The 113,448-nt window shown below is 58.5% G+C and carries 108 protein-coding genes (2 of these 108 running past the window's edge); 63 read left to right on the forward strand and 45 right to left on the reverse strand.

Features of this window, described 5'->3' with window-relative positions:
- Window positions 1-1,071, reverse strand: partial view of an MmgE/PrpD family protein gene (locus AC2FFD_RS06255; protein WP_496872516.1) — the 5' portion only. 285 nt of this gene lie to the left of the window's left edge; 1,071 of the gene's 1,356 nt are visible here — the first part of the coding sequence; it begins with the start codon at window positions 1,069-1,071; its stop codon lies off the left edge, out of view.
- A 229-nt stretch (window positions 1,072-1,300) separates the two neighbouring features.
- Here AC2FFD_RS06255 and AC2FFD_RS06260 point away from each other — a divergent pair, with 229 nt between their 5' ends.
- Window positions 1,301-2,188 carry a LysR substrate-binding domain-containing protein gene (locus AC2FFD_RS06260; RefSeq protein ID WP_171331511.1) on the forward strand — a complete coding sequence of 296 codons (888 nt, stop codon included), beginning with the start codon at window positions 1,301-1,303 and terminating at the stop codon, window positions 2,186-2,188.
- A gap of 383 nt (window positions 2,189-2,571) precedes the next feature.
- Complete coding sequence (locus tag AC2FFD_RS06265) at window positions 2,572-3,876, forward strand: UDP-glucose dehydrogenase family protein (protein WP_170345202.1); 1,305 nt, start codon at window positions 2,572-2,574, stop codon at window positions 3,874-3,876.
- Window positions 3,877-3,948: 72 nt separating this feature from the next.
- Here the strand turns inward: AC2FFD_RS06265 and AC2FFD_RS06270 are convergent, their stop codons facing one another.
- Window positions 3,949-4,950: a sterol desaturase family protein gene (locus AC2FFD_RS06270; protein ID WP_496872517.1), complete on the reverse strand. Its 1,002-nt coding sequence runs from the start codon at window positions 4,948-4,950 to the stop codon at window positions 3,949-3,951.
- Window positions 4,951-5,057: 107 nt separating this feature from the next.
- On the opposite strand from AC2FFD_RS06270, the gene AC2FFD_RS06275 reads away from it, so the two are divergent.
- A complete protein-coding gene (locus AC2FFD_RS06275; protein ID WP_170345200.1) occupies window positions 5,058-5,948 on the forward strand; it encodes a LysR substrate-binding domain-containing protein in 891 nt (296 codons plus the stop codon).
- On the opposite strand, the gene AC2FFD_RS06280 is transcribed toward AC2FFD_RS06275, so the two are convergent.
- Genes AC2FFD_RS06280 through AC2FFD_RS06290 form a run of 3 tightly spaced genes read right to left on the reverse strand, consistent with a single transcriptional unit; the run spans window position 5,921 to window position 8,306 of the window.
- Window positions 5,921-7,009, reverse strand: coding sequence for a helix-turn-helix domain-containing protein (locus AC2FFD_RS06280; RefSeq protein ID WP_371809397.1), 1,089 nt, complete (start codon window positions 7,007-7,009; stop codon window positions 5,921-5,923). The two genes, AC2FFD_RS06275 and AC2FFD_RS06280, sit on opposite strands and share 28 nt — an antisense overlap.
- Window positions 7,010-7,047: 38 nt before the next feature.
- Complete coding sequence (locus tag AC2FFD_RS06285; RefSeq protein WP_496872519.1) at window positions 7,048-7,785, reverse strand: hypothetical protein; 738 nt, start codon at window positions 7,783-7,785, stop codon at window positions 7,048-7,050.
- A complete protein-coding gene (locus AC2FFD_RS06290; protein ID WP_496872520.1) occupies window positions 7,782-8,306 on the reverse strand; it encodes an RNA polymerase sigma factor in 525 nt (174 codons plus the stop codon). The genes AC2FFD_RS06285 and AC2FFD_RS06290 overlap by 4 nt, the downstream gene beginning before the upstream one ends.
- 187 nt (window positions 8,307-8,493) lie before the next feature.
- On the opposite strand from AC2FFD_RS06290, the gene AC2FFD_RS06295 reads away from it, so the two are divergent.
- Both AC2FFD_RS06295 and AC2FFD_RS06300 read left to right on the forward strand, forming a co-directional pair.
- On the forward strand, window positions 8,494-8,772 hold the full coding sequence (locus AC2FFD_RS06295; RefSeq protein WP_496872522.1) for a c-type cytochrome: 279 nt from the start codon (window positions 8,494-8,496) through the stop codon (window positions 8,770-8,772).
- A 445-nt stretch (window positions 8,773-9,217) separates the two neighbouring features.
- A complete protein-coding gene (locus AC2FFD_RS06300; protein ID WP_425079226.1) occupies window positions 9,218-11,002 on the forward strand; it encodes an ABC transporter ATP-binding protein in 1,785 nt (594 codons plus the stop codon).
- A 309-nt stretch (window positions 11,003-11,311) separates the two neighbouring features.
- Here the strand turns inward: AC2FFD_RS06300 and AC2FFD_RS06305 are convergent, their stop codons facing one another.
- From AC2FFD_RS06305 to AC2FFD_RS06350, 10 genes are all read right to left on the reverse strand, one after another.
- Window positions 11,312-12,265: an ABC transporter ATP-binding protein gene (locus AC2FFD_RS06305; protein ID WP_496872525.1), complete on the reverse strand. Its 954-nt coding sequence runs from the start codon at window positions 12,263-12,265 to the stop codon at window positions 11,312-11,314.
- Complete coding sequence (locus AC2FFD_RS06310; protein ID WP_496872527.1) at window positions 12,262-13,239, reverse strand: ABC transporter ATP-binding protein; 978 nt, start codon at window positions 13,237-13,239, stop codon at window positions 12,262-12,264. Before AC2FFD_RS06310 ends, AC2FFD_RS06305 begins: the two co-directional genes overlap by 4 nt.
- A 4-nt stretch (window positions 13,240-13,243) precedes the next feature.
- Window positions 13,244-14,146, reverse strand: coding sequence for an ABC transporter permease subunit (locus tag AC2FFD_RS06315; RefSeq protein WP_257601120.1), 903 nt, complete (start codon window positions 14,144-14,146; stop codon window positions 13,244-13,246).
- A complete protein-coding gene (locus AC2FFD_RS06320) occupies window positions 14,146-15,153 on the reverse strand; it encodes an ABC transporter permease subunit (protein ID WP_170345192.1) in 1,008 nt (335 codons plus the stop codon). The genes AC2FFD_RS06315 and AC2FFD_RS06320 overlap by 1 nt, the downstream gene beginning before the upstream one ends.
- On the reverse strand, window positions 15,153-16,247 hold the full coding sequence (locus tag AC2FFD_RS06325; RefSeq protein WP_170345191.1) for a M24 family metallopeptidase: 1,095 nt from the start codon (window positions 16,245-16,247) through the stop codon (window positions 15,153-15,155). Before AC2FFD_RS06325 ends, AC2FFD_RS06320 begins: the two co-directional genes overlap by 1 nt.
- A gap of 68 nt (window positions 16,248-16,315) precedes the next feature.
- Window positions 16,316-17,899, reverse strand: coding sequence for an ABC transporter substrate-binding protein (locus tag AC2FFD_RS06330; protein WP_425079222.1), 1,584 nt, complete (start codon window positions 17,897-17,899; stop codon window positions 16,316-16,318).
- A 298-nt stretch (window positions 17,900-18,197) separates the two neighbouring features.
- Complete coding sequence (locus tag AC2FFD_RS06335) at window positions 18,198-20,255, reverse strand: adenylate/guanylate cyclase domain-containing protein (RefSeq protein WP_496872529.1); 2,058 nt, start codon at window positions 20,253-20,255, stop codon at window positions 18,198-18,200.
- Between the two features lie 185 nt (window positions 20,256-20,440).
- A complete protein-coding gene (locus AC2FFD_RS06340; RefSeq protein ID WP_496872531.1) occupies window positions 20,441-22,417 on the reverse strand; it encodes a DEAD/DEAH box helicase in 1,977 nt (658 codons plus the stop codon).
- Between the two features lie 388 nt (window positions 22,418-22,805).
- The gene (locus tag AC2FFD_RS06345) at window positions 22,806-25,187 is read right to left on the reverse strand and encodes a thiamine pyrophosphate-binding protein (protein ID WP_496872533.1); all 2,382 of its coding nucleotides are present in this window, start codon (window positions 25,185-25,187) and stop codon (window positions 22,806-22,808) included.
- 14 nt (window positions 25,188-25,201) lie between these two features.
- Window positions 25,202-26,401 carry a methionine gamma-lyase gene (locus tag AC2FFD_RS06350; protein ID WP_496872535.1) on the reverse strand — a complete coding sequence of 400 codons (1,200 nt, stop codon included), beginning with the start codon at window positions 26,399-26,401 and terminating at the stop codon, window positions 25,202-25,204.
- Window positions 26,402-26,516: 115 nt separating this feature from the next.
- Between AC2FFD_RS06350 and AC2FFD_RS06355 the strand changes: the two genes are divergently transcribed.
- Complete coding sequence (locus tag AC2FFD_RS06355) at window positions 26,517-26,969, forward strand: Lrp/AsnC family transcriptional regulator (RefSeq protein WP_480685040.1); 453 nt, start codon at window positions 26,517-26,519, stop codon at window positions 26,967-26,969.
- Between the two features lie 128 nt (window positions 26,970-27,097).
- Here AC2FFD_RS06355 and paaZ read toward each other — a convergent pair whose 3' ends face one another.
- The 6 genes from paaZ to AC2FFD_RS06385 all read right to left on the reverse strand — a co-directional run bounded on the left by paaZ (window position 27,098) and on the right by AC2FFD_RS06385 (window position 35,471).
- The gene (paaZ, locus tag AC2FFD_RS06360) at window positions 27,098-29,128 is read right to left on the reverse strand and encodes a phenylacetic acid degradation bifunctional protein PaaZ (RefSeq protein WP_496872538.1); all 2,031 of its coding nucleotides are present in this window, start codon (window positions 29,126-29,128) and stop codon (window positions 27,098-27,100) included.
- Window positions 29,129-29,247: 119 nt separating this feature from the next.
- Window positions 29,248-30,435, reverse strand: coding sequence for a cytochrome P450 (locus AC2FFD_RS06365; RefSeq protein WP_496872539.1), 1,188 nt, complete (start codon window positions 30,433-30,435; stop codon window positions 29,248-29,250).
- Complete coding sequence (locus AC2FFD_RS06370) at window positions 30,435-31,787, reverse strand: TRAP transporter large permease (RefSeq protein WP_425079215.1); 1,353 nt, start codon at window positions 31,785-31,787, stop codon at window positions 30,435-30,437. The genes AC2FFD_RS06365 and AC2FFD_RS06370 overlap by 1 nt, the downstream gene beginning before the upstream one ends.
- Window positions 31,787-32,290, reverse strand: coding sequence for a TRAP transporter small permease (locus AC2FFD_RS06375; protein ID WP_170345182.1), 504 nt, complete (start codon window positions 32,288-32,290; stop codon window positions 31,787-31,789). The genes AC2FFD_RS06370 and AC2FFD_RS06375 overlap by 1 nt, the downstream gene beginning before the upstream one ends.
- Window positions 32,291-32,347: 57 nt before the next feature.
- Entirely contained in the window at window positions 32,348-33,367 is a 1,020-nt protein-coding gene (locus AC2FFD_RS06380; protein ID WP_480685044.1) for a TRAP transporter substrate-binding protein, read from the reverse strand.
- Between the two features lie 70 nt (window positions 33,368-33,437).
- Window positions 33,438-35,471: an FAD-dependent oxidoreductase gene (locus AC2FFD_RS06385; protein ID WP_496872542.1), complete on the reverse strand. Its 2,034-nt coding sequence runs from the start codon at window positions 35,469-35,471 to the stop codon at window positions 33,438-33,440.
- 103 nt (window positions 35,472-35,574) lie between these two features.
- Here AC2FFD_RS06385 and paaG point away from each other — a divergent pair, with 103 nt between their 5' ends.
- From paaG to AC2FFD_RS06405, 4 genes are read left to right on the forward strand one after another with little or no spacing between them, the layout of a single operon-like run.
- Window positions 35,575-36,360 (forward strand): 2-(1,2-epoxy-1,2-dihydrophenyl)acetyl-CoA isomerase PaaG, encoded by a 786-nt coding sequence (gene paaG, locus AC2FFD_RS06390; protein ID WP_496872543.1) that lies wholly within the window; start codon window positions 35,575-35,577, stop codon window positions 36,358-36,360.
- Window positions 36,361-36,362: 2 nt separating this feature from the next.
- Window positions 36,363-36,788, forward strand: a complete 426-nt coding sequence (paaI, locus tag AC2FFD_RS06395) for a hydroxyphenylacetyl-CoA thioesterase PaaI (RefSeq protein ID WP_170345375.1) — start codon at window positions 36,363-36,365, stop codon at window positions 36,786-36,788.
- 24 nt (window positions 36,789-36,812) lie between these two features.
- A complete protein-coding gene (gene paaK, locus AC2FFD_RS06400) occupies window positions 36,813-38,123 on the forward strand; it encodes a phenylacetate--CoA ligase PaaK (protein WP_425079212.1) in 1,311 nt (436 codons plus the stop codon).
- 3 nt (window positions 38,124-38,126) lie between these two features.
- Complete coding sequence (locus tag AC2FFD_RS06405) at window positions 38,127-38,723, forward strand: TetR/AcrR family transcriptional regulator (protein ID WP_480685049.1); 597 nt, start codon at window positions 38,127-38,129, stop codon at window positions 38,721-38,723.
- A 99-nt stretch (window positions 38,724-38,822) separates the two neighbouring features.
- Here AC2FFD_RS06405 and AC2FFD_RS06410 read toward each other — a convergent pair whose 3' ends face one another.
- From AC2FFD_RS06410 to AC2FFD_RS06440, 7 genes are read right to left on the reverse strand one after another with little or no spacing between them, the layout of a single operon-like run.
- Window positions 38,823-39,878 carry an aldolase/citrate lyase family protein gene (locus AC2FFD_RS06410; RefSeq protein ID WP_496872545.1) on the reverse strand — a complete coding sequence of 352 codons (1,056 nt, stop codon included), beginning with the start codon at window positions 39,876-39,878 and terminating at the stop codon, window positions 38,823-38,825.
- Window positions 39,879-39,889: 11 nt separating this feature from the next.
- Window positions 39,890-40,690 carry a 2-oxo-hept-4-ene-1,7-dioate hydratase gene (gene hpaH / locus AC2FFD_RS06415; RefSeq protein ID WP_496872546.1) on the reverse strand — a complete coding sequence of 267 codons (801 nt, stop codon included), beginning with the start codon at window positions 40,688-40,690 and terminating at the stop codon, window positions 39,890-39,892.
- Window positions 40,687-41,541 (reverse strand): fumarylacetoacetate hydrolase family protein, encoded by an 855-nt coding sequence (locus tag AC2FFD_RS06420; protein WP_480685052.1) that lies wholly within the window; start codon window positions 41,539-41,541, stop codon window positions 40,687-40,689. Before AC2FFD_RS06420 ends, hpaH begins: the two co-directional genes overlap by 4 nt.
- Window positions 41,538-42,935 (reverse strand): pyridoxal phosphate-dependent decarboxylase family protein, encoded by a 1,398-nt coding sequence (locus AC2FFD_RS06425; protein WP_496872549.1) that lies wholly within the window; start codon window positions 42,933-42,935, stop codon window positions 41,538-41,540. The genes AC2FFD_RS06420 and AC2FFD_RS06425 overlap by 4 nt, the downstream gene beginning before the upstream one ends.
- A gap of 58 nt (window positions 42,936-42,993) precedes the next feature.
- Window positions 42,994-43,836, reverse strand: coding sequence for a 3,4-dihydroxyphenylacetate 2,3-dioxygenase (gene hpaD, locus AC2FFD_RS06430; RefSeq protein WP_170345172.1), 843 nt, complete (start codon window positions 43,834-43,836; stop codon window positions 42,994-42,996).
- Window positions 43,837-43,890: 54 nt separating this feature from the next.
- Complete coding sequence (gene hpaE, locus AC2FFD_RS06435) at window positions 43,891-45,399, reverse strand: 5-carboxymethyl-2-hydroxymuconate semialdehyde dehydrogenase (protein WP_496872552.1); 1,509 nt, start codon at window positions 45,397-45,399, stop codon at window positions 43,891-43,893.
- 3 nt (window positions 45,400-45,402) lie between these two features.
- Window positions 45,403-45,801, reverse strand: coding sequence for a 5-carboxymethyl-2-hydroxymuconate Delta-isomerase (locus tag AC2FFD_RS06440; protein WP_496872553.1), 399 nt, complete (start codon window positions 45,799-45,801; stop codon window positions 45,403-45,405).
- A 105-nt stretch (window positions 45,802-45,906) separates the two neighbouring features.
- Between AC2FFD_RS06440 and hpaR the strand changes: the two genes are divergently transcribed.
- Window positions 45,907-46,347, forward strand: coding sequence for a homoprotocatechuate degradation operon regulator HpaR (gene hpaR / locus AC2FFD_RS06445; protein WP_496872555.1), 441 nt, complete (start codon window positions 45,907-45,909; stop codon window positions 46,345-46,347).
- A gap of 33 nt (window positions 46,348-46,380) precedes the next feature.
- Here hpaR and AC2FFD_RS06450 read toward each other — a convergent pair whose 3' ends face one another.
- Window positions 46,381-47,733 carry an aminotransferase class III-fold pyridoxal phosphate-dependent enzyme gene (locus AC2FFD_RS06450; protein WP_496872556.1) on the reverse strand — a complete coding sequence of 451 codons (1,353 nt, stop codon included), beginning with the start codon at window positions 47,731-47,733 and terminating at the stop codon, window positions 46,381-46,383.
- A 34-nt stretch (window positions 47,734-47,767) separates the two neighbouring features.
- Complete coding sequence (locus AC2FFD_RS06455; protein WP_496872557.1) at window positions 47,768-48,547, reverse strand: IclR family transcriptional regulator; 780 nt, start codon at window positions 48,545-48,547, stop codon at window positions 47,768-47,770.
- 108 nt (window positions 48,548-48,655) lie between these two features.
- Between AC2FFD_RS06455 and AC2FFD_RS06460 the strand changes: the two genes are divergently transcribed.
- The 21 genes from AC2FFD_RS06460 to AC2FFD_RS06560 all read left to right on the forward strand — a co-directional run bounded on the left by AC2FFD_RS06460 (window position 48,656) and on the right by AC2FFD_RS06560 (window position 69,751).
- Window positions 48,656-49,585 carry a tripartite tricarboxylate transporter substrate binding protein gene (locus AC2FFD_RS06460; protein WP_170345166.1) on the forward strand — a complete coding sequence of 310 codons (930 nt, stop codon included), beginning with the start codon at window positions 48,656-48,658 and terminating at the stop codon, window positions 49,583-49,585.
- Window positions 49,586-49,648: 63 nt separating this feature from the next.
- On the forward strand, window positions 49,649-50,185 hold the full coding sequence (locus tag AC2FFD_RS06465) for a tripartite tricarboxylate transporter TctB family protein (RefSeq protein ID WP_496872559.1): 537 nt from the start codon (window positions 49,649-49,651) through the stop codon (window positions 50,183-50,185).
- A 7-nt stretch (window positions 50,186-50,192) separates the two neighbouring features.
- Window positions 50,193-51,713, forward strand: a complete 1,521-nt coding sequence (locus AC2FFD_RS06470) for a tripartite tricarboxylate transporter permease (RefSeq protein ID WP_170345164.1) — start codon at window positions 50,193-50,195, stop codon at window positions 51,711-51,713.
- 5 nt (window positions 51,714-51,718) lie between these two features.
- Window positions 51,719-53,203: an aldehyde dehydrogenase gene (locus AC2FFD_RS06475; protein ID WP_496872560.1), complete on the forward strand. Its 1,485-nt coding sequence runs from the start codon at window positions 51,719-51,721 to the stop codon at window positions 53,201-53,203.
- A 15-nt stretch (window positions 53,204-53,218) separates the two neighbouring features.
- The gene (locus AC2FFD_RS06480) at window positions 53,219-54,514 is read left to right on the forward strand and encodes an aspartate aminotransferase family protein (RefSeq protein ID WP_496872562.1); all 1,296 of its coding nucleotides are present in this window, start codon (window positions 53,219-53,221) and stop codon (window positions 54,512-54,514) included.
- A complete protein-coding gene (locus AC2FFD_RS06485; RefSeq protein WP_496872564.1) occupies window positions 54,511-55,452 on the forward strand; it encodes a homoserine kinase in 942 nt (313 codons plus the stop codon). Before AC2FFD_RS06480 ends, AC2FFD_RS06485 begins: the two co-directional genes overlap by 4 nt.
- Window positions 55,453-55,465: 13 nt before the next feature.
- Entirely contained in the window at window positions 55,466-56,701 is a 1,236-nt protein-coding gene (locus AC2FFD_RS06490) for a Tm-1-like ATP-binding domain-containing protein (protein WP_425079196.1), read from the forward strand.
- 200 nt (window positions 56,702-56,901) lie between these two features.
- Entirely contained in the window at window positions 56,902-57,102 is a 201-nt protein-coding gene (locus AC2FFD_RS06495; protein WP_425079195.1) for a hypothetical protein, read from the forward strand.
- 28 nt (window positions 57,103-57,130) lie between these two features.
- Window positions 57,131-57,931 (forward strand): transporter substrate-binding domain-containing protein, encoded by an 801-nt coding sequence (locus AC2FFD_RS06500; protein ID WP_170345158.1) that lies wholly within the window; start codon window positions 57,131-57,133, stop codon window positions 57,929-57,931.
- A gap of 69 nt (window positions 57,932-58,000) precedes the next feature.
- A complete protein-coding gene (locus tag AC2FFD_RS06505) occupies window positions 58,001-58,663 on the forward strand; it encodes an amino acid ABC transporter permease (RefSeq protein WP_170345157.1) in 663 nt (220 codons plus the stop codon).
- 11 nt (window positions 58,664-58,674) lie between these two features.
- On the forward strand, window positions 58,675-59,337 hold the full coding sequence (locus tag AC2FFD_RS06510; protein ID WP_152460596.1) for an amino acid ABC transporter permease: 663 nt from the start codon (window positions 58,675-58,677) through the stop codon (window positions 59,335-59,337).
- On the forward strand, window positions 59,334-60,056 hold the full coding sequence (locus AC2FFD_RS06515) for an amino acid ABC transporter ATP-binding protein (RefSeq protein ID WP_170345155.1): 723 nt from the start codon (window positions 59,334-59,336) through the stop codon (window positions 60,054-60,056). Before AC2FFD_RS06510 ends, AC2FFD_RS06515 begins: the two co-directional genes overlap by 4 nt.
- Before the next feature lie 39 nt (window positions 60,057-60,095).
- Window positions 60,096-61,055 carry a dihydrodipicolinate synthase family protein gene (locus AC2FFD_RS06520; protein WP_170345154.1) on the forward strand — a complete coding sequence of 320 codons (960 nt, stop codon included), beginning with the start codon at window positions 60,096-60,098 and terminating at the stop codon, window positions 61,053-61,055.
- Window positions 61,046-61,978, forward strand: a complete 933-nt coding sequence (locus AC2FFD_RS06525; protein WP_480685067.1) for a 4-hydroxyproline epimerase — start codon at window positions 61,046-61,048, stop codon at window positions 61,976-61,978. The genes AC2FFD_RS06520 and AC2FFD_RS06525 overlap by 10 nt, the downstream gene beginning before the upstream one ends.
- Window positions 61,979-62,044: 66 nt before the next feature.
- Window positions 62,045-63,295: an NAD(P)/FAD-dependent oxidoreductase gene (locus AC2FFD_RS06530; RefSeq protein WP_425079191.1), complete on the forward strand. Its 1,251-nt coding sequence runs from the start codon at window positions 62,045-62,047 to the stop codon at window positions 63,293-63,295.
- A gap of 15 nt (window positions 63,296-63,310) precedes the next feature.
- A complete protein-coding gene (locus AC2FFD_RS06535) occupies window positions 63,311-64,414 on the forward strand; it encodes a cis-3-hydroxy-L-proline dehydratase (RefSeq protein ID WP_425079190.1) in 1,104 nt (367 codons plus the stop codon).
- A gap of 7 nt (window positions 64,415-64,421) precedes the next feature.
- Window positions 64,422-65,447 carry a trans-3-hydroxy-L-proline dehydratase gene (locus tag AC2FFD_RS06540; protein ID WP_425079189.1) on the forward strand — a complete coding sequence of 342 codons (1,026 nt, stop codon included), beginning with the start codon at window positions 64,422-64,424 and terminating at the stop codon, window positions 65,445-65,447.
- Between the two features lie 189 nt (window positions 65,448-65,636).
- Window positions 65,637-66,317: a GntR family transcriptional regulator gene (locus tag AC2FFD_RS06545; protein WP_170345149.1), complete on the forward strand. Its 681-nt coding sequence runs from the start codon at window positions 65,637-65,639 to the stop codon at window positions 66,315-66,317.
- A gap of 72 nt (window positions 66,318-66,389) precedes the next feature.
- A complete protein-coding gene (locus AC2FFD_RS06550) occupies window positions 66,390-67,904 on the forward strand; it encodes an aldehyde dehydrogenase (NADP(+)) (RefSeq protein ID WP_496872574.1) in 1,515 nt (504 codons plus the stop codon).
- 93 nt (window positions 67,905-67,997) lie between these two features.
- Window positions 67,998-68,231 (forward strand): malonyl-CoA decarboxylase domain-containing protein, encoded by a 234-nt coding sequence (locus AC2FFD_RS06555; RefSeq protein WP_496872576.1) that lies wholly within the window; start codon window positions 67,998-68,000, stop codon window positions 68,229-68,231.
- A 5-nt stretch (window positions 68,232-68,236) separates the two neighbouring features.
- A complete protein-coding gene (locus tag AC2FFD_RS06560) occupies window positions 68,237-69,751 on the forward strand; it encodes a malonate--CoA ligase (RefSeq protein WP_496872577.1) in 1,515 nt (504 codons plus the stop codon).
- 86 nt (window positions 69,752-69,837) lie between these two features.
- Here AC2FFD_RS06560 and katG read toward each other — a convergent pair whose 3' ends face one another.
- Entirely contained in the window at window positions 69,838-72,018 is a 2,181-nt protein-coding gene (gene katG / locus AC2FFD_RS06565) for a catalase/peroxidase HPI (RefSeq protein ID WP_496872578.1), read from the reverse strand.
- 107 nt (window positions 72,019-72,125) lie between these two features.
- On the opposite strand from katG, the gene AC2FFD_RS06570 reads away from it, so the two are divergent.
- Window positions 72,126-73,058, forward strand: a complete 933-nt coding sequence (locus AC2FFD_RS06570) for a hydrogen peroxide-inducible genes activator (RefSeq protein ID WP_170345144.1) — start codon at window positions 72,126-72,128, stop codon at window positions 73,056-73,058.
- 51 nt (window positions 73,059-73,109) lie between these two features.
- Here AC2FFD_RS06570 and AC2FFD_RS06575 read toward each other — a convergent pair whose 3' ends face one another.
- A complete protein-coding gene (locus tag AC2FFD_RS06575) occupies window positions 73,110-73,691 on the reverse strand; it encodes a carboxymuconolactone decarboxylase family protein (protein WP_425079183.1) in 582 nt (193 codons plus the stop codon).
- Between the two features lie 153 nt (window positions 73,692-73,844).
- Here AC2FFD_RS06575 and AC2FFD_RS06580 point away from each other — a divergent pair, with 153 nt between their 5' ends.
- The gene (locus tag AC2FFD_RS06580; protein WP_480685078.1) at window positions 73,845-74,948 is read left to right on the forward strand and encodes a hypothetical protein; all 1,104 of its coding nucleotides are present in this window, start codon (window positions 73,845-73,847) and stop codon (window positions 74,946-74,948) included.
- Window positions 74,949-74,951: 3 nt separating this feature from the next.
- Here the strand turns inward: AC2FFD_RS06580 and AC2FFD_RS06585 are convergent, their stop codons facing one another.
- Genes AC2FFD_RS06585 through AC2FFD_RS06600 form a run of 4 tightly spaced genes read right to left on the reverse strand, consistent with a single transcriptional unit; the run spans window position 74,952 to window position 77,862 of the window.
- On the reverse strand, window positions 74,952-76,001 hold the full coding sequence (locus AC2FFD_RS06585; RefSeq protein ID WP_496872580.1) for an aromatic ring-hydroxylating dioxygenase subunit alpha: 1,050 nt from the start codon (window positions 75,999-76,001) through the stop codon (window positions 74,952-74,954).
- Window positions 76,002-76,006: 5 nt separating this feature from the next.
- Window positions 76,007-76,342 carry a carboxymuconolactone decarboxylase family protein gene (locus tag AC2FFD_RS06590; protein ID WP_496872581.1) on the reverse strand — a complete coding sequence of 112 codons (336 nt, stop codon included), beginning with the start codon at window positions 76,340-76,342 and terminating at the stop codon, window positions 76,007-76,009.
- An 11-nt stretch (window positions 76,343-76,353) separates the two neighbouring features.
- Window positions 76,354-77,112 (reverse strand): amino acid ABC transporter permease, encoded by a 759-nt coding sequence (locus tag AC2FFD_RS06595; protein ID WP_170345139.1) that lies wholly within the window; start codon window positions 77,110-77,112, stop codon window positions 76,354-76,356.
- Window positions 77,113-77,121: 9 nt separating this feature from the next.
- Window positions 77,122-77,862, reverse strand: coding sequence for an amino acid ABC transporter ATP-binding protein (locus AC2FFD_RS06600; RefSeq protein WP_480685080.1), 741 nt, complete (start codon window positions 77,860-77,862; stop codon window positions 77,122-77,124).
- A 121-nt stretch (window positions 77,863-77,983) separates the two neighbouring features.
- Between AC2FFD_RS06600 and AC2FFD_RS06605 the strand changes: the two genes are divergently transcribed.
- A complete protein-coding gene (locus AC2FFD_RS06605) occupies window positions 77,984-78,754 on the forward strand; it encodes a transporter substrate-binding domain-containing protein (RefSeq protein WP_170345137.1) in 771 nt (256 codons plus the stop codon).
- Between the two features lie 53 nt (window positions 78,755-78,807).
- Here the strand turns inward: AC2FFD_RS06605 and AC2FFD_RS06610 are convergent, their stop codons facing one another.
- The 3 genes from AC2FFD_RS06610 to AC2FFD_RS06620 form a co-directional block, all read right to left on the reverse strand.
- Window positions 78,808-79,416 (reverse strand): helix-turn-helix domain-containing protein, encoded by a 609-nt coding sequence (locus tag AC2FFD_RS06610; RefSeq protein WP_496872583.1) that lies wholly within the window; start codon window positions 79,414-79,416, stop codon window positions 78,808-78,810.
- A gap of 78 nt (window positions 79,417-79,494) precedes the next feature.
- Window positions 79,495-80,634 carry an aminotransferase class I/II-fold pyridoxal phosphate-dependent enzyme gene (locus AC2FFD_RS06615; RefSeq protein ID WP_496872584.1) on the reverse strand — a complete coding sequence of 380 codons (1,140 nt, stop codon included), beginning with the start codon at window positions 80,632-80,634 and terminating at the stop codon, window positions 79,495-79,497.
- Between the two features lie 40 nt (window positions 80,635-80,674).
- On the reverse strand, window positions 80,675-81,145 hold the full coding sequence (locus AC2FFD_RS06620; RefSeq protein WP_480685084.1) for a DnaA N-terminal domain-containing protein: 471 nt from the start codon (window positions 81,143-81,145) through the stop codon (window positions 80,675-80,677).
- Between the two features lie 696 nt (window positions 81,146-81,841).
- On the opposite strand from AC2FFD_RS06620, the gene AC2FFD_RS06625 reads away from it, so the two are divergent.
- The 15 genes from AC2FFD_RS06625 (at window position 81,842) to AC2FFD_RS06695 (ending at window position 97,528) form a co-directional block, all read left to right on the forward strand.
- Window positions 81,842-83,149 (forward strand): AAA family ATPase, encoded by a 1,308-nt coding sequence (locus AC2FFD_RS06625; protein WP_170345133.1) that lies wholly within the window; start codon window positions 81,842-81,844, stop codon window positions 83,147-83,149.
- Window positions 83,146-84,255, forward strand: a complete 1,110-nt coding sequence (locus AC2FFD_RS06630; protein WP_170345132.1) for a ParB/RepB/Spo0J family partition protein — start codon at window positions 83,146-83,148, stop codon at window positions 84,253-84,255. Before AC2FFD_RS06625 ends, AC2FFD_RS06630 begins: the two co-directional genes overlap by 4 nt.
- Before the next feature lie 974 nt (window positions 84,256-85,229).
- Window positions 85,230-86,156, forward strand: a complete 927-nt coding sequence (locus AC2FFD_RS06635; protein ID WP_170346802.1) for a hypothetical protein — start codon at window positions 85,230-85,232, stop codon at window positions 86,154-86,156.
- Window positions 86,157-86,240: 84 nt separating this feature from the next.
- Window positions 86,241-87,197, forward strand: a complete 957-nt coding sequence (locus tag AC2FFD_RS06640) for an AAA family ATPase (protein ID WP_496872587.1) — start codon at window positions 86,241-86,243, stop codon at window positions 87,195-87,197.
- Window positions 87,194-88,099: a DUF58 domain-containing protein gene (locus AC2FFD_RS06645; protein ID WP_496872588.1), complete on the forward strand. Its 906-nt coding sequence runs from the start codon at window positions 87,194-87,196 to the stop codon at window positions 88,097-88,099. Before AC2FFD_RS06640 ends, AC2FFD_RS06645 begins: the two co-directional genes overlap by 4 nt.
- Window positions 88,096-88,467: a hypothetical protein gene (locus AC2FFD_RS06650; protein WP_496872590.1), complete on the forward strand. Its 372-nt coding sequence runs from the start codon at window positions 88,096-88,098 to the stop codon at window positions 88,465-88,467. The genes AC2FFD_RS06645 and AC2FFD_RS06650 overlap by 4 nt, the downstream gene beginning before the upstream one ends.
- Complete coding sequence (locus tag AC2FFD_RS06655) at window positions 88,460-89,419, forward strand: VWA domain-containing protein (RefSeq protein WP_170346805.1); 960 nt, start codon at window positions 88,460-88,462, stop codon at window positions 89,417-89,419. The genes AC2FFD_RS06650 and AC2FFD_RS06655 overlap by 8 nt, the downstream gene beginning before the upstream one ends.
- On the forward strand, window positions 89,419-90,318 hold the full coding sequence (locus tag AC2FFD_RS06660) for a VWA domain-containing protein (RefSeq protein ID WP_496872592.1): 900 nt from the start codon (window positions 89,419-89,421) through the stop codon (window positions 90,316-90,318). The genes AC2FFD_RS06655 and AC2FFD_RS06660 overlap by 1 nt, the downstream gene beginning before the upstream one ends.
- Window positions 90,315-90,989: a hypothetical protein gene (locus AC2FFD_RS06665; protein WP_425079169.1), complete on the forward strand. Its 675-nt coding sequence runs from the start codon at window positions 90,315-90,317 to the stop codon at window positions 90,987-90,989. The genes AC2FFD_RS06660 and AC2FFD_RS06665 overlap by 4 nt, the downstream gene beginning before the upstream one ends.
- A complete protein-coding gene (locus tag AC2FFD_RS06670) occupies window positions 90,986-92,167 on the forward strand; it encodes a hypothetical protein (RefSeq protein ID WP_496872595.1) in 1,182 nt (393 codons plus the stop codon). The genes AC2FFD_RS06665 and AC2FFD_RS06670 overlap by 4 nt, the downstream gene beginning before the upstream one ends.
- 110 nt (window positions 92,168-92,277) lie before the next feature.
- Window positions 92,278-92,997, forward strand: a complete 720-nt coding sequence (locus AC2FFD_RS06675; RefSeq protein WP_257601176.1) for a response regulator — start codon at window positions 92,278-92,280, stop codon at window positions 92,995-92,997.
- A gap of 9 nt (window positions 92,998-93,006) precedes the next feature.
- Entirely contained in the window at window positions 93,007-94,164 is a 1,158-nt protein-coding gene (locus tag AC2FFD_RS06680; RefSeq protein WP_170346810.1) for an FIST N-terminal domain-containing protein, read from the forward strand.
- A 2-nt stretch (window positions 94,165-94,166) separates the two neighbouring features.
- Window positions 94,167-96,422: a PAS-domain containing protein gene (locus AC2FFD_RS06685; RefSeq protein WP_170346811.1), complete on the forward strand. Its 2,256-nt coding sequence runs from the start codon at window positions 94,167-94,169 to the stop codon at window positions 96,420-96,422.
- 45 nt (window positions 96,423-96,467) lie between these two features.
- The gene (locus AC2FFD_RS06690) at window positions 96,468-97,142 is read left to right on the forward strand and encodes a hypothetical protein (protein ID WP_257601178.1); all 675 of its coding nucleotides are present in this window, start codon (window positions 96,468-96,470) and stop codon (window positions 97,140-97,142) included.
- 32 nt (window positions 97,143-97,174) lie between these two features.
- Window positions 97,175-97,528 (forward strand): hypothetical protein, encoded by a 354-nt coding sequence (locus tag AC2FFD_RS06695; protein ID WP_170346913.1) that lies wholly within the window; start codon window positions 97,175-97,177, stop codon window positions 97,526-97,528.
- 15 nt (window positions 97,529-97,543) lie between these two features.
- Here AC2FFD_RS06695 and AC2FFD_RS06700 read toward each other — a convergent pair whose 3' ends face one another.
- Window positions 97,544-98,356, reverse strand: a complete 813-nt coding sequence (locus tag AC2FFD_RS06700) for a quinoprotein dehydrogenase-associated SoxYZ-like carrier (protein WP_170346813.1) — start codon at window positions 98,354-98,356, stop codon at window positions 97,544-97,546.
- A gap of 122 nt (window positions 98,357-98,478) precedes the next feature.
- Here AC2FFD_RS06700 and AC2FFD_RS06705 point away from each other — a divergent pair, with 122 nt between their 5' ends.
- Window positions 98,479-99,510: a quinoprotein relay system zinc metallohydrolase 2 gene (locus tag AC2FFD_RS06705; protein ID WP_257601179.1), complete on the forward strand. Its 1,032-nt coding sequence runs from the start codon at window positions 98,479-98,481 to the stop codon at window positions 99,508-99,510.
- 5 nt (window positions 99,511-99,515) lie between these two features.
- On the opposite strand, the gene AC2FFD_RS06710 is transcribed toward AC2FFD_RS06705, so the two are convergent.
- Window positions 99,516-100,295 (reverse strand): pentapeptide repeat-containing protein, encoded by a 780-nt coding sequence (locus AC2FFD_RS06710; RefSeq protein WP_257601180.1) that lies wholly within the window; start codon window positions 100,293-100,295, stop codon window positions 99,516-99,518.
- A 29-nt stretch (window positions 100,296-100,324) separates the two neighbouring features.
- The gene (locus AC2FFD_RS06715) at window positions 100,325-100,939 is read right to left on the reverse strand and encodes a hypothetical protein (protein ID WP_496872598.1); all 615 of its coding nucleotides are present in this window, start codon (window positions 100,937-100,939) and stop codon (window positions 100,325-100,327) included.
- 165 nt (window positions 100,940-101,104) lie between these two features.
- Between AC2FFD_RS06715 and AC2FFD_RS06720 the strand changes: the two genes are divergently transcribed.
- From AC2FFD_RS06720 to AC2FFD_RS06750, 7 genes are all read left to right on the forward strand, one after another.
- Window positions 101,105-102,217 carry an S-(hydroxymethyl)glutathione dehydrogenase/class III alcohol dehydrogenase gene (locus AC2FFD_RS06720; RefSeq protein ID WP_117873003.1) on the forward strand — a complete coding sequence of 371 codons (1,113 nt, stop codon included), beginning with the start codon at window positions 101,105-101,107 and terminating at the stop codon, window positions 102,215-102,217.
- 1 nt (window position 102,218) lies between these two features.
- Window positions 102,219-103,052 carry an S-formylglutathione hydrolase gene (fghA, locus tag AC2FFD_RS06725; RefSeq protein ID WP_217355958.1) on the forward strand — a complete coding sequence of 278 codons (834 nt, stop codon included), beginning with the start codon at window positions 102,219-102,221 and terminating at the stop codon, window positions 103,050-103,052.
- A 22-nt stretch (window positions 103,053-103,074) separates the two neighbouring features.
- Window positions 103,075-103,464 (forward strand): c-type cytochrome, encoded by a 390-nt coding sequence (locus AC2FFD_RS06730; protein ID WP_368040374.1) that lies wholly within the window; start codon window positions 103,075-103,077, stop codon window positions 103,462-103,464.
- 136 nt (window positions 103,465-103,600) lie between these two features.
- Window positions 103,601-105,403: a lanthanide-dependent methanol dehydrogenase XoxF5 gene (gene xoxF5 / locus AC2FFD_RS06735; RefSeq protein WP_170346817.1), complete on the forward strand. Its 1,803-nt coding sequence runs from the start codon at window positions 103,601-103,603 to the stop codon at window positions 105,401-105,403.
- A gap of 69 nt (window positions 105,404-105,472) precedes the next feature.
- Window positions 105,473-105,976: a c-type cytochrome, methanol metabolism-related gene (locus tag AC2FFD_RS06740; RefSeq protein ID WP_170346818.1), complete on the forward strand. Its 504-nt coding sequence runs from the start codon at window positions 105,473-105,475 to the stop codon at window positions 105,974-105,976.
- The gene (locus AC2FFD_RS06745) at window positions 105,960-106,802 is read left to right on the forward strand and encodes a substrate-binding domain-containing protein (protein ID WP_496872602.1); all 843 of its coding nucleotides are present in this window, start codon (window positions 105,960-105,962) and stop codon (window positions 106,800-106,802) included. The genes AC2FFD_RS06740 and AC2FFD_RS06745 overlap by 17 nt, the downstream gene beginning before the upstream one ends.
- Window positions 106,799-107,353, forward strand: a complete 555-nt coding sequence (locus AC2FFD_RS06750; protein WP_171170163.1) for a PQQ-dependent catabolism-associated CXXCW motif protein — start codon at window positions 106,799-106,801, stop codon at window positions 107,351-107,353. Before AC2FFD_RS06745 ends, AC2FFD_RS06750 begins: the two co-directional genes overlap by 4 nt.
- A gap of 1 nt (window position 107,354) precedes the next feature.
- Here the strand turns inward: AC2FFD_RS06750 and AC2FFD_RS06755 are convergent, their stop codons facing one another.
- Genes AC2FFD_RS06755 through AC2FFD_RS06765 form a run of 3 tightly spaced genes read right to left on the reverse strand, consistent with a single transcriptional unit; the run spans window position 107,355 to window position 109,640 of the window.
- On the reverse strand, window positions 107,355-108,173 hold the full coding sequence (locus AC2FFD_RS06755; protein ID WP_170346821.1) for a quinoprotein dehydrogenase-associated SoxYZ-like carrier: 819 nt from the start codon (window positions 108,171-108,173) through the stop codon (window positions 107,355-107,357).
- Window positions 108,170-109,114, reverse strand: a complete 945-nt coding sequence (locus tag AC2FFD_RS06760) for a YncE family protein (protein ID WP_496872605.1) — start codon at window positions 109,112-109,114, stop codon at window positions 108,170-108,172. The genes AC2FFD_RS06755 and AC2FFD_RS06760 overlap by 4 nt, the downstream gene beginning before the upstream one ends.
- The gene (locus AC2FFD_RS06765; protein WP_425079158.1) at window positions 109,101-109,640 is read right to left on the reverse strand and encodes an SRPBCC family protein; all 540 of its coding nucleotides are present in this window, start codon (window positions 109,638-109,640) and stop codon (window positions 109,101-109,103) included. Before AC2FFD_RS06765 ends, AC2FFD_RS06760 begins: the two co-directional genes overlap by 14 nt.
- A gap of 366 nt (window positions 109,641-110,006) precedes the next feature.
- On the opposite strand from AC2FFD_RS06765, the gene AC2FFD_RS06770 reads away from it, so the two are divergent.
- The 5 genes in view from AC2FFD_RS06770 to AC2FFD_RS06790 are tightly spaced (at most 20 nt apart) and all read left to right on the forward strand, a layout consistent with a single transcriptional unit that may run on beyond the window.
- Window positions 110,007-111,140: an ABC transporter substrate-binding protein gene (locus tag AC2FFD_RS06770; RefSeq protein WP_496872748.1), complete on the forward strand. Its 1,134-nt coding sequence runs from the start codon at window positions 110,007-110,009 to the stop codon at window positions 111,138-111,140.
- A 12-nt stretch (window positions 111,141-111,152) separates the two neighbouring features.
- A complete protein-coding gene (locus AC2FFD_RS06775) occupies window positions 111,153-112,124 on the forward strand; it encodes a YVTN family beta-propeller repeat protein (RefSeq protein ID WP_170346823.1) in 972 nt (323 codons plus the stop codon).
- Window positions 112,125-112,143: 19 nt separating this feature from the next.
- Window positions 112,144-112,581 carry a cupredoxin domain-containing protein gene (locus AC2FFD_RS06780; protein ID WP_170346824.1) on the forward strand — a complete coding sequence of 146 codons (438 nt, stop codon included), beginning with the start codon at window positions 112,144-112,146 and terminating at the stop codon, window positions 112,579-112,581.
- Between the two features lie 15 nt (window positions 112,582-112,596).
- Complete coding sequence (locus AC2FFD_RS06785; RefSeq protein WP_257601187.1) at window positions 112,597-112,845, forward strand: PepSY domain-containing protein; 249 nt, start codon at window positions 112,597-112,599, stop codon at window positions 112,843-112,845.
- Window positions 112,846-112,865: 20 nt separating this feature from the next.
- Window positions 112,866-113,448, forward strand: partial view of an ABC transporter substrate-binding protein gene (locus tag AC2FFD_RS06790; protein WP_496872610.1) — the 5' portion only. The gene runs 383 nt beyond the window's last position; the window shows 583 of its 966 coding nt (coding positions 1-583); it begins with the start codon at window positions 112,866-112,868; its stop codon lies off the right edge, out of view.

Raw genomic sequence — 113,448 nt, forward strand, 5'->3', positions numbered from 1 at the left:
CTCTGCAACCGAGATACGCTCGACGATCGAGGCGACCAGCGGGTCGGCCAGGCCCGCACCGGTGATGTTCTCGACCCCGATCCGGCCATGCGCAACCATTGTTGCGACGGCAAATGGCAGCGAATACTGCGCCTTGGACGTATCGTCCGGCATGCCTTGAAAGAGGCAGGCGCTTTCCCGAAACGTGTTTACCTGGATCGCCGCAATTTCCTGGTGCGTCAGGTCGTTTTCACGCATCAGCGCCCGGGTGGCATCAATTGCCGCATGAGCCCAGCGGCAAATCGGATAGGGTTTCACATATTGATGTTCCATCTGCCAGAAATGGCCCAGATCTTGCCAATGCGGGGCAACGTCTGCCGCTTCGATGGTGATGGCCGGTGCCCCGGTAAAGCCTTTCTCGGCCAAAACCGCTGAAGAAATGCCAACCAACGCGCCCCAGCCCGAACCATCATGCAGCATGGTGGGATTGGCGATCTCGCGCATCATCTGGCTGCGCGGGCCGTGATATTCGGCAATCCCCATGGCCTGCCGCATCTGTTCAGCCGTCAAACCGCGCAAGCGCGCCGCCACGGCCACCACGCCAAGCGCGTTCCAAGCTCCGGATGTGTGATAATCGCTGACAGTGTCATGCAAAGAAATGCCCGCGCGTCCCGCGACCTCGTATCCAACGATCACCGCCGCCAGCGCTTCGGGGCCCGAGAAGTCTTGAACGGTTTCAGCCAGTGCCGCCAGTGCAGGAACAACGACAACCCCGATGTGGCCTTTGGTTGGATTGTATCCATCATGGCCGTCCAGATTGTCGGTCTGCGTGGCTGCTGCATAGGCCGCGCCCGCGACGCTGACGCGACGACCGTCGAAAAGCATTCGCGCGCTCAGCCCCGGGTCACCCGCGCCAAACAGCGCTGCCGCACTCTCGCGCGCAATCCGTCCGGCCTGCATCGGCCCCGATCCTATGGTGATCCCCAGCGTATCCACCAGCATCAACGCCGCTGCCTTGCGCGCGGTGTCGGGAAAATCCTGCGCGGCACGCTTCAACGCAAAATCTGCAACGGTCTGAAAGGTATCTGTCACGGTGTCCAGTCGAGGTTTATCTTTCGGGTTCCGGTTACAGGAAAAAGCCTATGTGAGTTTGCGCAAAGCGGCACGAAAACAATCATGGGGCAATGGCCCCGGATTATTTGTGACTATGACCAGATCACATTTCGAGTCAGAACCATTCTTGTGAGTCGCTCATGGGCAAGACAGCAAGCCCTGGGCTTTTTAGTTCTTTACGATGTGCCCTGCCTGAGAAACCTCCGTCATGATGAATCTTCCACACCTGACCTTTCTGCGTTCGTTCGAAGCGGCGGCACGGCACCTGAGCTTCACCGCTGCGGCCGAAGAGTTGAACTGCACCCAATCTGCCGTCAGCAACCATGTCCGCTCGTTGGAAGAGTTTTTGCAGCGCCCCCTGTTCGTGCGCCATCCCCGGTCCCTGTCGCTGACAGATGTAGGAGAAGCCTATCTGCCGTCAGTGCGCCATGCCCTACAGGAAATCAACGCCGCCACCCAATCGGTCATCGTGCGGTCGCATACCCGCAAGGTGGTGGTATCCTGCCCGGTCAGTCTGGCCGAGAACTGGTTGCCGGATGTGATCCGTGGTTTCAACGCGGTGCATCCCGACATAGATCTGACGGTTCATGGCACTGTCTGGGCTGATGTCGAACCAAATGTTTCGGATATCTCGCTGACGATCAACCATGTCGACGATGTTTCGCCAGACGCTCAACGTTTGTGGGTCGAAAAGCTGGCCTTGGTCTGTGCGCCCGGTTTTCTGGTCGAAGGCGCGCCGCTGACCGACCCCAAGCAATTGCAGAATGCACCGCTGATCCATATCCTGGGCCGCCCCTCCTATTGGGAGCACGCGGCGCGGCATTTCGGGTTGTCCGACCTGAGCCAGAAGGGCGGGTTGCGGACGAATGTCTCGAATCTGGCAATGGAAATGGCAGCCAAGTCACTGGGATGCGTCGCCCTGCCCCGGTCGCTGGCCCGGTCATATGTCGAGCGGGGGCTGCTGATCGAGCCGTTCCGGTTTGATCTGAACTGCCCCTGGACCTATTTCATGCGTCTCAAGGAAAAACCCGTTTCGCCACCGGTCCGGCTGTTTCAGAACTGGCTGTTGCAAGCCGCCGCTGAAATGGACGGCTGATCGACCGGTGATTTGCCGGGCCATGTCACGCAGCCCCTTTTATCCCTTACGCCAGCATGTCGGTGGCGAGAACACGCGATCATCCCGCGCCTCCTCAGTACTAAAAAACGAAAGCAGCGGCAGGGGCTGTTCCAGCCATCAACGGCACCCTCTGTTCAATCGAATTTCGACACCAACCGGTTCTTCGTGGTCCTCGGTTCCACTGAACAAAGCGGACATGATCACGATTTCGAAGGGCTTAACACCGTCTGCGTTCTTATTGCCTCAAAATCCGCAAGAATCTATGGGATGCATCACGCAAATGCTGGCAGCCATTGAAACCGGCGTCAGTTTCTTTGATTGTGCCCACGCCGTCCGTGGTAATTGGTAAGAAGGATTTTTGGATGCGTATTGCAATGATCGGCACCGGTTATGTCGGCTTGGTGTCCGGTGTGTGCTTTTCGGACTTCGGTCATGACGTGATTTGCGTCGACAAGGCTGAGCAAAAGATCGACATGCTCAAGGCCGGGGACGTGCCGATCTATGAACCGGGCCTGGATGTGCTGATGGCAAAAAACGTTGCTGCCGGTCGCCTGAGTTTTTCAACCGATCTGAAGACGGCAGTTGATGGTGCCGATGCGGTTTTCATCGCGGTCGGAACCCCGACCCGGCGAGGGGACGGCCACGCGGATTTGACCTATGTGATGGCGGCGGCAGAGGAAATCGCCCAGGCCATAACCGGATACACGGTCATCGTCACCAAATCGACCGTGCCGGTGGGAACAAACAGAAAAGTTCAGGAGGTCGTTGCGGCAGCCAACCCCACAGCCGAATTCGACGTCGCCTCGAACCCTGAATTTCTGCGCGAAGGCGCTGCGATCGATGACTTCATGCGCCCCGATCGCGTCGTGGTGGGTGTGGAAAACGATCGCGCCGCCGAAGTGATGGCCGAGATTTACCGACCGCTTTATCTGCGTGACTTCCCGATCCTGACCACCGATCTGGAAAGCGCCGAGATGATCAAATACGCCGCCAACGCGTTTCTGGCGACCAAGATCACCTTCATCAATGAAATCGCAGGCCTGTGTGAAAAGGTCGGCGCGGATGTCAAGGAAGTTTCACGCGGCATCGGTCTGGACGGACGAATTGGCAACAAGTTCCTGCACGCGGGGCCGGGCTATGGTGGCTCTTGTTTTCCCAAGGATACCGCCGCGCTGGCGCGGATCGGGCAGGATCATGCCTATCCGATGCAGATCACGGAAACCGTCATTCGGGTGAATGACGAGGTCAAGAAACGGATGATCGAGAAAATCCGCGACGCCTGCGACGACCGCCTCAATGGCAAGACGGTGGCGGTTCTGGGTGTCACCTTCAAACCCAACACCGACGACATGCGCGACGCGCCATCACTGTCCATCATTCCCGCCTTGATCGGCGGAGGAGCCAAAGTGCGCGTCGTCGATCCGCAGGGCAAAGCGGAAGGCGATGCACTGTTGCCCGGAGTCGAATGGTGCGACGACCCCTATGCAGCGGTTCAAGGGGCTGACGTTGTGGTGTTGCTGACAGAGTGGAACGAGTTCCGCGCATTGAACCTGACCGAGCTGGCCGGTTCCATGAACTCTGCCCGAATGGTGGATCTGCGCAATATCTATTCAAAGTCACAGGCGCTGAAATCCGGCTTTGAAACCTATGTCGGTGTTGGACGCTGAACGCACACCACCTGTTGGATCAGACGCGCCCACCGGACCCGCTTGGGTCCGGCAGTGATCTGCCTTCACGGGCTATTCGGTGGCCCAGATCTTGCGGCGGCGTTCCTTGACCATGTCATTGCCTTCATCGGTGCCGTCGTGGAACGTGTTGAACCATTCATCCCAAGGGGTTTCCCAAGTGCCGTAGTTGCAGTCGAAAAACCGATGATGCAGCTGATGAAAGAAATCCCCGACCTGAAACTTGGCCTTGTTGCCGACCTTCACGTGCTCGAACCCGGCATGAGAGGTCGGAGCGCCGATGCCGTGATGGAACAGCAGGAAAACGGCGTGGATCGGATGCGACGGCAGCAGAAAAAAGATCATCGTATCGAACATCAGGAAAAAGCTCTCGACCGGATGCATCGCAAGCCCCGACCAAGGGCCGGTGTTGATGTTGCGGTGATGCCAAGCGTGGACTTTTGTATAAAGCACACCCACGTGCAGCAACCTGTGCAGCCAGTAGAAATGGAACCCGGCCCAGATCGGCACAAAGACGGTCATGGCGATGAACCAGATCGGGTTGCCGTCTAACGTGATCATCGTGATCCAGCCATTGGCATAGGAATACAAGATCAGACATTCCCAGAACGTCCAGAACGTCAACGCCGGGCCCAAGGTCCAGAACATGTTGTCCCAGACCTGATTTTTGAAAGTGAACACCTTGGCGCCCTTCATCATCGGGCGCATGTCATACCGGTATTCGTCCTGCTGCGTACGGAACCTCCAAAGGGCCAGGTGCAAGCCGCCTGCAACCACCATCAGGATACAGAAATTGCGGAACCAGATTTCCGCAACCCAATCCCAGCCGAAGGTCTCGATCCTGCTCAGTGAAGGCGTCAGACAGGCCCAGGTGATGACCGCAAAGACCAGCAGCAGCGCCCGCAATGCAAGTGGGTTCCAGCTTTGCAACAGGTATTTCAACGCTGCCAGAGGTTTCATCGGCCAATCCCAGTAGGGCGCGGTCTGAATCGGCAGCTGGGGCGTGTAGTTCCAGATCTTGCGCTTGGCTCGTGGCGGCAGGGCGGGGTCTGACATAGTGGTCTCATTTCATCTGTTCACTGACCACAAGCCTAAGGCCGGGGATCAAAAGCTCAGACCCAAATGTCTTGCTGGTGAGGCTAAGTTCTGCTTAGCCTGTCGGAGTGAACACCCGCGTCCCTTCCCTCAACTGGCTGCGCGTTTTCGAGGCTGCGGCCCGAACCGAAAGCTTTGCCCGTGCCGCGACCCAGTTGAACATGACGCCTGCCGCCGTCAGCCAGCAGGTCAAAGCGTTGGAGACACGGCTGGGCACGCCGTTGTTCCACCGCCACGCGCATGCGGTCACTTTGACCGAGACCGGGCGCGCCTATCTGCCGTCGGTACAGCAATCCTTGCTCATGCTGGAAACGGCAACCGCGGGTCTGTTTGGTGAAACCCGCGAGCAAAGGCTTTACGTTCAGTCGGTGCTGCTTTTTGCACATGGCATTCTGGCCGGGGGTGTTCCCGGATTTCAGGCGGCGCATCCTCAGATCAACCTTTCGCTTTCGACCGGCAATGTCGTGTCGGATTTTGCCAATCGGTTCACTGACCTTCAGATCGTGTTTGGTAACCCTGCGCTGTTTGGCTCGGAAAGTGACGAGTTGATGCGCGAACATCTCTATCCCATCGCCCCACCCGAGGTTGCTGCCCGGATCGAGACGGCAAAGGACTTGTTCGACTTCACCTTGATCGAAGTTTCGACCCATCGGGCAAGCTGGCCGCATTGGTTCGAACACCAGCGGCTGCCAGCGGGCCGGGCACGGTACTTTTTTGCCGACAATTCGGTGATGGCGGCCGAGCTCTGCGCCAGCGGATGCGGCATTGCCTTGGCGCGCGCGCCCGCGTCAGATCGGATTATGAAGCTGTCGGGTTTGGTTCCCTGCCTGCCAGACATCTCATGTCCGGGGCAGGAAGCCTATCATCTGGTCTACCCATCCCGAACGGCGCTGCGCCCGGCCGCGCGTACGTTTCGCGATTGGCTGATGGATTACAGCGCCGCCGTCCAGACGCGGTAACGCCCTTGCCCGGTGACCTCGCGAACCAGGCCCCGCTGCGCGAACAGGTCGAAATTGCGCTGTACCGCCGCGCGGGAAGCCTTGGTCAGGTCTTCGGCCAAAGGCGCGGATACCATGGGCCAGGCCGTCAATGCATTGATCAGCCGCGGTGGAGTGCGGCCGCTCAGATCCTGCGTGACGTCTTTGGCTTTCGCCTCCCACGCGCTGATCCGATCCAGATGCAGCAACGCCGCAAGGGCAGCCTGCCCTGCGCCGCCGATCCATGCGCTCAGTTTCTCCGAAGGATCTCCCGAGCCGCGCAGAGCGCGCGGCCCGGACAAGGCCAAAGGCATGAACAGCGCACCGCCACGCCCCATGGACGCTGCATGACGCGCGGCGATGACGGCGGCTTCCGTGTCCTGTCCGATACCTTGTGACACCGCCCGCCACGCATGAAACGCAATTGCCGACTGCGTGACAGGATGCAACCCTTCGGCATTTTGCATGACCTCGGCCAGATCAATGATGGATTCCGGGGTCGCGTCGGCCCCCTGAGCCAACCGGTCAAGAAACGCGGTCAGACCCCGTTCCCAACCGCCGGCGGCAGGCGGCGCGCCCGAACTCAGGCGTCGCACGGCCCATCCGGCCCGAAACAGGGCCTGCACGTCATCATGAGTCGCGCCGATGCGCAAGCCGGTCCACAAAGCCAATCGATCCACGCTGATCCGGTCTCCGGTCCACCACCCCAGATCGGACGTCTCCATCAATGCCAAGCGGTGCGTCCAGCCCTCGGGGCCCGCTCGCAACCGTTCGTCCAGCGCACCAAAAGTCAGGGCCAGATCCGCAAGTTCCGCAGAAAGGTCGGACTGCGCAGCCCGCCAATCGCGCGGATCGAACAGCAGGCGCTGCTCGCGTCGCGGCCCGGGCAGGAAAAAACCCTCGTCTTCCTCGACTTCATCCGGCGGCAAGAACCACAGGTCGTCCTCTTCGGACGGATCGCCGTCATAGATGCTGGCGGGGCCAAGATCTTCGGCCTCGTCTTCAGGAAGGGGCAAGGGTTTCTTCGACGTCATACCCCGCATTCTTCGGACATTCCCGTTGGTTCACAAGAGGTATTCCGTCAGCCCGCAAAGGTTCGGGTCAGAACATCCAGTTTGCTGCTCAAATCGGTCTGCGGAGAGCTGCCCAGCAGCATGTAACCGTAACCATCCTGCGCCCAGGTCGCTGTTGCCAAACCACTCAGAACGGCCCGCTTGACCTCTGCCTTCGGGGCGTTCGGCCCCTGACGGATAACACAGAAGGCAAAGGGTTGACCCTGCTCATCGGCGAAAACGACCTGAACCAAGGGCTTTCCTTTGAACGACAGAACCTGTGCTCGCTTCAACTCCAGCCCTGGCAAGGAGTCCAGCGTTTCACGGTTCAGAGACCTGCCAAGTGCTGCCTCGGCCATCGCGAATTGTTTGTCCAGCGATGCCTCGGAACTGTCCAGCGAGACTATCGTCTCGGGCACATAAAGCGACTGATAGATCGCTGCCTGCTGCGCCCAGCCCAGTTCTGCCGGGCGCGTCGCCCAGAACGTCAGGGCGACGGCTGCGACCCCGACGCCCGCGGCCACGGCCAGAAGGCGCAGAAATCCGCCATTGGCGCGATGCGCCACGGGTTCCGGCAAATCGACCTTCGGCGCCTCGGTGGGCAGTTTCTCAAAAACGTCTTGAACGACAGGCGCGAACGGATCCAGCGCCATCAGGCGGCGTTCAAGCTCGGCATCATCCTCAACCGCGGCCTCGATGGCGCGGCTCTGAACCTCATCCAGCGTGCCTTCCAGATACGCCAACAGCGTCTCGTCGGAAAACGTCATTTGCCACTCCGTCGCGCGGCGTCCGCCGCATCAAACTGCATCACGGTTTTCAGTTTCTGCCGGGCATTCGATAGCCGGCTCATGATTGTGCCGATAGGAACGTCCAGCAATGCAGCGGCTTCGCGGTAGCTGTACCCTTCGACGAATACAAGCATGACCGTTTCCCGCTGCGCTTCTGGCAGCTGCATCACTTGAGTAAACACTTCAGCCGCAAAAATATTCGTTTCTGAATCCGGCCCGATTGCGACCAGTTCCGCTTCCGGGGTCACCAACAGCGCCTGTGCCCGCCGGACGGAACGAGACCGCACCTCGTTCAACCAGATTGACCGGCAGATCGTCATCAGCCAACTGTCCAGACGATCATGCGACGTCACTTGATGATGCCGCTCGAGCGCACGCAGGCATGTGGCCTGCACCAGATCGTCCGCCACATCCGATGCCCCCGACAACGCCAGAGCAAACCGCCAGACGCGTCTTGAGTGCATCTGTACGGCGTCACGAACGGCCTGTTCGGAAGTCATCTCGGCACTCATCGAATAAAACGCGACCTGTGTGTGTTTGTCAGTAACGGACCCGGCCCGCAGGGCCAAAACTGACATACACCGCGGAGGAAAGAAATGAAACTTCTGTTGAAGGCAGTCACGTTTGCGTCGGCAATTGTTGCAACACCCATTTGGGCCGCAGGGTGACGCGACGGCCGGTAAAAAGGTGTTTCGCAAATGCAGCGCCTGCCACAAATTGAAAGAAGGCCGCCATGGTGTTGGCCCGTCCCTGCACGGTATTCTCGGCACAAGGGCCGGTCAGGCAGAGGGGTTCAAATACTCGACGGCGCTGGAAGGTTCCGGCATCGTCTGGACGCATGAGACCCTGAGCGCGTTCCTGACGGATCCCAAAGGGTATCTTCAGGGCAATCGAATGCAGTTTCGCGGCCTGAAAAAGAACGAGGATATTGTTAACCTTCTCGCGTATTTGCAGGAAGAGGGGTGACGGCACCACCCAAGAGACTTGGCCGCTGCGCTGAATTTCGATTTCACGCAAACGGGCCGCCGGACAGGATCGGATACGACGCTTGTGCCCGTCCCCTGTCTGGTTTCGGATCAACACCTGTTCACAGTCAGGAAATACTGCCCTCTGTCGGCGGGTTCATGCCGGACACACTACTCGTCTGTGGCCAGGCAGCCCGAATTTTGCGGCGTTTTTTTATTGATCCTGCTACGCCACCAACCCTGCCTGCACCTGTACAAAGGGGCAGATCGCGGTTGTCCGTGCGCTTTCCAACTCTTGTCCGATCGTAAACGAGCCATTATTTAGCGGGCGTACAGCTCAGACGGTCGGGATGGGCCGCTCTGCCGCAGCTTGGCATCTGTCCTTTAGGCCCGACAAAATATAGGTTAACTGAGCGTGCGCACAGTTTCACGATTTGGAGAACGCAATGATAAAGCGCGCCTGGAACAAGTGGCGATCAGGCTATATGGGCCGCCTTGTAGGTGAAAGCTTTTACGCGCAAGGCAAGCTGTATGGTATTGCGGTTCTGGCAATGATTGCCGTGGCGGTCACTACGGCCGGCTCCGCATATATGATGGAATACATCGTCGATGCCATGACCAGCCCCGAGTTGCAGGGTTGGGCACATGTCATTGCGCTGGGGGTTGTCCTTCTGTTTCTGGTCAAGGCGGTCGCATCCTATATTCAGGCAATCTACCTTGCCCGCGCAGGCAATCGGATCGTGGCGGAACAGCAGGACAAGGTTTACCGAAAACTGCTCAGACATGGGGTCGCGTTCTTTTCGAACAATGAATCATCGGACCTTCTGATGCGCACCACCCATGGCGCGCAGGCGGCCAGAACCCTGATCGATGTGCTGGTCACCGGGTTTGTGCGCGACTCCCTGACTCTGGTCGGGCTGGTTGCGGTCATGGTGTATCAACAACCCGTTTTGTCCGTCTTGTTCTTTGTCGTAGGTCCGATTGCCCTGTTGGGTGTTCGCTATCTATTGAAGAGCGTGCGCACGATCATGCAGGCCGAGTTCAAGTCGCTGGCGGAAATCATTCGGGTGCTGCAAGAGACCTCGGCAGGGATCAAGGTCATCAAGGTGTTCTCGCTCGAAGACCGGATGATCAACCGTATGGACACGGCCATCCGAAAAGTTGAACAGCGGTCGAATGACATCGCCAAGTTGCAGTCCATTGCCAGCCCTCTCATGGAGTTTCTGGCCGGGCTCGCCGTGGCAGGTGTGCTTGTGGTCAGCACGTTGGGCATCGCAGGCACCGAACAACCCAGCGCAGGCCAATTGATGTCCTTTATCACGGCGTTGCTGATGGCCTATGAACCGGCCAAGCGGCTGTCGAAAATGCGTGTTCAGATCGAAACCTGCATGGTTGGTGTCGGCATGTTGTTTGGCCTGCTGGATCAGGACGACACGATGGTGGAAAGCCCCGAAGCCCATGACCTGATCGAAGGCCCCGGCCAGATCACGCTGCGCGATTTGACTTTCGGCTATCAGGGTGCCGTACCTGTGATCGAAAACATGAATGTCACGTTCGAGGCCGGCAAGACCACGGCGCTCGTCGGTCAGTCCGGCGGTGGCAAGTCTACGTTGTTCGGGCTGATCATGCGGTTCTACGATCCAGATGGGGGCAGCGTCGAGATCGATGGCCAGGATCTGCGCGAGGTCAGCTTTGCGTCCCTGCGAAAAAAAATCTCTTATGTCGGTCAGGATACGTTCCTGTTTTCGACGTCGATCATGGACAACCTGCGCTGCTCGGCCCCTGACGCAACCGAGGAAGAGGTCATTGCTGCCGCCAAAGCCGCACATGCGCACGAGTTCATCATGGAACTGCCGGAAGGGTACGAAACGCAAGTCGGTGAAAACGGAACCTTCCTGTCAGGTGGACAGAAACAGCGAATTGCGATTGCGCGCGCTATTCTGAGAAAGTCCGAGATCCTGCTTTTGGATGAGGCCACAAGCGCGCTGGACGCTGAATCGGAATCGCTGGTCAAAAAGGCGCTGGACACCCTGACGAAGGATGTGACCGTCGTTGTCATTGCGCACCGGCTGTCAACTGTTCTGGAAGCGGACAAGATTATCGTGGTTCAGGATGGCTCGATCGTGGAACAGGGAAATCTGGACGAGTTGATGAAAAAGAACGGAAGCTTCCGCAACCTGTTCGATCAGCAATTCAAAAAACACGAACCCTCGGCGGAAGTGGCCGAGTAACCCCTGCATTCGGTCTGGCACGCACCTCCCTTCCATGGGGGGGAAACCTGATCGAAAGAGGGGTGGTTTGTCTTGGTTTCGCGCGCCCGCGCAACGAAACCGTCAGGCCCAAGCCGCCCAAGGGATACGGGCCGCTTGGGCCGCATATGGGAAAATGAACGGTGCTGTCTTGCGCGCGACTTCGCAGATGGCGATCTTGGTCGGTAGCCACACAAACATGTGGCTTGGTCGCCCACAAGAAGTTACCGTCGCTTTTGTCGAGACCGCCCTGCTTGCCACCGCCTCAAACCAACACGGAATCCCCCTGCTTTACAAAGGATACAGACACGCGACCTGATGCGTTTCTCCGGCCAGTTCAGGCATTGTTGCCCTGCACTTTTCGGTTGCCAGCCAGCATCGTTGCGCAAAGGCGCAACCTTTTGGAATATTCATTGGCGACGGCAGTTCGCCCTCAAGCTTGATCCGTTCTTTTCGGGCCGTGGGGTCGGCCCGGGGCGTCGTGGACAGCAACGCCTTGGAATAGGGGTGACGCGGCGCGGCGAACAGCTGTTCTTTAGGCGCCTTTTCAACAGCGCGCCCCAGATACATGACGATCACGTCGTCGGCAAAATGCCGAACCACCGAAAGATCGTGCGAAATGAACAGATAGGCGAGGTCAAGCCGTTCCTGCAAATCCACAAGCAGGTTCAGGATCTGCGACTGGATCGAGACGTCCAGTGCCGAAACCGGCTCATCCAGAACAAGGACCCTGGGATTCAACATAAGCGCGCGTGCAATGGCGATCCGCTGACGCTGCCCGCCAGAGAACATATGTGGATAGCGGTCATAATGCTCGGGGCGCAAGCCGACCATCTCGATCATTTCGCGCGCTAGTGTTTCGCGGTCTGCGGCGGACATGTCCGGACGATTGATGATCAGCGGCTCCTGCAAGATCTGGCCGATGCGCTGACGTGGATTCAGCGATCCATACGGATCCTGGAACACGATTTGCACCGTTTCCCGCATCTTGCTCCATTGCGACGGGGTAATGTCGACACCGTCAATCGTCAGCCTTCCCGACGTCGGTTCTTCAATCATCGTGACCAATCGCGCCAGTGTTGACTTGCCACAGCCGGACTCTCCGACGATGGCCAGAGTCTTTCCCGGTTTCAGTTCGAAATCCACCCCCGAAAGGGCCTTTACCGTCGCTGACTTGGACAGCAACCCGCCCTTCACCGTGTAAAACCGGGTCAGATCTTTCGCCTGAACGATGGGGTCGGTCATGCCAATTCTCCGGCCGCGATTTTTTCTACGTGGTGGCAACGTGCCTTGCCGAAGGCTTCGGCATGGGGGGTCGGTGGTATTTCAGCGCAAGTTGCATCAGCAAACCGGCATCGCGGGCTGAACAGGCACCCTGCGGGGCGATCGAATTGGCCCGGCACAACGCCGGGAATCGTCGGTAGGATCTTGGAGGTCGCGCGCTCGGGCAAGGCGCTCAGCAGGGCCGATGTATAGGGATGACGCGGCGTGCGGAACAAATCACGCACGGGCTGCTCTTCGACTTTTTGTCCGGCGTATTGCACCTGAACCCGTTCGGCGGTTTCGGCCACCACCCCCATGTCATGGGTGATCAGCACAAGGCCCATATCGTGTTCGTCCCGCAATCGAACCAGCAAGTCGAGTATCTGCGCCTGAATGGTGACGTCCAGCGCAGTGGTAGGTTCGTCTGCAATCAGCAGCTTGGGCTTGCAGGCGATGGCCATCGCGATCATGACGCGCTGGTTCATGCCCCCTGACATCTGGTGTGGAAAGGTGTTAAGGCGGCTTTCCGGGGCCGGGATGCCAACCTGGTCGAACAGCTCAATCGCGCGCTGGTGGCGGTCCTTGCGGTTCAATCCCAGGTGGATGCGCAGGGCCTCTTTGATCTGGAATCCCACCGTGAAACAGGGGTTCAGCGACGACATCGGCTCCTGAAAGATCATCGCCATGTCCTTGCCGATGATCCTGCGGCGTTCACGGGCCGAAAGCCCGGCAAGATCCAGCCCCTCAAATCGCATCTCGTCAGCGGTGATCGTCGCGGTCCAGGGCAACAACCCCATCAGCGCCAACATCGACACCGATTTGCCCGAGCCGCTTTCACCCACGATGGCCAGCAACTCACCCTTGTCCACCGACAGATCTACGCCATCCACGGCGCGGAACCTGCCCGAGGCTGTGGCGAATTCAACAGTCAGGTTGCGGATCTGCAAAAGGCTCATGCGATCAGCTCCGTTTCAGTTTCGGGTCCAGCGCATCGCGCAGGCCGTCGCCCATCAGGTTGATGGCAAGTACGGTGACAAGGATTGCCAGACCAGGGAAGGTAACCACCCACCAGGCGCGCAGTATGAATTCGCGCGCTTCGGCCAGCATGGTGCCCCATTCCGGCGTGGGCGGCTGCGCGCCCATGCCCAGAAAGCCCAAGGCGGCTGCGTCCAGAATCGCTGTCGAGAAGGACAGCGCCGCTTGTACGATGATGGGTGCCAGGCAATTGGGCAGCACGGTGATGAACATCAGTCGTGACCGGCCAGCACCGGCCACGCGCGCCGAAGTGACATAGTCTTTCTGGCGTTCCGCCAGAACCGACGCGCGGGTCAGGCGCACGTAGTGGGGCTGGAAAACGATGGCGATGGCAATCATCGCGTTGGTCAGCGACGGGCCAAGGATGGCCACCAGCACCAGTGCCAACAGCAGCGACGGAAAGGCCAGAACGATATCCATCACCCGCATGATCAGCGTATCGACCCATTTGGGGGCAAAGCCCGACAGCAGGCCAATCATCACGCCGCCCGACACGGCCACACAGACGACGACGATTCCGACAAAAAAGGAATAGCGCGAGCCCATGATCAGGCGCGACAGCATGTCCCGACCCAGCGGATCGGTACCCAACGGGAAAGCCCAGCTTCCGCCCTCCTGCCATGCAGGCGGTTGCAGGATATGGTCGCGGAACTGTTCCGTCGGGTCGTAAGGGGCCAGAAGGGGCGCAAAAGTGGCGCAGAATACAAAGGCGGCAAAAACCCACAGCCCGATGACAGCACCGCGGTTTTCGCTGAAGTAGTACCAGAACTCGCGCAGGGCGCTGGGGCGGTCTTCCGTTTTGGGCGGGGTTGCGGATAGTTCGGCCATTACCGCCTCCGAATTTTGGGGTTGATGATGCCGTAAAGGACATCGACCAGCAGGTTCACCAGCATCACGATCACCGCGATCATCAGCAATCCGCCCTGAACAACCGGGTAATCTCGGCGGAAAATGCTGTCGACCATCCACTTGCCTATGCCCGGCCAGCTGAAGATGGTTTCGGTCAGGATGGCTCCTGCCAGCAACGTGCCCACCGACAGGCCGATCACCGTGACAACCGGAATCAGCGCGTTACGCAGCGCGTGCACCCCGTTGATCCGCGTTGGCGACAAACCCTTGGCACGCGCGGTGCGGATGTAGTCTTCGCCCAGAACTTCCAGCATCGCCGACCGGGTCTGGCGTGCGATGACCGCCAGCGGAATCGTTCCCAGCACAATCGTCGGCAGGATCAGATGGCGCACGGCTGATCCGAATGCTCCTTCCTGACCCGACAACAAGCTGTCGATCAGCATGAAGCCGGTGACGCTGGGAAAGTAATACAACAGGTCGATCCGTCCCGAGACCGGCGTCCAGCCCAGATTGCCCGAGAATATGATGATCAACAGCAGCGCCCACCAGAAGATGGGCATCGAGTATCCGACCAGCGCCGAGGACATCAGCGCCCGGTCAAAGAACTTCCCTCGGTTCACCGCCGCGATCACACCTGCGGGCAGACCCAGCGCAATGGCAAAGATCATGGCGCACAGGGACAACTCCAGCGTTGCGGGAAACAGCGAAAAGAACTCGTCCCACACAGGTTTCCTGGTGACAAAGCTTTCGCCCAGATCACCTTGAAGCACTCCGGTGAGGTAATCCCAATACTGCTGCAACACCGGTTTGTCGAAACCCAGCTTTTCGACCATTTCCTGATAACGTTCTTCCGTCATGCCGCGTTCACCGGCCATCACGATGATCGGATCGCCGGGCAGCACCCGGATGAACATGAACGAAATCAGCGTCACGCCCAAGAATGTCGGAACAAACAGGCCAAGACGGGTGAGGAAATAGCCAAGCATCAGCGACCTATGATCGTAAGTTCTTTGGGAAAGCGGGTCAGCGACCGACAGCCATCCCCGGTGACAAGAACGTCATCTTCGATGCGAACGCCGAACTTGTCCGATTCATACAGACCGGGTTCGTTGGTCCAGACCATGCCCGGCAGGATTATCTGACTGTTACCACGCATGATATACGGCGCCTCATGCACATCCCGGCCCAGACCGTGACCTGTCTTGGTCCGGATACGATCAACAAAAGGCGAGGCCTCAAGCACGCTTGTCACCGCGTCGTCGATGTCATGTGCCGTCACGCCGGGGCGGCAGGCTTCAAACCCGGCTTTGTTGGCGCGCAAAACCGTGTCGTAGACATCCCTGCCTTCGTCCGGGACGTCCTGAACGAAAAAAGTTCGCGTGATGTCGGCCGCAAAGCCATGTTTTCGAGCGCCAAAGTCGAACAACAGCGCGTCGCCTGCTCTGATCCGGTAGTCGGCGCGCGCCTTTCCGTGCGGTCGCGCTGAATTGTCCCCCGCAGCCACGATGGGGGAAAAGGCCAGCGACTCCGCTCCTTCTGCGAAGAGGGCCTGTATCAGCGCCTGCTCGACCTGTTTTTCGGTCTGACCTGCACGTACGTCAGCAATCACACGCTCCAACGCGCGTTCCGAGATATCGATGGCCGCTTGCAACGCGGCGATATCGTCGTCAGTTTTGATGGCACGAAGGCCCGAGATTTCGCGTTCACCGTCCACAATCCGCAGATCCGGAATTGCGCGGGTAAACGCCGCAGACACGAAAACCCGCATCACCTGACCTTCGACAGCCAGCGATTTGATCGGAATATGTTCTGCCAGCGCGGAAAAGGCGCCGTCATAGCCGGTCTGATCGCGCCAGTCGAACACGGCACCTTCAAATCCGACCAGTTCCCATGAGGCGAGCTCCAGGTTGGGCACGATCGCCGCCGGGTCCCCTTGGGCCGGAATTACCACGACAAAAGGGCGTTCGTGGCTCATGAAGGTTTTGCCCAATGCGCGGGTGAAATTCGGACCGGGCACCAGGGCCACTGCGTCCACTGACATATCCATTGCCAATTTGCGGTATTCGGACAAATCCGGCATTCAGCCCGACCTCCTCAATAAGAAAGCCGGAGCCACCAATCTGGCGGCTCCGGTTTGTGAGTGGTGGTTTATTCGACGCTCACACCATAGAAGATGTGACCGCCCAGCGGGTGCACTTTGTAGCCTTGCACCTTGTTGCTCATCGGCATGTAAACGACCGAATGCGCGATGGTCGCCCACGGAGCCTGCTCTTTGAACACGACCTGCGCTTCTTCATACAGTTTGGTCCGCTCGGCCTGATCCGTGCTTTGCTTGGCCTTCAGGATCAGGTCTTCGAAGGGCTGATGACACCATTGTGCGCGGTTCGATGCTTCGACCCCGTCACAGCCCAGCAAAACCGCCAGGAAGTTGTCCGGGTCACCGTTATCCCCGGTCCAGCCCAGCAGAACGGCACCGTCCCGGTTCAACTCTTTCGAGCGAGACAGGTATTCACCCCATTCGTACGAGACGATTTCGACGCCCACACCGATCTTGGCGAAATCCGCCTGGATCAACTCGGCCATACGGCGGGCATTGGGGTTGTAGGGGCGCTGGACGGGCATGGCCCAGATTTTCATCGACAGGTCCGAAACACCTTCGGCCTCGAGCATCGCCTTGGCCGCTTCGGGATCATAGGGATCGTCCACGATGGCGTCATTGTAACCCCACATGGTAGGCGGGATCGGGTTCTTGGCCACCTGACCCGAGCCCTGGAAGACCACGTCGATGATCGCCTGCTTGTCGATCGCCATGTTCAGCGCTTTGCGCACCTTCGGATTGTCGAATGGCGCCATGGTGGTGTTGTAGGCCAGATAACCAACGTTCAGGCCCTCTTGTTCCAGCATGTTGATGTCCGGATCATCCTTCATGGCCTGAATGTCGGCAGGGTTCGGATAGGGCATCACGTGACATTCGCCGGCTTTCAGCTTTTGGTAGCGCACAGACGCATCGGGTGTGATGGCAAAGATCAGGTTTTCGACCTGCGCCGGGTCTTTCCAATACGCATCATTGGCCGCGTAACGGATCACCGCGTCTTTTTGATAGGCCACGAACGAGAAAGGCCCGGTGCCGATGGGTGCCGTATTCAGTTTTTCCGGCGTTCCGGCCTCCATCATTGCCTCGGCATATTCCGCCGATACGATCGAGGCAAAGTCCATCGCCATATTGGCGACAAACGGCGCTTCGGGCTTGGACAGGGTAAATTTCACCGTGTAGTCGTCGATCTTTTCGATGGACTCGACCAGATCAGGCATCCCCATACCCTGGAAATATTCCCAGGTTCCGCCTGACACTTGATGATAAGGGTGGTTTTCGTCTTTCTGACGCATGAACGAAAAAATCACGTCATCCGCGTTGAAGTCGCGGGTCGGCGTGAACGCGTCGTTCGAGTGGAACTTGACACCCTGGCGCAACTTGAAAGTGTATTCCAGACCATCATCGCTGGCCTCGACACTTTCGGCCAGGCCGGGGACCACATTGGTCGTGCCCGTTTCAAATTCAAGCAACCGATTGTAGATCGGATGTGAAGAGGCATCAAAGGTCGTCCCTGCGGTGTACAGCGCAGGATCGAAGCCTTCAGGCGACCCTTCGGAACAATATACAAGTGTATTTGCCTGCGCCACGGCACCCGTCAGGGCGATCGCAGTGGTTGCGGCCAGAAGTTTGAGTTTCATGATTTTCTCCCAGAAAAGGACTTTAAAAGACAATCGCATGGCTCTTTGTCGTCAGAGCATTCAGTGACAGCACAGGTCGTCGCGATCCCTCTGCCCAATGTATCCAAAATACAAAATCTAAAGTCAACAGTGTCTTTCTGCGGATGTCTCTGAAGACCGTTTCTGCCTTTGCACCCTGATTTCAGGGTCTCATTCTCATCTTCGCCGCGAAAACGATACGACGCCCCGAAACGCTCTGCCGCGCACTCAGACCTTTCTGTTCATGGGTGCGGATCGCATGCTCTCATGGCCTGTACCCTCACGTCTTGTCCGTATGCGTAACCGCACGCCAATCCCGTGCGGGAGGGTTGGTCAAAAGCTTCGTTGCGCGCAACTTCATGGCGACGGACACAGGATCCCCGCCCCGCATTTTGTCCGCGGCTTCAAACGCAGCTATCGCCTGCTCGAACCGGCCGGAACGATAATGCGCAAGACCTTGTTCGTATGTCTCGATCCAATCAAATGATCCGTCAAAACTGCCGACCATCGCAATCAGCTCATAGACCACCAGTTCCTCGGTCCGGCCAAAGACCGCAAGCGTGTCCAGCTCTCGGACGACAATTGCGTCGGCGGCTTCGCGCCGGGTCTCGGGGCCGATCAGAATGCGCGTGCCATACTCCTTGTTGGCCCCTTCCAATCGGCTGGCCACATTCACGACGTCGCCGATTGCCGTATAGTTCAACCGCTGCTCTGACCCAATGTTGCCAACCAGAGCTTCCCCACTGTTCAACCCGATCCTGACACGCAGGGAATTTCCGGCCTCGTCCTCGATGCCCGCATCTTCCACGGTCGCGACAAGATCCAGTGCCGCGCGGCAGGCATTCTCGGCATGGAGCGCATCCTTGCGCGGTGCCCCCCAGATCGCCATGACCGCATCACCCATGAATTTGTCGATCGTCCCGTCATGGCGCGCGACGGCTGCTGCGGCCGCAGAGAAAAAAGGCTCCATCAACTGGATGATCTTGGGGCCCAGTTTTTCCGACAACCCGGTGAATCCGGTCACATCGCAAAACAACACGGAGACCTGTTTTATGTCGCCGCCCGGCTGTGTCTTGATACCCTCGGCGACCAGCATCTTCACAAGATCGGTCGGCACGTATTTTCGGAACGCGGACAACCCTGCGGCCATGCTGGCAGTGGCTGCTGACAGATTGGCCAGCTCGGACAGGTTGGAAGGCCTGCGTGAAATGTGTTCGACATCAAAGCGTTCGATTTTGCTCAGGTCTTCTGCGATGCGCGCCAATGGGTTGGCCACAATTCTACGGATCAACCAGATCGCCAGAGCGGTCGAGACGATCACGACCCCGATCAGGATATAGATCAGGTCTATCAAGGTTGCGTTGATACCCGACAAGAAGGCCGATTCCGGAATGACCGTAGCGACGCGCCACCCGTAAAAACCTAAAGGCGTCAGGGCCACCGCATAAGGAACGCCATCGATCACCACGCGTTTCGTCGAGTTGCCAGAAGTTTTGCCATCCGGGTCGCCCAACAGTTTTTCCCCCGAGATCTTGGCAACCTCGTACAGCTCACCTTCGCCCATGCGCGCCGGTGTAACTTCATCCGCTTTTGCGTCGGGAACAGCAATTACTTTGCCATCGGCATCCAGAATGAAGGCGGCTCCGAATTCACCGGGCTCGAGCGTCGCCAGAAAGCGTGACAAACGGTCGGTTTCGATTGCGACCGCAAGAACACCCTGCCGTGCCCGGTTGACATCGATCGGCCCCGCAAATGCGTATACGGTCTTGTCACTGCCCGGAAGATCGCGTGCTTCGATCCATCCCATCGAGTTCAGAGACATAAAATTGTTGAACCAGGCATGATCGCGAGGATCATAGGAGGTCGGAACAAAGTTCCTTTCTTCGAACTGAATATCGCCGGGAATAAAAATGTATCGATCGGTCCGCAGGTTTCGGTCGCGGATGTCCTTGTCGATCTCCATCATCTCAAGCCCACTGTCGCCCAAACGGTGCGACGCGAAAAAATTGCCGTCCGGCCAACCGAAGAAAATCCAGGAAATATTCGGCTGCGCCTGCAACTGGGACAGAAAAACGAACTCTCGCTTATCGGCCTGCCTTGTTGCGATGACATTCTGTACAAAGATCGTGCGCACCGCCGACCATGCGGCTTCGGCGGATCTGAGAGTTGCCCCGACTTCGATGCGGACCGCGTTTGCAATCTGGCTGTTGATCTCAGCGGCAAGCATGCGGCTGTTGTCACGCGCGGTCGTCCACCACAGCGAATGAACAACAAAGGTCGACACGCCGATGGATACGGCGACCAGCATGGATACAGCAATGCCGACACTGAACCGCATGAAAACCCCGAAAAGAATGTCCTGTACCACAGTATTCGGTTGAGATCGCAAGAAGAGCAAAGCTTAGTTTGCTTCAACCCCGAAAAATCACGCAACTGTTAAGCACATGTGTATGCCGCGACAGAAATCCCCAGCACCTGGTCACTTGCCAATGCCCAGCGGACAGACCTTGCCCGTGGCGGAAATCAACTGACCTTTGGTCCGGGTTTGCGACGTTTGGGGACTGCGTTGCCACCTTTGGCGGACTTTGTGGCCGCAGCGCGTGCACGGTTTTTCTTGCTGCTAGGCTTGCCCTTCGGCGGCGGTGGGCCTTTCGGCGCATCACCGTCTGGCTTGGAGCGACCACTTTTTTGCTCTACGCTCCCGGCCTTGCGCTTTTTCGGTTTTGCGCCCGAAGCCTTGAACTTGCTTTTTGTCTCGTCGTCCGACGTTCCGAGGGATTCTGTTGTGCGCACGGTCTTTGCCGACTGGGCCTCGGGCTTGGGCTGGCGGCGAGGGGCTTTCCGCTCAGCCGGAGCGGCATCCCTTTTCTGGCCCGAAGGCCTGCCTTTGAACTTGCGATCAAGACCGGGCCGACCGGTTGACGACAGGTCTGGTGCCTTGTCCAACCGCACAAGGTCCTTGGTTTCTTCTATTTTCATCTCTGGGCCAATGGAGGTCAGAAAGCGGTCGACACTGGCTTTACTGATTTCGAAATAAGTTACGTCCTCTGCAATCCGGATGGCACCGATGTCGTCTTTCGTGAGATTGCCCGCCTTGCAGATCATCGGCAGCATATGACGTGGGGATGCATTCTGATTGCGCCCTTCGGACACAGAAAACCAGACGCCGGGCCCAAAAGATGCGCGGGGTTTTGGGGCGGTCTGATCGACCGCCGACAGCTCTTCCGGGGCGGAATGGCGCAGTTTGTATTGCCTGAGATAAGCGGCTGCGATTTGTTCGGGCGTAAAACTCTCAATCAGTTTCTCAACCGATGGGCGTTCGCTTTCCGTGATCTCGACCTGCCAGTCTTCTGACGCCAGCATCCGCGCCTGATCACGCTCGTTCACCTCTTCGGCGGACGGGGCCGATCCCCAATCCGCTGTCAGCTTGGCAAATTTCAGAATGCGCTCTGCCTTTTTTCGCGATGATGGCGCGACGATCAGGGCACTGACGCCCTTGCGCCCGGCGCGACCTGTGCGGCCAGACCGGTGCAGCAGCGTTTCATGGCTGTTGGGCAGCTCGGCATGGACAACCAGATCAAGGTTGGGCAGATCGATTCCGCGGGCCGCAACATCGGTTGCCACGCAGACGCGGGCCCGTCCATCGCGCATGGCCTGCAACGCGTTGGATCGTTCGCTCTGGGTCAGCTCACCGGACAGGGCCACGACTGAAAAGCCCCGGTTTGACAGGCGCGCGGTCAGGCGTGAAACCATCGCGCGGGTGTTGCAGAAAACGATGGCATTGGGGGCCTCGTAATATCGCAGCACATTGATAATCGCGTTTTCACCATCGCGCGGGGCCACCGTCATGGCGCGATACTCGATATCCGCGTGCTGTGTCTGTTCGCCGACCGTGCTCACACGCACCGCGTCGCGCTGATACCGCTTGGCCAAATTGGCAATTGCGCGTGGCACGGTGGCGGAAAACAACAAGGTCTGACGATCTGCGGGAGTTTCATCAAGAATGAACTCAAGATCCTCGCGGAACCCCAGATCCAGCATTTCATCCGCTTCGTCCAGGACAACCGCGCGGATAGCTGTCAGATCGATTGAACCCCGATTGATATGGTCGCGAAGCCGCCCAGGAGTGGCCACAACGATATGGGCGCCTCTGGCCAGTGCGCGACGCTCATCCCGAATGTCCATACCCCCGACGCACGAGGCCAGAAACGCACCTGCCCCGGAATACAACCAGCCAAGTTCCCGCTTCACCTGAAGTGCCAGTTCCCGGGTCGGCGCGACAACCAGCGCCAACGGCGCTTCGGGCTTGCCAATCGTTTCTTCGTCGCCCAGCACCCTGTGCGCAATCGCAAGACCAAACCCAATGGTCTTCCCTGACCCGGTCTGGGCCGATACCAGCATGTCGCGCCCTTCCATCTCGGGCTGGGTGACGGCTCGCTGAACTTGGGTCAAAGTATCATAGCCCTTGCGCGCTAGAGCATCTGCAATGGTTTGTTTCACGGTGGTGGTTCTTTGTATCGGCCAGGTGATAGGCGCTGTGCGGAATTGCGATCAGCGGATCATCCAAGGGTAAAGACAGCCCCATACCGGTTGCCATCCCCGTTGTATAGACGGGAAAACGGGCATTTTCGCCGAAAAGCTTCCCGCAACGGAACACCCTGACAGGTCAGACCCTGACGGCAACCTCCAGGGCCGGGCCGCATCAAACCTGGGTCGGCGCGGGAACAAAATTCACCATTTTGCCGGCAGATACCTGCCTTTGAACGTCGGAGACCCGCCCCGGACACGCACAATCGCGCCGATCATTTCGATGACGTGGCCGTCGTTGATGCGACATGGGTCAAACCAGAGCCCGAGCGGGTTCGTTCCTGATCTTGTTGACCCAATCTCAAGCCCCTGTCGCCCGAAGAAGTACTCTGCCACGGGTCAAGCCATTCACCTTTTCGACGATGGCATCGGCATCGATACAGTGGTGGCGATAGAGATCACCGATCGTTCCTGTCTGGCCAAAATGTTCGACGCCCATCGGAATGGTCTGATGTCCACGTACAGCGCCCAGCCACGACAATGTTGCAGGATGCCCGTCAATCACGGTGACCAGATTGCAATGCGCCGGCAGGCCAGACATCAGGGTCTCGATGTGGGAAAGTGCGGCGGGGTTGCCGCGCGACCGCGCGCGTTGTGCAGCCGTCCAACCGGCATTCAGCCGATCCGCAGACGTCACGGCCAAAACACCGATATCGCGACGGCCCTCGCCGATGATACCGGCGGCCTTGATTGCCTCGGGCGCGACGGCGCCCTGATAGGCGATTACAACTTCGCAATTCGGCCCCGGTTTCCGCAACCAATAGGCGCCGTCTATAGCACCCTGGCGAAACTCGTCATCCACGCGTTTGCCCGGCTGTTCAATCGGGTTGGTCGTCAGACGCAGATAGACGGAACCGCCGGTTTCATCGCGCAGCCATGTGCGCTCGTCCGGTTGTCCTTCACCGTCGCGTTGCAGATAGTCGAAGGCCCATTCCGTGATCACCGCCAGTTCATCAGCAAAGGCGGGCTCAAAGGCGGCCAGCCCGTCCTGGCTCATCCCGATCAGGGGGGTACCAACGGATTGATGCGCGCCGCCTTCAGGCGCCAGCGTGACGCCCGACGGCGTACCAACGAGAATGAAGCGTGCATCCTGATAGCAGGCATAGTTCAGCGCATCGAGGCCGCGACTGACAAAGGGATCATATACGGTGCCGATCGGGATCAATCGCTTGCCAAACAGGGAATGCGACAGACCCGCCGCACCCAGAAGCAACATCAGGTTCATTTCGGCGATCCCAAGCTCGATATGCTGCCCTTCCGGCGTGAATTCCCATTTCGCCGTCGAAGGGATACGGTGTTCGATGAAAGCGTCGGCTTGCGTGGATCGGGCAAACAGCTTGCGCCTGTTCACCCAAGGCCCCAGGTTCGTCGTGCCGGTGACATCCGGAGAGGTTGTCACGATGCGTTCTGCCAACGGGCCATCACCTTTTGACAAATCGTCAAGGATCTTGCCAAACGCCATCTGGGTCGAGATTTCACGGCTGGTGTCGACCTCGATCCGTGGCACATCCAGCTTGTCATCGAAATAGCGGCGCGGACCCTTGGCAAAGAACGGTGCCTTGGCCAGAAAATCCTTGAATGCGTCTTGGTCCTGCACTGTCGCAAGCGGCTCCCATTCTTCGCCTTCAGGCACGCCCATATGCGACTGCCACGCGGCGAACTGGCTGTTGTTCATCAGCCCGCCGTGATTGTCCTTGTGACCTGCGATGGGGGTGCCCCATCCTTTGACGGTGTAGGCCAGGAAACAGGTCGGGCGATCGTGATCGATGGCGGCAAATGTTCGGGCCATGGTCTCGACGCAGTTGCCGCCAAGGTTTTCCATCAGCGCAGCCAGCTCCGCATCCGTCCGCCGTTCGATCAGGGCGGTCACATCCCCCTGATCCCCCAGATCGTCCATGAGACGCTGCCGCCAGACCGCCCCACCCATGAAGGTCAAAGCCGAGTAGTCCTGGTTGGGGCACGCATCGATCCAGTCGCGCAGGCGATCGCCACCCGGTTCTTCAAAGGCCGCGCGTTGCAGAACCCCATATTTCACGCGCACGACATCCCAACCGAACGCATCGAAGATTTTCTCGATCCGTTCGAACAGCCCTTCACGGACGATGCCATCCAGGGATTGCCGGTTGTAGTCTATGATCCACCACGTGTTGCGCAGGTCGTTCTTCCAGCCTTCCTGCAAAGCCTCGTACACATTGCCTTCGTCCAGTTCGGCGTCGCCAACAAGGGCCACCATCCGCCCCATCGGAGCATCCGAGCCCCAGCTTTTGGCCTTGATGTAATCCTGAATGATCGAGGCAAACGAGGTGATCGCGACACCCAATCCCACCGAGCCGGTGGAGAAATCAACGTCGTCGATATCCTTGGTCCGGCTGGGATAGCTTTGCACACCGCCAAAACCACGGAAATTCTCCATCTTCTCGCGCGTTTGATTGCCCATGAGATACTGCATCGCATGAAAAACCGGCGAGGCATGGGGTTTGACTGCTACGCGGTCTTCAGGGCGCAGGGCTGAAAAATAGAGCGCCGTCATGATCGACACCATCGAAGCAGACGATGCCTGATGGCCACCAACCTTGATCCCATCCACCTTTGGCCGGACGTGGTTGGCATGGTGGATCATCCAATGCGACAACCATAGCAGACGTTGTTCAACGATCTTCAACTGGGTGGGATCAATGTGCATGGCGGTCTCCGGGTTCAGGCGGCGCTGCGGGCAGGATAGGGCAGAGCTTGCTCCAGATCGGCGAGGATATCTTCGACGTCCTCCAACCCAACAGACAGACGGATCAAACCATCGCTGATCCCATGCTCGGCCCGTTCCTCCGGAGTATAGGTCGAATGAGTCATGGATGCGGGGTGCTGGATCAGCGTTTCGGCATCGCCCAAGGACACCGCGCGCTGGATCATGTTGAGGCGGTTCATGAATTCAATCCCACCGGACAGGCCGGACTTGATCTCGAACGCGATCATGGCACCGGGTTGGGACATCTGGCGCTGCGCGACGTCATGCTGGGCGAAACTCTCAAGCCCAGGGAAATAAACCTCGCCGACGGCCGGATGGGCTTCGAGGAAATCTGCAACGACCCTGGCGGAGGCACAGTGACGATCCAGACGCAGGTTCAGTGTTTTCAGTCCGCGCAGTATCAGCATCGCGTTGAAAGGGGCCATGACCGCACCGGTCATATCCTTCATTCCGACCAGGCGGATTTCGGCAATCTGTTCAGCGGTGCCAACAACCAGACCGGCTACCACGTCGCCATGTCCGCCAAGATATTTGGTGGCGGAATGCAGAACGATATCCGCCCCGTGCTCGATCGGGCGGGTCAGATAGGGGCTGGCGTAGGTGTTGTCGACGACAACCGTTGCACCGACCGAATGCGCGATCTCGGCGCTGGCGGCGATGTCCACCAAGCGCATGTTCGGGTTGGCCGGAGTTTCGAAATAGACAACGCGGGTTTTGTCAGAAAGCGCCGCTTTCAGGTTCTCGGGGTCCGTCATGTCGACATGGGTGATCGTGACCCCCCATTTCGCCAGACCGTGGCGCATGAAGGCGAAGGTGCAGCCATAGAGTGTTTTGTCCACGATGACTTCGTCCCCTGGCGACAGCAGAGTCCAAAGCACTGCCGTTATCGCCCCCATGCCGCTGGACAGGGCCAGTCCGGCCTCGGCCCCTTCAAGCACCGCAATGCGTTGTTCCAGAAGGTCACATGTGGGGTTCGAAATTCGGCTGTAGATATGACCTGCGCGTTCACCGGCGAACATCTCTCCACCAGCCTCTGCGGATTCGAAGGCAAACGTGGACGTCAAATGCAGCGGTGGGGTAAGGGCGCCGTCATTTTCCAAAGGGTTGTAAGCGTGGTGAATGGCGCGGGTGGCAAATCCGGTTGAACGAGTCATTGCAAGCTCCTGTTTCAAGCTGACGCCAGTTTACGCCTTTACTTTGGGCTTTTGCTTGCCAATAGTACCAAGAGTGCGATCCATATTGGCAGATTCTGCCAAGGTTGAGGTTGAAATGGACGATAAAGACAGACAGATCATTCGGGCGCTGCAAAAGGACGGGCGCATGACGAACCAGGATCTTGCCGACGAGGTGAACCTGTCTCCGTCGCCGTGTCTGCGCCGGGTCAAGAACCTCGAAGCGCGCGGGGTCATAAAGGGTTACAGCGCAGATGTGGACGCTGCGGCATACGGCATAGGCATTACCGTTTTTGTGCGGATCCGGTTGGAGCGGCACAATGAAACGGACGTTCAGAATTTCGAAAAACGCGTTCGGATGATCGACGAAGTTCTTGAATGCCACGTGCTGACCGGGGCAATGGACTACCAGTTGCGGGTGCTGGTATCGGATCTCGAGTCATATGAGGAGTTCATTCGAAACAGAATTCACCCGATCGGTGGGATTGCATCGATCGACACAAGCTTTGTTTATGGAACGGTAAAGAAGACCGCAGTTTTTCCGCCCTGATGGAACGCGCCCGGCCAATCTGCGAACTCAGGTTGAGGTGCATGTTCAACGGGCGCTGGGATCAGGGTTCACAGGTCGTTTTTCGACCCGTGAACACGCTGACCTGCCGAGTTCAATAGGCACCAAGCCTAGTAGGCGACCATCGTCAACAGCTCATATTCCGCTACCATTTCATCATCCTGCTGGGTCAGGGTGACATGCCAGCGGACTTCGCCGTATTCTTCGTTCCGCTTGGTCTTGGCCTTGACCGTCAACCGCACCTTGATGGTGTCACCCGCCTCGACAGGCTTCATGAATCGCAACCCGTCAAGACCCGTGTTTGCCAGAACCGGGCCTTCGTTGGGTTCAACAAACAATCCGGCTGCAAATGACAAAAGCAGGTACCCATGGGCCACACGGCCCGGGAAGAACGGGTTCCGTTCCGCCGCTGCCTGATCCATATGCGCGTAGAACGTATCGCCGGTGAAATTGGCAAAGTGTTCGATGTCTTCCATCGTGATTGTACGGGGCGCCGTGTGGATGGTCTCGCCAATCGCCAGGTCGTGGAACCGACGCGTGAACGGATGGGCCGGCCCTTCGACCTCGGTCGCGCCGGGAACCCATGTGTTCCCGATTGCGGTCAGCAGATCAGGCGACCCCTGAATGGCTGTTCTCTGCATGTAATGCTTGACGCCACGCACGCCGCCCATCTCTTCGCCGCCACCAGCGCGTCCCGGTCCGCCGTGAACCATATGCGGCAGCGGAGAGCCGTGGCCGGTGGATTCCTTCATCGAGTCGCGATTGTTGAAGTACAGGCGCCCATGATACGCTCCGGCCCCCAGGGCAACGTGCCGTGCCACATCGGCGTCACGGGTTATGACCGATGCCACCAGCGACCCCTGTCCGCGATTTGCCAGTTCGATCGCATGGTCGAGATCGCGATAGCCCATCACCGTGCTGACAGGGCCAAAAGCCTCGGTGTCGTGGACACGCCGGGCCGCATCCGGATTGGCACAATGGTACAACATCGGCGGCAGGAACGCGCCTTTCTCGGCATCCGCCCCATTAACCACAAAATCGTCAGGGTTGCCGAAAACGCGTTCAGCTTCCTGCCCGATGATTGCCGCCTTTTCCAGAACATCGCGTTTCTGACCGTTCGAAACCAACGCGCCCATGCGTGTGGTTTCCAGCCTAGGGTCGCCGATGACCGTTTTGGCCAGCCTCGCGGACAGGGCTTCGATCACCGCCTGCACCAGAGGCTCTGGGGCCATGATCCGGCGGATTGCGGTACATTTCTGCCCAGCCTTCGTGGTCATCTCGCGCTGGACTTCCTTGACGAAAAGGTCGAATTCCGGCGTTCCGGGCTCGGCATCAGGGCCCAGTATCGAGCAGTTCAGACTGTCCTGCTCGGCCACGAAACGAACTGAATTCTCCAGGATCACCGGGTTGGAACGCAGTTTTGACGCCGTGTCAGCAGATCCGGTGAAGCTGACCACGTCCTGCATGGTCAGACGGTCCAGCATATCACCCAGACCACCCGAAACCAGCTGCAACGCGCCCGCAGGCAAAATGCCGGAGTCCAGCATCAGCCGGACGCATAATTCGGTGACGTAGCACGAGTTCGTTGCCGGCTTTACGATGGCCGGAACGCCCGCCAGAAGGGTTGGAGCCAGCTTTTCCAGCATCCCCCAGACAGGAAAGTTGAACGCATTGATGTGAACCGCCACACCGTGCAACGGGGTGCAGATGTGCTGCCCCAGGAAGGTGCCATTGCGGGACAGCTGCTCGACCTCACCGTCCAGGTAGACATGTCCGTCCGGCATCTCGCGCCGACCTTTCGAAGCGAAGACGAACATCGTGCCGATGCCGCCGTCAATGTCGATCAAGTGGTCGGACTGGGTGGCACCCGTGCTGAAAGACAGGTCATACATTGCCTGTTTGTGCTGACCCAAATGAATGGACAACGCCTTGAGCATCTTGGCCCGCTCATGAAACGTCATCTTCCGCAACGCCGGCCCGCCGACATCGCGCGCATAGTCCAGCATCCCCTGCACATCCAACGCGCTATTGCCGGCCGAGGCGATTACCTCGCCTGTGACTGCGCTTGCAATATTGCGGGCACCCGCGCCGGGCGAAACCCATTCACCGGCCGCGAAGCTGGAAATCTGTTGGATTGTCATGAGCGTCTCCTCATCTGTTGTGTGATCTTCGCGCAGCCGTATGCCCGTCTCACGAAACCATAATATAAACCGTACGGTCGGTCAATAAATTGGCGAATTGGCAACTCGAACCGTACATCTCAGACTTGCGCTGGCAGTCGCGCGAAACCCCGAAACCGAATGCGTCCGCCCCGTTCAGCACCGTCGGTGATGCGATAGGTCGGGAATCGCGCCAGAAACCGTCCGACGGCCACGCGACCCTCCATACGCGCCAGGGTCAGGCCAACGCAGGTGTGGGGGCCTCCGGCAAACGCATGATGCTTGTTGGGACGTCGATCCAATACAACCTCATCAGGTTGTTCAAACTGCCGCGGATCGCGATTCGCCGCGCCGATGCACAGGTGAACGTCTGTACCTGCCGGAATGGTCTGACCATGGAACGTCACTTCTTCGGTGGTCAGACGATTGCCAAACTGATTTGGGCTTTCCAGCCGCAGAAACTCGTCCACTGCCGTGTTGATCAGATCCGGATTGGCCAGCAGTTCGGCCCGTTTGTCGCGGTGCCGTTCCAACAGTTCCAATGCGTTGCCGATCAGGTTGGTGGTGGTCTCGTGCCCTGCATTCAGAATGAAAATGCAGTTCTGGTAGAGTTCGACCTCGGTCAGACCACCATCGGTGTCATCCTGCATCAACCGTGTCAGGACATCCGTCGCAGGATCTCCGGGGTTGGCCCGGCGATCTTCGATGACATGCCGAAGATAGTCCTTGAAATCAGATACCGAACGGTTGCCCCACTCTTCCTGATCGGGCGTCAACTGAGGCTCCAAAGCGCCCAGTATGGCCAGAGACCAATCCCGCAAAGGCCCGCGCTCTGATCGGGGAATGCCAAGCAGGTTGCCGATGATCTCGATCGGGATGGCACCGGCGAAATCCTCGATCAACTCTACCGAGCCCTTGGCCTGCATCTCGTCCAGCAGCCCATCGACAAGTTGAATCAGGCCCGGTTCCATCTGCGCCAGCGCCCGTGGGTTCATCGCGCCAACCATGACCTTGCGGACGCGGGTATGCAGGGGCGGATCGTTGAACACAAGGCTGGTGGTATGGTGTTCGTAAAGCGGGCTGTCGATACCGAATTTGGGGCCGAAAACCGCCTTTTTGTCCGATATGAAACGCTCCGTATCCCGGTACACCAGGTCCAGGTCGTCGTACCGCGACAGGATCACCGACCCGTCGGGCTGCCAGCAGACGGGCGTGTCTTCGCGCAACACGGCGTAGGTTGGATAGGGATCCGCATGAAACCCGTCCGGAAGCGCAGTCAGAGAGAACATCAGTGACCCATCGCTCCCATTTGTTCGGGAAGGACCAGAACCAGCCACGGCACCAGAACGATCAAGGCCAGACGGAAGATGTCTGCCACCCAGAACGGTGTGACTCCTTTGAAGATTGTTCCGGTCGATACGTCCCCGACCACGCCTTTCAGAATGAACACGTTCAGACCCACGGGCGGCGTGATCAAACTGATCTCGGTCACGACGACGACGACGATGCCGAACCAGATCGGATCGTATCCCAATGAGGTGACCAACGGGAAAAAGATCGGCACCGTCAGCAACAGCATCGACAGCGATTCAAAGACGCATCCTAGAATGATGTAGATCCCGAGGATCATCAGGATCACGACGAAGGGTTCCACCTCATATGCGGTGACCAGGGCGATCAGCGCTTCGGGCAGACCAGCCAGGTTGATGAAATTCGAGAAGATCTGCGCCCCGATCAGAACCGAGAACAGCGCCGCCGCGGTGAAACTGGTTTCCTTCAGCACTTCAAAGGTCGAACCAAGGGTCAGCCCACCGCGCGACAGAGCAATCAGGAATGCGCCCATGGCACCCATACCGGCAGCCTCGGTCGGGCTGAAGGTCAGGTTCAGTGGATAGAAATCGAACACTCCGTACAAACCGCCGATCACCAGGAAGAACAACAGCAATACGGCCCAGACCGAGCGCAGGGCCGACAGGCGTTCGCCCCAGCCGTGGCGTTCACCAGCGGGGCCGGATTCTGGCCTGCGCCAAACAGTCCAGCGCACGGCGAACAGATAGAAGAGGATACCAAGTACACCGGGGATGATGCCAGCAACGAAAAGTTTGCCGATCGATGTTTCGGTCAGCAGGCCGTAGATCACCAAAATGACCGACGGTGGGATCAGGATACCCAGCGTGCCGCCGGCGGCAATCGACGCGGTCGACAGCTCATCCGCGTACCCATAGCGGCGCATTTCCGGCATCGCGACTTTGGACATGGTCGCAGCCGTTGCCAGCGAGGAACCGCAAATGGCCGAAAAGCCGCCGCACGCGGCGACCGTCGCCATGGCGATACCGCCTCGGAAGTGGCCCAAAAAGGCGTTTGAAACCGCGTATAATTCGCGCGCGAGCCCGCCCTTGTTCACGAACAGGCCCATGAGGATGAACAGTGGCACGACCGAAAGGCCGTAGTCCTGTGCCGTGTCCGTAATCTGGCGTCCCACCATTGACATGGCGGCCTTCAGTCCGCGCTCGGACAGGATGCTGCCACCGCGCTCATATGCGAACCCAAGTGTCCCCACGAGGCCCATCGCAAACACGATGGGCAAGCGTACCAACACAAGAACCAGGACAAGGGCGAAACCGATCAGTGCGGCAGTCATCAGGCGTGCTCCGACAAGGTTTGGGGGGCAAAAATGTACAAAAGACCGGTGATGAACATCGCGACGGCCGTGATCGCAGTGAAGGCGGCGATGAACCAACCCACATAGAAGACAGGGATCGACAGGTATTCGGTGACGTCGCCGTAATCCCGTGCACGTTCAGCCAGAACCCAGACGCGCTGAATCGGCCAGATCAGCATGATGCCGGACACCAGATAGACAATCGCATCGCGCGCCCTGCTCAGCCGCAGGCGGGAAAAAATTCCATCGGTCAGGTCAACCGCGATTTGCCCCTTCCCTGCCGAGATCATCGGCAGGACCGAGAACACAAGGATCGCCATCAGAATCCGCGTCAGTTCGGTTGCCGCCTCGATCGGAGCATTGAAGACTGAGCGCAGGATGACGTCAAAAAAGGTCATCACCATCAGGATGAACAGCGCCACACAGGCCAGCACCGTCGGAATGATACTGACGCGACGCGCGAAGGTCACGATAGATTGCATGATTGGCCCCCAACGGGTGTAGATGGCTGGCGGTTCAACCCCGCCAGCCGGGCTGCGTTACTGAGCAGCCATTTCGTTTACGATCATGTCATAAGCGGCCTGCGCATCGACACCGGTGCCATTGACCTCTTCGATGACCTTGGTGCGCACATCGGCAGCGATCGCATTGAACTTTTCCAGATCTTCAGCAGAGGCTGCATTGATCGCGTTGCCTTCGGTCTGTTCGGTCGCCTCACGGCCGATCGCGTCGATCTCATCCCAGATTTTACCGATTTCGCGGCTCAGCGGTTCACCGAACACCTTTTCTTCCAAAGCGGCCTGCACATCGGCGGGAAGATCCGCAAACGTGTCTTCGTTCATGATGAACGCAAATGATCCGCGATACAGGCCACCCGGAACTTCATACACGTTTTGCGCAACTTCGGTCAGCTTGAAACCCTTGCGGGATTCAAACGGCATGACGACACCATCAGCAGCTTTCGACGCGAGTGTCTCGTATACTTTCGGCGCAGGCACCTGGATTCCAGTTGCGCCCAGCGCCGTGCCTACATCTCCGCCGACACCACCCGGGATACGGACTTTGAGGCCCGACACCTCGTCAAGCTTGGTCACGGGGCTGCTGGAGTGAAGCTGCGCCGGGCCATGGGTGTGCAGGGCGATCACCTTCACACCGCGATGTTCGTCCGCCGCCTTGAGATACTTGTCGTATGTACGCCAATACGCGACCGAGGCCGCTTCGGCCGAGCCCTCATATCCAGGCAGCTCGATCATCTTGGTGGTGACGAAACGACCGGGCTGGTATCCATGAAAGATGATCGACGCATCGGCTGCGCCATCCATGATCAGGTCCATCTGCGCCGGCGGCGGGGCAATTCCCAGCTTCAGTTCAGCAGTGACTTTGCCGTCGGTGGCTTCTTCGACCATTTCCACGAATTTCGGCCACATCTTCGCGTTGATGCCGTGGGTCGGCGGTGCCCAGCTGGAAATCGTCAGCGTATAATCCGCCGCCAGCGCCACTGTGCCCGAAACGGCCAGCGCGGCCGAGGCCAAAAGAGTGCTCAACTTGGTGAACTTCATGGTTTTGTCTCCTCCCTGTGAAACATGACTCGAGAATGCGTTAATGGTCACTTTTGTAACCATCAACATGTTAATAGTTTTCGGATCGGTCCGCGACACGCCACGAACCGGGGCTTTCTTTCGCTACGGTTAGCATATTTGCGGCGCACCGGCTGACGCCGATTTCGTTGCAATAGTTCATCGGACCTCCTCTCCAGCGGGGAAAGCCGTATCCATGGATTTGAACCATATCGACGGCTTCTGCGTTTTCCGCGATCCCTTCTTCAATGATCAAAGCGCCCTCGTTGGCCAGAACCGCCAGCAGTCTTGAAGAGATATCCTCGTCCGAAAAAGCCCGCCGGGTGATGCCCTGCTGGTCAGAATAGGCTTCGATCAATGCCTCAACTTCGGAATCCCGAACTGGGGCGCGACTGCCTTCTTCGTAGCGATACCACCCTTTGCCGGTACGCTGGCCGAAACGCTCCATCTCACACAGCTGGTCTGCGATGGTGACATAGCGTTCGTTCGGGTCGCGGCTTGCTGCATTGCGTTTGCGGTTCGCCCAGGCAATTTGAAGACCGGTCAGGTCCTGAAGCTCATAAGGCCCCATGGGCATCCCGAACGCCCGCATCGCATGGTCCACCTGATAGGGAAGCGCCCCATCTGCCAGCAGATAATCGGCCGCGCGCCGATAAGCGGCCAACATGCGGTTGCCAATGAACCCATCGCAGATACCCGACAGCACCGAAACCTTACGAAGCTTCTTCCCAAGCGCGACCGCGGTTGCGACAACTTCAGCAGACGTTTGCGGAGCTACCACGACCTCGAGCAACCTCATGACATGGGCCGGGCTAAAGAAATGCAGGCCGATGCATCGGGCCTGATTGCCGACGTCCGCGAAAATTTCGCGCGGGTCCAGATAGGACGTATTGGTGGCCAAAATCGCATCGCTGCTCATATGCCTTGCCAACTCGTCAAAGACCTGCTGCTTGACGGACAGATCCTCAAAGACGGCCTCGATCGCCAGTTCGGCATCCGCAGCGTCTGCATAGCTGTTCACCGCACGAAACGCAGCAAGGCGATCCCGAAGCTGCGCCTCGGACATCCTGCCTCTCTTGACCGCGCTTTGCAGCAGACCCTCGACCCGAGTGTGCGCTGCGGCCGCGGCGTCAGCGTCTCGCTCGATCAACGTCACGGACAGCCCGCCGTTCAGGGCCGCAGTTGCGATCCCTGCCCCCATCAACCCACCTCCGACAACGGCGATCCGTGTTATGTCACGGGCGGCCACACCTTTGATCAACGAAGGTTTGGACACGGTACGTTCAGCAAAAAACGCGTAACGCAAAGCGCGGCTTTCCGGGCTTTGGCGCAACTCCAGATGGCGCGCGCGCTCTTTCGGTTGTGCGGTGGCAAATGGCTCAACCGACCAACCAAGCGCCGTCAGGTTTTCCAGCGGCGATTTCTGCCCCCTGGCGCGTTTCTTCAAAGCCTGGCGGCTCGCCTCCAACAGATCCGGCGCAAATTCCGCCACAGCACGCTGGCTGACAGGTATTGGGCGTTCGGGCAGATCCGCTACCAAGTCCAGAACAGCAGCCTTGGGGTCTTCGGCGACAAGGTCGATACCGCCAAGCTCAGCCAGTGTCTCTGCCCTGAGAATTTTGCCCGAACAGGCCATGTCAATTGCAGCCTGCATCCCGACCAGACGCGGCAATCGTTGAGTGCCCCCCGCCCCGGGGATCAAGCCCACATTGACTTCCGGCAGGCCAAAACCCGTTCCCGGCGCTGCGATCCGCCACGCACAGGCCATGGCGATCTCGAACCCGCCACCCAGCACGTTGCCATGCATGCAGGCTATGAACGGAACCTCGCTGTCTTCGATTTTCTGAACCACGTCAGGCAAATGTGGCTCGACCGGCGGTGCATCGAATTCGGACATGTCGCCGCCCGCAACAAAGGTCTTTCCAGCACAACACAACACCGCCACGCGCGCGCCCTTGACCGCATCAACCGCGTCAGACAGCCCTTGCCGAACACCTGTCGACGTCGCGTTTACCGGCGGGTTGTCAATTGTGACCCACGCCACGTCGCCTTTAAATTCAACGCTCACCAGCGACGACTGCGACATTTGCAATCCCTTTGATCGGTTCAGATTCGGTTCGGGTTTATATATTGACCAACCGTTCGGTTAATGCAATGATTAAGTTGAAACGAGACCAGATGAGACAGTCATGAGCGATACGATTCTTGTACAAGACAACGGGAACTGGGTCGAAATCACCCTGAACCGCCCGGACAAGCTGAACTCGTTCAATGAAGAAATGCACCTGGCGCTACAGAATGCGCTGAAAGCCGCGCGCGACGACGGGGCCCGCGCGATATTGCTGACCGGTGCCGGGCGTGGCTTTTGTGCCGGTCAGGACCTCGGTGATCGCGACCCGTCGAAGATGGATGGCCCGCCGGATTTAAGCGAGACGGTACGCACATTCTATGCCCCTCTTGTCCGTTTGATCCGGTCGATGAATATCCCGGTGATCTGCGCCGTGAACGGAGTAGCCGCCGGGGCAGGTGCAAATCTGGCGCTGGCCTGTGATATGGTTCTGGCCGCGGAACGTGCGAAATTCATTCAGAGCTTTTCCAAGGTGGGCCTGATTCCCGACACGGGCGGCAGCTGGCACTTGCCGCGCCTGTTGGGCGAGGCGCGCGCCAAGGGGCTGGCCCTGACAGCCCAACCCCTTCCGGCCAAACAAGCCGAAGATTGGGGGCTGATCTGGAAGGCAGTGGCCGACGATCAATTGATGACCGAAGCGCGCGCTCTTGCCGCGCAATTGGCAAACGGCCCCACCCTCGGGCTCGGGCTGACCAAACAGTGCATTCAAACTGCTGCCACCACGTCCCTCTCGGATCAGCTCGAGATCGAAGCGGACGCAATGAAGACCTGCGGGGAAAGCGCGGATTACGCCGAAGGCGTATCCAGTTTTCTTGAAAAGCGGGCACCGAATTTCCAGGGACGCTGATGATGACACCCAAGGAACGTGCCACGAGATCCGCTGAAGCGATGTGGGCGAATGACCAAGCCAGCAAATGGTTCGGGATGGATCTGGTCGACGTCGACGAAGGCCGTGCAGTCCTGACCCTGACAGTCGGGGACCATCACTGCAACGGGCACGGCATTTGCCACGGGGGCGTCACTCATGCCCTGGCCGACAGCGCCTTTGCCTTCGCCTGCAACAGTCGCAACGTGGCAACCGTCGGCCAGCATACGATGATGAGCTATCTCGCGCCCGGAAAAAAGGGGGACCTTCTGACCGCAACCGCGACAGAGGTTGCCGTCACCGGCCGCAGTGGCATCTATGACGTCCGCGTCACCAATCAAGACAACACCCTGATCGCCGAGTTTCGCGGAATGTCCCGCGCGGTCGGCGGGCAGAATTTTCAGGAATAGCTTCGCGACTGGAGGAGTGACGCGATGGAAGATCTTTCCCCAAACAAAGCGGATCTGGACCCGATCGAGATCGCCTCGATCGACGAAATCCGTGCGACGCAGCTTGAACGGCTCAAATGGTCCGTTCGCCACGCCTATGAGAACGTGCCGATGTACAAGCAACGGTTCGACGAATCCGGTGTGCATCCTGACGATCTTCAGCAGCTCTCGGATCTGGCGAAGTTTCCGTTCACGTACAAAAATGATCTGCGTGACAACTATCCGTTCGGCCTGTTCGCCGTTCCACGCAGCCAGATCATTCGTCTGCACGCCTCGTCCGGTACGACGGGCAAGCCGACGGTGGTGGGCTATACGAAAAACGACATCGACAATTGGGCGGATCTGGGCGCAAGGTCCCTGCGCGCATCGGGGTTGCGCAAGGGAGACATGGTGCACAATGCCTATGGTTACGGGTTGTTCACCGGCGGTCTTGGCGCACATTACGGGATCGAGCGGCTTGGCGCGACCGTCGTCCCCATGTCCGGCGGGCAGACCGAAAAGCAAGTCAACCTGATCAACGACTTCCGGCCCGACGGGATCATGGTGACGCCGTCCTATATGCTCAATATCCTTGAACAGTTCCACAAGGCCGGGCTCGACCCGCGTGAAAGCTCGCTGAAGGTTGGCGTGTTCGGCGCTGAGCCCTGGACTGACGCCATGCGCGCCGAAGTCGAAGAAGCGTTTGATATGCACGCGGTCGACATCTACGGCCTGTCCGAAATCATGGGGCCCGGGGTGGCCAATGAATGCGTTGAAACAAAGGACGGCCCGGTGATCTGGGAAGATCACTTCCTGCCTGAAATCATTGATCCCGCAACCGGAGAGGTCCTGCCCGATGGCGAAACCGGCGAGTTGGTGTTCACGACCCTGACCAAGGAAGGGTTGCCGATGATCCGCTATCGCACCCGCGACCTGACCTGCCTGCTGCCGGGGACTGCACGGTCCATGCGCCGGATGGCCAAGATCACCGGTCGCAGCGACGACATGATGATCCTGCGCGGCGTCAACGTCTTTCCCAGCCAGATCGAAGAACAGGTCATGGCGACGGGGGGCCTTGCCCCTTATTATCAGATCGAGCTGTACAAATCCGGCCGCATGGACGCCATGCGGGTTTTTGTTGAATCGTCCCCGGATTCCACCGACGAACTGTCCAAGACAGCCGCGGCACGGATGCTGACCAAGCGGATCAAGGACGTCGTTGGCGTCTCAACGGAAATTGTTGTAGGTGACCCCGGCGACGTCGAACGCTCTCAGGGCAAGGCGAAGCGCGTCGTCGACAATCGCGATAAGGAATAAACCGTGGCCCGTACAATCGCCAAAGATCACGACCAGAAGCGGAAGCAGATCCTGAAGACGGCAGCCAAAGTGTTCGCCGACCAAGGGTTCGATCGCGCCTCGATGACCCTGTTGGCAAAAGAGTGCGGGATTTCCAAGGCAAACATCTACCACTATTACGACAGCAAGGATGCCATCTTGTATGACATCCTTGAAACCTACCTGCGCGAGCTGCGCGACCGTATCTGCAATGTGGATCTGAACGGTCTCACGTCTGAACAGAAGCTGCGGAAAGCGGTACGCGAAATCCTGTTTGCCTACCAAGGCGCAGATGACGAACACCGGGTGCAGATCAGCGGCATGAGCGCATTGACCGAGGAACAGCAGAGACTTCTGCGCGGGTATCAGCTGGAATTGGTGAATTTTGTGCGCGACATCCTGAAAGAGCTGGCCCCGACAGCCTTCAACGATGACAAGGACAAGCTGCGCGGCGCCACGATGTCAGTTTTTGGGATGCTGAACTGGTATTACATGTGGAACAGCGGAGCAGGGCCCAGGGCCCGCGAAGACTATGCTGATCTGGTCAGCACTCTGACCGTCCATGGTATCCACAAGCTCTAGCTGAGGCCTTTCGGGCAAAACCGTTCGAAATCCAACGCAGGTATGCCTGCCTTTGTCCCGCTGCCACAGAGCCATCTTCAGGGCCGCAACGCGTTTTCCTCATCCTGACCAATCAATGCGGAACTCTTCCCGAAACGCAAAACGCGCCAGATGAGCCTCGATGACCTGTTGCCATCGGGCCAGATCACCGCGCGCCCGGGTGGCGGCGGTTACGGTCAGGCTGGTGTCGCTTGCCGAAAGGGTGACGCGGTTCCCGTCCGGAAAGCTCACGCTGCCCCGCGTGTCATCGAATGTTACCTGCGCCTTGTGGGACCAGTGTTTGCAAAGCTGTTGCAGGTATTTCGATGCCGCGCCTGTCTGCGCGTTTCCCGAAGCCACCTGATCGGGCAGCAGGCTGAGCCCATCAGCGGCAGCGGCCCGGATTGCCTTGGCGAACAGGGTCACATCGATGTCCGTGGCCACGAATGTTGCCCCCAGATCCAGGCATTTTCGCTGCATGACCGGGTCCAGCGACAGTATCCCTGCCGGCTTGCCTGCCGCAACGATGCGCTGGATCGCATCAAGCACGGCCTCGATCACGTCCGGATGCCCGGCATCGCCGATATGGCCCATATCTGCGGCCAAATCCGACGGGCCGACGAAAACCCCATCGACTTCGGTCGCCAGTATGTCGTCCAGCGCCTCCAGCCCAAGCCTGTTTTCGACCTGCACCAAAAGACAGATCTGCTCGTCCGCCGTTTTCAGATAATCCGGGATAGCCGCAAAACGCGAGGCCCGCGCCAAAGCGGAATCTACGCCCCGAACGCCACGAGGCGGATACTGCACGGCCCGCACCAGTTCGCGCGCCTGATCGCCGCTTTCCACCATCGGCACCAGTATGTTCTGCACACCGGCATCGAGATATTGCTTGATCATCCAGGTTTCGCCAATCGGCAGGCGTGCGACGGGGGTACTGCCAGATCCTTCAATCACCCTCACCTGCTCGAGGATCGAGCGCAGATCGTTTGGTGCATGCTCTCCGTCGACCAGCAGCCAGTCAAACTGCGCCGTTGCGGCGATCTCGGCGGTGTAGGCATTGGCCAAGCCGACCCAGCACCCGATCAAAGGGGTTCCCGACTTCAGCGCGGCCTTGAACGTATTGCTTGGCGCGGGCATTGGCGTTCCTTTCAGGCGAAACTGATATCGACCGAGCCGAACGGCCCGAAATCCGCTTGGATTTCCGTTCCCGAGGGGCATTCGACCGGGCGGATAAAGCTGCCGGATAGAATGACCTGTCCGGGTTCGATGCTCTGGCCGTATTGCGCCATGCGACGCGCCAGCCAGACGACGCTTTCGACCGGATCGTTCAGCACCCCCGCGCCCAGACCGGTTTCCTCGATCTCGCCATTGCGGAAGGTGAGTGCCCCGACCCAGCGCAGATCAAAGGCATCCACCCTGTGGCGGTCGTTGCCCAAAACGATACCGGCATTGGCGGCATTGTCACTGATCGTGTCAAAGACCGTGCGGGCCTTGCCGGTTTCGGGATCCACGCGTTCAATCCGGGTATCCAGAATCTCGATGGACGGCGCGACGCATTCCGTCGCCGCGATGATATCTTCGCGGGACACGTTTTCCCCGCCAATGGCAGACTTCATGACAAAGGCAATTTCGGCCTCGATCCGGGGCTGGATGAATCGCCCGGCCGGAACGGTGGCTCCGTGTTCAAACATCATGTCGTCGAACAGAATTCCACTGTCGGGAATGTCGATGTTCAACGCGTATTGCATGGCCTTCGAAGTCAGTCCGATCTTCCACCCAATCACCTTGCGCCCTTCGGCCAGTTTCTGGCGACAGATGGCGTTCTGTACTTCATAGGCATCATCCATGCCCATCTCGGGATGGCGCAGGGTCAGCAATCCGATCTGTTCGCGAGAGCTTTCAGCCTGCAACAGATCCGCAGCGGCGCGCGCGTGATCTTCGGGCGTCATGCTTGCTCGTCCTCGATGGTATTGCGCAGGGTCCCGATACCTTCGACGGAAACTTCGACCACGTCGCCCGGCACCAGGTACTTTGGCGGATCGAACCGCGCGCCCGCCCCGGTCGGTGTACCGGTCACAATGATATCGCCGGGCTGAAGCGTCATGAAAGTCGAGATATATTCAATCTCGCGCCGGATCGGGAACATCATGCGGTTCAGCGTATCATCCTGCCGCAGCTCGCCATTCACATGTGTCTGAATACGAGCGTCATCCAACTGGGCCGCATCCGTGAAGGGAACCAGCCACGGGCCGATGGCCCCAGAGCGGTCCCAGTTCTTGCCTTGGGTGACATTGAACTTGGCGTGCCGAACCCAGTCGCGAATGGTTCCTTCATTGCACAGCGTCAGCGCGGCGATGTGATCATACGCGTCCTGCTGCGGAATGCGGCGGCCAGCCTTGCCAATCACGATGGCCACTTCGCCTTCGTAATCCAGCGTGTGGTTTTCCGGCGGGCGGATCAAAGGCCGGTCATGGCCGGTAAATCCACTGGCGAAACGCGGGAACAGAGACATGTATTTCGGCTGCGCGCTGCCATCCTTGTATTCCGCGTTCCGGTCGGGAAAGTTCACCCCGACACAAAGGATACGTCGGGCATCCGGCATCACCATGTCATAGGTAAACTCGGAATGGGTGACCGGTTTGCCCTCGGCGGCTTCCGCCAGTTGATCAAATGCACCGGCCGCGATCACCTCGTAGAGGCTGGCGTGTTCGGGGAATTCCGGATTCAAAGCAATTGCACCACCGTCGGTGATTGCCCCGAAGAAACGTTCTTCGTCCGAAACGAAAGTTGCAAACTTCATTTCATGGCCTCCCACACGTCCCGGATCACGTCCGCAGCCATCAACACGTCGTCGCGGGTGGTATCGAACTGCCCGACCTGAAAGCGGATAATCTTGCGGCCGTCGAACATGCCCTGCGTCAGGTAAATCCGGCCATCGTCATTCAGCGCGTCCACCAGACGCTGCTGCTGTGCATCGTCCCCGGGACAGCGGAAGGAAAACAGGCTGAGGATCGGGCCGGTTGTGATCTCGAACCCCTCGATCGCACCAATCTTTTCCGCCAGTTCGCCGGCCCATGCCACATGGTTGCGGATCCGTTCGCGCAATCCCTCCAACCCGTAGGAACGCAACAGGAACCAGATTTTCAACGCCCGGAACCTGCGGCCCAGAGGGATGGTCCACTCAGAGTAATTCGTCACTTCCGCTCCGGTCGTCTTGAGGTATTCCGGTTCGATTTTCAGCGTATCGAGCTGGGGCGTGGCGTCTCGCAAGAACTGGATGGCACAATCGAATTGCGCGCCCATCCATTTATGCGGGTTGAAAACAATGCTGTCATAGCGACCGGCCCCCTGCCACAAAGCCTTGCGAAATTCCGGGCAGATCATGGCCGATCCTGCCCAGGCGGCGTCGAGATGGGTGTAGAGGTCGTGTTTTTGCGCAATGTCAGCCACGGCCATAAGGTCGTCGCAGGCCCCCACTCCTGTGCCGCCGGTAATGGCAACGATCCCGGCCGGAATATGCCCGGCGGCAATGTCATTCTGAATGGCGGCCTCAAGCGCCGAGGGAACAATCCCGAAATTCGGCCCCTGCGTGGGCAACTTGACCAGATTGTCCTGACCGATCCCGGCAACCCAGCAGGCCCGGTCGATCGACGAATGCACCTGGTCCGAACAATAGATCCGCAATGCCCCCTTGGCGTTCAGGCCTTCACGGTTGCCGGTAAAGCCGGTGGCCCGTTCCCGCATGGTCAGCACCGCTGATAAAGTCGCTGAAGAGGCGCTGTCCTGAATGACGCCGGTCATGCCCTCGGGCAATCCAAGAGCCTGCCGCAGCCAGTCGACCATGACGCCCTCGACCTCGGTCGCGGCAGGCGAGGTCTGCCACAACATGCATTGGGCCGCGATTGTCGTCACAAGCATCTCGGCCAACATGGACGGGGGCGCGGCATTGGCCGGGAAATAGGCGAAAAAGCGTGGATGCTGCCAATGGGTGATGCCCGGCATCACGATCCGTTCGAAATCGGCCATGATGGCGTCCATCGGCTCGCCTGTCTCGGGTGCCACCGGCACAAGCTGGGCCGCGATTTCCCCCGGCGCGGTCTGCGCCCGCACGGGACGTTCAGCAAGTGTCTTGTGATAATCCGCCGCCCATTTCGAGATGTGCTGACCCCAATACGAAAAAGTGTCCCAGTTCATCTACTGATTTTCCTTTGTGACGGGATCACCGCCAAATCCTTTTGTTCCGTTGCGTGCTTCACACCGAAAAGCTGACATTTGCCTGACCGGTGCCAGAGCTGCCGAAATACGGGGTATAGATGTCAATCTCGCCCTTGTAACTTCCCCAACCCAATGCACCAAACAGCAAGGCAGTGTCATTCATGGCGCATTCACCGGTGCATTTCTTTGCATAGTCCGGCAGCATCTCAAGAAACTCTTCAAATCGGCCCTGCTGCCACAGCTCCAGAACGCGCATGTCCATCTGGCGGTTGAACTCGCCGTTCACGGCGTTCAGCCCGTCGACCGAGCGTTCATTCGGTGTGAAGTCGTGGCTGAGCGAGCCGGACGCCAGAATGGATACATTGCGGTCCGAACGTCTGATGCCTTCGGCAATGGCCTCACCCCAGGCCCGGTTTTCCGCAATCGACGAGAATTGATTGACTGCCACCGGCAATACCCGGGCATTCACACCGTCGTTGATGAAATGCATCGGCAGCAGGGTGCCGTATTCCATGCCCATGTCGGGGTGCGAATGGCCCAGCGCCCGCTCTCCCCGTTCGCGCAGAACGTCAAGGATGGTTTCCCCAAGTTCATGATCGCCGCGATAGTCGAATTCCATATCCGCCAACATATGCGGCAGTTCGTGACTTATGAACCGGCCCTTGTGATGTTCCTTCGTGTTCAGGTGAAACCCTTGATTGGTGATCCAATGGGTGTCGAACACGATGAACGTCTCGACCCCGCGGTCAATCGCGTCCTGACGCAGGCGCCCGTACCCATCAATGGCGGATTGCCGGATGCCCTTGTATTTTGGCATCGTGTGGGACATCCAGATGCTGGGCACATGCGTAATCTTTGCGGCCTGTACTATCTTTCCCATGGCAATTCCTCCTCGTGAAATGGGCTTGCCCCAGCCGGGGTCGGCCTATGGGATCTACTTACCCAACTGCATGATCTTGTGCTGACCGGTGGCAAAGCCGATGTGTTTCTGTTCCATATAGAATTCAAAGCTCCAGTCGCCGCCATCCCGGCCGATGCCGGACGCCTTGACCCCACCGAACGGCGTTGGCAAGTGACGCACGTTCTCGGAATTCACCCAGATCATTCCAGCCTCCAGCCTGTCTGTAAACCGAAGCGCGCGGGTCAGATCATTGGTCCAGACATAACCGGTCAGGCCATAGGGCGTGTCGTTGGCGATCTCCAGCGCCTCATCCTCGGTCGAGAACGGGATCGAGGTCAGGACAGGGCCAAATATCTCTTCCCGGGCGATGCGCATCTGGTTGGTGGCATTGGTGAACAGGGTCGGCCGGACGAAATAGCCCACATCCCCCACCTTGACGCCGCCAGCGGCGACAGTTGCGCCATCTTCCTTGGCGATGTCGAAATAGCTCGTGACCTTGTTGTAGTGTTCTTCGGTCACCAACGGCCCGATCTCGGTCTCGGGGTCCAAGGGGTGACCTACCTTGATGCTGTTGACGCGTTCAATCAGTCTGGCTTCGAAGTCTTCCTTGATCGTGTCCTGCACCAAAAGCCGCGAAGACGAGGTGCAGCGCTCGCCATTGATCGAATAGATCATGAAGATCACGGCATCCAAAGCACGGTCCAGATCCGCATCGTCAAACACGATAACCGGGTTTTTTCCACCCAGTTCCAGATGGTTGCGCTTGTGGGTATCTGCGCCTTGCTTGACGATCAGACTGCCGGTACGGCTTTCGCCCACAAAGGCAATGGCCTTGATCAGCGCATGTTCGCACAAAGCCTTGCCAGCGTCGGGGCCAAATCCGTTGACCGTGTTCAGCACACCTTTGGGCAGCCCTGCCTGTTCGGCGATTTCCACCAGAAGGCGGGCCGTCAGAGGGGAATCCTCGGCGGGTTTGTGAACCACCGTGCAACCCGCAGCCAGGGCCGGCGCGATCTTCCAGGTCGACAGCATGAACGGCGTGTTCCATGGGGTGATCACGCCGACCGGGCCAATCGGCACACGGGTCGTCACATTCATCAGCGTCGGAGACTTCAGGTGCTGCCCATCCCGCGCCTTTATCACCTGATCCGCGAAATACCGGAAGTTCTCTGCCCCGCGCAAAGCTGCCTTTGACATGAAACGCAGGGTCTGCCCCGTGTCCCAGCACTCGCACAGCGCTATTTCCTCGGCGCGCGCTTCTATGGCATCAGCCACATTCAACAAGATGCGACGGCGTTGGGTGGCGGGCATGTCTCGCCATTCGGCAAAGGCTGCGTCGGCGGCCTGGGCCGCCGCGTCGATGTCAACTGCCGTGCCATGGGCAACATCACAGATCACGGATTTATCGACGGGCGAGACCGACTGAAACACCCCGGCAGATCCGTCCCGGTCTTCTCCCGCGATACGGTTGCGGATGCCCGTTTCCCGGAACCGGTCCAGAAAGCCGTTCAGCTTTTCGATGTTTGTGTCCAGTGCGCTCATGCGTCAGGTCTCCTGCGTGGTCGCCGACAGGTGGTCGCGGATCGTACCGGCCTTGGGCGACAGCTTGGGGTCGATGTCACGCATCTCAAGCGAGAGCGCGATGGAATGCCGTGAAAAAACCGGCGCCAGATATGCTTTGACCGCCTCGAATATGCGCTGGGTGGCGTCTTGTTTGACATCCGCGGATCGGCCTGCCCGCAGGCGGATCGAGATATCAATGAACCCATGCGCCGGGTTGCCGTCCGCTATGGCGTAATGATCGACCCGTGTCGCGCGCACACGAATACCGGGCATGGGAAAGGTCTCGATTCCAGCCGCCGTTGACCGAATGCACTCGCACAGGCCATCCATGTCGATCCTGTCTTCAAGATTGCCGGAATATTCGACGTGGAAGTGAGGCATGGTCTCTCCTTTATTAGTTAACATGTTTAGTTTTTAATGCACCCCCTGTCAAGAGATTGCTTTGTTAATCTTTGCAATTCACGGAACGGCGTTCTAGAAGGCCGCATGAACACTCAAAGCCATTCCAAAAGTACGGCCCGGTCCCTTCCGATCGCGTTGCTGCGTGCCCGTGAAACCGTCATGGCTCCGATCCGGGATATGCTGCAAGGCATCCAACTGACCGAGCAGAAATGGCGCATCCTGCGCGTTCTGGACGAGTTGGGCGAAGTGGAGCAAAGCACCATCGCGCACGAGGCGTGCTTGCTGCTGCCCAGCGTGACCCGCATTTTGCGCACGATGGAGGCCGACGGCCAGATCACCCGCCGTCAGGACAGCGACGACAAACGCCGCACCATGGTCAAGATCACCGAAGCAGGCCGCACCATCCTCAGGGAAAACCTGGCCACTTCACTTGCGATCTCCAGCAATATCGAAGCGCAGATGGGCAAGGAGAAGCTGGATCAGCTGCTGGATCTGCTCGAGGAGCTGCAAGCCATCAAAATCTGACCCCGCCAGGTTCCGACGGGGTCGGTTGACCGCCTACAAAGTGGCAAGACCGGTATCCAGCGCCGACAGAATTTTTGCCACATCTTCCGAAGTGACGATCAGCGGCGGCGACAGAATGATGTTGTTGCCAGACACACGCACCATCACGCCATCTTCGTATGCGACTTTCTGAACCTGAAGCGGCAGGTGTTTTGCGACAGGCGCCTTGGTCGCCCGGTCCGAAACCAGTTCCAATGCACACATCAGCCCCTCGCCGCCCCGCACGTCCCCGATCGCGTCATGCTTGTCGGCCAGCTTTTGCAAGCCGGCAAACAACTCGTCCCCGCGCGCGGCAGCATTTTCCCAGATCCGCAGGCGGTTGATCTCGGACAGGGCGGCCAAAGCTGCGGCCGCCCCGACCGGATGGCCGGAATAGGTATACCCCTGATCGACGGATGCCAGACCCGTGGTGTCACTTTCAAAAACCTCTGCGACCGCACCGGAAATCATGGCCGCGCCAAAAGGGAAATACCCGTTGGTGATCGCCTTGGCCGTCGTCATGATATCCGGCTGGACGCCCCAGTGCCGCGCACCGCTCTCGCTGCCGGTGCGACCAAAAGCGGTGATGATCTCGTCCGAGATCAGCAGGATGCCGTGCCTGGAACAGACCTCGCGCACCATGGGCATGAAGCTCTTGTGTGGCGGGATCACACCCCCGGCCCCCAGCACCGGCTCCATGATGAAGGCCGCCACAGTGTTTGCACCCTGAAACGCGATCTCGGCCTCAAGCGCCTTGACGCAAAGCTGCGCCAGACGCTCGGGGTCGGTTTCGTCAAACGGGTTGCGATAGGTCCACGGTGCGGGCACGTGGAAACAGCCGGGCATCATCGGCTCATACACTGCGCGGAATTTCTGGTTGCCGTTGACCGAGGCGGCAGCAAAATGGGTGCCGTGATAACCCTGCTTCAGGCTGATGAACTTGGTGCGCCCTGCTTCACCCCGGACCTTGTGATATTGACGCGCAAGTTTCAGCGCTATTTCGACCGAATCCGACCCCCCCGACGTAAAGAATGAACGGGTCAGCCCGTCGGCCTCGAAGAACTGGGCCAGCTCATAGGACAGCTCGATCGCCTTGTCGTTGCTGGTGCCGCGAAAGGTCGAGTAATAGGGCAGCGCATTCAGTTGATCCGCTATGGCCTGTTTCACCGGTTCACAGGAATAGCCCAGATTGACGTTCCACAACCCCCCTACGGCGTCCAGCGCCGTGTGACCATCGACATCAGTGATGTTGACCCCCTCGCCACCGCTGAGAATGGTCGGCGGGTTCTTCCGGCTGTCGGCGGGATGCGCCATCGGGTGCCAGAAGAACCGGGCGTTGTTTTCCTTCAGAAAGTTGGAGTCTTTCATGTCGCGGGTCTCCGAATGTTGAATCCACCCCGGGTCACGGGTGGAATCCGGTTGGAAAGGAGTCGGGCAACTGGCCGCCAAACCCGGCAGTCAGATCAGCCGAAAGTGAATGCAAAGTTGACAGTATTGCCGGAAGGCGGTCGCTGGTTGCTCGGGTTTCCGGGACAGCTATCGCGATGGTTCCCAACGCGATTTGATCGATGCCGAAGATCGGCGCGGCATATCCAAAAACGCCATCTTCGTAACTGCCACGGCTGTCGGCCCAGCCTGAAACTCTGATCTTTGCGACCCGTTCCTTGATGAGCTTCGGATCAGTAAGCGTGGCTTGTGTAAACCGTGCCTGCACGTCCTGATCCAACTGCTCCAAAAGGTGAGCCGGCCCGAAACTGAGCATGCACAGACCGGAAGCCGTCGCATTGAGCGGAAGCATCTCGCTGGGATCAAGACTGACACGAACACTGTGCTGCGTTGTTTCCACCACAAGCGCCGTCTGCAACCCCGTTTTCTCCAGCAAAGACAGATGCAGGGATTCACCGACCACCTGCATAGCGGCCTGCATTTTTTGACGCGCGTCCTCAATGCCGGGTCTGGCGATCTCTCGCAGCGCGGCCAAACGCAAAGCCGCCGGCCCGATCGCATAGGATTTCGTCATCGGGTTCTGTTCGATCAACCCGAACTCCTCAAGCGCGCGCAGGTGCCGCAACGCCGTTGCTTTGTTCAGCCCGGACAACCGCGCCAGGTGACTCAGCCCGATCTCAGGGCGGGCATTGGAAAAGTAGTCCAGCATTTTTAGGGCGTTAAGGGCTGTACCCATGTGCGTGTGGTCCTCTTGCTCAGGTAATACTTGACAGAACTAACTTAACAAAGCAACATTATTATTGTTAACGCGGTTCAATTATTGAACCACTAACGGGAGGTGTCAATGAAGAAATTTCTAACAGCCGCCGCTTTTGCGGCTTCGGCCACTGCCGCACTGGCTGAATACCCTGAAAAGCCGGTAAGTTTTGTCGTCCCCTGGCCTCCGGGTGATCTGGAAGATGTCCTTACCCGGATGATCGCCGACGAATTCCAGGCCATGTACGGTGTGCCTGCCGCTGTCGTGAACAAACCCGGCGGCGGAGGCGGCCCATTTCCCGGCGCGGTCGAGGTGGCAACCGCCCCTGCGGATGGCTACACCATCGGCTCATTCGTCATCGGCGTACCTGTCATCGGCCCTGAGATCGGAATTCCCGAACTCAACCCGAATCCTTTTGATCCAATTGGCATCTTCCTGACTTATCCCTTCGTCATCGCAGCCAGCAAAGACGCGCCGTTTTCAAGCTGGGAAGAACTGGCCGAACACGGCAAGGAAAACGACGTTGCGCTTGGCCATTTCGGATCGGTTCTGCCCCCCACACAGGTCACCTTTGCAGCTGCGGTCAGCAGCGGGTTCGACTTTGCCAGCGAAGCGGCCTTCGACGCACTGGATTGCAACACGCTGGCCTCAGGCGACGTGGATGTCATCAATACGACGCTACAGCTTATCCTTCCCTGCCTTGATCAGGTGAACGTCCTTGCCAGCATCGGCGGCGAGCGGATTTCACTGGTTCCGGATACGCCGACGATCGTGGAGCTCAATCCGGATCTGCCATTGGCCCTTTGGAACGGGCTGTTTGTGCACAAGGACACGCCCGCCGACGCGCGTGAAAAGATCACGGCTGCCGCGCAGAAAGCGTTGTCCTCGGACAAAGCCAAGAAGCTGGCTGAGGAAACCGGCGCCCTGATCTACTGGCAGGACCCGGACGCGTCCAAAGCTCAGATCGAGCAGGACAAAGCCTCTTTCGCCAAGATCGAAGAGATTCTGGGCGAATAATCCGAAAGAGGCCCGGCAAGGCCAAACAACCCCGGGCCTTTTTCATTCAAACAGGAGGCCAAAATGATCGCAAAGACGCTGCAAGACATGTTCCGACGGTATCGACGTCCGGGCGATATTGTCTTTGCCTTCCTTTTCTTCGGTTTCTCCCTGTTCCTCCTCAGCCAGATCGGCACTGAGACTCAGATCGTCAAACGAACCAAGTGGTTTGCGCAGCCCGCCCTTTGGCCCAAGATCGCGATCTGGGGCATGGTTTTGTTCAGCGGCCTCCACTTGCTGAGCTCTTTCCTGTCCCCACGCATTCCCGGACGTTTGCGAGAGGTGACGTTCTGGTTGATGTCCCTCGAATATGTTGCCTACTTCCTGATCTATGTCGTGGCGGTTACGTGGCTTGGGTATCTGCCCTCCACCATGCTTTTTGCAGCCCTGCTGACGATACGATTGGGATTTCGATTGCCTGGGGCTTTTTGCGTTGCACTTGCCTTCGGCGCGGTCGTGGCCGTCGTTTTCCGCGCGTTGCTTCAGGTGAACATTCCGGCCGGTCGGATATACGAATACCTGCCCGACGGGCTGCGCGCCTTTGCGTTGACCTACCTGTGAGGCCAAGATGGACAATCTGATTTCCGGCTTTGCAATTCTGGCGCAGTGGCAGGTCGTCGTCGCACTGATCATCGGGTCGGTGGGCGGCGTCATCATCGGTGCGTTGCCCGGCGTCGGCGCTGCTGTGGCAATTGCCATCCTGTTGCCCGCCACCTTCGCGTTCGAGCCCATCGTTGGCCTGACCCTTCTGTTGGGCATCTACGGGTCGTCCATGTATGGCGGCGCAATCCCCGCCATCCTGATCAACACGCCCGGTACCGCCGTCAACGCACTGACCACCTATGACGGCTATCCCATGACCAAGCGCGGCGAGGGCCACCGGGCCCTGTCACTGGCCTATTCGGCGTCGTTTTTCGGCGGCATCTTCTCGATTCTCTGTCTGATCATCCTGTCACCCGTGTTGGCCTGGGTTGCCCCGCATTTCGGCAGCCGCGAGATATTTCTGGCCGCACTCATGGGCATCCTTCTGGTGATCCTGGCCCATCGCGGGCAAACCTTTTCGGCCGCGATGCTGGCGTTCTTCGGCATCTTCCTCAGCACCGTCGGTCTGGAACCCGTCAAATACACCAAACGTTTCACCTTTGACCAAACCTGGCTTTCGTCAGGTGTCGATCTGATCGTGGTGGTTCTGGGGCTGTTCGCCATCAGTCAGGCGCTGCTGTTGCTGGTCGACAAGGAACACGCGCCGGGCGAGGCCCATGTGCGCGGCAGCATCTTCGCGGGCCTCAAAGAACTACTGGGCCTGAAACGCATCGCAACGGTGTCGTCATCGCTTGGTGTGCTCATGGGCATGGTACCGGGCACAGGAGAATTCACATCACAATTCCTGTCATACACATACGCCCAGAAAACCTCTGAAGACCCCGACAAGTTCGGCGATGGGTCACCAGAAGGTCTGGTGGCGTCCGAGGCGGCCAACAATGCCGTTCCCGGGGCTGCGATGATTCCACTGCTGGCGCTGGGTATTCCGGGCGAGGCGCTGACCGCGATGATGCTGTCCGTCTTCTATGTTCACAACGTGATCCCCGGGCCGCAGCTTTTCGCCGATCAGATGGATTTTGTCATGGCCCTGTACATGTCGCTGATCCTGCTCAATGTGATCGTTCTGGTCTTTCTTTTGTTCTCGACCAACCTGTTGCTGAAGATCATTCAGATCCCGACGCGCTTTCTGGGGATCATGATCCTGACGCTGTCCTTTGTCGGTGTATTCAGCCTGCGCAACTCAGTCACGGACTGTGCCATTGCCGCCGGGTTCGGTGTGTTCGGGCTGATCCTGAAGCGCCTGAACCTGCCCATAGTTCCGATCATTCTGGGCATGGTTCTGGGCGGGATCATGGAAGTCAAACTGCGCAGCGCCATGGCGCGGGTGAAGACGCCACTTGATTTCATCGACCGGCCGATTGCCGCAATACTATTCATCATGATCCTTGGGATCATTTTGCTCCACGTTCGCTCGCTGATCAAGGAACACAAGGAACGCATCACACCGCAGCCGGTTCTCGACGAAGACTCAACTCAGCAAGGATAACCCCCATGGACCAATCCTCGATTGATGCGCTGCGTGCGCAGGACATTGCTCCGCGCGGGCACTTCATAAACGGCCACGTTCAGGATGGCGAAACCGGGGCCCGGCATCAGGTTCTGTCTCCGATCAACGGCCAACCTCTGGCGCTGATTGCCGAGGGCACGCCGGCCGATGTCGACATGGCCGTGCGTGCGGCGCGCCTCGCGTTCGAGGATGGGCGATGGTCGCGCATGGCCCCTGCCGGCCGCAAGAAAGTGCTGCTGAAACTGGCCGACCTGATCGAAGCCCGCGCACTTGAACTGGCCGTGCTGGGCGTGCGCGACAACGGAACCGAGATCACCATGGCTTACAAGGCCGAGGCACTCTCGGCGGCGGCCACTTTCCGGTATTATGCCGAGGCGATCGACAAGATTTACGGACAAATCGCCCCGACAAGCGATGACGTCCTGGGTCTTGTGCATCATGCTCCGGTCGGGGTTGTCGGGGCCATCGTGCCCTGGAACTTTCCACTGATGATCGGCAGCTGGAAAATTGCACCGGCACTGGCCGCAGGCAATTCCGTCGTGCTGAAACCTGCCGAAAGCGCCTCACTCAGCCTGCTCAAGATTGCCGAGCTTGCTGCGGAAGCCGGAGTGCCCGATGGGGTGTTCAACGTCGTGACCGGGCGTGGCTCGGTCGTGGGTGAGGCGCTGGCCCTGTCGATGGATGTCGACATCATGGTGTTTACCGGGTCGGGCACGACCGGGCGGCGGCTGCTGGAGTATTCCGCGCGGTCGAACCTGAAACGCTGCTATCTGGAACTGGGGGGCAAGTCCCCGAACATCGTTTTTGCCGACGCCCCTGATCTGGCCGAAGCGGCCAAGGTTTCCGCCGCTGGCATCTTCCGCAACTCTGGTCAGGTCTGTGTCGCCGGTTCGCGCCTGCTGGTCCAGCACGAGATCTACGAAGACTTCGTGACCGAGATCAGCCGCCACGCCGAAGGCTTTCGCGTCGGCGACCCGCTGGATCTGAACAGCCAGATCGGTGCGGTCCACAGCCTGCCGGAACTTCAGGCCAATTTGGAATTCGTCACCAAGGCCGAAGCAGAAGGCGCCGAGCGCCGGACCGGCGGCACCCGCATCCTGACAGAGACCGGCGGCTATTACATGGCGCCGACCGTCATGGCCAACGTGAAAGAGACCGACACCCTGTTCCAGAACGAAGTCTTCGGCCCTGTTCTGGCCGTCACGCCCTTTGCGGACGAAGACGAAGCGATCCGCCTTGCCAATGCCACCGTTTATGGGCTGGCCGGTGGTGTCTGGACCTCGAACCTCGGCCGCGCGCATCGCATGGTCGCCGGCATTCGCGCCGGTGTTGTGCATGTCAATACATATGGCGGTGCCGACCTGACCGTTCCGCTGGGCGGGGTTCGCCAATCCGGCAACGGGCACGACAAATCGCTGCACGCGATCGAGAAATACTTCGATCTGAAAACCGCATGGATAAAACTCTGAGAAAAGGCCGCCCTCATGACTCTTCCAGCGAAATCAGTTGAACTCATTGAGCGCCGGGCCAAGCTATTGGGCCCTAACGTGTCGACATTCTACGACGAGCCGGTTCATTTCGTGAAAGGTGAAGGCGTCTGGCTGTGGGATGCAGACGGGCGCAAGTATCTGGACTGCTACAACAACGTGCCACATGTAGGGCATTGCAACCCGCGCGTGGTCGAGGCGATCTGCCGTCAGGCGCGCACGCTCAACACGCACACCCGGTATCTGCACGACGGGATTCTGGACTATGTGGAAAGACTGACCGGGACGACGGATGCAGCGCTGGATACGGCCATCCTCACCTGCACCGGTTCCGAGGCAAATGACATTGCTTTGCGAATGGCCGAGGCGATGACCGGAAAACGAGGGATCATTGCCACTGACGCCACCTATCACGGCAATACCGCGCTGGTCAGCCAGTTGAGCAGATCGAACATCCCGACAGTCGGCTTCGGGCTGAGCCGGTATTGCCGTTTTGTCAGCGCGCCCGACAGCTATCGCGATCCCGACCCGGACGGGTCAAAATTCGCCGATGCCGTGGCGGAACAGATTGCCGAGCACGAAAAGGCCGGCACCGGTTTTGCCGCATTGATCCTCTGCCCTTATTTTCTGAACGAGGGGTTTCCCGACAATCCGGACGGTTGGCTGGCACCCACGGCCAAGGTCGTACGCCATGCCGGCGGCCTGTTGATCTGCGACGAGGTGCAATCAGGCTTTGGCCGAACCGGGACCCATATGTGGGCACATCAGAAGATGGGCGTTGTGCCGGATGTCATGACCTTGGGCAAACCCATGGCCAACGGCCATCCGGTGGGCGGCGTGGTCACAGGTTCCGAGATCATTTCAGCGTTCCGCAGGGGATATCGGTACTTCAACACGTTTGGCGGAAACCCTGTTTCCTGTGCTGCCGCAATGGCGGTTTTGCAAGAGATCGAAGACCACAGCCTGGTCGCACATGCCAGATCCGTAGGCGACCACGCGCGGAAACGACTGAAGCTTTTGAAAGAAAAGTATACCGTCATCGGAGACATACGCGGCTCGGGGCTGATATTCGGGGCCGAAATGGTCCTTGATCGCGACAGCAAGGAACCCGCCAGTGAATTCACCGACCGTATCATCAACACCATGCGCCTGCGCGGGATCATTCACACCAAGCTTGGACGCCATAAGAATACTCTGAAAATTCGCCCTCCCATGCCATTCTCTGTCGAAAACGCGGATCTTCTTTTCGACACGCTGGACGACGTGTTGGCGGAAACGCCACTGGTCGCATGAAGCAGATCGTGGAACAGGCGCTGACCCTTTGGGAACTGGTCGATAGCGAATGGTCTCTCGTGGCTGCTCGGGAAAACCGCGTCTATCGCGTTCAGGCAGGCCAGACCGCCTATGCTCTGCGACTGCATCGCAAAGGGCTGCGAACCGATGCCGAACTCCGTTCAGAGCTACAATGGATGGCCGTTCTCGGCAAAAACGGGGTCCGGGTTCCAACGCCTGTCCCGGCCGCAGATGGACGCTATCTGCATCTGGTGGACGGCATTCAGGTCGACATGCTCAACTGGTTGCCGGGCCGGCCGTTGGGTGCGACCGGATCAGCCTTGGAGCAGCGCGACAGGACCGGCGTCTTCCACACAATTGGCCGGGAAATGGCGCGACTGCATGACATCAGTGACCAATGGACTCCTCCGCACGACTTCGCGCGTTGGTCATGGGACCGGGGCGGGCTGCTTGGAGACACCCCTCTCTGGGGGCGTTTCTGGGAAAACCCAACGCTTGGAAAAACGGACCGGGCCCTTTTCCTGACGTTCCGGGATATCGCAGATCGTGACCTTCGGCGCGTCGAAAATCAGTTGGATTACGGGCTGATCCACGCCGATCTTGTCCGCGAAAACGTCATGGTTGATGGTGACAAACTGTGGCTGATCGACTTCGACGATGCCGGGTTCGGTTTTCGCCTGTTTGATATCGCAACAACACTTCTCAAGAACCTGCACGAACCGGATTTCAACCGGCTGCGCGATGCTTTGCTGGCCGGGTATCGATCTGAACGACCGATCTGTACCCACCAACTCGACCTGTTCATGGCACTGCGCGCGGCAACCTATGTGGGATGGGTTGCATCCCGCCTGAACGAAGATGGATCGGACATACGCAATGTGCGGTTCATTGAAACCGCCCGAGGGTTGATGTCCCAATACCTTCAACAGCACACTTAGACAGGAGGCACCAATGGCCAAAAAGACAATCCTGCTGATTGGTACGTATGACACCAAAGAGCCCGAAATGCGGTTCATCGAAAAGGCAGTCAGAGCGCAGGGCGCTGACGTGCTGACCATGGATGTCTCGGTTCTGGGTGATGCGTCCGATCCGACTGATATCTCAAAGCACGACGTGGCCGCAGCCGGTGGCATGACCATTGAAGAAGTCATCGCGCAAGGAGACGAGAACAAGGCCTTTCGCATAATGTCGGCAGGTGCCGCAAAAACCGTTGCAAAGGCTTATTCAGAAGGTCGGTTTGACGGGATGCTGGCCACGGGCGGGACCATGGGCACGGACCTTGCGCTGGATTGTGCGCAGGCGCTGCCGATGGGCGTTCCCAAATACATCGTGTCAACGGTCAGCTTCTCGCCTCTGATCCCTCCGCACCGGTTGGCGCCGGATGTTCAGATGATCCTCTGGGCCGGCGGCCTGTATGGCATGAATTCGATCTGCAAATCGTCGCTCAGCCAGGCTGCCGGGGCCGTCGTGGGCGCAGCCAGGGCAGCGACCGCCCCCGATCGCAGCAAACCTCTGATCGGGATGACCAGCCTTGGTTCGTCCTGCCTGCGTTACATGAAAATTCTGAAACCGGCACTGGAAGACCGCGGGTTTGAAGTGGCTGTGTTCCACTCTACCGGCATGGGCGGCATGGCTTATGAAAAACTGGCGGGCGAAGGCGCGTTTGCCTGCGTGATGGACTTCTGCATGCAGGAATTCGGCAACCTGATGGCGGGTTCCGTTGTCTCCAGCGGCGATGACCGGGTCACCAATGCCGGGCGCGTTGGAACGCCCCAGATGGTGGCCCCCGGTGCGCTGGATCTATTGGATTTTGCGGGCTGGCAGGACATCCCCGAGCAATATGCCGATCGCCCGTTCCACGAACACAACCGCCTGATCAAAAGCTCGGTCTTCAACGGGGCTGAACGGCGCGCGTGGATTCGGGAACTCGCCAACCGTCTGGAAGCCGCAACCGGGCCCGTGCATTTCTTTTTGCCCGTTCAGGGTGTCGAAGCCTGGGACAGGGAAGGCGAAGAGGCGCATGATCCAGAGGCTCTGGCCGAAATGGTGGACGAGGCGCGCAAGGTCATGCCCGGCCGGGTGCCGATGACCGAGCTGGATGTTCACATCAACGACGCGGCTTTCTGTCAGGCTGTTCTGTCACGATTTGACACGTGGGTGGAAACCGGCGTCATCAGAACAGACTGAACGCCATTGGAAGGAGTGGGAAAGGGCAAAACAACCCTGCGCGTTGTCTGACAGCGAATTGTGGCACCTGGCCGGATTTGTGCGGGTCGGTTCCGTAAACCTCGGGCACCCAGTCTTCAGACGGACGGTTCCAGAACGTGTTGGTGTTGTCTTGGTCCATCCCGGCCCGGTGTAGGCTGCACCACGCGGACCGGGTCAGAATGACCGGTTCTTCTTGGGATGTTGCGCAAAAAGCGTTTCCCCTACGTTTTGATGATCGGCCTGCCCCCACCCCCAAGACGATCAATCAGCGAAGGGCGTTTCTTGAACATTTGATCCATCCGGAAGCCGGATACGGGCGCGTGTCGGTTGCCGATGGCAAGTTTTATGTGGATGTTGTATCCAATATCCGTTATTCGTGACCGCATCTTTTGATTCAGGGAGGATCACATGCTCAAGAAACTCGTCGCTTTGGCGGCCCTCACCACGTTCACAACAGGTCCTGCGATGGCGGACACGCTCGACGATGTCGTGGATCGCGGCACTCTTCGCTGTGGCGTTGTTCTGGACTTTCCGCCGATCGGGTATCGCGACGCCAACAACGAACCGGCGGGATTTGATGTGGAATACTGCAATGATCTGGCTGCGGCGCTTGAAGTTGAGGCGGAAATCCTGCCTTTGACCTGGGCCGAGCGCCTGCCGGTCATCGTAACCGGGCGCGCAGATGTCGTGTTCGGCGCGACCTCGGACAGCCTTGAACGGGCGCGGACCGTGGGCTTTACCATTCCTTATGCGATCTACTATGCGCAGGGCGTCGTGAACGCGGACAGCGGGATCGAAACCTTCGAAGACATCCGCGGTAAACGCGTCGCCGCCGCGATTGGCACCGTGCCGGAACAGGAATGGCTGAAGATTGCCGCCGAATGGGGTGAGGAAGGCAATTATCAGGGCTATCAGTCGGAAAACGAGGTGTTTCTGGCGGTCGCGCAGGGCAAGGCCGATATCGGCATCACCACCAACACCGCCGTTCTGCCGATCACCCAGCAATATGAAACCGTGCTGGCCGGTCCGCGTATGCCCTGGACCACCGACTACACCTCGGTCGTGGGCAAAAGACAGGACGTCACCTGGCTGAACTTCCTGAACCTGTTTGTCACGCATCAGGTGCGTTCGGGCCGGTATCAGGAACTGTGGGGCAAATATGTCGGAGGCGAAGCACCCGAGCTGCGCATCCCCGGCGTGATGTACTGATTTCACCCCCCAGTGCTCTTTCGTCGGGTTTCGGCCTGGCGAAAGAGCCGGTCAATTCGGAAAAAACCTGTGTTCGATTACAACTTCCACTGGCGACCGGTCATGAAAAGCCTGCCGGACTTGCTTGAGGCATCGCTACTGACCTTGCAAGTCGCGGTTCTGGCGATGATCCTGGGCATCATCATCGGCCTTTGTCTTGCGCTGACGCGGCTGCACCTGAAGGGGCCGCTGTACTGGTTCGCCTCAGCCTGGGTTGAACTGGCCCGAAACACGCCCGCCCTGTTTCAGCTGTTCTTTTTCGGCTTCGGGCTTGGCGCGTTCGGCCTGCACCTGTCGCCTTACTTCATCGTGCTGGTGGGTTTGACCTTCAATTGCGCCGGTTATCTGGCCGAAAACTTTCGCGGAGGTTTTCAGGCCGTTCCCGAGACGCAGTTGCGGGCCTCTCGTTCCTTGGGCATGACCGCGTGGCAGGCTTACACACGCGTGGTGATCCCGCAGGTGTTTCGCATCGTCTATCACCCGATCACCAATCAGATGGTCTGGGCCGTGCTCATGTCCTCGCTGGGCATGCTGGTCGGCTTCCGGGAACTGTCAGGTGAAACGCAGTTCTTTGCCTCGCGCACCTTCCGCATCTTCGAATACTTCGCCGTCACCGCGATCATCTACTACGTGATCGTCAAAATCATTCTCGGAGCCTCACGCCTGCTGGCGACCCGGCTCTTTCGCTACTGAAGGACGCTCGGATGGAACCCACTGTCAGCTTTTTCAGCGGCTTCACCATCAATGATCTGTGGTTTCTGGGCGAAGCGGCCCTGCGGACACTCTGGATTTCGGTTCTGTCGATATCCATCGGAACACTTCTTGGCGTGGTGTGCGGGTGGATCCTGTACGAGGGCAAGCTGGCCGCCGCCCTGACAGTGGCCCCGTTTCTGGATGTTTTCCGGTCCGTCCCGCTGATCATCCAACTGGTGCTGTTCTACAACTTTGCGCCCATTGTCGGGCTCAATCTGGACCCGTTCGCCTCGGGCGTGGTGATCCTGTCGATCTACACGGCCGCTTTGGTTGCAAATGTCGCGCGCGGCGGGATCGAGGCCGTCGGTGCGCCGATGCGCCGTGCGGCACGCAGCCTGGGCATGACCTATTGGCAGGACCTGCGCTATGTCGTCTTCCCAATCGGCGGACGCGCGGTGTTCCCCGCCTGGGTCGGTGTCGCACTGGGAGTGATGAAGGACAGCGCGTTGGTTTCGGTGCTGGGCTATGTCGAACTGCTCAAGGCCAGCCAGATCCTGATCACCCGCACGCAGGAACCTTTCCTGATCCTGACAATCGCGGGTGCGTTCTATTTCGCGCTCAGCTATCCGATTTCGCGCTATTCCGCGTCTCTTGAAAAAAGGTGGGCCCAATGATCGAAATTCGCGACCTGCACAAGTATTTCGGCGCGCTGCATGTGCTGAAAGGCATCGATCTGGATGTGCAGAAAGGAGAAGTCCTGTCGGTGATCGGCGCATCGGGCTCCGGCAAATCGACCCTGCTGTATTGCATCAACGGGCTGGAGCCGATCCAGCAAGGCTCGGTCAGGGTCGATGGCACCGATGTTCATGCCAAAGGCACCGACATCAACAAGCTGCGCACGAAGCTGGGGATGGTATTTCAGCAATGGAACAGCTTTCCCCATCTGACAGCGCTGGAAAACGTCGCACTCGCCCCCAAGATCGTCAAAGGACTGTCAAAATCAGAAGCCCGCGATATCGCCGCCCGCCAACTGACCCATGTTGGCCTGGGCGAAAAGCTGGGCGTCTACCCCTCGGCCCTTTCGGGTGGCCAGCAACAGCGTCTGGCCATCGCCCGCGCGCTGGCGATGGAACCGGAATACATGCTGTTTGATGAGGCGACGTCAGCGCTGGACCCCGAACTGGTGGGCGAGGTTCTCGACACGATGCGCCTATTGGCCGAAGAAGGGATGACCATGATCTGTGTCACGCACGAGATGGGTTTCGCACGCGATGTGTCGGACCGGGTTGCTTATTTCCATCAGGGCATGATGGAAGAGATCGGCCCGCCCGGGCAGATATTCGGTGATGCGCAATCCGAAAACACCCGTAAATTCCTGGCCAACGTGCGCTGAGTGCACCGGCCCCCTGAAACAACGAGGAAGATCACCTTCATGTCCAAGAATATCTTCACCGGCACCATGCCAGCCCTGATGACCCCCTGCAAAACCGACCGGACACCGGATTTCGATGCTCTGGTCAAAAAGGGCAAGGAAATGATCCAGGCAGGCATGTCGGCCGTGGTGTATTGCGGTTCGATGGGCGACTGGCCGTTGCTGTCGGATGCCGAACGCATGCAAGGTGTCGAACGCCTGATCGAGGCAGGCCTGCCCGTCGTCGTCGGCACCGGTGCGATAAACTCGAAATCTGCCGTGGCGCTGGCTGCACATGCGCAAAAGGTCGGAGCGGCAGGGCTTATGGTCATCCCACGTGTGCTGTCGCGCGGATCGTCCATCCCGGCACAGCGCAACCACTTCAAGGCAATCCTGTCAGCCGCGCCGGATATCCCGGCCATCATTTACAACAGCCCCGTTTACGGCTTCGCCACCCGCGCCGATTTGTTCCTGGAATTGCGTGCAGATCATCCGAACCTGGTTGGGTTCAAGGAATTCGGCGGCAAAAGCGACCTGCGCTACGCCGCGGAACACATCACCTCGAAAGATGATCAGGTGACACTGATGGTTGGTGTGGATACCGAGGTTTACCATGGCTTCGTCAACTGCGGCGCTACCGGATCTATTACCGGTATTGGTACTGCCTTGCCCAAAGAGGCACTGCTGCTGGCCGCCCTGTGCCAGAAAGCGGCGGCGGGCCATGCCGAAGCGCGCCTGCGCGCGCGCGAGCTTGAAGAAGCCTTTGGCGTGCTGGCCAGCTTTGACGAAGGCACCGATCTGGTGCTGTATTATAAGCACCTGCTGGTTCTGAACGGTGAAGAGGAATACCGCTTGCACTTCAACGAAACCGACGAACTGACGGATGCCCAGCGCAACTACTGCGAACAGCAATACAGACTGTTCCGCACATGGTTTGCCGACTGGTCCAGCCAGGGCGGAGTCATCGCTGAATGCATGTGATCGACAGCCATACCGGAGGCATGCCCACGCGGGTCATCCTGAACGGCGGCCCCGATCTGGGGTCGGGCCCGCTGGCCGAGCGCGCACAACGTCTGGCCACCGAGCACAAGGCTTTCTACAAATCGGTCCTTCTGGAGCCGCGAGGCCAACCCGGCATGGTCGGGGCGCTTCTGGTCGCCCCGGAAACGTCTGGCTGCGAAACCGGCGTGATTTATTTCGATGCCGACGCCGTTCTGGGCATGTGCGGTCACGGCACCATCGGCCTTGGGGTTACTCTGGCGCATCTGGGCCGGATCGGTCCGGGAACGCACAGGGTCGAAACGCCGGCCGGCGTCATCTCGGTTGAGCTGTTGGACGCCAATACGGTGCGCGTCACCAATATCGAAAGCCGCCGGGTCAGGGCTTCGGTGTCGGTTGAGGTCGAAGGCCATGGAAAAGTGACCGGCGATCTGGCCTATGGTGGTAACTGGTTCTTCATTGTCGATCCCAGTCCGATGGACGTGAATCCCGGCAACATCCGTGCCCTCACCGATCTGACCATTGCAATTCGCAAAGCCTGCACCGACCAGAATGTGCGTGGTGAAAACGGGGAACCGGTGGACCACGTGATCTTGCAGGACAAATCCCCGGACAAAGACGTTCACAGCCGGAATTTCGTCCTGTGCCCGGACGATCAATATGACCGATCCCCGTGCGGGACCGGCAGTTCGGCGCGTCTGGCCTGTCTGGCGGCGGATGGGGTTCTGGCTCCGGGGGTTGAGATCGTGCAGGAAAGCGTGATCGGCAGTTCCTACCGGCTGAGCTATCAGCCCGGCCCCAATGGCGGCGTCATTCCAACCCTGACCGGGCAGGCGCATATCATGGCCGAGGGCACATTGATTTTCGCGCAAAACGATCCGTTCCGCGGCGGGATCCTTCTTTGACAAAACCATCGGGGACCGGCGCAATCCGGCCCCCGGTACCGAACCACAGTTTGAAAAGATCTGGCCATGCTGCAAGACAACCCGACGGATATTGTTGTGATCGGTGCCGGTATCATTGGGATCAGCACGGCACTGGAATTGCAAAAGCGCGGCAAACAGGTTCTGGTTTTGGATCGCGAAGGCGTAGGAGCCGGTGCCTCGAAAGGGAATGCCGGAGCTTTTGCCTTTACCGATATCGTGCCGTTGGCCACCCCCGGGATCATGCGCAAAGCTCCGAAATGGCTGTTTGATCCATTGGGTCCGCTTTCAATCCCCCCCTCTTACGCTTTGAACATCGCACCGTGGATGCTGCGGTTCTGGCGGGCCAGTTGGCAGGATCGCTATGCTGCGGCCTTGTCTGCACAGGCTGCTTTGATGGATCACAGCCGCGCGGCGCTGGAACGCCAGATCGCGGATGTCGACGGCGAAGCGCTGATGCAACGCGAAGGCCAGTTGCAGTTGTTCGAAAGTGAAGGCGAATTCCGCGCCAGTCTGCCCACATGGGACATGCGCAAGGATCACGGCATCCCCTTTGATCTGCTGGACAGCCCCGACGCGATTGCGGACATCCAGCCCGGGCTTGACCGACGATTTACCCATGCGGGTTTTACGCCCACCTGGATGAACACGGTCGATCCGGCCAGCTGGGCAAGACACTTGGCCACCCGGTTCACCGCCCGCGGCGGTCAGGTTGAAATCGCGGCAATCAACGCGCTCACACCGATGGATTCAGCCGTTCGCCTGACGACTTCGATCGGTGAAATTGAAGCAAGACAGGTGATCGTGGCCGCCGGGGCCTGGTCTCATCACCTGGCGAAAACCCTGGGTGATCGCATCCCTCTGGAAACCGAGCGCGGATACAACACCACCCTGCCCGAAGGGGCCTTTGACCTGCGCACCCATCTGACATTCGGGGGACATGGGTTCGTGGTGACTCGGATCAACGGCGGCGTGCGCATCGGAGGCGCGGTCGAGTTGGGCGGGCTGGAACTGCCACCCAATTACAAACGCGCCGACACGTTGCTGGCAAAGGCGGGTCGCTTCATGCCTGGCCTGAATTTGGAAGGCGGCACGCAATGGATGGGCTTCCGGCCATCGCTTCCCGACAGTTTGCCGGTGATCGACCGCTCGGCCCGTGCGTCACAGGTGTTCTACGCCTTCGGACATGGCCATCTGGGCTTGACGCAATCCGCAGGCACGGCGGAACTGGTCGCGGATCTGGTCACGAACGCCAAGCCCGCGCTCGACATGAAGCCTTACGCATCCACACGCTTCTGATCAGGAGAACACCTCATGAAAATCACCGCACTGAACGTATATCAGGTGGATCTTCCGCTGAAGGAAGGCCGCTACAGCTGGTCCAATGGCAACTATGTCGAAGTCTTCGACAGCACCGTTCTCGAGATCATCACGGATGAAGGTCTGAAGGGGTATGCCGAATGCTGCCCGCTGGGATCAGCTTATCTTCCGTCCTTCGCCCTTGGCGTCAGGGCCGGGCTGGCCGAATTGTCGCCACATCTGATCGGGCAGGATCCGCTGAATATCGGCCAGATCAATCGCACCATGGATGCTGCCCTGCGTGGCCACCCCTATGCCAAGGCGCCTGTCGATATCGCCTGCTGGGATCTGCTGGGCAAGGCGACCGGGCAACCCCTTTACACCCTGTTGGGCGGCGCGGCACAAAAGGACGTGGTGCTGTATCGCGCGATCAGCCAGGAAGCGCCGGACATCATGGCGCAAAAGATCGAAGGCTATGCGGCCGAAGGCTACACGAAGTTCCAACTCAAGGTGGGCGGTGAAGCCAATGACGACATCGACCGCATTCATGCCACCCGCGCAGTTCTGAAAAAGACCGACCTGCTGGTGGCAGATGCCAACACCGGCTGGACCCGGCACGAGGCCGCCCGTGTCGTGGGCGCGGTCTCGGGTCTGGATGTCTATGTGGAACAACCCTGTTTGACCTATGAGGAATGCGTGTCGATCCGCCGCCGCACCGCGCTGCCCTTCGTGATGGATGAGGTCATCGACACGCCCAACACATTGGTCCGCGGCATCGCCGATGACGCCATGGACGTGATCAATCTGAAAATCTCCAAGGTAGGAGGTCTGACCAAGGCAAAACTGATGCGGGATCTGTGCGTGGCGCACGGTATTCCCATGACCATCGAGGACACATGGGGCGGCGACATCACCACAGCCACCATCGCCCATCTGGCACGGTCAACACCGTCCGAGTTCACGTTCTCGGCCACCGATTTCAATTCCTATGGTACCGTGGACATCGCCGAAGGCGCACCGAAGCGTATCAATGGCCGGATGACCGCAGCAGATCGTCCCGGTCTGGGCGTGACACCGATCTTCGACGCGCTGGGTGCTCCTGTCGCGCAGTACGGCTGAGGTAAGCATGCGCAGCAGCAAAACCATACATGTGATCTCGGCCCATGCCGAAGGTGAGGTTGGAGATGTCATCGTCGGAGGTGTCGCCCCACCGCCGGGCGACACTCTCTGGGATCAGCGAAGCTTCATTGCGCAGGACCAGACACTGCGCAACTTTGTTCTCAATGAGCCGCGCGGCGGTGTGTTCCGGCATGTCAACCTTCTGGTTCCGCCAAAACACCCCGAGGCGGACGCCGCCTGGATCATCATGGAACCCGAAGACACGCCGCCCATGTCGGGGTCCAACTCGATCTGTGTCTCAACCGTGTTGCTGGATGGCGGGATCATTCCAATGAAAGAGCCGGAAACCCATATGGTGCTGGAGGCACCGGGTGGGCTGGTCCGGGTACGTGCGGAATGCCGCGATGGCAAGGCGCGGCGCATCTTCGTCCAGAACCTGCCCAGCTTTGCCGACAAGCTGTCGGTCCCGCTCGAGGTATCCGGACTGGGCACGATCACGGTAGATACCGCTTATGGCGGCGACAGCTTCGTGGTCGTCGATGCGCAGACGCTTGGGTTTGCAATCGTCGATAATGAGGCCCGCGACATAGCCCGGTTGGGAGTAAAGATCACAAACGCCGCCAATGAACAGCTAGGGTTCTCTCATCCCGAGAACCCGGACTGGGATCATATATCGTTCTGCGCCTTTTGCGGCCCGCTGAGCGAGACGGAAACCGGTCTAAGCGGCAAGTCCGCCGTGGCGATCCAGCCGGGTAAGGTTGACCGTTCACCAACGGGTACCGCGGTGTCTGCCCGCATGGCGCTGATGGCGGCCAAGGGGGTGATGAAACCCGGCCAGACCTTCGACGCGGTTTCGATCATCGGATCACGATTTACCGGTCGGATCATTCGCACTGTGCAGATAGGTGGCCGCCCGGCAATCGTTCCTGAAATCAGCGGTCGCGGTTGGATCACCGGAATACATCAGCACATGCTGGACCCTGACGACCCGTGGCCCGGTGGGTATCGCCTGTCTGATACTTGGGGTGTTTGATGTCGGGAAACACATTATTCAGAGACGGAAAAGTCTGAAGATACGCGGGCTGGTTACGGATTCATAAGCAGATTCAGGCTTTTCCAGATCTCGGGCATGGGTCGAACATGGGTCGAAATCCAAGTTCGGCTTGGAAAAGTCGATGATTACGGGTAATTGTATCCAAAAAACCGTGGCGGGATATTGGACATGGCAGGGAAACGCGCGATCACGAAACAAAGCCTACCGGACGTTATCGCAAATGATCTGCGTGAACGTATCCTGAGCGGCGAACTTGCCGAAGGTGAGACGATCCGGCAGGAAGCTCTGGCCGAGGAATATGATGTCTCGCGCATGCCGATCCGCGAGGCGCTGAAGCGCCTGAATGCCGAAGGTCTGGTGCAATGGGCCAACAATCGCGGCGGCTCGGTGACCAAGCACTCCCTCGACGAAATCGGTGAAATTTTCGATCTTCGCATCCTGATCGAAGTGGATCTGTTTCGCCGGGCCATCCCGAATATGGGCCCGAGGGAATTTGCGCGTTGCGACGAGATTCTCAGGCAGATGGAAGCGTCATATGACGAAAATGACGTCGGCAAGTGGGGGATATTGAACTATCAATATCACTCGGCGCTTTATGCGGCGTCACAGCGGAAGCTGACCAATGAATTGCTGGACCGCGTCAACCTGCAATCGGATCGTTATGTAAGGATGCACCTGAGCGTGATGAAACAGCGCGAACCCGCAAAAAAGGAACATCGTGATCTGTTGCGGCTGGCGCAGGAAGGCAATGTGGACAAAGCCTGCGAGGTCTTGACGCAGCATATTCGCCGGACCAAGGAACAGCTTCTGGAAATGATCGCCTCGAAGCGCGGGACAGACGAACCCTAGGGCGGTCTTGCATGTCCCGTTATTTTGGATACATTATCCATAAATCTAAGCGTCCCGAAATACGAGGCCCAAATGACCTTTACTCCGCATGGCAAGCATCTGATCGCCGGCAACTGGCTTGCTGGTGACGATTTCTTTGCGTCACAACCCGCACATGGGCCATCGCATGACTTTTCGAAAGGTCGGATTTCAGACGTCGACGCCGCTGCGCAGGCCGCGGAAGAGGCGTTTTGGAGTTATGGTTATTCCTCTCGGGAAGAACGCGCCGCCTTTCTGAACGCCATTGCCGACGAGATCGAAGCGCGCGCCGATGCAATCACCGAGATTGGCACTCAGGAAACCGGCCTGCCCGAGGCTCGGCTGCAAGGTGAGCGGGGCCGCACGTCGGGGCAGCTGAGGCTGTTCGCAACGCATATCCTCAGCGGCGATTATCTGGACCGGCGCCACGACAGCGCGCTGCCGAACCGTGCGCCCCTGCCCCGGCCCGATCTGAAGATGATCCAGCGCCCGATCGGCCCGGTCGCGGTGTTCGGCGCATCAAATTTCCCGCTGGCATTTTCCACCGCCGGGGGGGACACCGCCGCCGCATTGGCTGCCGGCTGCCCGGTTGTCGTCAAAGGCCACGGCGCCCACCCGGGCACCGGCGAAATCATCGCCGAAGCAATCCTCGCAGCCACCCGCCGGTGCAACATTCATCCCGGTGTTTTCAGCCTGATCCAGGACGGCGGCCCGGCTGTGGGTTCAGCCTTGGTGCAACACCCTCTGATCAAGGCGGTCGGGTTCACCGGATCGCTTGCGGGCGGTCGCGCCCTGTTCGATCTGTGCGCCGCACGCCCCGAACCGATTCCGTTTTTTGGTGAGCTTGGATCGGTCAACCCCATGTTCATTCTGGATGCGGCACTGGCAAACCGGGGTGAAGACATCGCCAAAGGCTGGGCCGGCTCGCTGACGATGGGCGCAGGTCAGTTCTGCACCAACCCGGGCGTCGTCGTGATGGCGGCAGGTGAAGCAACGGACCGTTTCGCCGAGATCGCACAGGCCGCATTGACCGAAGTACCGGCGCAGACCATGCTGACCGACGGCATCGCCGACGCCTATCGCAACGGTCAGGCCCGTGTTGCTGAAACCGCTGGCGTTCACGAGGTTCTGGCTTCGACATGCGATCAGCGCGATGCGACCCCCTTCCTTTACCAAACAAGCGCCGCGACATGGCTGGCCAACGAAACCCTCGCGGAAGAGGTGTTTGGCCCGCTGGGCATTATCGTTACCGCCGAGACACCCGACGAAATGCGCGACGTCGCGCGCGGATTGCACGGGCAGCTGACCTGCACCCTGCATATGGACGAGGAAGACATGGGCATGGCGCGGTCCCTGCTGCCGATCCTTGAACGCAAAGCCGGACGCGTATTGGCCAACGGCTTCCCCACGGGGGTCGAGGTATGTGACAGCATGGTCCATGGCGGCCCCTACCCGGCTTCGACCAATTTCGGCGCCACATCCGTGGGCACATTGTCGATCCGACGTTTCCTGCGTCCTGTCTGCTATCAGAACCTGCCGGATGCCTTGCTGCCGGAACACTTCTCATAGGGAAATCAGTCGACACCCGCCGATACTCTGAAAGCACGATGCGCAGCAGGGTGTCGGCGGTTGTAACTGCCAAGCGACAGGGGACGGAGGCACATGCCCCCGGATCCAATTGCACAGTTTCATTTGGGTAACAGTGCTATTGATCAATCGGTTCATGGCAACGCAATCACGGCCCGATCCGTTGGCACCATGGTCAACTACCTGTATGAATTGACCCGTGTTGCCCAATACCACGAACAATTCGCCAATACCCATGAGATGATCGCCTCATTCGAGATCCATTTCCTCGCTGCATCCACCTCTCTCTCCATACTTCAAGAAAGGTAAACCTGATGGCCAACCCCCTCTATGACGGCCTGTTCGGCATTCATGCTGGCAAAGGCACACCTTTTTTGCGGCTGCTGGACGGGACAACGATTTCCCATCAGGACTTTCTCGGCAAAGCGGCGCAGATTGCACATGTGGCCAAGCATCTGGGCCTGAACCCCGGTGATCGCGTTGCGGCGCAGGTTGAGAAGTCACCCGAGGCGCTGGCGCTTTATGCTGCCTGCGCCCAGGCCGGTCTGGTGTTCCTGCCCCTGAATACCGCCTACACGGTCGATGAATTGACCTATTTCATTGACAACAGCGGGGCCGCGCTGATTATCTGCGACACCGAAAGTGAGGAAAAACTCACCCCTGTCGGCGCGCAGCTGGGCGCCCGGGTAGAGACGCTGAACGCGGATGGCAGCGGGTCTCTGACAGATCTGGCCGCGACCATGCCGACACGTTTCGAAACCGTCCCCCGCGATGGCGAGGACCTGGCTGCGTTCCTCTATACATCGGGAACCACAGGCCGGTCCAAGGGGGCCATGCTGACCCAGAACAATCTGCTGTCGAATGCCCGGACACTGGTCAGGGAATGGCGCTTCACCTCGCAGGATGTACTGCTGCATGCCCTGCCGATCTTCCACACCCACGGGCTGTTCGTCGCGACCAATATCATGCTGGCCGCGGGTGGATGCATGATCTGGCTGCCCAAGTTCGATCTGGACCAGATCATCGACAATTTGCCTTGTGCCACGTCGATGATGGGCGTCCCAACCTTCTATACGCGCCTGTTGGACGACCCGCGTTTTACCAGGGAACTGGCCACCCATATGCGCCTGTTCGTATCGGGATCGGCACCGCTGCGGGCGGAAACCCATGTGCAGTTCGAAAAACGAACGGGGCATCGCATCCTTGAACGCTATGGCATGACTGAAACCAACATGAACACGTCAAACCCGTATGACGGCGAGCGGCGCGCCGGAACGGTCGGGCACCCGCTGCCCGGGGTCGAACTGAAGATCTGTGATTCAGACGGCAATACCCTGCCTGCGGGCGAGATCGGCACAATTGAAGTGCGCGGGCCCAACGTCTTCAAAGGGTATTGGCAGATGCCTGAAAAAACCGCTGCCGAACTGCGCGACAACGGCTTTTTCATCACCGGTGATCTGGGCCGCATCGACGAGGATGGCTACGTCCATATCGTTGGTCGCAACAAGGATCTGATCATCTCGGGCGGTTACAACATCTACCCAAAAGAGATCGAGCTGGTTCTCGATGATCAACCCGGTGTTCTGGAAAGCGCCGTGATCGGCGTGCCGCATCCCGATTTCGGTGAAACGGTTGTTGGTGTCATCGTGGCAGAGCCCGGCCAGACCCCTGATCCGGATGCGATAACGGGCGCGGTCCACGAAAGTCTGGCCCGGTTCAAGCATCCGCGCAAGCTGATCGTTCTGGATGAGCTGCCCCGCAACACGATGGGCAAGGTTCAAAAGAACATTCTGCGTGACCGATACAAAGACCTCTTCATGACCGTATGAGTGGGTCTCGGCACAGCGGGGATCAGCGGATGCAGCCCCTGAAAAGAAAACCAGGCGAGGGTGTCCCCGCCTGATTTATTCATGAGTCAGGCAACCAGATCGAACCGGTCGTTGTTCATGATCTTGGTCCATGCCGCCACAAAGTCGCGCACGAACTTCTCGGCATTGTCGTCCTGAGCGTAGACCTCAGCATAGCTGCGCAGGATCGAGTTCGAACCAAAGACCAGATCTGCGCTGGTTGCGGTGAACTTGACCTCACCCGAGGCGCGGTCGCGCAGCTCATAGGTGCCTCCGTCAACCGGATGCCAGCTCAGCGACATATCCGTCAGGTTGACGAAAAAGTCGGTTGTCAGCTGGCCCACCCGGTCAGTGAAGACACCATGCGGCGATCCGCCATGGTTGGCACCCAGCACACGCAGACCACCGACCAGAACGGTCATCTCGGCCGCGGTCAGACCCAGCAGTTGCGCACGATCCAGCATCATCGCCTCTGGCGAGACCGCGTATTCCTTCAGCTGCCAGTTGCGGAACCCGTCCGCCAGCGGCTCAAGTACCGAGAAACTGTCCACATCGGTCTGCTCGTCCGACGCGTCGCCGCGACCGGCCGAGAACGGAACCGCCACGTCAAAGCCTGCGGCCTTGATCGCCTGCTCCAGCCCGACATTGCCCGCCAGAACGATCACGTCGGCAATCGAGGCACCGGTTTCAGCCGCGATCGGTTCCAGCACACCCAGCACTTTTGCCAGACGCTCTGGCTCGTTGCCTGCCCAGTCCTTTTGCGGCGCCAGTCGGATGCGCGCCCCATTTGCGCCACCGCGCTTGTCCGAGCCACGGAAGGTGCGGGCACTGTCCCAGGCGGTGGTGATCATCTCGACCGCGGTCAGGCCGCTGTCTGCGATCTTGGCCTTGACGGCATCAATGTCATAATCTGTCGAACCCGCCGGGATCGGATCCTGCCAGATCAGGTCTTCTGACGGCACATCCGGGCCATAATAGTTGACGCGCGGACCCATGTCGCGGTGAGTCAACTTGAACCAGGCACGTGCGAATGTATCGGCAAAATAATCCGGATCCGCCATGAATTTCTGACAGATCGCGTTGTAGGTCGGGTCGACCTTCATCGCCATGTCCGCATCGGTCATCATCGGCATGCGACGAACAGTGGGGTCGGTCGGGTCGACCGGCTTTTCGTCTTCGGGCATGTTGACGGGCTGCCACTGATGGGCACCGGCGGGTGATTTGCCCAGCTCCCACTCGTAGCCGAACAGATAGTCGAAATAGCCCATGTCAAATTTCAGGGGTTCTTTCGTCCACGCCCCTTCGATGCCCGAGGTAAAGGCATTGGCCGCTTTACCGTTCTGATCAGGGTTCTCCCATCCCAGACCCTGGCTGGACACGGGGCAGGCTTCGGGCTCGGCGCCGATATTGTCGCCTGGCATCGCACCATGGGCCTTGCCGACCGTATGACCACCGCAGGTCAACGCCGCGGTCTCTTCGTCATCCATCGCCATACGGGCAAAGGTTTCACGGATATGCAGCGCGGTTTTGGCCGGATCCGGATTGCCGTTCACGCCTTCGGGGTTCACATAGATCAGGCCCATATGCACCGCACCCAGAGGGTTTTCCAGCGTGCCGGGGGTTTCCAGATCGCCATAGCGATTCTCGGACGGGGCCAGCCACTGGTTTTCCGACCCCCAGTAAACATCTTTCTCGGGCCCCCAGATATCTTCGCGACCAAACCCAAAGCCAAAGGTCTTCAGCCCCATGGCTTCATAGGCCACCGTGCCCGACAGAACGATCAGGTCAGCCCAGGACAGCGCGTTGCCGTATTTCTTTTTCACCGGCCACAACAGACGCCGGGCTTTGTCCAGGCTGGCATTGTCCGGCCATGAATTCAGCGGCGCGAAGCGGATGTTGCCCGAACCGGCGCCACCTCGACCATCGCCCAGACGGTAAGACCCGGCCGAGTGCCACGCCAGACGGATCATCAGGCCACCGTAGTGACCCCAGTCTGCCGGCCACCAGTCCTGACTGTCGGTCAGCAGCGCCTCGACATCGGCACGAACCGCCTTGAAATCCAGCGCCTTGACCGCTTCTCGGTGATTGTAATCCGCATCCATCGGATTGGTGCGCGTGTCGTGCTGGCTCAGAATGTCCAGGTTCAGCGAGTCCGGCCACCACTTGGTGACGGAATTGCCCGTTCCAGTATTGCCGCCATGCATGACGGGGCAGCCGCCGGATTGATGATTGTGGGGGGTACCGTCCATTGTAAATCTCCTGAGTATTTACCTAGGGGTTCAGATATCTTGACTCGTACCGTACAGCTTCGATAATTGGAAATTTGTAATTACTATCGTTGCGATTAGTTTTTCATATGAAAACACTGACCCTCAAACACCTGCGCTATTTCGAGGCGCTCGCCACGCATGGCCACTTTGGCAAAGCGGCTGCGGCCAGTGCGATATCGCAGCCCGCGCTTTCCATACAAATCAAAGAGCTGGAAGCAATCATGGGTGGGCCGCTGGTCGAACGCGCGGCCCGGCAAACCCGCCTGACAGCACTTGGCGAAGACGTGCTGAAACATGGCCGCGAAATCCTGACCCGAGTCGAGGATCTGGGGAAATTGGTGCAATCCCCCTCAGGCCCCCTGTCGGGCCGCATCAGAATCGGGGTCATTCCCACGGTTGCACCTTATCTGCTGCCCTCGATCATCAAAGCGTTGTCGCAGCGATTCCCACAACTGACCATTGAACCCAAGGAAACGATAACCAAGACGTTGATCGGTGAAATTCTGGATTCGAAACTGGATTTCGGCGTCGTTGCCCTGCCCGTCTCGGAACCCAACCTCCGAGAGTTCTCGCTGTTCAACGAAGATTTTCTGCTGGTTCGCCCGGCGCAGGATGCCAACCTGCCGATGCCAAGTTCGTCGCAGCTCAGAACCATGCGCCTGCTGTTGCTGGAAGAGGGGCATTGCTTCAGGGATCAGGCCCTGTCCTTCTGTTCGATCCGCAACATCGAACCGCAGCACATCATGGAGGGCAGTTCGCTTTCCACACTGGTTCAGATGGTCGGCGCCGGCATCGGTGTGACCCTGATACCGGAAATGGCGGTCGGGCTGGAAACCCGATCCGCGGATGTGTCCATTGCCCGGTTTCAGGACACGCCGCCGACACGGACGATCGGTCTGATCTGGCGAAAGACCAACCCGCTCAGCGAAAACCTATTGAAGATCGGCGCGATCATCCGCAAAACGGCCGAAGAAAACACGTGGGGCGTGAAGCCGCCACAGCCCGAAACAACCGGCTGACCCGCCCGAAACGATGTTCCTCGGCACGAAGACCAGACCCGGCGCAACCCGTCAGGCGTCACCCGTATAATAGCCGATCACATCATTCTCGGTCGTTGCCCCCAACCCGTTCAGCAACCGGTTTGAATAATTGAAATAGGCGCAGACCTGATTGACCTCCAGGATCTCGCCATCCTCACAGCCTGCAATCTTGAGCGCTTCGAAGTCGGACTTGACCATTTTGCCAACATCCGTCGTCAGCTTGGCGGCATAGCGCAGCAGCGCCAGTTCCCTGCCTTCGAATTCGTCCTCGGGCCGATGCGCCTTGAGCGCGACGAAAATCCGGTCGCTGCGCGGCTGGTCCTTCAGCAGGTTGCGCACGTTCATGAAGTGATGGGTCAGGGAATAGGTGCAATCGTTCAGGATCGAGGTATAGCTGGCGACAACCTCGAGAAACCAGAACGGCAACTGGTTGTCATCGGAATGCAGGACCGAACGGTACAGCGTCACATGCCCGTTCATCGTTTCGGGGCGCAATGAATGCACACGCATGACCGTGTCTACGGTGCCATGAGGGGTGCGGGCCTTGTCCAGCAGCTCTTTCAGGCGGCCGTCGGCCTTGTCGTCCGAGATCATCTCGATCCAAGCACTCATTGCTGTGTCTCCTGTCCTGTTCGGGCTCAGCTTATGAACAAAGCCCACAGGCGTGTCAGTTAATTTTTTTCTTAAGGTGAAATTTTTTCTGGATCACGGAAACGTGAAAGATGTAAAATGCCAACGCGGGGGATTTGTTGAGGATCAGCGGAAATGCACAGTCCAGAGCTCATGGCGGGCGCTGAAAACCTGTTGTTCAGATGTGGTGGTCTGACGGCGGGCGACCAGTTGCTTGTGGTCTGCGAAGATGCGCCCAACGGTTATTACGATGCCGAGATCACAGGGGCTATCGTCGACTGTGCCCGACAGAACCGGATCAAAACCGCAGTTCGAACTCTCCCATTCGATCCTATGGGTCCCTTGGTACCTGAAGAGCTGAAATCGGCGATGAAGTCGGCGGACTGCACCCTGTTTCTGTCCCGCACCGGCGATCAGATACGGTTCGACGCAGGAATGAGGGACGTTCGGACCATCATGTCGTATGCGCTGGACGCCGGAATGCTGGCCTCGGGTTTCGGGCGCGCCAACTACACCGGGTTCGTTGAACTGAAAAACGCGGTCAACCGGCTGTTGGCCAATGCCGGGCGCATCCACGTAACCTGCCCGCTTGGCACCGACTTTAGTGGACCGGGCGCCGCCTTCCCCCCATCAGGTGCCACGGATGTCAGCATCACGCGTTTTCCGATGTCGGTCTTTGCCCCGGTTCCCGCGCAGGGATTTTCCGGTGTGCTGGTTCAGGACGGGTTTCTGGTCGGCACCGGATCGAAGTTCTATGAACCATACGGCTGTGACCTGCGAGAACCGCTGATCATCCGGTTCGAAAACAACCGCCTGACCGGTTTTGACGGCCATCCCATGGATGTGCATTGCGCGCAGATGCATTACGAAAAGGTCGGTCGGATGTTCGGTCTTGATCCCCTGACCATGCATTCCTGGCACGCAGGCATCCATCCGGGCTGCGCCTACACCACCCCGGCCCGAAGCAACTTCGAACGTTGGAGCGGATCTGCCTTTGGCAATCCGCGCCTGCTGCACTTTCACACTTGCGGGCATTATGCGCCGGGTGAGATTTCGCTGAACGTGCTGGATCCCACGATCCGGGTGGATGATGTCGCGATCTGGGATGCCGGCGTGCTCCGGGCCGATCTGTTGCCCGGTGGGGCCGAAATTCTCGACCGGTATCCCTGCATCAAAGCGGTGTTCGACGACCCGGCCCGACACGTGGGCCAGGGCGCGAACGGGCGCTTGTCGGCCTGATGATCAGCCGGCCTGCTGCGCGATCAGCTTTGCAACCCGCGCGCGGAACCGCATCGCGCCCGCGTCCAGCCCGAGGTTGATATAGCCGGTCTTGCGCCGCGCCATGCCGGTTTGAACGTGTTCCAGAACCTCTTTGTCCTCGTTGAAAGCCATGACCGCGCCTTCGAACATGCGCTGCGACATGGCTGCGTCATCCGCGTGCATGTTGCGGTGCTGGAACCAGAAATACCGAGAGGTTTCCGCATCGACCGGCGTGATGAAGTTGTACGAAATATTGACAAAGGCATTGGGCGACATCGGCCGATCCGCCCCGCCTTCTCCGGCCGGAGTGTAAACGGACATGTTGATCGCAGTGGATGGCAGACGGCATTCGTAATGTTGCTTGCGGTCGCAACTTGGCCCAAACGGCAGGATCGGCGCATAGTAGGGCGGCGCGGGTTCGTCCGCGATCCAGCGCGAAACAATGACGCCTGTTTCTGTTTCTTCGATATCCAGCGGGCGGGTGTCGGTCCCTGCCCCGGCAAACGAGGTCAGATGCACCCAGGCCACATGGCTTGGATCCAGCAGGTTGTCGATAATGTAAAGGTAGTGGCACGCCATCTCCATCGCGCCGGTCCGGGTCTTGCCCCAGGACGGGTTGTCGAAATTGGGGATGTCGATGATATCGTCCGTGCTGGCTTTGTCCGGGTCCCCCATCCACAGCCACAGAAACCCCCAGCGGTCTTCGGCCGGGTACGCATGCACGGCGGCGCGGCGCGGAGGATTGTCCAGCTGCGTCGGGGCGCTGACACATTCACCGCCGCAGCCGAATGTCAGACCGTGATAGCCGCAAACCACATGGTCCCCTTCAATGGTGCCCCGAGACAGCGGCAGCTTTCTATGCGGGCAAGCGTCCTCCAACGCGATCGCCTTGCCCGCTGTGTCACGATAGACCACGATGTCCTCGCCCAGCATTTGCACCGCGTTCAGGCTGCGGCCAAAATCCTCGGACCGTCCGGCGACGTACCAGCTGTTGCGAATGAACCCCTCTGCTCCGGCCAGATCAGGACGCATGTTTCTTACTCCGAAAACTCGTCAAATGCCTTGAGCGCCTTGGCGCTATAGGCATAGGACGGCCCGCCGCCCATATAGGTGGCCATGGCCAACGCCTCGCACATCTGAGCGCGGGTGGCGCCCAGCCGAACCAGCGAACGCACGTGGAATCCGATGCAGCTGTCGCAGCGTGTCGCGATCGCAATGCCGAGCGCCATGAACTCTTTGGTCTTCTCGCTCAGCGCCCCATCAGTCTTGGCCGCCTTGCCCATGATGCCAAAGCCGCGCACGGTTTCCGGCACCTCCTTTGAAAAGGCCCCGATATTGGCCTCGGTCTCGGCCATGAAATCTTTCCAGTTCATTTTTTCACTCCTTATCCGCGCTCGTCCGCGCCCATGCGACGCTCCAGCCAGCGCACCCCGGCTGAGATGATCAAAACCAGGATCAGGTATTCGAAAATCAGCAGGGTATAGATTTCCAGCGGGCGGTATTCCGTCACCACCAGTTCATTCGCACGGCGGGTCAGTTCCTGCATTCCGATGACGCTGGCAAAGGCGCTCATCTTGACGATGTAGATGAACTGGTTTGCCAGCGGCGGCAGAATGCGCCGGATCGCCTGTGGCAGGATCACATAGCGCATGGTCTGCACATAGTTCAGCCCGATGGTTTGCGCCGCCTCGCGCTGGCCTCGGGCAATGGACTGAATCCCCGCGCGATAGATCTCGGCCGTGAAGGCGCTGTCTGAAATCGCCAACGTAAGGATCGCACCCCAGAAGGGGTCAATGGGAATATTCAGGCCCATGGATTGAAACACGATGGGCAAGCCGTAAAACACCCAGAACAGCATCGGCAGCAGAGGGATGGCGCGGATGAACTCCACGTAAATCCGGTTAAGCATCCGCCAGCCGCGTTTCTCGGACAACCCCGGCAAGGCGACCAGCAATCCGATGACGATCGACAGGACGGCGGCGATCAGGGAAATCTGGATCGTCGCGCCCATCCCCGAGATCAGGAATTTAACATTGGTCCAACCCGTGGCCGTGGTCGGATCGATAACGTACCAGCCCCAGGTCTGCGACGACGAACAACCTGCCAGCAGAAGAAGAGGCAATATGAGAAGAAGTTTTTTCATCGGCTCCGCTCAGTGCTGCAAAATCTGGCTGAGGAATTGGCGGCACCGTTCGGATTGAGGTGCGGTGAAGAAATGTTCGGGGTTGCCTTCCTCGACAATTTCGCCTGCATCCATGAAGATCATCTTGTCCGCCACCTTGCGGGCAAATCCCATCTCGTGCGTGACGACCACCATGGTCATGCCCTCATTCGCCAGTTCGACCATCACGTCCAACACTTCCGAAATCATCTCGGGGTCCAGTGCCGAAGTGGGTTCGTCAAACAGCAGAACGCGCGGCTCCATGCACAGGGATCGCGCTATGGCGACGCGTTGCTGCTGGCCGCCCGACAACTGAATGGGCTTTTTGTCGGCCTGATCGGGAATGTGCACCCGATCCAGATAGTGACGCGCTTTTTCCTCTGCCTCTTTGCGGCCGAGACCGCGGGCCTTGACCGGGCCCAAAGTCAGGTTCTCCAACACGGTCAGATGCGGGAACAGGTTGAACTGCTGAAACACCATGCCGACCTCGGATCGGATCCTGGCCACGGATTTTGCGTCATCCGTCAACTCGATCCCATCTACGCGGATGGTGCCTTTCTGGTGCTTCTCCAACTGGTTGATACATCGCACAACAGTGGATTTTCCTGACCCGGAAGGCCCGCAAATCACCACCTTTTCGCCGCTGTCGACCGTCAGATTGATGTCCTTGAGAACGTGAAACGTGTCGAACCACTTGTTCACGCCCACAAGTTCGATTGCGGCGTCTGGCATAAGATGAACTGCCCCTGTTTTAGTCCCAGTATAATATTTTCTTGAGGTTATCTTTCCCTTTGGGCTTAAATCAATGAAGAATACGGCCACAAGGTCGAAACGCCACCAACGGGAGAAACCTATGAACACTTTTTGGAAAGCTGCGGCAGCCGCTGCGCTTGGGCTTGTATTGTCAGGCGCAGCGCAGGCGCAATCTGCACTGAACGAGGTGCTGGATTCCGGCGTGCTCAAGGTTGGCACCACGGGCGATTGGAATCCCATGTCGCTCCGGGACCCAGCGACCAACAGCTACAAAGGGTATGATATCGACATCATGAACGAGCTGGCCGCCGATCTGGGGGTCGAGGTCGAATATGTCCCCACCGACTGGAAAACACTGGTCAACGGTGTGGTGGCAGGCAAGTATCACCTGACCGGATCGGCATCGATTTCACCGCCGCGCATGAAGGTCGCGGGCTTTTCCGACAGCTATATTTCGGTGGAGCTCTTCCCCTATACCACCAAAGACAAGGCCGACAAATTCGACGGTTATGACTCGATCAACCAGCCCGGAGTAAAAGTCGCGACCACCCTGGGCACAACGTTCGAAAAACGCGTCCGCGAATGGTTCCCGAACGCAGATATCAAGGTGGTCGAGGCCCCGGCCCGCGGTTTTCAGGAAGTAATCGCAGGACGCGCGGATGTCTTCATCACGTCGAACATCGAAGGCTCGACCCTCGAGGCGAAGTTTCCGGTGGTACGCGTAAAGAACGCAGGCCCGCGTTCGCCGTCACCTATCGCGATGATCCTGCCACAGGCCGATCAGGTTTGGATCAACTACGTGAACAACTGGATCGAAGTCAAAAAGGCGCAAGGGTTCTTCGAGGAAAACCGCAAGAAATGGGGTCTCTGACTCGTCTCGGATCACCTTGATTCCCAAACGCCCGGCCCGGTCGCCGGGCGTTTTCAATTGTCGCCCGAAACGGCTTTGGCAACCACGGTGACGAAGCTGACCGTGTCAGTTTTCAACTCCAACGGCCCATGAGTGGCGTTTGAATCAAAACTCAGACTGTCGCCCGGCCGCATGTGATAAGCGGCTTCACCGCAGCCATAGACCATCTCGCCGGCGGTGACGTGGATGAATTCGACACCCTGATGTTGGTAAAGCGGGCGTTCGTCCAAGGGACCTTCCAAAGTAACGCTGAAACTCTCGAAACTGACATGTTTCGCTTCGGCCCGACCGATCAGCTTGTAACTGTGCCCGAAACCGGTGCCCAACCGTTGCACGGTTACACCTTCGCCTGCGGCCACAAATGACACATCCGTGCGTTCGACCGTGCCGGCGAAAAAGTTGATCAGCGGAACGCCGATTCCGCCGGCCAGGGCCTCCAGCGTCGCCAGTGAAGCAGACACCTGACCGCGCTCGATCTTGGAAATCATCGCCGTGGATACGCCGGACCGCTGAGACAGTTCGGCCAGAGTCAACCCGGCCAGCGCGCGATGCGTTTTCACCGCGGACCCGACCAGGTGATCCAGCGGCGGTTTTTCGGTGGAAAGCACAGATGAATCTTCCATTCGCGAAGCCTATCGACACGTATGAAAAAGGCAAAAGAAATGTCACCGAACCACTTTCACCAGTTCGGCGGCAAACTCTCAGCCTCCGTTCAGAATGTCGCCTGTAAGATCATTCAACTTTGCCAACCCTGCCCGCAAATGATCTTCGGGCAGGGCCGAGCTGAACCGAAAATGGTTCTCGACCCCGAACCGCGACCCTGGAATGACCAGCACGTCTTTTTCGCGCAAAAGGCGCATGCTGAACTCCTCGGATGCGATCGGTAGATTGAACCGCACGAACGACATGGCCGACGCCTGAGGTGGTACAACGGAAAACACCCCCTGATGCCGAGCCAGTTCTTCCGTGAGAACGTCAAATCCCGTGCGGATCAGACGGCGCGCGCGGGCTTTCAACTTGGACCGTGCCGGTTCGGCAAGCGCCTTGTCCGCCAGTTCCATCGACAACATGGATGCTGCGATCGAGGCATATTCGTGCCGCCGCCAGCATTGTTGAATGATTTCTTCCGGCCCCACAAGCCACCCCAGCCTCAGCCCCGGAAGCCCATAGGCCTTGGACATGGAGTTCACCACAAGAACCCTGTCCGTCCTTCCCCAGAACGAAGGCGTTTCGGTATCACCTTCGCGCTCGGTTCCGGCATAAACTTCGTCCGAAACGATCCAGGCACCAACGCGCTCGGCAGCCGACACGATACGCGCGCGGTCCGCTTCGGTCAGAATACGGCCCGTTGGATTGTTCGGATTGACCACATGGATGATGCGGGTCCTGTCATCGACGGCCCGCTCCAGCGCCTCTGCGTCAATGCCCCACCCTGCGGATTCGATCAGATCGACCCAGCGCACCTCGTTGCCGAGATTGGAGGCGTTTCCTGAAATCTGCTCATAGGTCGGTCGGAAACACACAACATTGTCGCCGGGCTCCAACAAGGTGTTGGCCACCAGCGTGTTCGCTTCGGTTGCCCCGACCGTGACCAATACCCCATCCGCCGAGGCCCCCGGGTACAAGCCTGCGATGGTTTCGCGCAGGGATTGCTTTCCATTGACTTGCGGGTAATCAATCATCGTTGTCAGCAGAGCGTCGAGATCAATCCGGGCAAGATCCAGCAATCCCTGCAACGACATGGGATGAACACCGCTTTCCGAGAAATTGAAGACCACCCCGTGTTCCGTTTCGGACAGGAACTGTTCGACCCGAAATGGTTGGAAATCTCGGTTGATCATGACGCATCCTTTGCTCGGCCGTGCTGCGCACCTCGCAGCCTCAATCGGCTGCGTTTACTTGAACCGTTCTGATACTGGGATCGACGCGGCTGTAGGCGGCCAGCAACCGTGCCGTCCATTTCTGTGCAATGTAATCAGCCATGAACCGCGAGGGTGCAACCAGTATGACGCGCCCCCCTGCCCTTTCCGACTCGGACAGATGCTGGAACCAACTCGCCCACAACTCGGGATCGCGCCCGTGAAGAATTGACTGCACCTGTGACCAGATATCCTCGGGCTTGGCTTCGGGGGTGTTGATTTCAGGCCCCGGGGGTTTTGCCGCGAAAGGCACGACATTTGTAACGGGCTCGGAATCCTCGCTCATCCGGGCCTGGAAATCGGAACCTATGATCGGCCAGACCTCCTGCGTATCGATCATGATCTGTTTGAGGTCGATTTCATAGACCGCGACTCGGCCCCGTGCAGCAGGCCGTTTGACCGTTACCCAACCTAATGCGCGAAATCTGGCCATTTCGCGCTTTACAGTCCTTTCATTCACCGCCCAAAGGCGCGAAATTTCTTCGCGCCCAATCGATAATTCGTTGTTTTGCCAGTTATACCGTGTCGTAATCAATGCGATGATACGCAGTACGCTGCGCTGTCTATGCTTGTCACCCGACAACGCATAAATGGTGAGCGCAGATAGTATATCATATTTTAAGGCCGCCGCATTTCGCCCGACCGGTTTAGCCAGCTGCATACCCGTTCTCACCGCTCTGTCTGCCTCTGACGGGTGTGTCCCGCCGATCTTGCGCTGTTTGCCAACGCTTTTCGTCATCTTGGCCTAATTAGCGTCCAAAGCTTCGATTCTGTCAAGAAGAGTCTGAAACCGGTCAGAAAACTGCGCCAATCCAGATCAAAAAATAAAAGAAATCTGGTGAAGTATTGGTGAAGGGGGACACTCAGGGTGACCCCTTATCAGCCTGTTATGTCCCCCCATATATCGTCGATCCTGGAAGATTGCCCCCCTAAATACGGTTGAGGGCCTGTTGCGAATCGTCACCCTTCATCCTGTGCGCCGCCGAATCGGCGATGGCCTTGCTGGGCCTTGTTTTCTTACCCGTGGGTAAGATTTGAGTTTCATCATATTTTCTTTTGCGTAAAGCGCAAATCGGGCGTAAATAAGAAACGAACAGAAATTTACGTTCCAAGCAAAGAGACATGAGGCATGTACACGCACGAAGACCTGAATGCATTGCGCAATCAATCTCTCAAACTTCAGGGGTGGATTCGTCAGCAGACCTTTAGCCCCGAGATGGAGAAGACACTCCGCCGGTTTTCGAGCTGGGAGGTGTCCGAGCTGATCTTCCGGGTCAACCAGTCAACCTTTCGCGGAAAGCTGGCCGCTGATCCGTCGCTGCCCGGTGGCGAGGTTGAGCCCGAGGGGCGGCAGCGCTGGTTCAGCCTTGAGGAAGTGAATGAGTTGCGTCGGAGGCTCAAGGTAAATCGCAAATCCCTCATGCCGCCGCGTCCCGAGGGCAAGCGGGCCATTCGCGCAGCCGTGGCGAACTTCAAGGGCGGTGCGGGCAAGTCAACGGTGGCGTTGCATCTTGCGCATGCTGCGGCGCTTGATGGGTACCGTGTTCTTGTCGTTGACTTCGACCCGCAGGCCACGCTGAGCCATTCCATGGGCCTGACCGATGTCGCAGAGGATTATACTGTCTGGGGGATCATGGCCCGTGACCTAATCCGCGAGACCGAGCGCATGAACAATCGGCCCGCCGCGGCCGAGTCCGGCACCGCCCTGCCCCACCGGGAACTGCCCCCGGCGATCACCGATATGGGGCTTGGAGATCTGCGGATCAGCGATTTCATCAGACGGACGTCATGGTCGACCATCGATGCGATCCCATCCTGTGCGAACGCGGCCTTCGTCGAATTTGCCTCGGCACAGTATCGCCACCTGAACCCTGAGTGGTCTTTCTTTGCAGCGGTGTCCCGGTATCTGGATCAAATCCCTGACGACGCCTATGACCTGATCCTGTTCGATTGCCCGCCGGCCATTGGGTATCAGTCCATGAACGCGGTGTTCGCGGCGGACATGTTGTACATCCCGTCTGGCCCGGGATACTGGGAATATGACTCGACCACGTCCTTTATCGGTCAGCTGGCAGAAGCTTTGGAGGACCTGGCTTACGGGTTCGACAAAACCTTACCCACGGGTAAGATCGGTCTTCCCAAAACCTTCTGCGAACTGCGGTTCCTGCTTACACGGTACGAGCCGGGCAACGCCTTGCATCTGGCAATGTTCGATGCCTTTCAGAAGGTTTTCGGGGACCACGTCGCCCAGCACCCGGTTGAAATGACCCGCGCGGTCGAACAATCCGGCCGCTTTCTGAGTTCGGTTTATGAGATGGACTATCGCGAGATGACCCGCGAAACTTGGCGTCGGGCCCGCTCGACCTTTGACAATGTTTACGAGGAATTCCGGGGTGTGATGCTTTCTGCCTGGGACAAGCTGGAGGATGACGCATGAGCCGTAAGCGCAGAATGTTTGATATCGACCTGCCTGCAATGGATGACATTCCTGTCGGCAAGGTTCCGGACAAGGTTCTTGAAAAGCGGCGCGGACCGATGGCAGCGGCCATTTCGGAAAATGCCGATGCGCTGCGCGACCAGCAATCGACGGAAGAGTCCATCCGCGCAGAAAACGATCGTCTTGCGCATGAGCTTGTGCGGCTGCGTTCCGAAGGCCTGGTGACGGAACGCGTGGCATTGGGTGACATTCTGTTTGAAAAGTTGACGCGGGATCGCAAACCAGGGCCGGATCCGGAGCTGGACGAGTTGAAGGCGTCAATTCAGGAAATTGGATTGTCCAACCCCATCCGACTTGAGCGCCGCTCAGATGGGCGATTTGAACTGATCCAGGGGATGCGGCGCCTGTCTGCCTATCGGGCCTTGTACGAGGAAACGGGAGACGAGTCCTATGCCAGAATTCCAGCGGGTATTTCAGAGGCGGGCGATCTCGACAGCAGCTACCGGCGCATGGTGGATGAGAACCTGATCCGCAAGGATATCTCGTTTGCTGAAATGGGTGCTTTGGCACGCGCGTATGCCGAAGACCCGGCAAATGATTGCCCGGATGTAGACAAGGCGGTTTCCACGCTGTTCAAATCCGCCAGTTACACAAAGCGGAGCTATATTAGATCGTTTGCCAGTTTGCTGATGATGTTGGACAAGGTTCTGAAACATCCGAACGACATTCCACGCAACGTAGGCGTAGAGCTGAAGCGCAAGCTGGACGCAACACCGGGTCTGGTGCGCCAGGTGAGCGCCGCAGTCATGAGCGAGCCGGACCGTGACGGAGCGCGGGAAGTTGCTATCCTCAGGTCTTTTCTGGGCGCACAGGAAACAAGCGTGGCAAAGAAGGCTCCCGTTGAAAGCGCCGGTAAACCACGGCGTGCGAAGACCACGTTTCAGGTATCTGGGCGGGCAGGGATCGCCAAGTGCTCGGCATCCAGTGGTCGGATTGAGTTGAGATATGATTTGGACTTTACACGTGTTGATCGCAGCAAACTTGAGGCGGCAATAGCTGCTTTCATCGATGCTCTTCCCGAGGAAGATGATCTTACCCACGGGTAAGGTTTGGTTTGAAGCTCCGAGAAAAGGCGCCAGTCGAATCCGGCGCCTTTGTCTTGTCGCAAAGCCTGGGCGTTCTCAACAAAGGATACCTGCCCATGAGTCCCCCCTGAGTCTTCTTGCCTGAAGCCAGTGTCCTGTCACCGGCGCGGCAGGGGCTTGAGAACGGCGCATGTGGCTTCTGTCATTGACGTTGGTTCAGAAACGTCCCGTTACGAGGAATGTTGTCGGGGCCACGCATCACGGCGTTTTGTCCCGGTTCGTGCCTTCAGGTCAGGGTAGGGGACTCGAAGCCGGTTCGGGATTGCAGCTTGCAATATGTGATGTGGGAACACGGGTGACATGACAGTTGTTCAGCGCGCGCAGTCTCGTCACAAGAATTACATGTGATAAGAAAAATTATCATGGATTATAAGATTCGAGTCGCATTCGAAAGTAGTGTGCAAAAATATCATTTTTTGCACACAAAGCCGGGAAGGCGATTTGCATCTTCGCGATTTCGGGGCACCTAATTCAACCGAACAACGCAAAACCGGGGTGTGATGTGAAATCCTGAACGCACCAAATCGGTCCGGCGCACGGGTTTGGCTTGGGCGCAGGGTCCACAACCAATAATGGACGATCGCAATGCGGGTGACGCAGGCGCATATTCCCTGGTCATGCAGTGCAGTCCGAAATCAGCATGCACCATGGCCATGATCCCCGAGCAGCCATCTGCACGGCGGCCAACCAAATCAAGTTGTTCATCACGCCAACCTTGGTCCAGGTGCATCGATGCCAGGCTGTCTGCCCTGACGGGAATGGACCTGGTCGAGATGGCCGGCAAAGTTCAATTCGCGCCGGCCGCGCTGCCCGGTTCCGCAGGTTTCTCGACCGGCGGGCTTGGCGGATCGCCATTCCCATCCAGGCGGATTTCAAAGAATTTTGCGAGAGACCCGTATCCCGGATACAATGCGCGTCACTTTGAGAGGGGCAGAATGCGCTATCTGTTATTGCAAGTATTGGCGATCGTCGCTTTTGCAGGCGCGCTTTGTGCAGAAAAGAACGATTACATCGAACTTGCACAAAGAGGATGGGGGTATGAGCTGCGGTCCACGATGCTGGGCCGTGATATGGCGATACCCGTTCACATCAATGGCCGCGATCAGGCCGGTGCAGCCTTGTGCCTGGTCGGTGAAAAACCGCATCCGCAAACGCTTGTCGTTCTTGATACCTTTCGGGCGTTGCTGAAACACAGCTTCGGCCACCCGACACCCATGCGGTACGCTGGCCCATCTGCGCGGGATTGTGGGACCGGTCGAACCGTGGTTTTGCGATTGTATTCCGGGTACCCTCCCAACCGGGACCTTTCCGCAGATATCGACTGGCTCAGTGAGCTCCACCAGCTTGGACTGCCTGCGGGTCGGACCTATGTGGTGACATCACCGGCGATGGCACAGACCTTTTTTGGTCATCGGGGGCAGGGGACCCATATCGTGGTGAAACAACCGGCGCATGATCGACCCAGCAAGCTGGAAAGAGATTTTCACAAATCGATTCTGCTGGAAGAGCTGTTTCAGTCCTTCACCTTCGGCATGGACATCCTGCTGTATGACAAATCGTCAGGGTTTTTGTCCAAATTGCAGGAAACGCCGGTAAACTTGCAGCGCCTGCCTTGGAGTTCGCACGACTTCATGCGCGCATTGCTGGATTCGAACCCAAGCGGTCTTTGTGCGTTTGACGTCTTCATGATGCATGCTGTCGCGCAATCCCCGGTGGATCAAACCATTGACCCCGGCTTTATCGATTACATTGACGCCCAATATGACCGCCTATGGGCGCAGACGGATGAAACCCTGGCCAATCCCAGATTTGCAGCCCTTTTTGATGAAGGCTGCACCAATTCGGTTCGTGTGGCCAGGTAATACCATCTGACGTGTTTTGTCGGGCGGGTGACTCCGGGTAGCCTGAGCGGAGGCAACGCGCCCTCAGAGGCTATGGGAGGACATATGGATACGAGGCCTGAAAACCCGCCACGCGCCATTGCGGGATTGTCCGCGTATCTGTCGCAGGGGCTTATCGGTCACGCGCATCTGGTGGACTCTCTTTTGATCGCGCTGCTGGAAGGTGGCCATCTTCTTGTAGAAGGTCCGCCCGGTCTGGCGAAGACTCGAGCGGTCAAATGGCTGTCTAACGCTGTCGAGGGCGGCTTTGCCCGCATTCAATGCACACCTGACCTGATGCCGTCCGATCTGACCGGAACACCGGTTTACCAGCCTCAGGAAGGCCGCTTTGAATTTGTTCCGGGGCCGGTGTTTCACACGCTGGTGCTGGTTGACGAGATCAACCGCGCGCCGCCAAAGGTGCAGTCCGCCTTGCTGGAGGCCATGGCAGAACATCAGGTTACGGTTGGAAATGAAACCTATGCCCTGCCGGATCCCTTTCTGGTCGTGGCGACCCAGAACCCCATTGAACACGACGGAACCTTTCCCTTGCCCGAGGCGCAGTTGGACAGGTTTCTGCTGCATGTCGTACTGACATTGCCGGATCTGGAAACGGAACGCGAAATCCTCGATCTGGTCATCGCCGAAACACGGAATGGGCCGCCGGTCGCGCAGCAGATGACGCTTGAAGAGCTGAAGACTGCCCGTGCCGAGGCGCAGTCGGTTTACATCGCGCCAGAGCTGCGGGACTATATCGTCCGGCTTGTGCTTGCGACCCGTGAAGGCCCGTTTGCGGATTTTGTCGAGCACGCAGTCTCGCCGCGTGGGTCATTGGCCCTGGCCTCGGCATCGCGCGCGCGCGCCTATCTGCGCGGTCGGGATTTCGCCCTGCCTGAAGATGTCGCCGCCGTCGCGCCCGATGCGCTGGCCCACCGCATGGTGCTGACCTGGAGAGCCGTTGCAGATGGCAAAAAGCCGCGCGAGCTGGTGGCCGACATTTTGAATGCGGTCGAGCCGCTGTGACGGGGGTACTGGCACATGCGGGGGTTCGCCTGACGACCGAGGCTTTGATTGCATTGCGGCATATCGCGTTGACCGACCACGGCAACCCGACAATGACGGCCCTGCCCGGAGGATTTCTGACCCGAAAACGCGGGCAGGGCGTCGAGGTTGCAGATGTACGCGAATACGTGGACGGGGATGACATTCGTCATTTGGATCGCGGTACAACCGCCCGCACGGGGCGTTTGCATATCCGGCAGTTTCAGGAGGAACAGGATCGCGTCGCCCTGTTGGTTGCGGATTTTCGTGCGCCGATGTTCTGGGGCCTCCGACGGGCGTTTCTGTCAGTCGCTGCCGCCGAAGCCCTGACCCTGATCGGGTGGTTCATGGTTGAAAGCGGCGGCCGTGTTGGTCTGTTGGCGCTCACCACCGGCGCACCCGTCATCGTACCCTTGCGCGGAAAAACGCGCGGGATGCTGGATGTGATCGGTGGCATGGTTCAGGCCCACGCGCACAGTCTGACCGGGCTGCAAAAGGGTGAGGATGAAAGCTGGACACTGGAACAGGCACTTGTCGGCGTTGAGCGCCTGACGCCGACTGGCGCCGAGATTATCATCGCGTCTGGCTTCGATCAGCAGGGAGACGGCTTTTCGGACGTGCTGGACCGGCTCGATCATCGCCGCAACCCCAGACTGCTGCTTGTGACCGAAAGCAAAGCGCACGAGATGCCCAAAGGCTGGTATCCGTTCCGCCTTTCTGATGGGCGGCAAAAGCGGGTCTATCTGGCCCAGGCAGAGCCTTCCGGTGAACTTGCGTTTCAGAAGGTCGCAACACATCCTGCGCTTGTCCTGAATGCCAGTGACCCGGTCGAACAAACCTCTCGTCGCATTTCGTCGGTTTTCGCGGCAAGATATGTGGCATGAGTGAGAAAGCACTCTCTGAAGCCACGATGCTGGCCAGCCTGCGGGATATCCATTTGCCCGCCGAGGCCGCAGGCGGGGCGGTCGCGGAATACGCGGTTGTTCTTGGTATCGCGGCGCTGGCCTCGGTCGGCTGTGTCGCCATCCTGCGGTTGCTGAGCATCAGGACCGCAGCAAGCATACAGCTGGGTTCATCTGATCAGTCTGCCGAACAACCGGGGTGGTCCGTGGATCGCCGCAGGGTGGCTCTTTTGCACAAGCTGCGCGCTCAGAATCCGAAGCGTTATGCAGAGTTGACGGGTGATCTTTACCAACCCGGCGGTGAACCGGATCTGGAGACCCTGCAAGAGGAGGTCGCGGGTCGTGTTTGAACTTGCTGATCCCTGGGTCTTGCTGGCGCTGCCATTGCCTCTTGTCATCATGCGTTTGGTCAAACCGCGGCCGGTTTTCGAGCGGGGGTTCCCAGTCCCGGACCGCATAGGCGGAATGCTTATGGCGGCCAGCCCACAGGTTAAGGCCAGGACCCGGGTTTTGGCGGACCTCCTGATTTTGTGGATCATTTGGGCGCTCACGATTTTTGCCCTGTCCGGTCCGCGCGAACTGCAACCCGTCAGCGCCTTGAAAGTGTCCGGACGGGACCTTGCGATTGTTCTGGATCTTTCGGGATCGATGGTGCGGGATGATTTTCATCTCGACGGGCGCCAGATCACCCGTTTGGAGGCGGTGACCCGCGTTGGATCCGAGTTCGCCCGACGCCGCGCCGGCGACCGGGTGGCCTTGATTGTTTTCGGGTCCGAAGCCTATTTCGCCACGCCTTTCACTTTCGATACCGAGGCTGTCGCGCGACGGATCCAAGAGGCCACGATCGGTATCTCGGGCCGTGCGACGAACATCTCCGATGGTCTGGGCCTTGCTTTGAAGCGCCTGGCCAACAGCCAGGCGGCGTCGCGGGTCGTCATTCTGTTGTCGGATGGGGTGAACAACGCGGGCGCCACGAATCCCGGTGGCGTGGCCGAACTGGCGGCCGAGATGGGGGTGCGGGTCCATACGATTGCTCTGGGCCCAAAAGACCTGCAAAGCGCCGAACCTGGTGAGCGCGGCGTCGTCGATGCGACAACCCTGCGCGCCATTGCCGAAATTTCCGGCGGCGAAGCGTTTCGCGTCAAGACCACCGATGATCTTATTGAAGTGACACAGGCACTGGATCGGTTGGAGGCGACGGACAGCGCGGGCCTTACGGCCGAGGTCCACAGATCATTTTGGACCTGGCCCGCAGCAATGGCGGCCGCACTTGCCCTGTTGGCGGCGTGGAGGCAAGCGTGATGATTGAGCTGGATGTCACCCTGCTCAGACCGGTCTGGGGGCTTTTGCTGCCTGTCGTCTGTGGGGCAGGGTGGTGGTTGCTTTCCCGCGCCGGAGGGTTCGGAGCCTGGGACAAGATTACCGACCCGCAGCTTGTCCAGGCGATGGCCGCGATTGGCCGGATCGAAGGCGGCTCCTTTCCGCTCAAACCGGCCGCCTTGCTGCTGACCACCGGCATCATCGCAATTGCTCTGACCGGCCCGGCAATCGAACGGCGCGACGCGCAAACCTATCGCAATCTGGATGGCGTTTTGTTCCTTGTGGATGCATCTGACAGCGTGGCGGATGACGACCGCTGGCCGCAAGTGCTGAGCATGGGACGCTTGGGTGTCAGTGCGCTTGGGTCCCGCCCCGGCGGCATCATCGTATACGCGGGCGACGCCTATGTCGCCACGGATATGACAACCGATCACCGCCAATTGGGTCAAACGCTCTCGCTCATCGATGGGCAGACCGTTCCGGACAAGGGATCGCGACCCGAACGCGCACTGGCTTTGGCGTTGCAGCGGATGGAAGAGGCGGGCATCCTGGCCGGGGACGTGGTCTTGTTCACTGACGGGGACGGGCTTGGATCACCCTCATTGCAGGGGGTCGCATCGCTTGCCTCACGAGGGGCACGTGTGTCTTTGGTTTCAGTTCACCCTCCGACTGCGCAAATTCAAACCCATGCCGCGCTCGGCGGTGGTGCCGTCTTCACTTTGGACCAGTCAGATGATCTGGCCAATTGGCTGGCAGATGATGCCGCCACCCGTTTGAAGCGGGCGGACTATCCGGTGCTGTTCTGGCACGATCTGGGACGGTACCTGTTGTTCTTCGCACTGCTCCCCCTGCTGTTTTTGTTCTGGAGGGAAGAGGCATGAGGTGGTTCGCGATTGCAGGTGCCGCATGTATTGCTTTTGCCTTTGCGCTGGGTGGCGCTGCCCCCTTTGGCCGCGTCGCATTGGCAATCGGTCTGTATCCAATGGCTGCAAAGCTGTTTTCCGACCCTGACTGGCAAGGTGTTGCCTTCTACCGTGCCGGGGCTTTTGACAAAGCAGCCAGTGCTTTCGAGCACGCCGGGAACCAGTACAACCTTGGCAATGCTTACGCCCGGACCGGCCAATTGGCCGCCGCGCTGGAAGCCTATGATCGGGCCATGGCCAAAGGAAACCTGGATGCTCAGGCGAATTTCGATCTGCTGGCCGCTTTTTACGCGGGGCAGCAGATCGACCCCGAGGCTTTGGGTCTTTTCCCCGAACGCAATTCCGGGCCCAAGGCCGACAGTTTTGTCGCGCGCGGGAATGCGCGGGCGGCGGGAACCGGCAGTGAGGTCACGAACTCGAACACGATGCTGGGACTGGCGGAATTGGACAGCCGCGGGCAACTGGGCGTGCGCCGTATCTTTGATGACAAGTTCATGGTTGCCGATCTGCGCTGGCTCAATCAGCTGTCAGATGTTCCGGGTGAATTCATGGCGGCCCGGATCGCACACGAACACAAGCGCCGGGCAAAGCTTGGTCTTTCGCCGCCAGAAGCGGAGAACCCGGAATGAAGTGGCTGGTCTTGCTTCTTGTTGCACTTCCGATGCAGGTTTTGGCGCAGTCCAAAACAGTGCTGCCGTCCGAGGCGTCGATAGAGGTTACCATTGCAGACGACGCCCCCGTTCCGTTCACCCGCGAGATGGTGCTGTTGACGATCCGGGGGGTCTATCGTCGGCACATCACGCGCGAAGAACTGATCCAGCCCCGCTTGGATGGGTTCAGCTGGGCGCAGCTGGGGCCCGACAGCTGGTCGGAAGAAAGGATCAATGGTCGGAAATACAAGGTGTTTACCCGACGTATGGCGATCTATCCTGTCGAGGCAGGCCAGCTTTCAATTGGTCCGTTTGTGCACAGGTTGACCCTGACAGACGAAAACGACGACTGGTTCGAACATGAGATTCAGTCAGAGCCGCTGACCATTCAGGTGGCGCAAGCCCCGGCGACGCAGGATTGGTGGTTTCCGGTTCGCAAGTTGCAGATTTCGGATCAGTGGTCGAATGCACCGGATCAACTTGCACCGGGTGAGGGGGTCTTGCGCGTCATTCGACTGGAAGCCCTGGGCGCGACGCCCGAGATGATGCCGCCCATGCCTGAGTTGACCTCGCCTTCGGCCCTGATCTTCGCGCACCCTGAGAAAAGGCTTGTCGAACTGACCCCGGAAGGGCCGGTCACCTATGCGTTCTGGCGCTGGACCATACGCCCTTCGAACGACACGTCCGGCATCGTTGAACCCCTTCAATTTAGTTACTTTGACACTGTGACCCGCGAAACCCGAGAGGTCATCATCTCGCCGCAGCGCATTGCCTACGGCACGGTTGTCCAAGAGGCAGGCCCCGACAGATCGGAGGAAAAAGCCCCACCAGCAAAGCTGTTGGGTTGGCAAGGTGCGGCAATCGCCAGTGTTGTTTTTCTGGCCGGTTTGGTATTGGGCATGTCCGGTCACAAACTGGCCGCTTCAAGGGCACTGCAACGCTTTGGTATTTTCGATCCGTTGGCCCGAGAATTGCGGCGCAGTGCCGGGGCTGGTCGCGCAGACAGGCTGCGGCAATCGGCTTCTGCCATCCTGCACCGCGACGGCCATTCATCCAGTCGACTCAAACACGTGCAAGATTTTGACAGGCAGTATTTCGATCCCAAGGCCGCAAAGCCTGATTTGAAGGAGTTTGCCAGAAGTTTCCTCAAGAATTAGGTCATCTGAGTCATCAAGCTTTTGTTATCTATGGTATCTTTCGCTAGTATCAAAACGAAACAGTTGAACTGATCTGGAAATGCTGTACTTTTCCTTTTGGAGGAGAAGCAATGCACATTGCGGGATGTCCTAAACCGGTGGACCAGGTGTCCAGCGTGCTTATCGTGGATGATCATCCGCTGTTCAGCGATGCGTTGGCCGCGGCGTTGCAGTTGAGCTTCGAGAACTGCCGAATTGAAAAAGCCAACACGCTGAAGCAGACAATCGAGATACTTGGCGCAGGCTTCAAGCCCGATCTGATCATGTTCGATCTGAAATTGCCGGACGTGACGGGTATATCGGGTTTTCAGCAGCTGCGGCAGCGCTGTCCGAATGCCCCGGTTCTGGTGATATCGTCCCTTGCATCCGGAGAGCTGGTAAGATCTTTGCTGGACCACGGTGCGATGGGATTTCTGCCGAAAGACACGCCGGCGCAAACCCTGAAACACGCCATTCAGGAGATCACCTCTGGGCGGAGATACGTACCCACCGAATACAGCCGGGTCGAAGAGCTGAAGCCCTCCGAAAGCACCGTCTACCAGTCCAGCCCCGAGCTTTCATCATTGACGCCGCAGCAGGTCAAGATTCTCAAGCTTATCTGCGTGGGCCAATCCAACAAGCAGATTGCCTATGAGCTGTCTTTGGCAGAAGCGACGGTCAAGGCGCATATCACCGCTTTGCTGCGCCGCCTTGGGGTGCGCAACCGGACCCAGGCCGCTGTTCTGGTCGACTCGGTTGTCGCCAGACAGTCGCGACACGAACCGGAGGTCAAATCCTTTCTTCAACACTAGGGGGGGCACATGCGGGATCTGGAGCATGAACCGAATTTCATTGCGATTGGCCGTTCCGATGATTTGGACCCGACGACCGCCGTTGAAGAAGCCTGCGCGGAAATCGATAGTCTGTCGTCCTGCTTTGTCCTGGCCTTCGTTCCCAGCACTCTTGATCCAGTGGAAGTGTCGCGTTGCCTGAACGAAAGACTTGCGGGTGTTCCTGTCTTCGGCTGCACCACCGCAGGACAAATCACGCGTTCGGGTTATGAATCGCATGCGCTTTTGCTGCTGGCCTTTCCGAAGTCCAACTTTCGATGCTCGTCCGTTTTGTTCGAATCGCTCAGACCGCTCAATTCAACGGAAATCGCTGCCGCAGCCCAGCGACTGGCCGAAAGATTCCGCCACACGGCGGGGTGGAACAGGCTGGCACTGGTGTTTACGGATGGATTGTCCAAGCAGGAGGACTTGCTGGTCTCAACGCTGGAAACCGTTCTGGATGGATTGCCGATATTCGGCGGCTCTGCCGGGGATGGCCTTCAATATGAAGAGACGTTCGTTTTTCACGGTGGCAAGGCGCACAACAATGCTGCCGTCCTGTTGTTGATTGAAACCAACCTTGGTTTTCAGGGTATCGGTTTTGATCATTTCCTGCCCATCGGGTCCGAGATCATCATCACCGACGCCAACCCGGAAGAACGCGTGGTCTATGAGATCAACGGGGCGCCGGCGGCGCAGGAATATGCCCGATTGGTCGGGTGCGCGGCCGAAGATCTGTCGCCGCTGGTATTTGCGGAAAACCCTCTGCTTCTCAGGCAGAACCTCAATTACTACGTACGTGCCATTCGTGAACCGATGGAGGGGGGATCCCTGTCTTTTCTCGCGGCGATCGATGACGGCCTGATCATGACACTGGGGCGCGGGAAGGAGATCATTGAAACGCTCGAAGCCGGGCTGAATGTGCGCGACAACACCGGAACCGCCCCGGATTTCATTCTTGGATTCGACTGTATTCTGCGGAAACTCGAAATCGAACAGAAACAGTTGAGCAAACAGGTTTCGGATGTTCTGCAATCTCACCGGGTGGTTGGCTTCAACACCTACGGAGAACAGCAATCCGGCGTACATATGAACCAGACCTTTGTGGGGGTCGCTTTCTTTGAGCCCGAGAAGCGGGACCTGAGCTGACCATGCTGAATCCAGACGACCCGCCAGAGATCCAGATATCCAAACAGGCCAAGATCATCGACGCGCTGATGCGGCGCGCCAACCGCCAGAAAGATGTGGGTCCGTCCGCCTTCCTGGCGTTTCAGTCGGCGATAGAGTTGCAGCAGCAGGTGATGGAGCAGAGTCGCGATCTGGAACGTGCGACCACCGAACTTGAAAGCGCCAGGTACGAACGCGAACAAACCCGCAAGAGCCTCGTCAGGGCCTTGTCTTCCATGGAAGAAGGGTTCGCGCTGTTCACGGATGGCGAATTGAACCTGTGCAACGAGCTGTTTCAGGCGATATTCCCGGATATGTCTGACGTTGTCGGGCCCGGCCTCAGCCTGGGTCGGTTTTTTCTGTTGGTACAGAACAGTCCCGAGTTCGTATCGTCCGACCACGGAATATCGAAAATGTTGGATACGCTTGAGCGCAATTGTCATACCGGGATGGTGTCCAGCGACGTGATCGAACTGCGTGGGGATCGTTGGTATCAACTCAGCGCACAATACACGTCGCCTCAGAATGTGGTCATTCTGCTGACCGACATCACATCCGTTGTTCGCAGGAACCGCGATGAGAAAGAAACCCTGATTGACCGTCAGGAAGACTACCTTCAGGCGGTTTTCCAAAACATGAGCTCAGGCGTTTGCACGTTTTCATCAGATACCAAGATCATGATGCACAACGCGCGGTTCCGGGAAATACTGAACCTGCCGCTATCCGTCTTGCAGGCAAACATGCCAGTGCAAACGCTTTTGGATCTGATGCGGACGCGTGGGCTGATCAAGGCCGATGATGAACTCAGGATCGGCAAGTGGCAACACGAGCTGAAAAGCCGCGGCTGGTTGCGCAAACGTGTGCGCGACGGATCAGACCGCGTATTGGACATTCAGGTCAACCAACTGCCGGATGGTGGCTTTCTGGTCGAACTGAAAGACGTGACGTTTGAAGCACGCGCGACCGAAACCCTGGAAAACCGGGTTATGGAACGCACGGCAGAGTTGACCCATGCCAACGCCAAGCTGGTTCAGGAATACGAAGAAAAAGCGCGGGTGGAAGAGGCGCTGCGGATCGCAAAGGAACGCGCCGAAGCTGCGGTTTCTTCCAAGACACGATTTCTTGCGGCAGCCAGCCACGACCTGCTTCAGCCGATCAATGCCGCAAAACTCATGATCTCGACCCTGCTGGAGATCACGCGTGAGACCGAGCTTCATGAGATGATGGAGCGGTTGGACGGTGCCTTTGGATCTGCTGAACAACTGCTGCACTCATTGCTGGATATTTCGCGGCTCGAAACTACCGATCCGGACACGGTCTCACCCACGGAAGTTAGCCTCGCTACGATGATTGCAGGGATACAGGGCGATCAAACGCTGGTGGCCGAGAACAAGAACGTGAGGCTTGATGTGGTTCCGTGTTCGGAAATCGTGAAATCCGATCCGATCTATCTGTTGCGCTCGATCCAGAATCTGGTCGTGAATGCCATCCAGTATACCGAACCGGGCGGTCGGGTTCTGGTGGGGTGTCGCAGGCGCGGCGACAAGGTCATTTTGCAAGTCTGGGATACGGGTATTGGGATCGCACGCAAAGATCAGCAACGCGTGTTCGAGGAATTCACGCGGGCCGAAAACGTGCCACTGGGTTCCGGCATGGGCCTGGGTTTGTCCGTCGTGGACCGCGCCTGCCGGCTGTTGGGTCACAAGCTTTCGCTGCGGTCCAAACCTGGCGTTGGTTCAGTGTTCAGCATAGAAATGGACAGGGTCGAAACCGGGCCAAGCACCATCGAACCCTTGGATCTTCTGGCCAACACGGGCGACGTGCCGCTGGATTTCATCATTCTGGTGATCGAAAACGACCGTGATGTTCTGTTTGGGACAACGCAGTGGTTGGAACAGAACGGTGCCAGTGTTCTGCCGGCCCGGTCGCCGAAGGAAGCGATGCAATTCATAAAAGACATTGGTATGCCGCCGGATATCATTCTGGCCGACTATCAATTGGATGATGGGGAAACCGGTGTTCATGCAATTCACCGGATCCGAGAGATGACGCAGACCCAAGTTCCGGCAATCCTGATCACCGCTGATCGCAGTGAAGCCCTGCGCAAAGACGGATTGCGGCATGAGATTTCGGTGATGGCGAAACCAGTCAAACTGCCGCGGCTCCGGTCTTTGATCATCTGGAAGATTCAGAACGCTTTGCATACGCAACCGCTCAATACCGACAAAAGTCGGCGGTGACATGGGGCGATTAGCCCATACTCTCATCGCGGGGAGGACAAAACCATGAGAAGGCTTTTTTGCGGTATCGCCGTTTTGTTTCTGAGTTTGAATTCGGTTTCCGCGGCATCGGTCGATGCCGAGCAAGCCTATGATTTGCTGTTCCAAAATGGCGTTCTGGACACAATCGAACGTGACAAGGAATTGATTTATCAGCGTACCGTCACAAACCGGATAAGGCCCGACACGGCGGAACGTGATACCGGTCTTATCTCTCTGAGTTTTTCGGATGACGGGAACGAGATGGCCCATCTGGAATTCCGCCAAGACGACAAACACCGCGCCATGGGTGTTTTTCCGGCCAGCGTCGGCAATCCGATGATCATGGTTTTCTATGAAAGCGCCATCCGGGATATGGCCGAGTCCGCGGGAGGTAGCCCGTTTTACATCCGAAACCGTATCAAAGATGCGCTGGTTCAACCTGCCGAGATCGTCGAGGGCGAGGCGGCGATCGATGGCAGAACCATTCCCGTTCAGACCATTGTCCTGCGCCCATTCGCCGAGGATCCGAACCGCGACCGGATGCAAGGGTTCGCAGACCTGGTTCTTCGCGTCACGGTGTCGGACAAGGTTCCGGGCTGGTATCTGAGCCTCGTGGCGGAAGCTGTTTCCGAACGTGACGGCGCGGCTGTTTATCGATCGGAAATGCGGTTTGAAGGAATGCAGGAGGGGCGCGAATGAAAACGCCATGCCAATTTCGGGAACGCGGCCGCATGACCTTTGCAGCCCTGATCGCAGGCAGTCTGGTTGCGCCCATTGCAGCGTCTGCACAAAGCGTCGCGGATCGACTTAATGACTACCCGACCGCGGCACGCGCGGATTACGTGTTTGCATGCATGGTCACCAACGGTCAAACCCGCGAGATGCTGGACAGGTGTTCATGCTCGATCGATTTGATCGCCTCGATCCTGCCGTATGAGCAATATGAACAGGCGGAAACTGTTCTGTCGATGCGTCGGGTCGGGGGAGAGCGCATGGCGTTTTTCAAAAGTGCGGTGCTGGCCGAAAACATGGTGGCCGACCTGCGCCGGGCGCAGGCTGAAGCCGAGGTTGTCTGTTTTCGATAAACGCAGTCTGGTCCGTCAGCTGGCCGCGGCTTTGGGCAGGTCTTTCTCGAACGTGTTGCCCTCGGTATCCGTTGCCTTGACCGTCAACATGGTCGAGCCGTTGTCGTTATAGGCAAAACGGAAGGCCGGGTTTTCCGAGATCGAAATGCCGCCATCCATCGTGAACAGCAACTCTTCCCCCTGCCAGACTTCGATATGGTCGATGAAATGCGCGGGGATGAACAGTTGTGTGACCTGATCGCGTTGCAGGCCGGAATAGTTCGGGTGACGGATCATGATCTGAGCTTCTCGACGCGGCGTGGAAATCTGCGCCTCTTGCCCGAAGCTGCGCAGCTTCATCTTGCCCATGGACGCCAATGCGACCTCAGGGTCTTTGCTGGCCGGTGCCGAACAGCCGCCCGATGCTTTGACAAACCGGCCGGTCATATGAAGCCCGTCAGGCGTTTCAGCGATCACGCGGACATTCGAATACTGGTTCACGCGGACTCGCATCTCGAAATCCAACTGACCCATAGCTGGTGAAAAGCTGAAGACGCCTGCGACCGGGGCCGGGTTTTCGTCGATCACGACAGTGGCAGCGGAAATCCGGGCATCGGGATCAAGCTGTTTCAAAACGATGGGCACCGTTGCGGCATCATGCGCCCGGTACGGGGCGTCGAGCGAAAGCAGCGTGTCCGCATTTCCGATCTGGGCCTCGCCCACGACATCGTATTGCAGGTCCTTCCAGGTTTCGCTGTCGACCAGCGGATTTTTGATTGGCTGCTCTGCCCATGCAGGCAGGGCTAGTGCAAGTGAAAGGATTGCTACGGGTGCTAGTGCTCTGGCCATGTTGTCTCCTCCGGCAACCGGTGGCCAAGAATGTGCCACAAAACGCAAGGAAAATATATGCCGACGAAAGGCGCGGTGGTTCTGGCAGAGATCTGTGCCAATGTTCCGGTCGGAGGGCTGCTATGTTTGAAGCCGTGATTTTGCTATGCGCTCAGGTTGCGACAGAGCCTTGCAGAGAACAGCTTTTGCCGGGTTATGAGGCCCGATCACAGGCTGAATGCGAGCAGAAGCTGAAAACAACTCCTCCGCTGCTTTCCGATTGGCGCAGCGGCGAGCCCTATTGCCAACACATTGGTCAGGCACTGGAATTTGAAGAAGCTGCGCCGGGTCTGTTCGTGCATCGCGGTTTGATAGCGGAACCCGACGCGGACAATCTGGGCGATGTGTCCAATATCGGATTTGTCATCGGCCAGGACAGTGTCGCGGTGATTGATACGGGAACGGCACCCTGGATAGGAGAGGCTGTCTGGCGGGCCATTCGGGCCGAGACGGACAAGCCAGTCAGTCACGTAATTGTGACCCACATGCATCCCGATCACACATTGGGAACAGAGCCTTTGGCCCTTTCAGGGGCACAGGTTGTCGGCCATGCGGGGCTGGAGAGAGCATTGCTGGACCGGTTGGGCAACTATGTCGAAAGCCTGAGCGCCGCGATCGGCGACAGTGCCTATGTGGGTGTCGGGCCGATTTCCGTCGACATCGCCGTTGAAACCACGGACGAGATCGACCTGGGTGGGCGCAAACTGATCCTGCGGGCCTGGCCCCGGGCACATACCGGGAATGACTTGACCGTCATGGATGCAAACACCGGCGTCATGTTCACCGGCGATCTGGTGTTTCACCGGCATACCCCGGCATTGGATGGTCAACTGATCGGCTGGCAACGCGTACTGAAACAGATGACCGGGCTTGACGTCACTCAAATCGTACCGGGCCATGGTGGGCCGATCCTGGCGTGGCCTGAAGGTGCCGAGGATATGATGCGCTATTTGAACGTGTTGGAAACAGACACGCGCGAAGCAATCGGCAGTGGTCAGCGACTGGGCGATGCGGTTGAAACGATCGCTCAGGAAGAAGCGGTGCACTGGGAATTGTTTGACGCCTACAACCCGCGCAATGCGACGGTCGCATTCACCGAACTTGAATGGGAATAGCCCTGTCAGCGAATAGCCCGATCCAGGTTTTTCGCGGCGCCCAGATTGGCCTGATCTGCGCCCCGAACGTCAATCAGCCGCGTTGCCGTCAAATCGGCATTCGTAAAATCGGCACCGGACAATGTAGCCCCTGTCAGGTCGGCCCCGCCCAATGTGGCCATCGACAAATCGGCATTTGTGAAATCTGCGTTGGGCAATTTGGCGAATTCCAGATCGGCGCGGGACATTTTCGCGTCAGTGAAATCCACGTCCGATCCACGAGCCGAGGACAGGACGCCGCGCATAAGCCCCATGGATTGGTTGCGCATGTCGGCCGAAAAATCCGCCCCTTTGAATACAGCCCGGTTCAGTTTGGCCTTGGTAAAATCGGCGGCTGTTCGGGCGTTTGTGAAATCCGTATCGCTCAGATCCGCTTGGCTGAGCTGGGTCTGGAACAGCTCGGCCCCGACAAGCGATGCACCTGAAAGGTTGGCGCCGATCATCCAGGACTGGCTGAGAATCGCGCCGTCCAGAGTGGATCCCGACAAATTGGCGCCGTTCAAAGACGTCGCTCGCAGGATCGCATTGCTGAAATCCAACCCGGACAAGTCGAGATTGTTCAGCCAGACCCGGGTGAAATCTGCGGGGGCGTCGGCCGTAGCAGCCGCAAGCCGGGCAACAACGTCGGCGCGGGTCATTTGCGCCTGGGTCATCTTGGGCAGAGTCATGTCAACGCCGCTGAGCGGGGACTGGCCAAGGGCCGAGAGGGGCGACAGCGTCAGAAAGACGATCAGTAGGTGTTTCATGTTTCCCTCCTTGCCAAGAGGCCGCTGCATTAACCTTGATCTGAGGTCAACTGTTGCAGCATTTGCGAAATCGCAAACAGGCGTCGCTCGATGATTTGCGGTGTTTCGCACAGATAGGTGATCGAGCGTTGACGGTCAGAGTAGATCAGCTGGTCCCAATCCAGCTGCTCCTCAAGGGCGTCAATGCGGTCATAATCAGGCGGGTCGGAAGACAGGGCCTGCTCCATTTCCACCCGGGCCAGATCAATCTTTTCAGCCATATCGATCTGCTTCAGCGAAAACTCTCCGATCCCCGCGATGATGTGCTTGCGTCTTTTGGACAAGGTGTCAAAGACGCGCTGGAACACCTGACCCAGAATATCCGGATCGCCGTTGTGACGCGCGGCAAACTCTGCAACCTGGGGCCGCAGGTCTTCCAGGTCGATCCGCCTCAGCGCCAACAGGCCAGCAATTTCATCGATGTCGGCACTGTCTTCGGTGGTTTCGCTGTCAGGGACCTGGTACGGCCACATGAGGCCCAGCGACAGGTCCTCGACCTTGCGTTGGATGCACGGCCAGGTTGGGTCGGAAAAATCCGCTGCCAGGCCCGGGCCAGCCGCGCTGAGCCAGGCCAGAGCCATAAGTGTTAGCTTGCCGTTAGACATCGCAGCTCTCCTCCACGCGGACATCATGCATGGAATCTGCGCGCGAAGTCCATTCAACCCAATACACACCATTGTCTTAATTGTTTGAACATGGCGCTCGCCCTCATACTCGACCCAAGTTGCCGGACTACGGTTGATTCCGGTGCCATGGGAGGAAAGACAGAGATGAGAACACGCGCGGCGGTTGCTGTGGCGGCAGGCCAACCCTTGGAAATCATGGAGGTTGAACTGGATGGCCCGAAAGCAGGTGAAGTCCTGATCGAGGTCAAGGCGACCGGTCTTTGTCATACGGATGAGTTCACTCGTTCAGGTGATGACCCTGAAGGGATTTTTCCGGCAATTCTGGGTCATGAAGGCGCCGGAGTGGTTCTGGAAGTAGGGGAAGGTGTTACCAGCCTTGAGGTTGGAGACCACGTGATCCCTCTTTACACCCCCGAATGCCGTGAATGCGAGTATTGTCTGAATCCCAAGACAAACCTGTGTCAGAAAGTACGTGCCACGCAGGGTGCGGGCTTGCTGCCGGATGGGACGACCCGGTTCAGCATGCTGGACGGGACACCCATCCATCACTACATGGGCTGTTCGACGTTTGCCAATCACACCGTTGTGCCCGAGATTGCGTTGGCCAAGGTGCGCAAGGACGCGCCGTTTGACAAGATTTGCTACATCGGCTGTGGCGTCACCACCGGCATCGGGGCCGTTATCAACACGGCCAAGGTCGAAATTGGTTCACGCTGCGTGGTCTTTGGTCTGGGCGGAATTGGCCTGAATGTCATTCAAGGCTGTCGCATGGCGGGCTGTGACCAGATCGTTGGTGTCGACCTGAATGACGGCAAGGCCGAAATGGCGACTCATTTCGGAATGACCGATTTCGTGAATCCCTCGAAAGTCAGCGGCGATATCGTGGCACATCTGGTCGAACTGACCGGCGGTGGCGCGGATTATACCTTTGACGCGACCGGCAATGTCGGCGTGATGCGAACCGCTTTGGAATGCGCGCACAAAGGTTGGGGAGAAAGCATCATCATCGGTGTGGCACCTGCTGGTGCCGAGATTTCAACGCGCCCGTTCCAGCTGGTCACCGGCCGGTCATGGCGCGGAACCGCGTTCGGCGGTGCCAAGGGCCGGACGGATGTTCCGAAGATCGTTGATTGGTACATGGCCGGGAAGATCGAGATCGACCCCATGATCACGCACAAGCTGACACTTGATGAAATCAACCACGGCTTTGACCTGATGCACCAGGGTAAATCGATCCGCGCGGTCGTGGAGTACTGACATGGGTCTGAAAACCATCTCGCAAAATCGCAGTTTCGGAGGGGAGCAGACCGTGTACTCCCACCCGTCCGAGACCTGTGATTGCGAGATGACCTTTGCCATCTACCTGCCGCCTCAGGCCAAATCCGGGCCGGTGCCGGTGTTGTGGTACTTGTCCGGCCTGACCTGCACCCATGAAAACGCGATGACCAAGGGCGGATTTCAGGAGGCGGCGGCGGATTACGGTGTCGCGGTTGTGTTTCCCGATACATCCCCGCGTGGCGAGAATGTTGCCGACGATGACGCCTATGATCTGGGGCAGGGGGCCGGATTCTACGTGAACGCCACACGGGACCCATGGCGGGCCCATTTCAGAATGTATGACTATATCGTCGACGAGCTGCGCGGAATTGTTCTGAAGAACTTCCCGGTGCAGGATCGTCACGGGATCACGGGCCATTCCATGGGTGGACATGGTGCGATTACGATCGCGATACGCAACGCCGACAAATTCGGGTCTCTTTCGGCATTTGCGCCGATTGCGCACCCGACGCGGTCGGATTGGGGCCGTAAACAGCTTAGCAGCTATCTGGGTGACGACGAAAACACCTGGGTCGAACATGACGCCACCCTGCTGCTGGAAGAACACGGCTGGAAAGGTGACCTGCTGATCGATCAGGGCGCGGATGATCAGTTTCTTGATCTGCTCAAACCCGAAGCACTGGCCAACATGATGGCCAAGCGCCGCCAGCCCGGACAGATCAGAATCCAGGAAGGGTATGACCACTCGTACTTCTTCGTGAACAGTTTTGCCCGCGATCATGTCGAATGGCACGCGGAACGTCTCAGCCAATGAAAACAGCAAGGAAAGATTGATAGTGATCAGAACGGTATTCGCAGCAACCTGCCTCATGCTTTTCCCCGCCTTTGCAAGCGCCGAAGGCGATCCCGAAGCGGGCGAAAAAGTCTTTCGCAAGTGCAAGGCCTGCCATGCGGTGGGCGAAGGGGCTGAAAACAAGGTGGGGCCGGTGCTGAACGGTATTGTTGGACGTCAGGCCGCAAGCGTCGAAGGATTTGGCTATTCACCGGTGTTGATTTCGCTGTCCGAAGAAGGGCTGGTCTGGACACCCGAAGAACTGGACGCGTTTCTGACGAAACCGCGCGACTATGCGAAGGGGATCAAGATGACCTTCGCCGGGCTGAGAAAAGAGGACGATCGAGCGAACATCATCGCATATCTTGCGACCTTTGAGGACAACGGGTCGTAGGAGATCGCATTGCTCTCCCACCTAAGCGACCGGAAAACCGTCGGTCGGGGCGAGCATCAACAGACACCGTAATCCGACCTGGGTGAGGTGTTGCAATGCAGAGAGAGAGATCGCTGCACGAAAGGGAGGAGATTGAATGAAAAATCTATCGCTTTGGACCTCCGGGATTGCCATTGCACTGGCCACCGCGGCCTATGCAAATGACGACCTGGTTGCCCAGATGGAGAACGCGAAACAATGGGCGATCCAGACGGGTGACTACAAAAATCAGCGCTATTCCGAACTGGATCAGATCAACGCAGACAATGTAGGTGATCTGCAAGTGGCGTGGACCTTCTCGACCGGTGTTCTGCGCGGGCACGAGGGTTCGCCGCTGGTGATTGGCGACATGATGTATGTCCACACGCCGTTCCCGAACATTGTCTATGCTCTGGATCTGGCAAACGAAGGCAAAATCGTCTGGAAATATGAGCCCAAGCAGGACCCGGACGTGATTCCGGTCATGTGCTGTGACACGGTGAACCGCGGTGTGGCTTATGCGGATGGCAAGATCTTCCTGCATCAGGCCGACACCAAGGTTGTGGCGCTTGATGCCAAGTCCGGGGATGTCGTCTGGGAAGTCCAGAATGGCGACCCGGCGATTGGCGAAACCAACACAGCCACGGTGTTGCCTATCAAGGACAAGGTCATTGTCGGTATCTCGGGTGGCGAATTCGGTGTGCGCGGGTCGGTTACGGCCTATGACATGAACTCGGGCGAGCTGGTCTGGCGGGCCTATTCCATGGGGCCGGATTCGGACATTCTTGTTGATCCGGAAAAGACCACCCATCTGGGTAAGCCGGTTGGCGCGGACTCGGGTACAAACACCTGGGAAGGCGATCAGTGGAAGATCGGCGGCGGCACCACATGGGGCTGGTATTCCGCGGATCTGGACGAGAACCTGATGTACTATGGCACCGGGAACCCATCGACCTGGAACCCGGCGCAGCGCCCGGGCGACAACCGCTGGTCCATGACCATCATGGCGCGTGACATCGACACCGGCGTGGCAAGATGGTTCTACCAGATGACGCCGCATGATGAATGGGACTATGACGGCATCAATGAAATGATCCTTACGGAACAGGAAATTGATGGCGAGCAGCGCAAACTGCTGACCCATTTCGACCGCAACGGTCTTGGTTACACCATGGACCGCGTGACGGGCGAGCTGCTGGTGGCCGAAAAATTCGACCCGGTTGTGAACTGGACAACTGGCGTCGACATGGATCCCAACAGCGAAACCTATGGCCGCCCGGCCGTGGTCGCGCAGTATTCGACGGAACAGAACGGCGAGGACGTGAACTCGACCGGTATCTGCCCGGCGGCTTTGGGCACCAAGGACCAACAGCCTGCGGCCTATTCGCCGAAGACTCAGTTGATGTATGTGCCAACCAACCATGTCTGCATGGATTATGAGCCGTTCCGCGTGTCCTATACCGCTGGTCAGCCCTATGTGGGTGCAACTCTGGCGATGTATCCGGCACCCGACAGCCATGGTGGCATGGGCAACTTCATTGCCTGGGACAACACTGATGGAAGCATCAAGTGGTCACTGCCCGAGCAGTTCTCGGTCTGGTCCGGTGCGCTGGCGACAGCGGGTGACGTTGTCTTCTATGGAACGCTCGAAGGGTATCTGAAGGCGGTTCATGCTGAAACAGGGGAAGAACTGTACAAGTTCAAAACGCCCTCTGGCATCATCGGCAACGTGATGACGTACGAGCAAGGTGGCAAGCAGTATATCGGCATTCTGTCCGGTGTCGGTGGTTGGGCCGGTATCGGTCTGGCGGCTGGTTTGACCAACCCGAATGACGGTCTGGGCGCCGTGGGTGGCTATGCCGCACTCAGCGACTATACCGCGCTGGGCGGTCAGCTGACCGTGTTCGCATTGCCGAACTAAGCCAAAGATCCGGCCGGCGCGGTTCAATCGGACCGCGCCGGTTTTCACTTGAAAAGAAACGAGCGTTCCATGAACCATTCTGTACGTCTTCTGGCATCAATTCTTGCTTATTGCCTTCCTGTTGCCGCGATTGCCGACAATCTGGCAGTCGCGTATTCCGAAGATGGACGGTATTACACCGAAGACGATATCCCGACATTCAACGTGGCCGAGGATGGAACCGTAGACTGGATGACATTTTCGGGCTTCCGGCGCTATCACGCGGAATGCCATGTCTGTCACGGCCCGGATGGCGAGGGCTCGACCTATGCGCCGGCTCTGAAAGAGTCTGCGCTGGAAATGGATTATTACGACTTCGTTGATGTCGTCACCAATGGCCGCCAGGTGGTGAACGCCGCTGAAAACTCGGTAATGCCGGGATTTGGCGACAACCCGAATGTGATGTGCTTTCTGGATGACATCTATGTATACTTGAAGGCTCATGGGTCGGGTGCGATCCCGCGTGGCCGCCCGCCCAAGAAAGAGGCGAAATCTGACGTGATCCGCGAGGATGAAGATGCGTGTATGGGCTAAGGCCTGCCTGCCGGTTTTCGGACTTTGCGTCTGGCTTTGTCAGGCAGTGCCCGTGTCGGCGCAGACTTCTGACCTGGTTTCAAGAACGGCTTTTCGCGTCTGTGCGGATCCGGCCAACAAACCCATGTCATCCGAGGACGGATCGGGATTTGAAAACAAACTGGCCGAATTGATTGCCGCAAAGCTGGAACTGCCCGTGCAATATGTCTGGTTTCCGCAGGCGACGGGCTTCATACGGAACACGCTGGCCGCCAAACGATGCGATGTGGTGATCGGCTATGCGCAAGGTCATGAGCTGGTGCAGAACACCAACCACTACTATACGTCCGCCTATGCGCTGATCGTGCCGATGGACAGTGATCTGGCCCGGGTGGACATGTTGAACGATCCGATGCTCAAGGGGAAACGGATCGGGATCGTGGCGGGTACACCGCCTGCGGCTCATATGGCGCGGAACGGGCTGATCGGGCAAGCCAAGCCTTATAACCTGTTCGTTGACCGACGTGTGGAAAGCCCCGCCATCGACATGCTGGATGATCTGCAATCGGGTGAGATCGATGCGGCCATTCTTTGGGGCCCGCTGGGCGGACCATTGGTCACGGCAGACTATCCTGATTTCAAGGTGATCCCGCTGGTCAAGGAAGAGCTGCCGCCGCGTCTGTTTTACCGCATCACCATGGGCGTGCGTCAGGGTGAGAAGGTTTGGCAGCGGCAGTTGAACTCGCTGATCCGCCGCAATCAGGATGAGATCAATGCTGTTTTGGCCGAGGCCGGTGTTCCACTTGTGAATGATCTGGGGACAGAGGTTCTGGACCTGTCGCAATGATGCGGGCAGCGGTGGCAATTGCGTTGATCTCGACTGCCGCAACAGCGCAGACAGTACCCGAACCAAGTGACTACCGCATGGATCACTACCGCGCGCCGGTGCCGGATCAGATAACCGGCGGGACGGTCATCGGCCCGGAAGAGGCATACGGCCTGTGGCAGGAACAAAGCGTCGCGTTCATCGACGTTTTGCCGCAGCCGCCCAAACCCGCCAATCTGCCTGAAGGCACGATCTGGCGCGACAAGCCGCGTGACAGCATTCCGGGATCACTCTGGTTGCCAAATGTCGGCTATGGCGCAATTGCCGATGTTACGGCAGACTATTTTCGAACCGGTCTAGAGGCCAGCACCAATGGCGATATCAACCACGGTGTCGTGTTCTTTTGCCTGGAAGATTGCTGGATGAGTTGGAATGCCGCCCGACGCGCAATCGAATGGGGATACACCAAAGTCTACTGGTTTCCGGAAGGCACCGACGGCTGGGCCTTGTGGGGCTATCCACTGGAGCGGGTAAAGCCAGCCCCGGGCCAACCCGTTGCCGGAGGCGGGTGATCTAAAAACCCGCCAGTTTTTTGTGTAAATGACTGACCGTACCGTCCGTATCCGTCATGGTCACATCGACCGCTTGCGCCCTGCTTGGAACGGAAATGCCAACCCTTGGATTTTCGGACAGAGAAATCGAGCCCGTCATCTGGACATACCCGGCGCCATCAAGATCGATATCCACGGTCTCTACATATCGCATCGGGATGAACAGCAGGGAAATCTGATCCATCTGCATTCCGGAATGCGACGGATGATCAATGTTCAGATCCATCTTGTTGGCCCGGCCCGCACCCAGGTTTGACAATCGTGTCCGCGTGTTCAGCGCAGGGACTCGGCCGACCAGTTCGGCCTCCATCGTGCCAAGGTTTGCCAGGGCCAGTTCCGGATCGGTCCCGGGAGGCGCCGCGCAGGCGCCAAGGCCCGAGGTTTTGACGAAAGTTTCTGACACCCAAAGGCGGCCATCCGTGGTTTCGGCGATGACATGCATCGGGGTCGGGCCGTTCACGCGCATGGTCACGTCGAAGTAAAAACTCGGCAGTGGCTCGTCCAGCTCGAACACGGCAGAAACCGGCATCGGGTTTTCATCCAGCACCAATGTCACCTTGGCCACTTTTGCCCCCCGAGGGGCTAGGACCTGAGCCGCCAGTTGAGCCCGCGCGTCATCGGGTGTGCGGTAAGGTGCATCAATCGCGATCAACGCATCTCCGTTCTGCATCGGTCTGTCGCCATAAAGCAGCGCTCGGACATTTTCCCATGCCTCGTTGGATGCCCAAACCGGGGCCGCCAACATGCTGAACAGGGCCGCAATCAGGTGAGATGCTTTCATTGTTGTCCTCCTTGCAGGAACCTGCCAAAGGCACGTGGTCCATCACAGGTTTCTAGTGTTTCTACCACCGACAGGGCCTGTGGGTCCACGATGCTGACGGTGTTGTCGAACCAGTTTGCGATGACCACCAGATCTTCGCCCGCCGTCGCATCAATGCCTTCGGGGTATTCTCCAACATCAATCACGCCCTCATGTTCGAGCGTCTCCAGAGATATGACGCTGAGCGTATTGGCATATTGGTTCGTGACGAACGCCCTGCCGTGGGCGAAGGCGATGCCATAAGGGCGTTCCCCGACCGGGACCGTTGCGGTGATGGCGCCGGTTTCCGCATCGACCACGCTGACATCATTGCTGCCGACATTGCCGATGAACAGACGCCCATCGGGGGCAAAACGCAGCCCGAAGGGGCGTGATCCAACCGGGCTGCGGTGCAGAAGCTGAAGAGTGTCGGCATCGAAAACCGACACCTGGTCCGCATCCTTGTCGGCCGACGCCAGAAAGCGCCCGTCTATTGATATCGCAATACCCGCCGGGGCGGCTCCGGTGGGCAACTCGGATTGAACTTTCAGAGTTTCACTGTCCAGCACCCAAAGTCGGGCATTGTACCAATCCGAGACAAAAACCCGCCCGCGATCCTGATCCAGAGCGATACCAATCGGCCCCCCTTCTAGCGTGACTTGCGCGACCGTTTCACCGGTCTCGGCAGACAAACGCCTTACCATTTTGCTGTCCGGGGACACGGTGAACAGCGTTTCATCCAGACCAACCGCCACACCCGCAGGCTTGCCAGGTAGGGGCCAGCGGGCCGTTTCCTGCATCCGTGCAAGATCTATCCGGCTCAGTTCTTCACCGTTCTGACAGGTGATGAATGCTGTCTGTGCCAGTGCCGGGCTGCCAGAGAGCGCCAAGAACAACGTCAGCAGGTGGCTAACTTGCCGCACCGAACCGCTCGATCAACGCGTCGAGACCCGCCTGATAGACGCCGGTCACGGCGGCAACGGCGGCTTCGTCATTCAACTCGGCCGGAGGATCGTTGTTTGGATACCCGCGATAGAAGGCGCCGCGCCATTCGATGATCGAACCACCTCCGTCGCGCGGTTTTACCGTCAGATGCGACGAATAGTTGGTGACAGGCAGCACCTCTACCGCGACCTCGGTGATCCGGTAGGAGTAGCTCATTTTCTCTGCGCTGTACTTGTACAGAATTTCATTGATCGTCGGCCCGCCTTCCTGACCAAGTGTCAGCAATCGGGTCGCATCAATCGCGTTGCCGCCGTTTCCTTCGGTCGCAAACACAGCAGGATGCCACGACATGTCATCAAAGTTCCCGACAACGGCCCAGACTTCCTCTGGTGAGGCTGCGACCTCGGCAGTCAGCGTGACTTTCTGCCGGGTCGGCCCGTGGGCCCAAACCGGACCCGGCACCAGCAGAGCGGTGGTTGCGGCAAGAAGAAATCGTCGATTCATTCCATGTCCTCCCTGAATGCGCAGAGCTTTGGCACACGCCGCGCGCTTGCGGCGTTTCTTTTGTCAGACCTGACGTGCGAGCGCACGTTGACGGTCACCCGTCACACCCCCTGAAAAATCGGCGGGTGTCGCGGGAAACCGCAGCAAGATCAACCATATACGCGCATTCTTATAAAATAAGAATCGAGCTTAATGATGAAGCTGATAGGCTTTGTTTTACAACACGGCCAAAAGTATTGGTTCCGTTTTTCGGGGCGTTATGCCCCGAATATTTCAACCTGAACTCTGACTTTCAGGCAACGGGAGGACATCTTGAGCATTCGCCTGCTGCCGCTGCTTGCGGCGCTTCTTTGGTGTGCATCCGCGATGACCGCGGCGGCGCTCGATGTGAAGGCTGCGGTGCTGCGGATCGACTATCCGTCGCTTCTGCCGATCTCGCGTTATGATTTGAAACCGGACGATCTGGGGTTTGCCGGTGCGGCGCTTGGGGATGAGGATAACGGAACCACGGGCGGATTTCTGGGACATACCTACGAGACCATAACGATGGCCGTTCCGCCGGAAGAGGCTGACGCCGCAATGGCCCAGATCCTTGCCGGAGGCGTGCGCCTGATCGTCCTTTTGGCCAAGGCACCGGACATGTTGCGCCTGACGGACAAGGCGGCAGATTCCGGGGCGCTTGTCTTCAACGTGTCCGCGCCTGATGTCGATCTTCGCGACGCAAACTGCCGGGGCAACCTGCTTCATATCGCCCCGTCCCGCGCCATGAACGCCGATGCCGTTGCTCAGTTTGCCGTCTGGAAGAAATGGGGCGACTGGTTCCTGTTGGCCGGATCCAACCCCGAGGATGTCAAGCTCGCGGACGCGTATCGCCGTGCAGCGAACAAGTTCGGCGCGAAGATTGCCGAAGATCGGACCTTTGCGGATACCGGGGGATCTCGTAGAACGGATTCCGGTCATGTTCTTGTTCAGCGCCAATTGCCATTGGACACGCAAGATGCGCGAGACCATGACGTCGTGATTGCCGCGGACGAAACCGACTATTTCGCGCGGTATCTGTCCTATCACCTTTGGACCCCACGCCCCGTGATGGGTTCAGGCGGCTTGCGTCCGACGACGTTTCACGGCGCGCATGAGGCATGGGGCGCGACCCAGTTCCAGACCCGTTTCGAGGATCTGACAGGCCGCTATGTCCGCCCCGAGGACTACAACGCCTGGCTTGCACTGCGCGTAATCGGCGAGGCCGTGACCCGCGCCAGCACCGCCGAACCGGAAAGTGTGCGGGATTATGCCCTTTCTGACCAGTTCGAACTTGCCGCATTCAAAGGACAGAAAGTGACATTCCGCGATTGGAACGGGCAGTTGCGTCAGCCGATCCTTCTGTATGACGGGTCGATCACTGTCAGCGTCAGCCCGCAAGAGGGGTTTCTGCACCAGGTCTCGCCGCTCGATACGATGGGGTTGGATCGGGCGGAATCCAGCTGTCGCGCATTTGAGTAACCGGAGGTATTGATGAAACGACTATTGCTGACCGTTGCCTGTGCTGCGCTGACCGCCGGTCCCGTGTTCGCGGGCAAGGCTTTTGTCTCGAACGAGCGGGGCAACACCATTACCGTGGTTGATACCGAAACCTGGGAGGTGATCACCGAATTTCCAGGCGGCAACCGACCGCGTGGGATCACCGTCAGCCCGGATGGCGGCACGCTGTATGTCTGTGCCTCGGATGACAATATCATCCGGGTGTTTGATACACAGACCTATGAGGAACTTCCCAGTTTGCCCTCTGGTCCGGACCCCGAGCTTTTCATTCTCGAACCCTCGGGCAAGCGGCTCTATATCGCCAATGAAGACGACAATCTGGTGACGGTCACAGACACCGAAACCCGCACCGTTCTGGCCGAAATTCCGGTAGGTGTCGAACCCGAAGGCATGGGAATGAGTCCCGACGCCAAATTCGTGGTCAACACGTCCGAGACCACCAACATGGCGCATTTCATTTCCACCGAGGACTATTCCATCAAGCATAATGTCCTGGTGGACCAGCGCCCGCGCTATGCCCAGTATACAGCGGATGGAAAGCGTCTGTTCGTGACATCGGAAATCGGTGGAACCGTCACGGTCATGGACATTGCAGAAGACGGAACGCCGACGGTTGTCGGCAAGATCAGCTTCGAAGTGGCGGGCGTGCAGCCGGAATGGTTGCAGCCCGTTGGTGCCAAGGTGACATCGGACGGCAAACGCCTGTTCGTTGCTTTGGGGCCTGCAAACCGGGTCGCCGTTGTTGACGCGCAAAGCCTTGAAGTTCTGGACTATATACTGGTGGGGCAGCGGGTCTGGCAGTTGGATTTCACGCCGGACGAAAAATACCTGCTGACCACAAATGGTAATTCAAACGACATCACAATCATTGATGTGGCCGCAGAGAAAGCCATCAAGTCAGTACAGGTCGGTCAACAGCCCTGGGGCGTGGTGACCATTGACTGAAGTTCTGGGAGGGACGGGAATGAAGAAACTAGTGATTGCAGCGATGGTTGCGGCGTTGGGTGGGCCAGTATCGGCGGCGCCGCTGTGTGACGATCTGGGATTTGCCGGGCTTCTGGCGAAATGCAACCGTGGGGAAACCATCAAGCTGACGCTTGCTTCGGGGCAACCGCTGGGTGAAGACGTGGTTCTGCAATCCGGCGCGTATTACAAGCTTGAGATCACCGCTGATGGGTCAGCGGAACTGGCCATCGAGGGGCCATCGTTCTTTCGCGCGATCTGGATGAACGAGATCGTGATCAACAAGATCGAGATCCGTCCGATGGCGGTGGACAGCATCGAGTTTGACAAGGCCGGCGTGGCTGAATTGTCGTTCATCGCAATCAAACCCGGCAGTCATGAAATTCGCATCCCCGGGTCCACCGGCGAAACGCAACGCATCACGGTTAGTATTCAATAGAGAAGGGATAGGTACATGAAAAATATGGGAATTTTGATAACCGTCGGGCTTCTCGCGGCCCCGGCTTTCGCCGACGACATTGACGCGGAAACGGTGGAAAAGATCGAAGCCTATCTTGCCTCTGTCGAGTGCCAGATGGACCCGGATGATATCGAGGTTGAAGACGATGGCTATGATCTGGATGACGTCATCTGCAAGGGCGGCAACCAGTTCGATATCAAGCTGGACAAGGATTTGAATGAAGTCAGCCGAAAGGCGGAATAGCGAATAAAAGGGATCGGGTCATGACCAAACTTCTTGCCGCCTGCCTTGCACTTGCACTCAGTTCGGGGGCTTTGGCAGCCGAGACCCTGCCGACCATTCGCGCGGCCGTACTCAAGATCGGAACGGTGAATTGGGAACTGGAGACCATTCGCCGGAACGGCTTGGATCGGAAACATGGCTTTGTCCTTGATGTTCAACCATTTGCCGACAATGGCGCAACGCGTATCGCGGTCGAGGGGGATGAGGCTGATTTGGCGGTTGCCGACTGGATTTGGGTTGCTCGTCAAAGGGCTGCCGGCAAGGACTATGTGTTCATCCCTTATTCCAAAGCCGTGGGCGGCGTGGTTGTGCCCGCTGACAGCCCGGCAACCAGTTTGAAGGATTTGGCGGGTGGCAAGATCGGCATCGCGGGTGGTCCGCTGGATAAATCCTGGCTGATTTTGCGCGCCTATGCAGCAAAAGAATACGGGATGGACTTGAAAGCCGACACCGAACAGGTGTTCGGTGCGCCCCCGCTGATCTTCAAATCTGCTTTGAACGGCGACTATGCCGGGGCAATCAATTTCTGGCATTTCCTGGCCAAGATGAAAGCGTCCGGCATGA

This window comes from Ruegeria sp. YTSC002 (genome assembly GCF_059609845.1).

What these genes read in the sequence shown, in the direction of transcription:
- paaI (WP_170345375.1), top strand. Translation starts at nt 36,363, where the DNA reads ATGACACCCAAGGAACGTGCCACGAGATCCGCTGAAGCGATGTGGGCG.
- AC2FFD_RS06310 (WP_496872527.1), bottom strand. Translation starts at nt 13,239, where the DNA reads ATGAGCCTTTTGCAGATCCGCAACCTGACTGTTGAATTCGCCACAGCC.
- AC2FFD_RS06345 (WP_496872533.1), bottom strand. Translation starts at nt 25,187, where the DNA reads ATGCACATTGATCCCACCCAGTTGAAGATCGTTGAACAACGTCTGCTA.
- paaG (WP_496872543.1), top strand. Translation starts at nt 35,575, where the DNA reads ATGAGCGATACGATTCTTGTACAAGACAACGGGAACTGGGTCGAAATC.
- AC2FFD_RS06270 (WP_496872517.1), bottom strand. Translation starts at nt 4,950, where the DNA reads ATGTCAGACCCCGCCCTGCCGCCACGAGCCAAGCGCAAGATCTGGAAC.
- AC2FFD_RS06770 (WP_496872748.1), top strand. Translation starts at nt 110,007, where the DNA reads ATGACCGCGGCGGCGCTCGATGTGAAGGCTGCGGTGCTGCGGATCGAC.
- AC2FFD_RS06290 (WP_496872520.1), bottom strand. Translation starts at nt 8,306, where the DNA reads ATGACTTCCGAACAGGCCGTTCGTGACGCCGTACAGATGCACTCAAGA.
- AC2FFD_RS06460 (WP_170345166.1), top strand. Translation starts at nt 48,656, where the DNA reads ATGAAGAAATTTCTAACAGCCGCCGCTTTTGCGGCTTCGGCCACTGCC.
- AC2FFD_RS06470 (WP_170345164.1), top strand. Translation starts at nt 50,193, where the DNA reads ATGGACAATCTGATTTCCGGCTTTGCAATTCTGGCGCAGTGGCAGGTC.
- AC2FFD_RS06585 (WP_496872580.1), bottom strand. Translation starts at nt 76,001, where the DNA reads ATGCGTCCTGATCTGGCCGGAGCAGAGGGGTTCATTCGCAACAGCTGG.
- AC2FFD_RS06610 (WP_496872583.1), bottom strand. Translation starts at nt 79,416, where the DNA reads ATGGAAGATTCATCTGTGCTTTCCACCGAAAAACCGCCGCTGGATCAC.
- AC2FFD_RS06620 (WP_480685084.1), bottom strand. Translation starts at nt 81,145, where the DNA reads ATGGCCAGATTTCGCGCATTAGGTTGGGTAACGGTCAAACGGCCTGCT.
- AC2FFD_RS06775 (WP_170346823.1), top strand. Translation starts at nt 111,153, where the DNA reads ATGAAACGACTATTGCTGACCGTTGCCTGTGCTGCGCTGACCGCCGGT.
- AC2FFD_RS06265 (WP_170345202.1), top strand. Translation starts at nt 2,572, where the DNA reads ATGCGTATTGCAATGATCGGCACCGGTTATGTCGGCTTGGTGTCCGGT.
- AC2FFD_RS06745 (WP_496872602.1), top strand. Translation starts at nt 105,960, where the DNA reads ATGCGTGTATGGGCTAAGGCCTGCCTGCCGGTTTTCGGACTTTGCGTC.
- AC2FFD_RS06665 (WP_425079169.1), top strand. Translation starts at nt 90,315, where the DNA reads ATGAGGTGGTTCGCGATTGCAGGTGCCGCATGTATTGCTTTTGCCTTT.
- AC2FFD_RS06615 (WP_496872584.1), bottom strand. Translation starts at nt 80,634, where the DNA reads ATGATCAACCGAGATTTCCAACCATTTCGGGTCGAACAGTTCCTGTCC.
- AC2FFD_RS06300 (WP_425079226.1), top strand. Translation starts at nt 9,218, where the DNA reads ATGATAAAGCGCGCCTGGAACAAGTGGCGATCAGGCTATATGGGCCGC.
- AC2FFD_RS06465 (WP_496872559.1), top strand. Translation starts at nt 49,649, where the DNA reads ATGATCGCAAAGACGCTGCAAGACATGTTCCGACGGTATCGACGTCCG.
- AC2FFD_RS06525 (WP_480685067.1), top strand. Translation starts at nt 61,046, where the DNA reads ATGCATGTGATCGACAGCCATACCGGAGGCATGCCCACGCGGGTCATC.
- AC2FFD_RS06700 (WP_170346813.1), bottom strand. Translation starts at nt 98,356, where the DNA reads ATGGCCAGAGCACTAGCACCCGTAGCAATCCTTTCACTTGCACTAGCC.
- AC2FFD_RS06495 (WP_425079195.1), top strand. Translation starts at nt 56,902, where the DNA reads ATGACCGGTTCTTCTTGGGATGTTGCGCAAAAAGCGTTTCCCCTACGT.
- AC2FFD_RS06675 (WP_257601176.1), top strand. Translation starts at nt 92,278, where the DNA reads ATGCACATTGCGGGATGTCCTAAACCGGTGGACCAGGTGTCCAGCGTG.
- AC2FFD_RS06280 (WP_371809397.1), bottom strand. Translation starts at nt 7,009, where the DNA reads ATGCGGGGTATGACGTCGAAGAAACCCTTGCCCCTTCCTGAAGACGAG.
- AC2FFD_RS06625 (WP_170345133.1), top strand. Translation starts at nt 81,842, where the DNA reads ATGTACACGCACGAAGACCTGAATGCATTGCGCAATCAATCTCTCAAA.
- AC2FFD_RS06650 (WP_496872590.1), top strand. Translation starts at nt 88,096, where the DNA reads ATGAGTGAGAAAGCACTCTCTGAAGCCACGATGCTGGCCAGCCTGCGG.
- AC2FFD_RS06410 (WP_496872545.1), bottom strand. Translation starts at nt 39,878, where the DNA reads ATGCCCGCGCCAAGCAATACGTTCAAGGCCGCGCTGAAGTCGGGAACC.
- AC2FFD_RS06320 (WP_170345192.1), bottom strand. Translation starts at nt 15,153, where the DNA reads ATGCTTGGCTATTTCCTCACCCGTCTTGGCCTGTTTGTTCCGACATTC.
- AC2FFD_RS06350 (WP_496872535.1), bottom strand. Translation starts at nt 26,401, where the DNA reads ATGACTCGTTCAACCGGATTTGCCACCCGCGCCATTCACCACGCTTAC.
- AC2FFD_RS06455 (WP_496872557.1), bottom strand. Translation starts at nt 48,547, where the DNA reads ATGGGTACAGCCCTTAACGCCCTAAAAATGCTGGACTACTTTTCCAAT.
- AC2FFD_RS06490 (WP_425079196.1), top strand. Translation starts at nt 55,466, where the DNA reads ATGGCCAAAAAGACAATCCTGCTGATTGGTACGTATGACACCAAAGAG.
- paaZ (WP_496872538.1), bottom strand. Translation starts at nt 29,128, where the DNA reads ATGACAATCCAACAGATTTCCAGCTTCGCGGCCGGTGAATGGGTTTCG.
- hpaH (WP_496872546.1), bottom strand. Translation starts at nt 40,690, where the DNA reads ATGACGCCCGAAGATCACGCGCGCGCCGCTGCGGATCTGTTGCAGGCT.
- AC2FFD_RS06500 (WP_170345158.1), top strand. Translation starts at nt 57,131, where the DNA reads ATGCTCAAGAAACTCGTCGCTTTGGCGGCCCTCACCACGTTCACAACA.
- AC2FFD_RS06315 (WP_257601120.1), bottom strand. Translation starts at nt 14,146, where the DNA reads ATGGCCGAACTATCCGCAACCCCGCCCAAAACGGAAGACCGCCCCAGC.
- AC2FFD_RS06285 (WP_496872519.1), bottom strand. Translation starts at nt 7,785, where the DNA reads ATGACGTTTTCCGACGAGACGCTGTTGGCGTATCTGGAAGGCACGCTG.
- katG (WP_496872578.1), bottom strand. Translation starts at nt 72,018, where the DNA reads ATGGACGGTACCCCCCACAATCATCAATCCGGCGGCTGCCCCGTCATG.
- AC2FFD_RS06550 (WP_496872574.1), top strand. Translation starts at nt 66,390, where the DNA reads ATGACCTTTACTCCGCATGGCAAGCATCTGATCGCCGGCAACTGGCTT.
- AC2FFD_RS06380 (WP_480685044.1), bottom strand. Translation starts at nt 33,367, where the DNA reads ATGAAGTTCACCAAGTTGAGCACTCTTTTGGCCTCGGCCGCGCTGGCC.
- AC2FFD_RS06590 (WP_496872581.1), bottom strand. Translation starts at nt 76,342, where the DNA reads ATGAACTGGAAAGATTTCATGGCCGAGACCGAGGCCAATATCGGGGCC.
- AC2FFD_RS06305 (WP_496872525.1), bottom strand. Translation starts at nt 12,265, where the DNA reads ATGACCGACCCCATCGTTCAGGCGAAAGATCTGACCCGGTTTTACACG.
- AC2FFD_RS06520 (WP_170345154.1), top strand. Translation starts at nt 60,096, where the DNA reads ATGTCCAAGAATATCTTCACCGGCACCATGCCAGCCCTGATGACCCCC.
- AC2FFD_RS06555 (WP_496872576.1), top strand. Translation starts at nt 67,998, where the DNA reads ATGCCCCCGGATCCAATTGCACAGTTTCATTTGGGTAACAGTGCTATT.
- AC2FFD_RS06560 (WP_496872577.1), top strand. Translation starts at nt 68,237, where the DNA reads ATGGCCAACCCCCTCTATGACGGCCTGTTCGGCATTCATGCTGGCAAA.
- AC2FFD_RS06450 (WP_496872556.1), bottom strand. Translation starts at nt 47,733, where the DNA reads ATGAAAGACTCCAACTTTCTGAAGGAAAACAACGCCCGGTTCTTCTGG.
- paaK (WP_425079212.1), top strand. Translation starts at nt 36,813, where the DNA reads ATGGAAGATCTTTCCCCAAACAAAGCGGATCTGGACCCGATCGAGATC.
- AC2FFD_RS06715 (WP_496872598.1), bottom strand. Translation starts at nt 100,939, where the DNA reads ATGTCTAACGGCAAGCTAACACTTATGGCTCTGGCCTGGCTCAGCGCG.
- AC2FFD_RS06440 (WP_496872553.1), bottom strand. Translation starts at nt 45,801, where the DNA reads ATGCCTCACTTCCACGTCGAATATTCCGGCAATCTTGAAGACAGGATC.
- AC2FFD_RS06355 (WP_480685040.1), top strand. Translation starts at nt 26,517, where the DNA reads ATGGACGATAAAGACAGACAGATCATTCGGGCGCTGCAAAAGGACGGG.
- AC2FFD_RS06685 (WP_170346811.1), top strand. Translation starts at nt 94,167, where the DNA reads ATGCTGAATCCAGACGACCCGCCAGAGATCCAGATATCCAAACAGGCC.
- AC2FFD_RS06595 (WP_170345139.1), bottom strand. Translation starts at nt 77,112, where the DNA reads ATGAAAAAACTTCTTCTCATATTGCCTCTTCTTCTGCTGGCAGGTTGT.
- AC2FFD_RS06570 (WP_170345144.1), top strand. Translation starts at nt 72,126, where the DNA reads ATGAAAACACTGACCCTCAAACACCTGCGCTATTTCGAGGCGCTCGCC.
- xoxF5 (WP_170346817.1), top strand. Translation starts at nt 103,601, where the DNA reads ATGAAAAATCTATCGCTTTGGACCTCCGGGATTGCCATTGCACTGGCC.
- fghA (WP_217355958.1), top strand. Translation starts at nt 102,219, where the DNA reads ATGGGTCTGAAAACCATCTCGCAAAATCGCAGTTTCGGAGGGGAGCAG.
- AC2FFD_RS06720 (WP_117873003.1), top strand. Translation starts at nt 101,105, where the DNA reads ATGAGAACACGCGCGGCGGTTGCTGTGGCGGCAGGCCAACCCTTGGAA.
- hpaR (WP_496872555.1), top strand. Translation starts at nt 45,907, where the DNA reads ATGAACACTCAAAGCCATTCCAAAAGTACGGCCCGGTCCCTTCCGATC.
- AC2FFD_RS06785 (WP_257601187.1), top strand. Translation starts at nt 112,597, where the DNA reads ATGAAAAATATGGGAATTTTGATAACCGTCGGGCTTCTCGCGGCCCCG.
- AC2FFD_RS06485 (WP_496872564.1), top strand. Translation starts at nt 54,511, where the DNA reads ATGAAGCAGATCGTGGAACAGGCGCTGACCCTTTGGGAACTGGTCGAT.
- AC2FFD_RS06575 (WP_425079183.1), bottom strand. Translation starts at nt 73,691, where the DNA reads ATGAGTGCTTGGATCGAGATGATCTCGGACGACAAGGCCGACGGCCGC.
- AC2FFD_RS06510 (WP_152460596.1), top strand. Translation starts at nt 58,675, where the DNA reads ATGGAACCCACTGTCAGCTTTTTCAGCGGCTTCACCATCAATGATCTG.
- AC2FFD_RS06530 (WP_425079191.1), top strand. Translation starts at nt 62,045, where the DNA reads ATGCTGCAAGACAACCCGACGGATATTGTTGTGATCGGTGCCGGTATC.
- AC2FFD_RS06635 (WP_170346802.1), top strand. Translation starts at nt 85,230, where the DNA reads ATGCGCTATCTGTTATTGCAAGTATTGGCGATCGTCGCTTTTGCAGGC.
- AC2FFD_RS06710 (WP_257601180.1), bottom strand. Translation starts at nt 100,295, where the DNA reads ATGAAACACCTACTGATCGTCTTTCTGACGCTGTCGCCCCTCTCGGCC.
- AC2FFD_RS06475 (WP_496872560.1), top strand. Translation starts at nt 51,719, where the DNA reads ATGGACCAATCCTCGATTGATGCGCTGCGTGCGCAGGACATTGCTCCG.
- AC2FFD_RS06335 (WP_496872529.1), bottom strand. Translation starts at nt 20,255, where the DNA reads ATGCGGTTCAGTGTCGGCATTGCTGTATCCATGCTGGTCGCCGTATCC.
- AC2FFD_RS06705 (WP_257601179.1), top strand. Translation starts at nt 98,479, where the DNA reads ATGTTTGAAGCCGTGATTTTGCTATGCGCTCAGGTTGCGACAGAGCCT.
- AC2FFD_RS06385 (WP_496872542.1), bottom strand. Translation starts at nt 35,471, where the DNA reads ATGTCGCAGTCGTCGCTGGTGAGCGTTGAATTTAAAGGCGACGTGGCG.
- AC2FFD_RS06365 (WP_496872539.1), bottom strand. Translation starts at nt 30,435, where the DNA reads ATGTTCTCTCTGACTGCGCTTCCGGACGGGTTTCATGCGGATCCCTAT.
- AC2FFD_RS06660 (WP_496872592.1), top strand. Translation starts at nt 89,419, where the DNA reads ATGATTGAGCTGGATGTCACCCTGCTCAGACCGGTCTGGGGGCTTTTG.
- AC2FFD_RS06535 (WP_425079190.1), top strand. Translation starts at nt 63,311, where the DNA reads ATGAAAATCACCGCACTGAACGTATATCAGGTGGATCTTCCGCTGAAG.
- AC2FFD_RS06740 (WP_170346818.1), top strand. Translation starts at nt 105,473, where the DNA reads ATGAACCATTCTGTACGTCTTCTGGCATCAATTCTTGCTTATTGCCTT.
- AC2FFD_RS06690 (WP_257601178.1), top strand. Translation starts at nt 96,468, where the DNA reads ATGAGAAGGCTTTTTTGCGGTATCGCCGTTTTGTTTCTGAGTTTGAAT.
- AC2FFD_RS06545 (WP_170345149.1), top strand. Translation starts at nt 65,637, where the DNA reads ATGGCAGGGAAACGCGCGATCACGAAACAAAGCCTACCGGACGTTATC.
- AC2FFD_RS06780 (WP_170346824.1), top strand. Translation starts at nt 112,144, where the DNA reads ATGAAGAAACTAGTGATTGCAGCGATGGTTGCGGCGTTGGGTGGGCCA.
- AC2FFD_RS06515 (WP_170345155.1), top strand. Translation starts at nt 59,334, where the DNA reads ATGATCGAAATTCGCGACCTGCACAAGTATTTCGGCGCGCTGCATGTG.
- AC2FFD_RS06330 (WP_425079222.1), bottom strand. Translation starts at nt 17,899, where the DNA reads ATGAAACTCAAACTTCTGGCCGCAACCACTGCGATCGCCCTGACGGGT.
- AC2FFD_RS06600 (WP_480685080.1), bottom strand. Translation starts at nt 77,862, where the DNA reads ATGCCAGACGCCGCAATCGAACTTGTGGGCGTGAACAAGTGGTTCGAC.
- AC2FFD_RS06425 (WP_496872549.1), bottom strand. Translation starts at nt 42,935, where the DNA reads ATGAACTGGGACACTTTTTCGTATTGGGGTCAGCACATCTCGAAATGG.
- AC2FFD_RS06580 (WP_480685078.1), top strand. Translation starts at nt 73,845, where the DNA reads ATGCACAGTCCAGAGCTCATGGCGGGCGCTGAAAACCTGTTGTTCAGA.
- AC2FFD_RS06260 (WP_171331511.1), top strand. Translation starts at nt 1,301, where the DNA reads ATGATGAATCTTCCACACCTGACCTTTCTGCGTTCGTTCGAAGCGGCG.
- AC2FFD_RS06695 (WP_170346913.1), top strand. Translation starts at nt 97,175, where the DNA reads ATGACCTTTGCAGCCCTGATCGCAGGCAGTCTGGTTGCGCCCATTGCA.
- AC2FFD_RS06420 (WP_480685052.1), bottom strand. Translation starts at nt 41,541, where the DNA reads ATGAAGTTTGCAACTTTCGTTTCGGACGAAGAACGTTTCTTCGGGGCA.
- AC2FFD_RS06630 (WP_170345132.1), top strand. Translation starts at nt 83,146, where the DNA reads ATGAGCCGTAAGCGCAGAATGTTTGATATCGACCTGCCTGCAATGGAT.
- AC2FFD_RS06765 (WP_425079158.1), bottom strand. Translation starts at nt 109,640, where the DNA reads ATGAATCGACGATTTCTTCTTGCCGCAACCACCGCTCTGCTGGTGCCG.
- AC2FFD_RS06375 (WP_170345182.1), bottom strand. Translation starts at nt 32,290, where the DNA reads ATGCAATCTATCGTGACCTTCGCGCGTCGCGTCAGTATCATTCCGACG.
- AC2FFD_RS06325 (WP_170345191.1), bottom strand. Translation starts at nt 16,247, where the DNA reads ATGCCGGATTTGTCCGAATACCGCAAATTGGCAATGGATATGTCAGTG.
- hpaD (WP_170345172.1), bottom strand. Translation starts at nt 43,836, where the DNA reads ATGGGAAAGATAGTACAGGCCGCAAAGATTACGCATGTGCCCAGCATC.
- AC2FFD_RS06680 (WP_170346810.1), top strand. Translation starts at nt 93,007, where the DNA reads ATGCGGGATCTGGAGCATGAACCGAATTTCATTGCGATTGGCCGTTCC.
- hpaE (WP_496872552.1), bottom strand. Translation starts at nt 45,399, where the DNA reads ATGAGCGCACTGGACACAAACATCGAAAAGCTGAACGGCTTTCTGGAC.
- AC2FFD_RS06640 (WP_496872587.1), top strand. Translation starts at nt 86,241, where the DNA reads ATGGATACGAGGCCTGAAAACCCGCCACGCGCCATTGCGGGATTGTCC.
- AC2FFD_RS06605 (WP_170345137.1), top strand. Translation starts at nt 77,984, where the DNA reads ATGAACACTTTTTGGAAAGCTGCGGCAGCCGCTGCGCTTGGGCTTGTA.
- AC2FFD_RS06370 (WP_425079215.1), bottom strand. Translation starts at nt 31,787, where the DNA reads ATGACTGCCGCACTGATCGGTTTCGCCCTTGTCCTGGTTCTTGTGTTG.
- AC2FFD_RS06670 (WP_496872595.1), top strand. Translation starts at nt 90,986, where the DNA reads ATGAAGTGGCTGGTCTTGCTTCTTGTTGCACTTCCGATGCAGGTTTTG.
- AC2FFD_RS06540 (WP_425079189.1), top strand. Translation starts at nt 64,422, where the DNA reads ATGCGCAGCAGCAAAACCATACATGTGATCTCGGCCCATGCCGAAGGT.
- AC2FFD_RS06750 (WP_171170163.1), top strand. Translation starts at nt 106,799, where the DNA reads ATGATGCGGGCAGCGGTGGCAATTGCGTTGATCTCGACTGCCGCAACA.
- AC2FFD_RS06755 (WP_170346821.1), bottom strand. Translation starts at nt 108,173, where the DNA reads ATGAAAGCATCTCACCTGATTGCGGCCCTGTTCAGCATGTTGGCGGCC.
- AC2FFD_RS06480 (WP_496872562.1), top strand. Translation starts at nt 53,219, where the DNA reads ATGACTCTTCCAGCGAAATCAGTTGAACTCATTGAGCGCCGGGCCAAG.